Below are 113102 nucleotides of genomic sequence, written 5' to 3'. Positions count from 1 at the left end.
GGTAAAACGAGTTGTAGAGGTTGTAAGTAAATTAAAAGATATTGCGGATGTGCAAAATAACGTTACGACAGAGGCAGAGGCGGAATTCCGTACAATTATGTCAGTTGTAAATACGATTAGTACTTCAGTGGAACAAATTGTCGAAGAGGTACATAACATCGGTTACGAGCAAGGAGAAATTACAACGGTAATGCATACAATTGCTAGTACAAGTCAAGAAAGCGCAGCTGTTTCGGAAGAAGTAAATGCTGCAACTGAATCTCAAGTGAGTCATCTAGAAAAGGTAGCTCATACGATGGAAAGTTTGACGGAGCATATGAGAGACTTAGAAAGATTGGTTGAGCAGTTTAAAATAGAGGAATAACAAATTAGTAAAATGATGAGTATTTCGGTAAAATAGACAATGGATATATAAGAAGCAATTATAGGAGGAAGACTACTATGGCAATTGTTGACGTATCGATTATTCCAGTAGGAACTGGCAATCCAAGTGTTAGTGAATATGTAGCAGAAGTACAAAAGGTGCTAGAGAAAAATGCAAATCGCGTGAAGTATCAATTAACACCAATGAATACAGTAATTGAAGGAGATCTTCCTGTCATTCTAGAAGTAATTCAACAAATGCATGAAGTTCCATATACGAAAGGTGCACAGCGCGTTGCAACAACAATTCGTATCGATGATCGTCGTGATAAAGTAAGCACAATGGAGAAAAAATTAAACTCTGTTCGATCAAAATTATAAGGAAAAGCAGCGATCTTCGCTGCTTTTTTCATATAGGAGGTAAATAAGATGAGTGAAAAGTTTAATGAACAATTTGACGGGTTGTTAGAGAAATACACGGAGTTATTACTTGGAGAGAGCAATGAAGAGAGAAAAGAGCAGGTGCAGAAGTGGGCACTGTATTCTTACATAGCAAAGACGATGCCGGCTTTAGTGAAGCACTGGAATGAGACATATCCCGATGCAAAAGAAGAGATGGTACAGTTAATTACAGATATTAAAAGGCTGAATGAAGAGAAGAGAAATGAGCAATAAAAAAACTTGAGGTAAATATAATCTCAAGTTTTCTGTATTAATATCCTTATATAATTTACATGGAATATAAAGGATTTTATAGGCATGTCGAAAATATTCGACATGCCTATTTTGTGCTTAGTAAACTCCATTTTTCTAAATGTCGAAAAATATTTCAGGCATAGTTATAAGCAAGAATATAGGGTTTTAAATATTTTTATAGTATTTTATAAATTATCTAAATAATTATTTGTATCCAATAATTTTAAACAGTGATATAATTTTGAAGAGGGGTAAAAAACAGATAAATCACAGTCATAGGGGTGAATTACATGGAACAATTAATGCGAAATTCGTTTCTTTTCTTGTCAAAAAATAAAGCGCTAACAAAACTGGCTAAAAAGTATGGTTTGCGCTTTGGTGCAGGTCGCTTCGTCGCAGGGGAAACGATTGAATTAGCGACAGCTGCAATTAAAGCATTAAATAAGCAAGGTCTTTGTGTAACGATCGATTATTTAGGTGAATTCGTTGATAACGAAGCGGAAGCAAATGAAATGGCTAGCGAATCGATTGAAGCGATTCGTGCAATTGGAAGAGAAGGTCTTAATTCGCAGCTTTCTTTAAAGATGACTTCTATGGGATTAGATATCTCTGATGAAATCGTAATGAACAACATGCGCCGTATTTTAGAAGCTGGAAAAGAAAATGGTGTGTTTATTACAATTGATATGGAAGACTATACGCGCTGCGGGAAAACAATTGAGATCTTTAAACAATTAAAATCTGAATACGATAATATTGGTACAGTTATTCAAGCTTACTTATATCGTACAGAAAAAGATATGGAAGAATTAAATGCTTATAGTCCGAATTTACGTCTTGTAAAAGGAGCTTATAAAGAACCTGAAGAGGTAGCGTTCCCGGATAAGAAAGATGTAGATGATAACTATAAAAAAATTATAAAAATGCACTTATTAAATGGAAATTATACTGCAATTGCTTCACATGACGAAGCGATTATTGAATATACGAAAAAACTTGCCGAAGAACACAACATTCCAAGAGACCAATTTGAATTCCAGATGTTATATGGTATTCGTAATGAGCGTCAACTTGAGCTAGTAAAAGAAGGTTACAAAATGCGTGTTTATGTGCCTTATGGAAACGACTGGTATGGCTACTTCATGCGTCGTTTAGCAGAGCGTCCAGCAAACGTTGCGTTCGTGTTAAAAGGTATGGTTAAAAAATAACCAAGGAGAAAATACTCCTTGGTTATTTTAATTGCTGAAATGCGTAATGTGCCATTTTCTTCGTATCAGGATATAGCTGCGTGCGAGTAGAAGATAATACAACATTAATGACGCGTTTACCGTCTTTTTCATCCACTGTTACGACCGTATATTTTCCGAGTGCTGATAGACCGCTTTTACTTCCAATTGCATATGGATCGTCATATAGTTCTTCTCGTCCATAGTTTGCGATGTTTGGAGAGCGTTCTGAAGTATGTAGAGTTGTACGTGTTGAATTCATATATTCTAAAACAACTGGGTACTTTAATGCTTCTTTCGTAATCATAGCAATGTCATATGGCGATACTTTATTTCCAAGTGCATCAGCACCACTTGCGTTTTTGAAAGTCGCATGCTTTGTACCAAGTTCCTTCGCTCTTGCATTCATCATTTTTACAAATTCATTTTTTGATCCTGCGATATGTTCTGCGATGGATTCAGCTATTGGGTCTGCACTAATAATAAGCATAAGCTTTAATGCCTCATCACGTTTTAACTTTTCCCCGGCACGAAGTTTAATTTTCTTACTTTGACTTTCTGTTTTAATTGCGTTCTCTGTAACTGTAATTTCTTCATTTTCTTTTACATTCTCTAGTAAGAGTAAGGTAGTCATCATTTTCCCTATACTAGCCGGATAAGAGCGTTCGTCTTCCCGCTTCCCATACAAAATTTCACCTGTGTCTGCATCGATTGTAATGCCATATTGCCCAGTAATGTTAGGTTGATCCGCTCTTACAGCTTGTTGCCTTTGTGCATAAGAGAAGAAAATCATCCCTGTAAATAGTGTAGCAATCATTACAATTATAACTATTGTTCGTTTCATTATAATTCCCTCATTTGTTACAAATAAATTGGGCAGAAAAAGCAGCCATTACCCATTATGCCACGTTTTCTGCCCAAAAATATACCGTTATTTTTCGCCCATATTATGCTTCTTATATTGTTGGTTATTACCTTGACGGCCCTTTTCCACACCGTGATTATGCGGACCTGCATTTCCCGTTACGCTTGCTGCGCTAATTCCAGCCTTTGAAGGGTTCTTCTTAAGTTTTGCCATATATATTCCTCCAGTTTCGTCAGATTATAAAAAGGAAAAGTGTATTTGAGTGAAGAAAATACATATATATAGCATGGGCAAATAAAAGAAAAAAATTTATTTCAGAAAATTTTATCAATAAATATATTGCGAAAATTCAAACTGTATCATATATTTATTAGTAGAGGCTCACTCATTGATTGCGACTTATGTCGAAAAATTGAATGAGCATTCATTCAAGAATAGGGGGAGAAATGGATGTTCCAAATTAAAAAGGCTGCTGTTCTAGGTTCAGGCGTAATGGGTTCAGGGATTGCGGCACACTTAGCTAATATTGGTATTCCGACATTATTGCTTGATATTGTACCACCTGCGCTAACAAAAGAAGAGGAAGCGAAGGGACTTACATTAGAACATAAAAGTGTGAGAAATCGTTTTAGTAATACGGCTGTGCAAAAACTATTAAAGCAAAAACCAGCTCCTCTGACAGTGAAAGGAAATCTAGCACTGATTGAAGCAGGTAACTTAGAAGATGATCTTGAGCGTCTAGCTGATGTAGATTGGATTATTGAAGTAGTAGTTGAAAACTTAGATATTAAAAAGAAACTATTTGAAAAAGTAGATGCTGTTCGTAAAACGGGTTCTATTGTAAGCTCGAATACGTCAGGCATTTCAGTAGAAAAAATGGCAGAAGGTCGTTCAGACGACTTCCAGAAGCACTTCTTAGGCACACACTTTTTTAACCCACCACGATATTTAAAACTTCTAGAGGTAATACCGACGAAAGAAACAGATCCACAAGTATTAAGCTTCATGAAACTATTTGGCGAAGACGTTCTTGGAAAAGGCGTTGTTATCGCAAAAGACACACCAAACTTTATTGGAAACCGCATCGGTACGTACGGTTTATTAGTAACTCTTCAAGAGATGATAAAACGCGGCTATAGCATTGGGGAAGTTGATTCTGTAACAGGCCCACTTATTGGTCGTCCGAAGAGCGCAACGTTCCGTACATTAGATGTTGTTGGTTTAGATACATTTGTACACGTTGCAAATAACGTATATGAAAACGTACAAGAAGAAGAGCGTGATGTATTTAAAGTACCAGCTTTCATGCATGATATGCTTGATAAAAAATGGCTTGGAAGCAAAACAGGTCAAGGCTTCTTCTTAAAACAAGGAAAAGAAATTTTAGAACTAAATCCTGAAACGATGGAATACGAAGCTCGCAAAAAATTAAAAGCTGCATCTATCGAGTTAAGTAAACAAGAAAAAGGTTTATCGAATAAATTGAAAGCGCTTGTATACGCGAAAGACCGCGCAGGAGAGTTGTTATGGAACATCATCACACCAACTCTTTTATACTCTGCAAAACTTCATAAAGAAATTGCTGACGATATCGTTGCAATTGACCAAGCGATGAAGTGGGGCTTCGGCTGGGAGCAAGGACCATTTGAAGTTTGGGATGCAATCGGCGTTGAAAAGTCCGTTCAAAAGATGGAAGAAAACGGCGTAGTTGTTCCGACTTGGGTGAAAGAAATGTTAGAGAAAGGTTTCACTACTTTCTACAAACATGATAACGGAGATAGCTACTATTACGATAATGGCGAATATAAGCTAATCGAACGTAATAAAAAGGCAATTTCTCTTAAACAATTAAAAGCGAAAAATGGCGTATTAAAGAAAAATAGCGGAGCGAGCTTAATCGATTTAGGCGACGGTATCCTTTGCTTAGAATTCCATTCGAAGAGCAATGCAATCGGTATGGATATTACGCAAATGATTAACTACGCTGTTGATGAAGTAGAAAAGAATTATAAAGGTCTTGTTATCGGTAACCAATCGAAGAACTTCTGCGTTGGTGCGAACCTAGCAATGATCTTAATGGAAGCACAAGATGACAACTACTTTGAAATTGAGTTGGTTGTGAAAAACTTCCAAGATGCAATGACGAAAATTAAATACTCTTCTAAGCCAGTTGTAGCAGCACCATATGGTATGACGCTTGGCGGAGGTACAGAAGTTTGCTTACCAGCAGCTAGCATTCAAGCTTCTAGCGAAACGTATATGGGCTTAGTAGAAGTTGGTGTTGGCTTAATCCCTGGCGGAGGCGGTAATAAAGAGCTATATATTAAACACTTAAATAAAATGCCAAACGGTGTAGAGTTTGATCTGCAAAAAGTTGCGAATAAAGTATTCGAATCTGTAGCGATGGCGAAAGTTTCTACATCAGCACAAGAAGCTGTATCGAACAACTTCTTAGGCGATAAAGACGGTATTAGTGTGAATGGTGATCACTTACTATATGATGCGAAACAAAAAGCACTTGCTTTATATGAAGCTGGCTATAAAGCACCAATCCGTAAAAAGATACCAGTTGTTGGTGAAACAGGATATGCAACTCTTGTACTTGGTGCAGAAGCAATGCATTTATCAGGTTACATTTCTGAACATGATCTTCACATTGCGAAGAAACTTGCATATGTCATTGCGGGCGGAAAAGTACCGTACGGAACAGAGGTTGATGAGCAGTATTTATTAGATGTAGAACGTGAAGCATTTATTAGCTTAGTAAGTGAGATGAAATCACAAGCAAGAATGCAGCACATGCTTGTAAAAGGAAAGCCATTACGTAACTAATAACGAGGGGAGATATCGTTCATGAGAGAAGCTGTCATTGTTGCGGGAGCAAGAACACCAATTGGAAAAGCAAAGAGGGGTTCATTAAAAACAGTTCGTCCTGACGATCTAGGGGCGTTAGTAGTAAAGGAAACGTTAAAGCGTGCGAATTATGAAGGACCAATCGACGATTTAATTTTCGGTTGTGCAATGCCAGAAGCAGAGCAAGGCTTGAACATGGCTCGTAATATCGGCGGACTAGCAGGACTTTCTTACGATGTTCCAGCTATTACAATTAACCGTTACTGTTCTTCAGGTTTACAAAGTATCGCTTACGGAGCGGAGCGCATTATGCTTGGTCACTCGGAAGCTGTATTATCAGGCGGAGCGGAATCAATGAGTTTAGTTCCGATGATGGGACACGTTGTTCGTCCAAATAGTCGCCTTGTTGAAGCAGCTCCAGAATATTATATGGGTATGGGACATACAGCAGAGCAAGTTGCTGTGAAATATGGAATTTCTCGTGAAGAACAAGATGCATTTGCAGTAAGAAGTCATCAACGTGCTGCGAAAGCATTAGCTGCAGGGAACTTTGCTGATGAAACAGTATCTGTAGATGTAACGTTACGTACTGTTGGATCAAACAATAAACTGCAAGAAGAAACAATCATTTTCGCGCAAGACGAAGGTGTAAGAGCGGAAACGTCGCTAGACATTTTAGGTAAATTACGTCCAGCATTTAACGTTCGCGGTTCTGTAACAGCTGGTAACTCTTCACAAATGAGTGACGGTGCAGCATCTGTATTATTAATGGATCGTGAAAAAGCAGTGAGTGATGGCATGAAACCACTTGCGAAATTCCGTTCATTTGCAGTAGCTGGCGTACCACCAGAAGTAATGGGAATCGGCCCAATCGCTGCAATTCCAAAAGCGTTAAAATTAGCTGGTTTAGAGCTATCTGATATCGGCCTATTCGAACTAAATGAAGCATTTGCTTCTCAATCGATCCAAGTTATTCGTGAACTTGGTTTAGATGAAGAAAAAGTAAACGTAAACGGCGGTGCAATCGCACTTGGACATCCACTTGGCTGTACAGGAGCGAAACTAACACTATCTCTTATTCACGAAATGAAACGCCGCAACCAACAATTCGGTATCGTAACAATGTGTATCGGCGGCGGAATGGGAGCAGCGGGAGTGTTTGAATTACTATAAAAAAGTGTAAGCGGCTCGTTCAGAATGAGAGGGGGATGGAGCTTCAGGCGTAGAGGCGCTCTTTGCCTCGCAGGAAGCAGCGAAGCCACCGAACATTCTAGCCGCTGGAACTAGATTATGAAAAAAAGTGTAAGCGGCTTGCTCAGAACGAGACGCCGCCAATACAAAGAATGGAAGCAACAAAGGTTTATAAAAAATAAAATTGAGAGCCAGCTTCTTTCAAAAAGAGAGAAGCGGCTTATGAAAATATAAAGGAGGAAATTTTCATGGAAAAAACAGTAGGAAATGCGGTTAAAGGCGGTAGCTTTTTAGTTGACGAGATTACGATTGATCAAGTGTTTACGCCAGAGGATTTTTCATCTGAGCATAAAATGATTGCAAAAACGACAGAGGACTTTATCGTAAATGAAGTTCTTCCAGAGCTTGAATATTTAGAGCAACACGAGTTTGATCGTTCTGTTCGTCTTTTAAAAGAAGCTGGGGAACTTGGTTTATTAGGCGCTGACGTACCAGAAGAGTATGGCGGAATTGGTCTTGATAAAGTAAGCTCAGCGTTAATCGCAGAGAAATTCTCTCGCGCTGGTGGCTTTGCAATTACTCACGGTGCTCACGTAGGTATCGGGTCATTACCAATCGTATTATTCGGTAACGAAGAGCAAAAGAAAAAGTATTTACCATTACTTGCAACTGGTGAAAAATTAGCGGCATACGCATTAACAGAGCCAGGTTCAGGGTCTGATGCATTAGGTGCGAAAACAACTGCACGTTTAAATGCAGAAGGTACACATTACGTATTAAATGGTGAAAAACAATGGATTACAAACTCTGCATTCGCTGACGTATTTATCGTATACGCAAAAATTGATGGAGAGCACTTCTCAGCATTTATCGTAGAGAAAGAATATGCTGGCGTATCTACAAGCCCAGAAGAAAAGAAAATGGGTATTAAATGTTCTTCAACTCGTACATTAATTTTAGAAGATGCATTAGTACCGAAAGAAAACTTACTTGGTGAAATCGGTAAAGGTCATATTATCGCGTTCAACATTTTAAATATCGGCCGTTATAAATTAGGTGTTGGTACAGTTGGATCTGCGAAACGTGCAGTAGAAATTTCAGCACAATATGCAAACCAACGTCAACAGTTCAAACAACCGATCGCTCGCTTCCCATTAATTCAAGAGAAACTTGCGAATATGGCAGCGAAAACATATGCAGCTGAAAGCTCTGTATACCGTACAGTAGGTTTATTCGAAAGCCGCATGAGCACATTATCTGAAGAGGAAGTAAAGGATGGTAAAGCAGTAGCAGCTTCTATCGCTGAATATGCAATCGAGTGCTCTTTAAATAAAGTATTCGGTTCTGAAGTACTAGATTATACAGTAGATGAAGGTGTTCAAATTCACGGTGGTTACGGATTTATGGCAGAGTACGAGATTGAAAGAATGTACCGCGATTCTCGTATTAACCGTATTTTCGAAGGAACGAACGAAATTAACCGCCTAATCGTACCAGGTACGTTCTTACGTAAAGCGATGAAAGGTGAATTACCACTTCTTCAAAAAGCACAAAAATTACAAGAAGAGTTAATGATGATGATGCCAGAAGAAGTAGGCGATGAGCCATTAGCACTTCAAAAATATTTAGTAACTAACGCGAAGAAAATCGGCTTAATGGTAGCTGGATTAGCTGCTCAAAAATATGGTAAAGCATTAGATAAAGAGCAAGAAATTCTTGTGAATATCGCTGACATCGTAAGCAATCTATACGCAATGGAATCAGCTGTTCTTCGTACAGAAAAAGCAATCAAAACAACTGGCCTTGAAAAGAATAAACAAAAAGTGTTATACACTGAAGTATTCTGCCAAGAAGCATTTAACGAAATCGAAGCAGATGCGAAAGAAACACTTATCGCAGTTGAAAACGGCGACATGCTGCGCATGATGTTATCATCATTACGTAAATTAACTCGCCACACACCACTTAACGTAATTCCGAAGAAACGTGAAATCGCTGCGAAAATTTTAGAAGATGAGCGTTATACAGTTTAATACCTTTAAATAACAGTAGTCGTATAAACGACTACTGTTATTTTTTTGTGAAAAAATGTAATTTTCAGTGACGAAAACTAATACCATTAGTATAATAAAACTAATGGTATTAGTTTTTTGTGAAAAGGGAGCTGGAAATATGAGAGTGATACATGAAAAAACGGTATATCAATTGTCATTTTTGCCAAGAGTGTTTCCTGTGAATTGTTACTTTGTGGAGGAAGAAGATGGTTTAACTTTAATTGATGCGGCTTTGCCATATAGCGCAAAAGGAATTTTACAGGCGGCTGAGAAAATAGGGAAACCAATTACGAATATTGTATTAACACATGCGCATGATGATCACATCGGTGCACTAGACGCATTAAAGGAAGTACTTCCTAATGTTCCAGTCTATATTTCTAAACGGGACGCAAAGCTGTTAGAAGGCGATACGACGTTACAAAAGGATGAACCAAATACGCCAATAAAAGGCGGTGTACCTAAAAAGGTGAAAACGGCACCTGATGTTTTATTAGAAGATGGCGACCGAGTTGGATCGCTTCTTGCGATTATGACACCGGGTCATACGCCAGGATCCATGTCGTTTCTTGATATACGAAATAAAGCTCTTATTGTTGGGGATGCATTTCAAACAAGGGGAGGTATGGCTGTTTCGGGACAAATGAAATTTTGGTTTCCGTTTCCGGCGATGGCAACGTGGAGTAAAGAAGTCGCATTACAAAGTGCAGAGAAGCTAAGAGAATATGAGCCGTCCTTGCTTGCGGCAGGGCATGGGAAAATGATAAATGATCCAGGCGCTATCATAGAGCTTGCCATTAAGGAAGCTAAGCGGAATATAGAAAGTATGAAAGAAGGTTAATTTATGTCACCAAGAATCGGACTTACATTACCGAAAATTGTAGAAACAGCCGCAGAAATTGCAGATGCAAATGGAATACAAGAAGTAACGTTAGCTTCATTAGCGCAAAGGTTAGGGGTACGTTCGCCCTCGCTATATAATCATGTGAAAGGGTTACAAGATGTACGCAAAAATCTTGGTATTTACGGAATACAACAGCTGCATAACAGACTGGAAGAAGCGGCCGGGGGTAAACGTATGGACGAGGCAATTCATGCTTTAGGAGAAGCGTATGTAGCATTCGTACGCAAACATCCTGGATTGTATGAAGCAACCTTTTTACGAGATGAAGAAGTAAGAAAAGCAGGAGACGGAATTGTGAAGCTTTGTCTTCATGTTTTACAACAATACGGCTTAGAAGGAGAGAATGCACTTCATGCGACACGTGGATTCAGAAGTATTTGTCATGGATTTGCGTCGATTGAACAGCAGGGTGGATTTGGTTTGCCGCTAGATTTAGATACAAGTTTACATGTATTATTGGAAACGTTTATTAAAGGACTACATGTAATGAGAGATTGAATAAGAAGCGAGGCAACTAAAAACCTTAGAAGCGAGTCTAAGGTTTTTTTAGTGCATATGATTCCAAAAGAATGGTAGGCTCTTTCTCATTAAATGATATTATTTAGCTGGTTTGAAAAATGTGTATATGGCTAAGGGAAGGCAAACGAAAATAAATGCAATAGGATCTTGATATGGACTAGGCTCAGAGCCCTTCTGGATTTCTGTAAGGAAGTCATGTGTTTTCATGTTCATTGCTCCTTTAACTAATAAGTTTTATATGATGCGAGTGTTATGGTGGATAGAAATTGTTTTTTGAAATTTCATATAATAATCATTGTATAGCAATCTGATTCCTAAAACTATAGAATATAAAGTTTTCATAATATGTAAAATTGCATATTATTCTTTTTGAAAATTTTGTTATATTATCTATATATTTGTATTAAAGGGTTTTTATTAAGGTAATGAAAACAAATGGAGGAATAGTATGAGAAAAACAGTATTAGACGCGTATAATGCAGAAAGAGAAGTAGATAACATAACATATAAAAATCTAGTTGTAACGATTGCAAGCATTCTAGGGTTCTCACTCTTAGGGGGATTATTCCTTGCTTTAGCCCTTGGAATTTTTGGAGAAGAGGTATTACGTGCTCATTTAGAGGGATATTATTTACTTCTATTTGATGCAGCTGTTGTTACTATTGTTTTATTTGCTTATAAACCAGTGCTTCATTTTATTAAGAACATATGGGATGTATCTGTTTTAAAAAATGGGAAAACCTACTTGTATTTATTAATAGGTTTTATCATCATTGAATTAACTCAGTATGTAATGTTAGAGTTGTTTAGCTTTGAAAGTGCAGAGCAGCAACGAGATCAATTAGGGAGCTTAGGACTTCAAAATAGTCTACAAAGTATTATATATGTGTTAAGTGTTGCTATAATTACACCAATTAAAGAAGAAATTTTATATAGAGGTATTTTGTATCGATTTTTTGAAAAGAAATATAGTTTTCTAGTTGGTATCATTATTTCTTCCTTTATCTTTGGGATTCTTCATGGTGGTTTTCCGGTTACGGCAATGATTATGGGGATTGTATTTGCTATGTTATATAAGAAAACACAATCTATTGTACCTAGCATCATTTTACATATTGTATGGAACCTACTTGTGAGTATAAGTATGATTGTTTCTTTATAAAATTGAATGAATATTTAGCATAAAAGATGAATGGCCTAGCTATCCATCTTTTATTTTGTTTATATGTGGGAAAAGTTGATGAATACAATCCAAAAAGAACCAAATACTAATGATGAATGAACAAAGAAAGGCGGGTATGTTATATGCAAAACTTAACAGAGCTTGAAGTAGAAAATTTACGTCATTTGATTGGTGGACACGCAACCATTATTAACAAGTTAGACCAGTATGCACAGGCTTGTACAGATCCACAACTGAAACAAATGTTACAAAAGGATGCGCAAGATGCACGAAATACGAAACAGCAATTAATGACTTTCCTAGGATAGGAGGAAGCGGAAAATGAATGAAAAAGATATGGTAAATGATTATTTAGCAGGGTTAAATGCAAGTTTAACAAGTTATGCAAATTATATTGCTCAGTCTGATAATGAACAGTTACATCAAACGTTAATCCAAATTCGTAATCAAGATGAAATGCGTCAACGTAATATGTATGAATACGCAAAGCAAAAGAGTTATTACAAGCCAGCAGCACCTGCGAATCCAATGATTGTACAGCAATTAAAAGGCCAATTAAGTGCGGAATAATGGGATGAAGAAACGAGCGAATGAAGTCGCTCGTTTTTTTTGTTTTGGGCATGTCAATAAATATATAATAAATATTTTTCCAGTTGTAACAAATATGACGAAAATGGAATATAACAATTCACAAAAAGGACAAAAGTTTGCTCAACATTTCACAAAGTATCCATGGTTTCTATCGTGGGAATCTCTATAATTAGGAGTGTAAAGAACAAAAGAAATAGATTATATGATCAATTAGGAGAGATTGCTATGAAAAGAAATACAAGAAAAATTGCAATTATCGGTACTGGATTAGTTGGATCAAGTTGTGCATATTCCATTGTAAATCAAGGCATTTGCGAAGAACTATTATTAATTGATATAAATCATGAACGTGCAGTTGGGGAAGCAATGGATTTATCACACTGCATTAACTTTACAAATACAAGAACAAAAGTATATGCAGGAAGCTATGAAGACTGCAAAGATATGGACATCGTTATTATTACAGCAGGACCAGCACCAAAACCAGGGCAAAGTCGCTTAGATACTTTAGGAGCGAGTGCGAAGATTATGGAAAGCATTGTTGGCGGCGTAATGGAAAGTGGATTTGATGGTATTTTCTTACTTGCATCGAACCCAGTTGATATTATTACTTATCAGGTGTGGAAATTATCTGGATTACCTAGAAATCGTGTGATCGGTACTGGTACATCACTAGATTCTTCTCGCTTAAGAACAATTTTATCTGAAATGTTACATGTAGATCCTCGTAGTATTCATGGGTATTCTCTAGGAGAACATGGTGATTCTCAAATGGTTGCTTGGTCTCACGTAACTGTTGGTGGAAAGCCAATTCTGCAAATTTTAGAAGAGAAAAAAGACCAATTTGGTGAAATAGACTTAGATGAAATTGTTGAGAAGACTGCAAAAGCAGGATGGGAAATTTATAAACGAAAAGGCACTACTTATTACGGAATCGGAAATTCTCTAGCATATATTGCGAGTTCAATCTTTAACGATGATCACCGTGTAATTGCTGTATCAGCTATTTTAGATGGTGAGTACGGTGAGTATGATATTTGTACAGGAGTGCCAGCTATTATTACTAGAGATGGTATGAAAGAAGTTGTAGAACTAAACTTAACAGAGGATGAAGAATCTCGATTCGCAAAATCAAACGATATTTTACGTGATTATATGAAAACAATTGGTTACTAACTTATAGGAGAAGGTGAAACAAATGAAGGAATATATAATGTCCCGTGTATTTAAAGCATCAGCTGGAATTGCACAAGGTATTTTCGTATCCCTTGGAATTGGTTTACTAATCGAAAATATAGGAAGAATTGTTGATATTCCATTGCTTATTACAATCGGAGTTGTTGCAAAATCACTTATGGCACCAGCCATTGGTGCCGGAATTGCCTTTATGCTCGGTGCAAATGGTCTTGTAATCTTCTCAGCTATGGTAGCTGGAGCGATTGGTGCCGGATCCATTTCAATTACTGAAGCAGGTCTAATTATTAAAACAGGTGAGCCAATCGGTGCATTATTAACAGCGACTTTAGCTGTATATATTGGTAAACGTTTAAGTGGAAAAACTGCGTTAGATATGATGCTCGTTCCATTTGCGGCCATATTAGGTTCTGGTTTAGTTGGTATTTGGTTGTCTCATAATATTACTCCTGTGTTAAATACAGTTGGAGCGTTTATTAAAGATAGCTCAGCTGGTAGCCCGTTTATCGCTTCTATCGTCATTGCAGTCGTTTGGGGACTATTACTTATCTCTCCAGCTTCATCAGCTGCGTTAGCAATCGCACTTAGCTTAGACGGTGTTGCAGGTGGTGCTGCTCTTGCAGGCTGCGTTGCTCAGTTTATCGGATTCTCTGTAATCTCAGCGAAAGAAAATAATTTAGGCGGCATATTAGCTCAAGCGCTTTGTACTCCGAAAGTACAGTTGCCAAATATCACTAAAAATCCAATGATTCTCGTCCCAACTGTCGTCGCCAGTGCTATAGTTGGTCCAGTATCCGCATTAATTTTCCAACTAGAAGCAGGAAAAGAAATTGCAGGTCTTGGATTAAGTTCTCTTATCGCACCAATTAATTTAATTTCTAGCGAAGGATGGGAAGTTGTCCCAGCGATGGTAATCACTTATATCATCATTCCAGTAGCTGTTTCTTATATACTTTACATTGCCCTTAAAAAAGCAGGGCGTATTCACTCTGGTGATATGACTGTACCGCAATCTTAAATTGAAAATCTCCTTTTATATATAGAAAAGCAGACTGGAAGCCACAGTCTGCTTTTTACATTTTGTGATTTTGTTTTACTGGAACACGTACAGTTTCTTTTGCTAATAAAAGCTGAACGCCGAAGTAAAGTATGCTTGCAAGCGTCATTCCAGAAATGGCGTCTACAAATGCGTGTTGCTTCGTAAATAGCGTGGATAAAATAATAAGCGTACCGAAGAAGGTAAGAATGTAATATTCAAAAGCATGTTGTTCTCTACGTTTAAAGGCAGCTAGCATAATCACAAAGGTAGTAAGAACGTGAATGCTAGGGAAACAGTTTACCGGTTGATCGATACTATAAATATAGCGGACTAGTTCGGAAAATACGTCTGATCCAACGACTGTTGGACGTGGTACAGTTGTCTGCCAAAAATAATAAATAGAAAAACAAGCCAGTTTTCCAAGAATAACACTACTTAAAGTGGCATAATATTGCTTTCGATCTGCAAAGCAGTAATAAATAAGTGCGCCGTATAAGTAAGGAAACCAAAGTAAATAAGGAATAATAAATGCTTTCACAAATGGAATCCAATCATCTACTACAGTTGTGACATCTACTGCGTGAACAGCCGATTTATTTAATACATCGTAAAGGGGACTTACGAGTACGAGTAGAAGTATATAACTTAACGGAAGAAAAGATGAAAGTTTAAATTTCTTCATGATAATCTCCTATGTTTAGTAATGTAAGTAAATTCAATTGATTATAATATAGAAACGTCATTTGAGCTATCGATTTTACTTACATTTTCTTGAATTAACCTTACGTTTTCGTCACTTGACTTAAAAGAAGGGGAGGGTGCTAAATGAAGCGTTTATCGTATTTCTTATTTTTTATATTGATATGCCTAGTGAGTGCTGGGTGTGCAAAGGATAAAGAAGGAGAGAAATTAGAATATAACGGAAGAGCACTCGTAATTGGAGTTATTGGAGAAAAGCCGAAAGATACGTTTAGGAATATAAAGTTTGAGGAAATGAAGTTAGAGGAACTGGAAAAGAAATCCAAGGAAGTAGATGGTTTTCTTGTCATGAAAAATCACTTTCAAGAAGCCTCAACAGAGCAGTATAAAGATGTATTTTCATCGCTAAAGAAACCAGTGTTTTTTATCGGTTTGCAAGATAAATCATATTCAACGTTTATTACAAAAGGGATAGAGTATAACAGTGCACGAAAAGATGTAAATGCTATGTATACGCAAGGGTTTGCAAATATCGGAAGTGGTGAAGGACAACAATGGGCAGTTGGTTTATCTAATGGCGGAAATACAGAAGAAAGTATTCATAATATGTATATTGTCGTATTTCAAACCATCGCAGATTATTTGAATAGATGATGAAGGAGCCTGTATAAGAGGCTTCTTATTTTTTATGCAGAAGCACAGATAAAAATATGATTGAGAAGTTCAAGCAAGCTTTACAACGTATGCGAGATGTAATGATACTGATTTATAATTTTATATCAGCTATTGCGGATTTTATTATAAAGTTTTAATGAAGTGCATCCAGTATTAGTTCGTTTTATCAAGGGGTGATAATGTTAGTTCCACATCTCCCTTTGCGATTAGTATTGGTTTGTAGGCAGGTATGCAAGCAGTTTTAGCTTTATTATGGCCAATAATCGTTCCTGTTGAGATTGGACTTGCGGTTATGAGTGGCTACGGTATGGTTAGTGGCGTCTGCTTGAGCAGGAATTGCCGTAGGATATTCATATGCATATAAACATGTTTATTTATATACTCGTTTACTCTTTCTATATCTCACTACATCATAACGACTATGCCATAGTTATATAATGGGTTTCTGTTAAAAATTAGTATTAAATATCTTAATTGAAGTGCACTGCATTTCTACCCATTCATTTGCTATATCTTGCTCGATTCCTTCTACATCAATTAGTATTATACTATCGTAGATATTTAGTGTTGCTAAGCTATCCTCACCGTTATAATCTAGCTTAGCAATTACTTTAAAGCCTTTACTATTCTGAATTATTGCATTTGCATTTTTATCTGAAAAAGTTATATTTGTATTCCATATAAATTCATTATCTATATGTATTTCTACATTATAGTTTTCGTGTTTTTCTGGTTTATCGCCATCCCACTCAGCGATAAATTGATTGCTATCTACTTGAACTAAAACTTTATATCCATCTAATAATTTGTCTGATATATCCACTATTTTAATATTCATTGCTTATTACTCCTTTTTATTTTTTATATGATACTCTAACAAGGGGATTGTCAACATTCATCATGTTATTTACTTGGTCATAGGTCCATTTTTCTTTATGAAAGAAAAAATGTAAATAAGAGGATAAGGGGGAATGATGTTGAAAACTATTAAAAATACATTATTATTTGTTCTATGTTTGGTAGTTCTTAGTGGTTGTTTTACAAGAGAAGGAACGATTGTTGGTGGTAAGGTTCATGGTTCTTCAGATAGCGTATCTGGTAGTATATCTGGGGACTATAGGAAATTTACTGGATATGCAACTCAAGATAGGAAAGTTAAAAAAGGGGAGAATTGGATCTTTTCTTTTACTGATAAAACTAAACAAGGAACCATAAAGGCTTATGTTTTAGATTCAAATGATAATACAATATTGGAAGTTACTAGTGGAAACAATAAAAATAATATTAAAGTGTCTAAAGATGATACATATAAAGTTAAAATTATAACAGAAGAACATGGTGGAGAATTTGAAATATCATGGAAAAAAGAAAAGTAGTTAAGTTAATGAGTATCGGGCTATTATTATGTTCTTAGGATTCGGATATTTTCCAAAGAGATGGGGAAAAAGGAAAGTTTCAGAAAAGTTTCTGCAAGCAAAATTTGCTGATGAAGGAAAAGGGATTTTGATTATTACTTATGCTATAGATTTATATGTAATATCTATTCCTTTAAAAGTAAAGAAATATAATTCACTTTAATTTCTATTGAATATAGAAGTGATTATGCTATGAAAGTCATGTTTATTCATGGCTTTTCTTTGTAGTAATTTCTTAATTATGAGCTCAATAGTATCCATCCGTTGTAGTGTTATGCGGTGGGTTATTCATTAGGGTTAGTAGCCAGGAACAGGGATTTCCCCGTATTTCAAGGGCTGGGATTGACTATACAGTGGTTCAAATAATTTCGTTATTTATGCGATTATTTGTTGGGGTTGCTAAAGCCATTTTGTCCTACAATTGTAGGGCTTTTTTATTAACAGTACTTCCTTAATATTCACGAAATATGCATATTGTATTTATTTGGATATTTTGTATGTTAAAATTAAATATAAGGGTTTTTGTATATAGAGAACTGAAAACAGAAATATCCAATGAATTTTGAGAGGTGTTACATGTTTAAAAACAAGAAATTAATTCGGTTTGGTCTAACATTACTTGTATGTTTATTTGTAATTGATTTTACAATCGGTTATTTTCAAGCATATCTTGAATCAGCAGGTATTAAATGGATAATATCAGAAACTTGGAGAACTATTTTGTTAGATGCTCCTGAAGGTATATTGGTTATTTTAGGCGCGATTGCTTTATATGATTTCACAAAAGAAACATCGCCAAAAGACGCATCAATTTAAATGCGTCTTTTTTATTTCATGCAATTAGCAATTTCGTGGATGGTAGTCTTGCTATCAATAATAGGGCATTATGTCATACAATGAAGATGAAGATAATATTAGAAAATTATGGGGATGATTACGTTGAGGAAATTTTTAATTAGTTATGCTGCAAGTCTGCTTACTTTTATTATCATATGGTTCTTAATACCGTATATTTCTGATCCTAGTTATTCTAACGAGAATGGTTTACCTAACATAGTTGGATTTATTGTAATTCTCATCATATTTGGTAGTGTATTAGATCTTGTAGCTTGCCTAATTGGAGAAGTGTTATACAGGAACATAAAACAATGTAGGAAGTTTCGAGTTGGAATTCCTGTATTTATTGGACTATCTCTTATCTATATATTTATACTCTCTCTTTTTACTATTACTAGTGCATATGCTTCTAGTTTAGTTGCACCTATTATTATGGGTTCCTTAGCTTTTTATGTAGTACGTAGAAAAATATAATTAACCTCAGCTAACGATAATGATGTAAATGAGCTAGTGGCGGTTCCGCAAAGATTTTGAATAAATTACGAAAAAGTAGAGAACTATACATTTTTACTTTAATGAAGGATACGTTTACCTTTAGATTGATGATAAAAAAGAAGTACCCTGTCTCTAAGCAAGGGCACTTCTTTTTATATTTCAGTCAGTAATTTGAATTTCATATTCTCAGGAGCAGTTACTTTTGCTTTATTGATGATAGGCTTAATAACTTTTTTATGGGCTCACTACTACGGTCAAAATCGTTAGTTCCTTTTATCTGTAAGCTTTTGTCATTTAAAGTGTTTCCAGGTTTTGTGACTATAGGCTGAAACGGTTAAATAAACGTTTGTTTAAGATGTATGTTCGGTAGGAAGAAACCGATGTAGCTCAAGGGTGAACAGAGAAAAATAGGGAGTTAATCAAACGTTTGTTTAAGATATATGTTCGGTAGGAAGAAACCGATGTAGCTAAAAGAGTGAACAAAGAAAAATAGGGAGTTAATCAAACGTTTGTTTAACATATATGTTTGATACAGAATGAGAGAAAAATCTAAAAAATTATATATTTATTTTTTTCTTAACAAATGGCGGAAAAATAAGAAAAAATTGCAGGATTATTAAAAATTATCACGAAATAAGTAAAAGTTTAGCGAATAATCGTTTGAAATAATAAAACGTTTTCTATATGATAAAGGTAAAGGTTAGTAAAAAAGTAGGTGAATTTATGACAGTAACATTTTATTCATATCCAAAGTGTGGCACATGTCAAAAAGCAAAGAAATGGTTTGAGGCAAACGATGTAGCATATGAGATGATTCATATTGTTGAAAATCCACCATCAAAAGAAGATTTACGTAATTTACATGAAAAAAGTGAATTACCATTAAAAAAATTCTTTAATACAAGTGGAATGCGTTACCGCGAACTTGGTCTGAAAGATAAGTTAAAGGATGCAAGTGAAGACGAAATGTACGAACTTTTAGCATCTGATGGCATGTTGATTAAACGTCCAATCGTAACAAATGGAACGAATGTAACACTTGGTTTTAACGAAGAGCAGTTTGAAAGTGTGTGGAAAAAGTACCAATAAGGTATTTTTACATAATTAATACATTCACTGGAGGTACAGTCATGAGCATTCCAAATAATTTACGTTACTCTGAAGAACACGAATGGGTAAAAACTGAAGGTAATGAAGTTGTTATCGGTATTACTCACTTTGCACAAGGTGAGCTAGGCGATATCGTATTCGTTGAACTTCCTGAAGTAGGTGCAACAATCGAAGCTGACGAGCCATTCGGAAGCGTAGAATCTGTTAAAACAGTTTCTGAGTTATACGCACCTGTAAGTGGTAAAGTTGTAGCAGTAAACGAAGAATTAAGTGACCAACCAGAACTTGTTAACGAATCTCCATACGAGGGTGCATGGATGGTTAAAGTTGAACTTTCTGATGCAAGCCAAGTTGAGAAGTTATTAACTGCAGAAAAATATGCAGAAATGACAAACCAAGACTAATTATAGTCGACTAAAGGACAGCCTTTGTGCTGTCCTTTTTTATTTTGTGTAAAATAATGAACGTAGAATCATATACTAATTATCGTGTAGGAGAACGTTTTTTGAAAAAACGATTTCGTTTAATTTTTTATTGTCCAGCTCCAGCGGCTAAATTGTTCGGTGGCTTCGATTCTTCCTACAAGGCAAAAAGCGCCTTTACGTCAGAAGCTCCATCCCCCTCACAATCTGAACGAGCCGCTTGCGCTTTTCATTATGATCCAGCTCCAGCGGCTAGAACAGTCGGTCATTTTACTCTTTCACTTGAGGTAAAAAGCGCCTCTAGTTCAGGCGTTCCAATGCCCTCTTGTTCTAAGCAAGCCGCTTGCGCTTTTCTTTTGCAAAAATAAACAGGAAACAACATGAAAATAACGAATATACTATATACTAAGTTAAAGGTTGTATAGTATATGGTGATCGGGTGATGACATATGATTTATGTAGAAAAAGTCATTATTGTAGAAGGTAAATCAGATAGAAGAAAGATTGAATCTATTATTCGTGAACCGGTGGAAATTGTTTGTACAAATGGTACAATTGGTTTATCGAAAATGGATGAGCTCATTGATCAGTTTTTTGATAAGGAAGTGTATGTACTAGTGGATGCTGATGATGCTGGAGAAAAGTTAAGGAAGCAATTTCGAAAAGAATTTCCGCAAGCAGAGCATATTTATATTGATCGCTCGTACCGAGAAGTGGCAACTGCGCCATCTTCACACTTAGCAAATGTATTATGGGGAGCTGACATTGACGTCTATACAGAATATTTACGGTAAGGAATGATAGAAGTGATTGACTGGACAGGAGCCGAAGCAACAGCCCTAATAGAGAATGAAGAAAAAACAGTGTTATATGTATATACTCCAATGTGTGGAACATGCCAATTAGCAAAAAAGATGTTAACAGTCGTTGAGCTGACAATTGAAGACTTGAAAATTGGAATGTTAGATTTAAATTATGCTCCGCATTTAGCGAAAGAGTATGGAATCGAAAGTGTACCGTGTTTACTTGTTTTTGAAAATGGGACACTCATGAAGAAGATATATGCATTTCATTCGGTTGAATATTTATATACGGAATTAAAGTAGGCGGCAAAGTTTTTGCCGCCTCGACATATTTCTCGGGAAATATGTCGAGATGCAGGGTGGTTACAGTATTTGTCGAGCGAAAGTAACAGGATTGTTCTTTAGTGAGAGGGAATGGTATGTGTAATAGAAAGTGATATGAAGGATGTGATTTAGGGTGAAATTATATTCTTTGCTGCAATCATTTGTAAATTACGCTAATGGTCAATATCATTTAGAGCCGCTTTTAAGACAAGGAGAAAAAACTGTTAATTTCCGCTTTGGAGATGAAAGTTGTTCGTTACAAATTTCAAGAGATTATATAGAGCTGCTACATGAGGAAAGAGGAACAGAGCAAATCGTTTGTGTAGATGAGGAAGATGTACAACAATTGGTGAACGGAAATGTACGATTGCAAATGCTAATGAACGATGGACGTGTACAATATTCGGGAACGTATCGAACGATGCTACTAGTTGAATCGATGTTCCATATATGTAAACCGATGTCAGTAGGCGCTTAAAATTCTGAAGTTTCATTTTTTGCGAAAATTTCTGTTGACATGGTGTGTGGATATTGATACAATTCAATTCATAAAATATAGACAATTTCATAAATTACAAATCAGACGAAAATGTAATCTGATTTCTCTTATCAAGAGAGGTGGAGGGACTGTGCCCTGTGAAGCCCGGCAACCGTCAACTTATGTTGAAATGGTGCCAATTCCTGCAAAGCAAATGCTTTGAGAGATGAGAGAGAGGGATAATGTTGTTATATACGCATATAAACCTTTCTGCTTCTCTAAAGCGGAAAGGTTTTTTTATTGTTTGAATGTGGAGGACATTCAAATAATAAAAGTAATGATAACGGTGGACTACACGCATTAAAAATAAAAAATTGCGGAGTCGACCAAAAATCTAGCTTCAGCGGCTAGAACAGTCGGTCGTTTCATCCCTTCCTATGAGGCAAAAAGCGCCTCTACGTCAGGGATTCGGGCGTCCTCTTGTTCTAAACGAGCCGCTTGCGCTTTTTAAACAAAAAAAGGGGTGAACATCATGATCTTGTTAGAAAATGTAAAGAAAATATATAAAGCAAAAAGCGGTGATGTCACTGCTGTAGATAATGCCAATTTAAAAATAGACAAAGGTGAAATATTTGGTGTGATCGGATATAGTGGCGCTGGGAAAAGTTCTTTAATCAGATTATTCAATCAGTTAGAGAAACCAACTTCTGGCCAAATTACAATTGCAAATCGTGTGATTTCAGCAATTACAGGGAGTGAACTTCGTAAGGCAAGGCAAGAAATCGGAATGATTTTTCAGCACTTCAACTTACTTTGGTCACGAACTGTACGCGAAAATATCGAGTTCCCACTTGAAATTGCAGGTGTTGATAAGGCGAAGAGAAGAAAACGAGTGGATGAGTTAATTCATCTTGTTGGATTAGAAGGAAGAGGAGACGCGTATCCATCTCAGCTGAGCGGAGGACAAAAGCAACGCGTTGGTATTGCAAGAGCATTAGCTAACAATCCACAAGTGCTTTTATGTGATGAAGCGACATCAGCTCTTGATCCAGAAACGACAGATCAAATTTTAGATTTATTATTAGATATTAATAAGCGTCTCGGTTTAACAATTGTACTCATTACACACGAGATGCACGTGATTCGAAAGATTTGTAATCGAGTGGCGGTAATGGAGAAAGGGAAAATTGTAGAAACGGGTCCAGTACTTGATGTATTCCGCAATCCGCAGAAAGACATTACAAAGCGATTTGTACAGCAGTTAACGGATTCTGAAGATACAAATGAAACGATTGAAAGTTTAATTGAAAAGTATCCAGATGGTAAAGTAATTCGTTTGCAGTTTATCGGTGAAGCTGTAGAAAGACCAGTACTTCAAAGATTAATGCAACGCAGTGATATAGAAGTTAGCATTTTGCAAGGAAACATCGCACAAACGAATAACGGCTCTTACGGTAGTTTAGTTGTTCATTTAAATGGTGAGGAAACAGCGATTCAGCAAGCAATAGAGGGAATACATCAAGATCAAGTAGAGCTGGAGGTGATTGCACATGGATAAGTTAATCGCAAATGTTGATTGGAATCAAATGTTAGAAGCAACTGGTGAAACGTTATATATGACGGCAATCGCAGCTCTTGCCACATTTGTATTAGGACTAATTTTAGGATTGTTACTCTTTATGACAGCGAAAGATAATTTATGGGAAAACAAAGCGGTTAACACGGGGATTGGAGCGTTCGTAAACATTTTCCGCTCGATACCGTTCATCATTTTAATCATTTTATTAATCCCATTCACAAAGATTCTGCTTGGAACAATTCTTGGAGCGAGTGCAGCACTTCCAGCTTTAATTATTGGAGCGGCACCATTTTACGCGAGAATGGTTGAAATTGCGCTTCGTGAAATTGATAAAGGTGTAATTGAAGCTTCGAAAGCAATGGGAGCAAAAACAAGCACAATTATTTTGAAAGTGTTAATTCCAGAATCGTTACCAGCATTAGTATCTGGTATTACGGTTACGACAATTGCTTTAGTAGGCTATACAGCGATGGCGGGAGTTGTTGGTGCTGGTGGCCTTGGAACACTTGCTTATTTAGAAGGATTCCAGCGAGGAAATAACGATGTAACAATCGTTGCGACAATTTGTGTATTACTAGTTGTATTTTTCATTCAGTGGATTGGTGATAGTGTAACGACTCGAATAGATAAACGATAATAAAAAACGGGAGGATGTTTCAAATGAAAAAATTATTACTTACAGCGCTTATTTCAACTTCAATTTTTGGGTTAGCTGCTTGTGGCGGGAAAGATAAAGATGAAAAAAAACTAGTTGTGGGGGCTTCTAACGTACCGCACGCTGAAATTTTAGAAAAGGCAAAACCGTTACTTGAGAAAAAAGGAATTGAATTAGAAGTGAAAAAGTTCCAAGATTACGTGTTGCCAAATAAATCGTTAGCGGATAAGGATTTAGATGCAAACTACTTCCAGCACATTCCGTATTTAGAAAAAGAAATTAAAGATAAAAAATATGATTTTGAAGTAGCAGGAAAAATTCATTTAGAGCCAATTGGTGTATATTCTCAAAAATATAAGAGCTTAAAAGAGCTTCCAGACGGTGCAACAATTATTATGAGTAATTCTGTTGCTGACCATGGACGTGGTTTAGCAATTTTACAAAAAGAAGGCATTTTAAAAATTAAAGACGGAGTAGATCCAGTTAAAGCAACTCCAAAAGATATTGCAGATAATCCGAAAAACTTAAAGTTTAAAACGGATATCGAGCCTGGTTTATTACCACAAGTGTATAACAATAAAGAAGGCGACGCTGTTTTAATTAACTCGAACTATGCAATTGATGCGAAGTTAAATCCAGAAAAAGATGCAATTGCCATTGAAGGAAATGATTCACCGTATGCAAACATAGTAGCTGTTCGTAAAGGTGATAAAGATAAGAAAGAGATTAAAGCTCTTGTAGAAGTATTACACTCTAAAGAAATTGAAGACTTTATTAATAAAGAATATAAAGGAGCGGTTGTTCCTGTAAAAGAATAATTGCTGAAAAAGGGCTGGTGTATGCCGGCTCTTTTTTCTAACTACATAACTATAGGGGAGAAGGGGACATCATATGAAAAAGGTTCTACTGTCAGTTGTTACAGCGCTGTCTGTATTTACATTAGCTGCTTGCGGGGGGAAAGATGAAAATAAACTTGTCGTTGGAGCTTCTAACGTGCCGCACGCTGTTATTTTAGAAAAGGCACAGCCGATACTAGAGAAAAAGGGCATTAAATTAGAGATTAAAAAATTCCAAGATTATGTGTTGCCGAATAAATCGTTAGCGGATAAGGATTTAGATGCAAACTATTTCCAGCACATTCCGTACTTAGATAAAGAAATTCAAGAAAAAGGATATAAAATTGTAAACGCAGGAAAAATCCATTTAGAGCCAATGGGCATTTATTCTAAGAAATATAAAAGTTTAAAAGAATTGCCAGATGGCGGAACAGTTATTATGAGTAATAACGTAGCGGAGCGTGGCCGTATGCTCGCATTGTTACAAAAAGGCGGCGTTATTAAATTAAAAGACGGTGTAGATGTTGTTAAAGCAACAGTAAAAGATGTTGTAGAAAATCCGAAAAACTTAAAGTTTAAAACAGATGTAGAGCCTGGATTGTCACCAAAGCTGTATGAAAATAATGAAGGCGATGCTTTATTCATTAATTCAAACTATGCAATTGATGCGAAGTTAAATCCAACAAAGGATGCAATTGCGATTGAAGGATCAGACTCTCCGTATGCAAATATTATTGCAGTTCGTAAAGGTGACGAGAAGAAAAAAGAAATTAAAGAATTAGTAGAAGTATTGCATTCAAAAGAAATTCAAGACTTTATTAATAAAGAATATAAAGGTGCTGTACTTCCGGTAAGTGAATAAACACAAGGAAAGGACTGGGAAATTTCCAGTCCTTTTTTCTTTATATAAATAAGAAGAAAGGTGTATCATATAAGGATGCAAGGGAAATACTTATATACATTTGTGAAAAAATTGTTACTTTTTTTCGTCGTTTGCGATATCATTTTATTTGATATAAGATTAGAATGAGAATAAAATGAGAATATGAACGTTTTAGGAATTTTTAAAATGTATATATAGGATTAATGGAGGTATTGAGATGGCTGGTTCTACATTAACGGTTAAAGACTTACACGTATCAATTGATGGCAAAGAAATTTTAAAAGGTGTAAACCTTGAAGTAAAAGGTGGAGAAATCCACGCAATTATGGGACCTAACGGAACAGGTAAATCAACTTTATCTTCTGCGATTATGGGTCACCCAAAGTATGAAGTAACAGAAGGTAGCATCATCATCGACGGTGAAGATGTATTAGAAATGGAAGTAGATGAGCGCGCACAAGCCGGTCTATTCCTAGCAATGCAATATCCAAGTGAAATTAGCGGAGTAACAAACGCTGACTTCTTACGTTCTGCAATTAACGCACGTCGTGAAGAAGGCGATGAAATTTCTCTTATGAAATTTATCCGTACTTTAGATAAAAACATGGAATTCCTAGAAATGGATCCAGAAATGGCACAACGTTACTTAAACGAAGGTTTCTCTGGTGGAGAGAAAAAACGTAACGAAATTCTTCAATTAATGATGATTGAGCCAAAAATCGCAATCTTAGATGAAATCGACTCAGGTCTTGATATCGATGCATTAAAAGTTGTATCTAAAGGTATTAACCAAATGCGCGGCGAAGAGTTCGGTTGCCTAATGATTACGCATTACCAACGTTTATTAAACTACATCACTCCAGACTTCGTTCACGTTATGATGAACGGTCGTATCGTTAAATCTGGTGGCCCTGAGCTTGCACAACGTCTAGAAGCTGAAGGTTACGACTGGATTAAAAAAGAATTAGGTATTGAAGACGAAACAGCAGAGCAAGAAGCGTAAGAGAGGAGCATAAACATGACAATCGGTACATTACCTTTCGATCAAGAAACAATCCGTCAGCGCGCAAGCGAAGTAAACGAAGCTGCTTGGTTGACTGAGTTCCGCTTACAAGCTCTTGCACAAGCAACTGAACTTCCAATGCCAACGCCTGATAAAACGAAAATTGAAAAATGGGACTTTATCGGAAAAGGCGACGCTGCTAAGCAAGAGCCTGTAAGTTCTTTAACAGAGCTTCCAGAAGCAGTGAAAAACTTAATCGATGAAAATAACAGCGTATTAGTACAACGTACTGGTACAACTGCATTCGTTTCTTTAGCAGACGAAGCAAAAGAAAAAGGTGTTATTTTTACAGACATCGTAACAGCTGCAACAGAGCATGCTGAACTATTACAAAAGTATTTAATGAAAGACGGCGTGAAGGTAGACGAGCATCGTTTAACTGCACTTCATGCTGCATTAATCAACGGCGGTGCATTTGTATATGTTCCGAAAAACGTTGTTCTTGAAACTCCACTTCAAGCTGTATTCTTAGTAGACGGCGAAGAAGCTAACGTATATAACCACGTATTATTCGTAGCAGATGCGAACAGTACTGCAACTTATGTAGAAAACTACGTTGCAAATGAAAATGCTAAAGGTATTGCAAATATCGTAGCAGAAGTAATCGTGGAACAAGGCGCACAAGTGAAATTTGGTGCGGTTGATCTATTAGCAAAAGACGTAACAACTTACGTTAACCGCCGCGGTGTTGTTGGACGCGACGGCCGCATTGATTGGGCTCTAGGCCTTATGAATGACGGAAACACAATTTCAGAGAACGTTACGAACTTAATGGGCGACGGATCATATGCTGATACGAAAACAGTAACAATTGGTCGCGGTAACCAAACACAAAACTTTACAACTAAAGTTGTTCACTTCGGTAAACACTCTGAAGGTTGGATTTTAAAACACGGTGTACAAAAAGATAGTGCAACATCTATCTTTAACGGAATTGGTAAGATTGAACACGGTGCATCTAAATCAAATGCACAACAATCTTCTCGCGTTCTTATGTTAGATGAAAAAGCTCGCGGTGATGCAAACCCAATTCTTTTAATCGACGAAGATGATGTAATGGCAGGTCACGCAGCTTCAGTAGGCCGCGTAGATCCGTACCAATTATACTACTTGATGAGCCGTGGTATTCCAAAACGCGAAGCAGAACGTTTAGTCATCCATGGATTCTTAGCACCTGTAGTAAATGAGCTTCCAATTGAAGGAGTAAAAGCACAGCTTGTTGAGGTAATTGAAAGGAAAGTTCGCTAATGAATATTCATGAAATACGCAAACAGTTTCCAATTCTTGATCAAAAAGTGAACGGCAAACAACTTGTATATTTCGATAGTGCAGCAACTTCTCAAAAACCAATTCAAGTCATTGAAACGTTAGAACGTTACTATAAAGAATATAATTCTAACGTGCATCGCGGTGTTCATACGCTCGGTACGAAAGCTACCGACGCGTATGAAGGTGCACGCGAGAAAGTTCGCAAGTTTATTAACGCGAAATCAATGGAAGAGATTATTTTCACGCGCGGAACGACAACTGCATTAAATACAGTAGCGGCTAGCTATGGTCTTGAAAATGTAAAAGAAGGCGATGAAATCGTTATTTCTTACATGGAACATCATAGTAACATCATTCCGTGGCAACAAGTTGCGAAGAAAACTGGTGCAACTTTAAAATACCTTCCGCTTCAACCAGACGGTACAATTTCTTTAGAAGATGTTCGTCAAACAGTTACACCGAATACAAAAATCGTTTCTATTATGCAAGTATCAAACGTACTTGGAACGATTAACCCTGTAAAAGAAATCGGAGCAATCGCACATGAAAACGGTGCAATCATGGTCGTTGATGGAGCACAAAGTGCACCTCATATGAAAGTGGATGTACAAGATTTAAACTGTGATTTCTACGCATTATCTGCTCATAAGATGTGCGGACCTACAGGTATCGGCGTATTATATGGTAAAAAAGAATTGCTGAACAATATGGAGCCAATTGAATTTGGCGGTGAAATGATTGATTTCGTAGATTTACAAGAATCTACTTGGAAAGAGCTTCCGTGGAAGTTTGAAGCAGGTACACCGATTATCGGTAATGCAATCGGACTTGGTGCGGCAATTGATTTCCTAGAAGAAATCGGTCTTCATAATATTGAAAAGCATGAACATGAATTAGCGCAATATGCTTTAGAAAGACTATCAGAAGTAGATGGCGTTACAATTTATGGTCCAAAGCATCGCGCTGGTCTTGTTACATTTAATATTGAAGACGTACATCCTCATGATGTAGCAACTGTATTAGATGTAGAAGGCATTGCGGTTCGCGCAGGACACCACTGTGCACAACCGCTTATGAAGTGGCTGAAAGCTTCTTCTACAGCACGTGCGAGCTTCTATTTATATAATACAAAAGAAGAAATTGATACATTTGTTGAATCACTAATCAAGACAAAGGAGTATTTCACAAATGTCATTTAATAATTTAGATACGTTATACCGTCAAGTTATTATGGATCATTATAAGAATCCTCGTAACAATGGCGTGTTAGAAGATAGTGTTACTGTTAACTTGAACAATCCAACTTGCGGCGATCGTATTCAACTTACGATGAAAGTAGAAGAAGGTATTGTACAAGAAGCGAAGTTTGAAGGAGAAGGGTGTTCTATCTCAATGTCTTCAGCTTCGATGATGACACAAGCAGTAAAAGGTAAGAAAATTGAAGAGGCACTTCAGCTTTCTAAAATTTTCTCTGACATGATGCTAGGAAAAGAGTACGATGACAGCATTGATTTAGGAGATATTGAAGCATTACAAGGCGTATGCAAGTTCCCTGCACGTATTAAATGTGCAACATTAGCGTGGAAAGCGTTAGAAAAGGGCTTAAACGAAGATAAGTAATGTTAAAGGTTCCTAAAAACGAGGTTATCTAAGGAGGGACACACCAACATGGCGAAGCAACTGCCAGATATCGGCGATTATAAATATGGTTTCAAAGACAAAGACGTTTCGATTTTCCGTGCTGGACGCGGTTTAACAAAAGAAATCGTTGAAGAGATTTCACGTATGAAAGAAGAACCACAGTGGATGTTAGACTTCCGTTTAAAATCACTGGATAAGTTCTATGAAATGCCAATGCCACAATGGGGCGGCGACTTAAACGACTTAGATTTCGATGAAATTACGTACTACGTAAAACCATCTGAGAAATCTGAGAAGTCTTGGGATGAAGTACCTGAGGAAATTAAAGCGACATTTGATAAATTAGGTATTCCTGAAGCGGAGCAAAAATATTTAGCTGGTGTATCTGCACAGTACGAATCTGAAGTTGTATACCACAACATGAAAGAAGACCTAGAAGCTCTAGGAATCGTCTTCAAAGATACAGATAGCGCATTAAAAGAGAACGAAGATATTTTCCGTGAGCATTTCGGAAAAGTAATCCCACCAACAGACAACAAATTCTCTGCATTAAACTCTGCAGTTTGGTCTGGTGGATCATTCATCTACGTTCCAAAAGGTATTAAAGTGGATACACCACTTCAAGCGTATTTCCGTATTAACTCTGAAAATATGGGACAATTCGAGCGTACGCTTATTATCGTAGACGAAGGCGCACACGTACACTACGTAGAAGGTTGTACAGCACCTGTTTACACGACTAACTCACTTCACAGTGCGGTAGTAGAAATCATCATTAAGAAAGATGCTTATTGCCGTTACACTACAATCCAAAACTGGGCGAACAACGTATACAACCTAGTTACAAAACGTGCGGTTTGTGAAGAAAACGCAACGATGGAATGGATTGACGGTAACATCGGATCTAAATTAACGATGAAATACCCAGCAGTTATCTTAAAAGGCGAAGGCGCTCGTGGTTTAACATTATCTATCGCGATTGCTGGTAAAGGCCAACACCAAGATGCTGGTGCGAAAATGATTCACTTAGCACCAAACACGTCTTCAACAATCGTTTCTAAATCGATTGCGAAGCATGGTGGTAAAGTAACTTACCGTGGTATCGTACAATTCGGACCAAAAGCGAAAAACTCTCGCTCTAACATCGAGTGTGACACGTTAATTATGGATAACCAATCTACATCTGATACAATTCCTTACAACGAAATCAAAAACGATTACGTTTCACTTGAACACGAAGCGAAAGTATCGAAAGTATCAGAAGAACAATTATTCTACCTAATGAGCCGCGGTATTTCTGAGCAAGAAGCTACAGAAATGATCGTAATGGGCTTCATCGAGCCATTCACTCGCGAACTTCCAATGGAATACGCAGTTGAAATGAACCGCCTAATCAAGTTTGAGATGGAAGGTTCTATTGGTTAATATTTAAAGTGGAAGCGGCTCGTTCAGAATGTGAGGGGGATGGAGCTTCTGACGTAGAGGCGCTTTTTGCCTCATAGGAAGAAGTGAAGCCACCGAACATTCTAGCCGCTGGAACTGGATAATATATGTATGAAGAAAGCGCCCTGCTATGCAGGGCGCTTTTTTGTGTTGTGCTGGGGGCGATTCAGTTTAGGTCAGTTCAGTTCAGGCTGGGATACCCAGGCGGGTGTTCAGCTAAATATATCAGCGATTATTCAAATAAATCGACCATAACTCGGAATATATCGGCGATTATTGCAATATATCGACGTTTCGACAAGGGATATCGACTTATCGACAAAGTAAGACAAAAGAAATTCCGTATATACCCCACAACATGTTGTAGGAAAAGAGACTGACTAGTGGTATGGAAAAGATATTGACAAACCCACTGGAAAATCCAATTGAAGCCCCACCTACCGAACTCTCTGTTAAACTTTTTGACAAATCCCCCGAACCCCAACCAAATCCCCCGTTCAATCATCTAAAACCCTTCCACACACTAGAAAAAGTTTTCTTATCAAAAAGGACAATCTTTTGCTTTTTCTTATAATGCGAGTACAATGTAAAATAGCAAGAAAAGACGAAAAGTATTTACAGGATTATTGCGTACGCGTAGCGTAAATGGCAGTAAGGAACTGAGAGGAGGTTTTTTCTCTGAATATAAATAAAGAAACAATCATCCACCTTTATCATACAAACGATATACATAGTCATTTTGAAAATTGGCCGCAAATTTCTCGGTTTGTACAAGGGGAGAAAAAGCGAAGACAGGAAGCGGGAGAGACCGTTTTGACGGTTGATATCGGCGATCATGTGGATCGTTTTCATAGCATTTCGGAAGCGACGAATGGACTGGGCAATACGAAGCTTTTGAATGAGGCGTTATATGATTATGTAACGATCGGAAATAATGAAGGAATTACGTTAGCGAAGGAGCATTTGAATCGTCTATATGATGATGCTGGATTTGAGGTGCTCGTTGCGAATTTATTTGAAAAAGAAGGGGTACGTCCAGCGTGGGCAAAGCCTTATAAATTACATACAACGACAGATGGGATTACGATTGCCTTTATCGGGTTAACGGTAGCTTATCCAGAGTTTTATCATATGCTCGATTGGCATATTGAGGATCCGCTTATCCATTTAGAGTCTATTTTAGAAGAAGTGCGAGATGAGGCTCATATTACGGTTGTCCTTTCTCATCTTGGGAAAAGCATGGATGAGTATATGGCAGAGCATTATGATATAGATGTTATTTTAGGTGCACATACGCACCATTTATTTGAGCGTGGCATTCTTATGAATAATACTTTACTTTGTTGTTGTGAAAAGTGGGGACGTTACGTTGGGCACGTTCAGCTTACTGTGGATAAAGAGACGAAGAAGCTGTTGAAAAAGGACGGTAGAGCGATTAAGACAGAACGTTTAGGTGCTTATAGCAAACCGTTATCCACAATTGAATTGCTGCAGGAAGAAAGTAAACAGATTATGGCAGAGCCTATCGTTCATTTAAAGGAATCATTACCAGTCGATTGGTTTCATGAGACGGCATTTTCGCATATGTTAGCAAATGCGCTGAAAACGTGGTGCGGTGCAGAAATTGGAATGGTGAACGCTGGTGTGCTATTAGAGGGATTAAATGAAGGTGTTGTGACGCGCGGAGATATTCATAGAATTTGTCCACATCCAATTAATCCATGTTTATTAAAAGTGCCGGGGAAAACGTTAAGAGAAGTTATTTTGAAAGCACGTCGCCCGAATATGGAGAACCTTGAGGTAAAAGGATTCGGATTTCGTGGGAAAGTGATGGGGAAAATGATTTACGCTGGTGTCGAAGTCATTCCAGATATGATTCCTGGGAATAAAATTTTACTGGAAGATGTATTGATTAACGGGGAATCGCTGGAATTAGATCGTATATATACAGTAGGAACGATTGATATGTTTACATTCGGATACTTATACCCAGAGCTATCCACACTTTCTGACAAACAATATTATATGCCAGAGTTACTCAGAGATGTGTTAACAGACGTGTTGATAACTCATACATCTTCCGTCAAACTATAGGCTAGTTAACTTGTAACACTCATTTTTCTCTTGTCATACAGATAAGAAAGAGAGGAGTGTGGACTATGGTTAATGTGGAGCCAATTATAATCGATAATTATACGTTTATTGCGGTTAGCGTCAAACTTCCAAAGACAAATTTGCTAGCTGTAATGAGCGATAAAGGATATATTATGTGCGGTGCATTAGATGTAGGTCTTTTAAATGAGAAGTTAGGTGATCGAGGAATTATTGCTGGCCGTGCGGTTGGTGTAAGAACGATTGAACAACTTCTTGAAGCGCCGCTAGAATCAGTAACGATTGAAGCCGAAGCTTTAGGTATTACGGCGGGCACAATCGGAAAAGAAGCGTTATTAAAAATGAGATAAGCATATATCGTCCCTCCTTCTTGCATAGAAATGATATAAGAAGGAGGGTTTTTTATGAGCATATTTCGTTCGAAAAATTCGCGGTTTCGAAGGGGACCTATTTCCTTTCGGCACATACTGCTTATGTCGTTTATTCTTTTTGTCATATTACTCGTGCAAGGATTATGGATTGTGAACAGCAGCATTCAGCCGACATTACTTAAATATGGAGAAGTAGAGACGCATAAAATGGCGACAGCGGTTATGACGAAGGCGGTAAAAGATAGAATTAATGAAGGGTTCGATGTCGATTCGTTAATGAAAGTACAAAATGATAAAAACGGGAAAGTATCCACAATTAATTTAAATACGAAGCAAGTAAATGAAATCGTAACGTCAACGACCATGTACATAGAAAAATATTTACAGCAAGTAGAACAAGGTAATCTGAAAGGGCTAGGTATTTCTGAAAAAAATGGGGCAACGATGGCAGTTCCTTTTGGTCGCGTAACGGATAATGCGCTTCTTGGGAATATAGGTCCCGACATTCCAATTGATTTCACGACGATTGGTCATGTGAATACGGATATTAAACAAAAAATTGAACCGCACGGGATCAATACGACAGCAATTCAAATTATTATGGAGATGGAAGTCACGTTACAAGTGATTATTCCATTTCATACGAAAGAAATAAAAGTAAAACAAGATGTTCCGATTGCAACGCGCATTGTTCAAGGGGAAGTTCCTACTTATTATGGAAGTGGGAGTGTTGTTGTACCTGATAAAAAGAAAACGGATAGTTAGCAGCATCAGCACATAAAAAATAACCGTAGCAATGTGCTACGGTTATCGTTTTGTATTGGCGCGTTCTTTTCGCTCCCAAAGACTTAAATGCATGTATGGATCGAAAGCCCATTCTGTATAACCGTTGTCTTTATACATACCGAAATGTAGGTGGGGCGGGAATTTTCCAGCTGTGCCGGGAGGGCCGTAACCGGTGCTACCAACAAATCCGATTACTTTTCCAGGCTCGACAATTTGTCCGAGCTGTATTTCTTTTGAGAACCCGCCTAAGTGAGCGTAATAATGATAATTGTTATGAAGGTCACGAATGCCGATGCGCCATCCACCAAGGCGGTTCCAGCCCTTTGTTTCAATGATGCCATAGCAAGTAGATCTTACTGGTACGCCATAGCCTGCAAAAATATCGGTTCCTTCATGAACTCTTCTTCCTCCAAAACTTCTTCCAGCGCCGAAAGTACTACGGTAGCTATGGTCACTACGAATCGGAAGAGGGAAAGCATTTCCTTCTAAATTAATACGTCCATAATGTTTATAAATTTGGGCGTATTCGGTAATTAAATCAACTGTTTTTGCACGTCTATAATATTCCCAGAGCATGATTTTAATACGTTCTTCTGATGTTCCTTGTTTCTTTAAAATTGTTGCTGCTGTATGCAAAAGATCACGGTCGTTATTTGCATTTGCAAATCCATCTTTGTCACCATCTAAACCAATCCCGCAAAATAGAGAAATTGTATGGGGAAGCGTATCGTTACCATTAACAGGTCCAGCCCATATTTCTGGTTTGAAATAAAGGGAAATAATGGCATCTGGTTTTTTCGGAATATCTTTTCTTACGCTCCGTATATTTCTTTCATACTGATCCATTGCAGCTAAGTAATACCACGGAATGCCTGAAGATTGCTCGGTTTCTTTATATAGTGCCATGCGCTTTTCGTATATGCTTTGCTGATTATCTTCACCGTAAGCGATGTTTTGGTGGAGAAGAAAGCAAATTGAAAGCAAAAGAGAAATTTTTCGAAGCATGAAATAGACTCCTTTCACAACATCACTCTTTTTAGTGTGGGATATACGGAGTATTTCATTATAGGGAACGATTGGAAAAAATCTTAGAATCTTCATTTGAGCAAATCGCTTTCATACGTTAGAATAGATATGTTACATTGAAAGAAGCGAACACGGTAAACTATTTCATATTGTGCGGAGTTGATAACCATGACAAAACAAACAGAATATAAGCGCAAGCCCGAATGGTTGAAAATTAAGTTAAACACGAATGAAAACTATACAGGCTTAAAGAAAATGATGCGTTCTAAGAATCTTCATACAGTTTGTGAAGAAGCGAAATGTCCGAATATTCATGAATGCTGGGCTGTAAGGAAAACAGCAACATTTATGATTTTAGGTGCGGTTTGTACACGTGCTTGTCGTTTTTGTGCGGTTAAAACAGGCTTACCAACTGAGCTTGATTTACAAGAGCCAGAACGCGTAGCAGATTCTGTAGTACAAATGGGCTTAAAGCACGTTGTTATAACAGCGGTTGCACGTGATGATTTAAAGGACGGAGGAGCAGCTGTTTTTGCTGAAACAGTACGCGCTGTACGTCGTAAAAATCCATTTACGTCAATCGAAGTATTACCATCTGATATGGGTGGAGTAGAAGAAAACTTAAAAATGTTAATGGATGCAAAACCAGATATTTTAAACCATAACATTGAAACAGTACGTCGATTATCTGACCGAGTTCGCGCTAGAGCAAAATATGATCGTTCATTAGAGTTTTTACGTCGAGCAAAAGAAATGCAGCCTGATATTCCAACTAAATCGAGCATTATGGTGGGCTTAGGTGAAACGAGAGAAGATTTAATTGAAGCGATGGATGACTTACGTGCAAACAATGTGGATATTTTAACTCTTGGACAATACCTACAGCCATCTAAGAAGCATTTACCAGTTCTTAAATATTACCCACCAGCAGAATTTGCAGAGCTTAAAGAAATTGCACTTAGCAAAGGCTTTAGCCACTGTGAAGCTGGCCCACTTGTGCGTTCTTCTTACCATGCGGACGAGCAGGTTCGTTCTGCAAAAGAAAAAACAGCAGAAGCAAAATAATGAAAAAAGAGAGCTAATCATTAGCTCTCTTTTTGTTTATATTCTAAAACAGTATTTGGGCATGTTAATAAGATTTTCTTTAATTCCTCTGTGGATAATTCAATTGTAAATTCAGGTACACCAGGTGTAATTAAAATTTTATCGTAAGCATAAATAGCAATATCCACAATAATCGTTACATTTTGTGAATAACCGAAAGGAGCTACACATCCTGGAGTACAGCCTGTTTCTTCTCTTAGCTCATCAGGAGAACAGAGAGATAAGCTTTCTCCTGTTATTTCTTTCATCTCTCCTCGGTTGAGCCTTGTACCCTCTAACGTAAAAAATACGTAATAATCTCCAGACTTTGATTTTAAAAATAAGCTTTTACTTGGAGTGCCGTGTAAGCCAAGTCTTTCACGTACGATACGATCTGTTTCATAATCGAGTACTGGTTCGTGTTCAAACTTTTCGTAAGAAGCATTTGTTTTATGTAGTAAAGCAAGTACATCTTCGTACATATGGAGTGATACCCCTTTCTATTGTTAGTACAGTTTCTTCTCGTGGCGTCAACTGAATGTGTTGGAAAGAGATATTACTTGGACGGTGCTTCCCATAATCGTTTTAGGATACATTGTTTATCGAGTGTAATTTCGTAAATATCAGGATTCGTTAAAGCTCTCCATTCAATAAAGCCGATCGTATGATCAAAGTGCTTTAAAATGAGCGTGAGTAAGTTGCCGTGTGTAACAAGTAGTGTTGTAGTATGTTTTAACTTTAAAACGTCTTGGATAAGTGATATAGCACGATCCGTCGCTTGTTTTGTTGACTCTCCGCCTGAAAAGGCAATATCTATATTTGTAAAAGTAGATTCTAGTTTTTGCAACCAATCATCCATTGGAACGTCGCTTAATATGCGTTCAGCTAATCGTTCATCTTCTTGGATAGACAAGTTAGCTTGAAGCGCATAGGGCCGAATTGAATCGATAGCTCGCACAAATGGGCTTGAAATAATATGATCTATTTGTGATTGGTTTTCTAAGAGGAATGTAGCAAGAGTGTTTGCTTGATTTTTTCCTGCAATCGTTAATTCGGCATCACGTTCTTGTCCAGTTGCTGAACAATGTCGTATTACAATCAATTTCTTCATAATTCATCCCCATCTTTCAAGTTGACGCTATATACTTCGACAAATGTGGGGGGAATTCCTTTTTATTGGAAACGGCATATTGATTTAAATATGTGGAAAAGTAATGTGGATAAATGAATATTTGAGGTGTAATGATGAAAAAAATGATATGTATTATATTCGGTCTTTGTTTTTTTATACACTTGTCCACAACATATGCAGAATCCAATCAAAAATTAAATTATCCAAGCAATCGAAATAAATCGTTTGTGAGTGAGGATGTGTTTTATGAACAGTTAGATAAAAAGGTGTATAAAGAATATAAAAATGCAGCATATAGCGTTCGAAAAAAAATCTCATTTAAAGAAGTGCCTGATGAAGAATTTTCTTTCTTACAAAAAACAGCTGTGGGTTGTCGGAGTAGTGTGGTGTTCCAAGATTCTTTTATTCACCCTGATCGCCAAGTTTATTTTTTCGCGTCCTTTTTTCAAAATGAAGCAGAAGAGTTTCATAAGTACATTGTTATAGATGCAGAAACGAAGAGGGAGCTGCAAGAGGGCGAGAGTTATCATCATTGCGAAAATCGTGGTAAAAAATAACCCACCAGTTGGTGGGTTATTTTTTATTCCGGTACACTCATTAATTTCTCTTTCATTTTACGAATAAGAATGACAGCACCAATTGTGAAGAGAAGGGTAATTCCTTCTGCAACAAAGATGTTAATTGTTTTTGTTTGATAAAGTGCCGCGAAAAAGTCTACAAATGCGTGGAATAATATAGCGTAAACAAGGAAGATATATTTCTTCTGTTTTACTGCGTATAAGACAAGCATTGTAAAGGAAATTTGCAATACAAGAGCCATAATTCTTTCCAAGCTGCCAAGGAAGTATAAATAAGCAGGTTGTTCTATTAACATATCCTTTACAAGATTTAATTGTGGTAGTTTTTCTGCCATTTGAGCGAAGCTACCATTGTTAATAGCATTAGCGAATATAAGTGTCTGCAATGCAGAGAATCCGCCAACTAAAATGGATTCAATCCCGCCGTGACCAATTCCATAAGCGAAGCCATCTTTATATTCTAGATATTTTTTTAGTAGGAAGAAGAAGGCAACGAAGCGTCCTAATTCTTCAAAAATACCAGCAGTTAGTCCGCCATAAATTGCAAAGATAAAAGGATTTTCTAAAAATGGAGCGATTGCTGGATTACCACGCATAAATAGGTGGAACGGTGTTTCGAGAATTTGGGTAAATCCAATAAAGATAAGAACACCAACGCCGACTACTTTCCAATTAATATTATATTTTTTACGGAAATAAACAAACGCAATAATAGGTACCAGAATCGAAATCACAAGTTGAATTGTGATACTGGCAATTACCGTACTTGAAACCATACTTTCACCGCTTTCTAATATATGTACATATCTATTATGCATGAAATATAGTGGAGATGAAACTTAAAAAAAAAAATGAATTTACTTATTGACTCTAACGTTGCGTCATACTTTATCGTATGTACTAAGGGGGAGATACACATGACAATGAAGGTAAAAGAAGTAGCTAATTTAGTTGGAATTAGTGTGCGCACACTGCATCATTACAATGAAATTGGGTTATTAACCCCAGACGAGACGACAGAGTCTGGATATCGTCTGTATTCCAATGAAAATTTAGAGACATTGCAGCAAATTTTATTTTTTAAAGAACTAGGCTTCCCTTTGAAGAAAATTAAAGAAATTATTATAAGTCCATCATTTGACCACGAAGAAGCACTACAGCTTCATAAGAAAATGCTTCTTGAAAAGCGTGCCAGATTAGATAAGGTGATTGCGACGATTGATAAAACAATTCAGCATACAAAAGGAGAGATTGAAATGACGAATAAAGAGAAATTTGAAGGCTTTGATTTCAGCTATAATCCGTACGAAGAAGAAGCGCGTGAACGATGGGGAGACGCAGCTGTAGATAAAGCGAATGAATACGCGAAAGGTATGTCAAAAGATAATCAAGAAGAGTTTAATACTATTTACAGAAATTTAGCGGCCCTTAGACACGGCGCACCAGATTCTAAAGAGGCACAAGAAGCAATTGGAGTATGGTACGATTACTTGCAAAACTTCGGAGAGTATTCATTAGATGCTTTTAAAGGACTCGGTCAAATGTACGTCGCAGATGAGCGCTTCACGAAAAATATCGATAAGTTTGGTGAAGGGTTAGCGCAGTTTATGTGTGATGCGATGGCGGTTTATGCGGATCGTAAGAAATAGTCAAAAATAAAGAAGGTGGAGGTTTTCTCCACCTTCTTTATTTTTTTATCATATCATTCAAAGTCTGATCGCCCGTATTGTTCAAATGAGGATTTTTACTCATTTCCCGTTTTAACATGTCGAGGCTCTGTGTATATTCTGTATCATTTAAAGCGCCAGATTGAAGGCCTTGAATTTGAGAAATCAACTTTTGGTCTGTTGATACATATGCTTTATAATAGCGAGGGACGATGGACAAAGCAGCTTTATATACTTGATCCGCTACGAGTTTTGGATCCGTTGTGTTTGCACGGTATACAACAAATACTTCATCATCGGTAACGAGCGTAGCAGCGTTTGTAACGTCAGGAAGTTTGACTGTCATGCTTGTAATCATTTCAGCGACTTTCTCACGGTTAATGGCTCCTACTTGTTTGTTAGATACTTCATGTTTTTGTTTAGATGAATAACCGACTCTCGTTAATCTTGTATTTGTATTTTCCGTATGATACATGTCGTTTTTATTGGAAACAAGAACACGACTTCCTTCTTCACGTTCCATTTCGGCTTTATTAGATGATTGACAGCCTGCGAATAAGGAAAGAGTGAGGAGAGAGAGTATAATTTGTTTTTTCACGATGTATCACCTCCTTCTCCATAGCATGCACTAATTTTCAATTTTTTGTATTTGAAATTGTTGGTTGGTATGCTTTGTGATACGATAAAAAGAAGAATGCTTAGAGAGGAAGTTAATGATGGAGCAAAAGCAAGAGCAAGAGATGCATGCTACGGTGAGCATTAATAATGTGCAGTACGAAGTAATTAAAAACTTTCGTGACGGTTTTAGTGAAGAAGCATTTAAAGAGCGTTATGCAGAAATTTTAAATAAATATGATTATATCGTTGGGGACTGGGGTTATGAGCAACTTAGATTGCGCGGTTTCTTTGATGATAGTAATCAACGTTCGACATATGATACGAAAATTAGTACGTTAACGGAGTATTTATACGAGTACTGTAACTTCGGTTGTGCACACTTCGTATTACGAAAAGTGAAGAAATAAAAAAATCCTCTTACGATTGTAAGAGGATTTTTTGCATTATAAACAAATCGAGATATGATCGCCTTCAGAAAGTATTGCATTTGGTTTCATTTGTTGTCCGTTCAATTGAATATCCCCATTTTTAATTTTATCCACAATGAGTGTACGGCTCCAGTCGGAAATATATGTGGATAAAGCTTTATCGATTCGGTGGGAACCGAAAACGATATCTAATACGATTGTGATTTCAGCTACGCCACCTTCTTTATGATGTGTAATGGAAATGGTAGTAGTTGTTTCTGTTTGATCTTGCTTCGTCATGTCGACTGTTTCAACGTGATCAGTAAATGATTTATAAATACGAAGTTTTTGGTTCCACGTATGATCTTTCGGACATTTATAAATGGCAAAACGATATATATTTTTTCCGTTGGCGTTATGCCTACGAATATTCGTGTCAGTAAATAAGGTAGTGCGTCTGCAATTTTTACAATACTTTTCAATTGTACCTTGTTCATTTTCATATAAACTCCAAGAAAGTTGTACTTTTTGCATTTTCCTTCACCTCTTATAGTAGTGGCAAAGAAACGTAATACAGCTATTTGGATGTCTTGTAGTATGAAGGCATGAGAAATAGACAAAAATAAAAGGAGGTTCCCCAAAGAGGAACCTCCGTAAACATCATACTACAGATGCGTTACGTTCCTTTGTAATGGGAATGGGCAGACTACTCCCTTGAAAAAGCATGGTGCTTTTTTGAGAGTAATGCTATCCAATTGCTGGTCCATTACAAAGTAAATGTCGGCATACGTAGATAACGTCCTTTCTATCCAAATAGATTTATTCTTAATTATAACATATAAGATAGAAAATTCAAAATACTTAAAGCGAAAAAACACCAGCTAAAATAGCTGGTGCCTACGATAAATTATATAAGTTCAAATAAAAATGAGCGTAATTCTTCTGCAATTTCTTCAGTCATAGAAAATGCATGCTCTAAGTAGCCTGGTTCGTTTAAATCGTCAGGACCGATGATTGCAAATCTATTGCGCTGTATATCAAGGACAATTGTTTTACCGTAATGACGATCGGAGTATAAAAGCGCTAAATCATGACGCTCATTTTCTCCCATAAAGCTAACGAAACGAGTTCTTGTAGCGACTGTATCGTCGTACAGAAAGAAACGTTCTTCCATACACATGGCTCCTTTATTAAATATCTAAGTTTAAGTGTGGTTTATGATCTAAATGGTGATGCGTTTTAATGAATCGTACCGTTCTTGTTTTGTAACGCATAACGATAGAATATGTTTCAGCTAAATCTCCGCCAAGGAATTTAACACCGTCTAATAACTCACCAGCAGATACACCAGTTGCTGAGAAGATTGCATCATCCCCAGATACTAAGTCATCTAACATAAGAAGTTGACGAGGATCTTCTAATCCCATTTCACGACAACGAGCTTCTTCTTCTTCGTTCATTGGAACTAAGCGAGCTTGCATTTCACCTTCAAGGCATTTTAATGCTGCTGCAGAAATAACACCTTCTGGAGCTCCGCCAATACCTACGAATAAATCAATACCCGTTCCAGGTAGTGCTGTTGCGATTGACGCACCAACATCACCATCACCAAACAATTTTACGCGTGCACCTTTTGCACGAACACGGTCAATAATATCTTGATGACGTTCACGTTCTTGCACGATAACTGTTAGATCGCGAATCTTTTTATTGTTAGCTTCTGCTACAATTTCAATTGTTTTTTCAATTGGATCATCTAAGCTAATTTTACCAGCTGCTTTTGGACCAACCGCGATTTTTTCCATGTACATATCAGGAGCATGAAGAAGTTTTCCTTTATCTGCGATTGCGATAACTGCCATTGCATTTGCAAGACCTTTTGCAACGATGTTTGTACCTTCTAATGGATCAACGGCGATGTCTACTTCTGGACCGTTACCTGTTCCTAGTTCTTCACCAATATACAACATCGGTGCTTCATCAAGTTCTCCTTCACCAATTACAACTGTACCTGCCATGTTTACTGAATCAAACATATCACGCATTGCTGTAGTTGCTGCATCATCTGCTTCGTTTTTCTTTCCGCGGCCCATCCACTGTGCGGATGCTAATGCTGCTGCTTCTGTTACACGGACAATTTCTAGTGCGAGTTCACGTTCCAAGATTCCATTCCTCCAATTTCAAAAATCATACAAATATAACTATAACAAATAACGGAGAAAAGGTGAATTCGAAAAATTGTCGATTTTTTCAGAAGAAAGCGTTACAATTAAAATGTAAATGCTTTAATTTCCAGGTAGGTGACATTCATGTATTTTGTAGACAGAAAGAAAATAGAACAAATGCTAGTATGTTTAGAACGAGCAACAAGTACATTTCAAGAGAAAAAGATATATGAAACCGAGTTTGAATTTTACGCATTAGAACGCATAGCTCATCTCATTATTGATTGTGTATTAGATGTAGGGAATGCGATGATTGATGGATTTATTATGCGCGATCCAGGAAGTTATGAAGATATTATCGATATTTTGATGGACGAGCGAGTGATAAGTGCAGAAGAAGGACAAGGAATGAAAGAAATTATCCTTCTTCGAAAAATGCTTACGCAAGATTATATTCAAATGAATCATGATGAATTATATAAGACGATTCAAAAACATATTGCAGTGGTAGAGAAATACCCAGCAAATATTCGCAGTTATTTAGAGAAGGAATTAGGACCTGTATCTGCATTTGTACCAGAATAATTATGCTTATAAGATCCCCGGGACTGCCTTTTGGGGATCTTATATTGTATGTGAGAAAGAAAAGGGAGAAGGGTTAAGCATGGGGGAAGCACGTACGACGAAAGATGAAATTGTACAATTGTTGAAAGTTAAGGGAGAGCACACAGTAGCGGAACTAGCTGACGTTTTAGAGATTACAGAAATGGCGATCCGAAGACATTTAAGTAATCTTGAGAAAGATGGTTTCATTTATTCTAAGATGGTAAGACAACATGTCGGAAGACCAACTTATTTATATGGATTAAGTGAAAAGGGAGAAGATACATTCCCGAAGGAGTATAAGCAATTTGCGATTGATATGCTAGAAGATTTAGCTCGAATGGGTGATGAAAAGATACTTCGTTACGTTTTAACAGAGAGAACGAAGCGAATGGAAGAACAGTTGCAAAAGCGAGTGAGTAATCAAAAGAATTTAGCATATAAAGTGCAAGAGATAGCAGCTATGCAAGAGAAAAATGGTTATATGGTTCAAATAAAGAGAGATGGAGAGAACTCTTTCGTAATTGAAAAACAAAACTGTCCGTTAAAAGAAATTGCAGAGAGATTCCCGCAAGTATGCGAAGATGAAAAAGAGATGTATAATCGTTTATTTGCAGGAGCAGATGTAAAGACGTTAGCAAACATGTGTGAGGGCGATTGTAGTTGTTCTTACCAAGTAAAAGAGAAAAAATGAACGTTATGGGGCGCTTTAAGGTAAAGCGTTTTTTTCTTTGGAAAAAGCGGGTAATATAAGAGTGGTATGATAGGTGAGAACGTTAGCATAGAAGGAGAGACATAATGATGTATAAAGGTTACTTAATTGACTTAGACGGTACGATGTATCGCGGAGAAGAACAAATTGAAGAAGCGAGCGACTTCGTAAAAGCATTAGGAGAGCGCGGCATTCCTTATTTATTCGTTACGAATAATTCAACGCGTAAACCAGAACAAGTGGCAGAAAAACTTGTTCGTTTCGATATTCCAGCGGAAGCAGAGCAAGTATTCACAACGAGTATGGCGACAGCGAACTTCATTTATGAACGTAAACAAGACGCAACTGTATATATGATTGGTGAAGAAGGCTTACATGATGCACTTGTGGAAAAAGGATTTGAACTTGTGGATGAAAATCCTGATTTCGTTGTTGTTGGTTTAGATCGTGACATCACATATGAAAAATTAGCAAAAGCTTGTCTTGCTGTGCGTAACGGTGCAACGTTTATTTCTACAAATGGAGACATTGCCATTCCGACTGAGCGCGGATTATTACCAGGTAACGGTTCATTAACATCAGTTGTAGCCGTATCAACAGGCGTAGATCCAATCTTTATCGGAAAACCAGAATCAATCATTATGGAACAAGCTTTAAAAGTGCTTGGCATAGAAAAAAATGAAGCATTAATGGTTGGGGATAACTACGATACAGACATTTTAGCGGGAATAAATGCTGGCATGCATACCCTTCTTGTCCACACTGGAGTCACAACTGTGGAGAAGTTAACAGAATATGAAGTACAACCGACGCAAGTTGTGCATAACTTGACGGAGTGGATTGAGAAAATGTAATGAAAAACAGGTAGCCGGAAGAGGTTACCTGTTTTTTTATGCATAATTGCATATGTGCTATTGTTATACAAAATGTAAAATTTATATGTAATGATATTGAGGGGAGGGAATCAGAGTGTACTGGATGTCATGTATTATGTTTGTTTTTACATTATGTGTTTTATTTTTTGTTCTATGGAAAATATATAAAATAAATGAAATGAAAAAAAGTGCAGGAAAACTTATTGCAACATATCCACGAGTGAAGAGACGTTGGATTGCATTACTTGGGCCAGCATATTTCATTGGACAATGTATGTATATATATGCTCAGTACGTAAGTGGCGATATTGATACAGCTGAACAGTTTCTTATTCAGTCGGGTAGTTATGTTGTAGCAAGTTGTTTTATGACTTTAATAGCCATCCATCTTATTAAAAGTGTACAAATATATGAAAAAGGTGTAGTAGACGGATTAAACTTTTATTCATATGAAGAATTGAAAGGCTATAAAACATCAACATGGGAAAATCCAAAAGAAAATATATTTTTATATCGCGGGCGAGAAAAAATGAATGACAATGTGAATTTACTTATTAGACAGGAAGATATGAATGAATTAGAAAGCATTCTTCAAAGATATATTCCGAAATTAATGATGAAATAAAAAAAACTCCGGTTTTAACAACCGGAGTTTTTTTATTAAAATGCACGATTCACAACATCTTTAACCTCTTCAAGATATTGTTTACGCACACTGTCATCCACAGAAGGAACACTTGTATAGAATGTATGCTCAATTGTTTCAATGCCTGTAAATTCAAAAATACCAACATCTGCTGTTTTCTTCATTGCATCAAACATACCGCCTGCTGTGTATGCTTCTTTCGTATTTCCCATTGTAGATAATAATAAGCCTTTTTTATCGCTTAATAGTTTTTCAATGCCATTTTCACGGTAAGCATAAGCGAAGCCATGGCTAAATACACGGTCAACGTATCCTTTTAAAATAGCAGGAAGCCCCGCCCACCAAACTGGATAAATGAATGTAATGCTATCAGCCCAAGAGATATGCTCTTGCTCTTCTTTAATATCTTCTGGTGTGTTTCCTTGAGAAAATGAGATGAAATCGGAAGCGCCTAATACTGGATTGAAGTTTAATTCGTATAGATCGCGAACGCGTACTTCATGACCTTTTTCTTCTAATTCACTTTTTACCGTTTCTAAAATCGCATGGTTGAAGCTTTCTGTATTTGGATGTGCATAAACGATTACATGTTTCATTGTTATTCCTCCTATTTGTGGATATGTGAATAGCTTTTATGTATTCGTGTAACTATTATGGTTACTTTTTTTACGAGAGTCAATTTTTCTGACATGAGAAATATTAGTGTGTGACAAAAAAATACAAAATAGTAGGGATTTTGTATTTTTGAATAGAATATATAGATTGGTAAATAGAGAGAGAAGGGGATATGGGGATGAATATTATTGAAATTGAAAGGTTAGAAAAATCGTTTGATATTGGGGATAGTAAAGTAAAGATATTAAAAGGTATTAATCTTCAAATTCAAAAAGGAGATTTCGTTTGTATTATGGGGGCAAGTGGTTCAGGGAAAACAACTTTATTGCAGCTATTAGGTGGATTAGATATTCCATCGGTAGGTAGTATTCGAGTTGACGGTACAGAGATTTCAACGTTAAAAGAAAAAGAGCTCGCTTTATTTAGAAGACATAAAATCGGTTTTATTTTTCAACAGTTTAATTTGATTCCGGTGTTTAGTGCAGAGGAAAATGTAGGATTACCGTTACTGTTGGATAATGTATCGCAAAAGAAGGCAACGGTGACAGCAACTCGTTTATTAGAGCTTGTTGGGTTAAAAGGAAAAGAAAAGCATTTACCATCACAGTTATCAGGCGGGCAACAGCAAAGGGTTGCGATAGCAAGAGCTTTTGCAAATGAGCCGGCAATTATATTAGCGGATGAGCCAACAGGGGCATTAGACTCAGAAAATAGCAAAAATATCATCGCGGCACTTCGAAATGCGTGTGATGAGTTAGGACAAACAGCTGTTGTTGTAACGCACGACCCGTTCGTAGCGGCTCATGCTGATAAAGTTGTTTTCTTATTAGATGGTGAAGTGATTCATGAGCATGCTGAAAGTAAAGGGTGGAAGTTTCGAAATATCCCGCAACAAGTTACTCACATTCAAGAAATTATGAATCGTCACTTTAAAGTAGGAGGTAAAGGTGATGCGATGGGTAATTAAGTATGCGGTAAAATCGATGAAACAAAATTGGCTGCGAAATATGTTGATTGCCCTCGGTGCAGCTTTAGGTGTTATGTTAGCGACGATGTTATTACTTGGTAATCAATCAGTAGAACAAAGTGTGAAGGAACAAGTAGTAAGTCGGTATGGAGATTATAATTTACAATTTGGCTATATAAAAAACGATATGTATTTAAATAATGAAAGTTTAAAAGGAATAGATGGCTTAGAAAACGCTGAAAAAATATCAAAAATACTTATACCATATCCTTTTCCAAATTATAAAGAGCTATCAGGAAAGCCGTCCTATTGGGGTGTTGAGCAAGATTCTCCAGAAATGCATTCTTATAAAATATTAGAAGGTCGATATCCGAAAGAAGGGGCTGAAGTAGCACTGACAAAAGGGTATACAGACCGTGAAAATATACGGGTGGGAGATACGATTAAATTGCCATTCCCGCAGCATGGAGAAAAGACTGTGAAAGTCGTCGGTATTTTAAATCCACCGTTAATGGCGGCAATGGGGCATGGGGCTTATTTTCCAATCCAGTGGCTTCAAAAAGAATTAAATCTACCAAATCAGTTCAATCTCGTTCAAGTGAAAACAGCCGATGTAAATGTGAAGCGAGCGATTGCTCTTGATGTAAATAAGAAGATAGAAAATATAAAGGTGGATCAACGTACTTATGTTGATAAGGCATTTGAACGACTAAATGTAATGAAGCCGTTAATTTTCAGTTTAGGTGGTATTGCCTTATTTGTTGTAGCTCTTTTAATAATGGGAAGTTTCTTCTTATCTGTCAGAAGTCGATTTAAGCAATGGGCATTATTACGTGCACTCGGTAGTAATCCAAATCAAATTATATTAGTCGTTTTATTAGAGGCTTTATGTATCGGAGCGATTGGGTCGCTAGCAGGAGTTATTCTTGGAGCAGGTACGCAAACAATTGCAGCATCATTCATTAACAAATGGGTGAATATTGAGGGGGCAGGGAAAGCGTCATTCTCGATTTCAGGGGAGATTTTACTCATTACTTTTTTACTAGGGATTGTTATGTCTCTCATAGGGGCCGTTATACCAGCTTTTATGGTTAGAAAGATTCCACCAGTTCAAGCACTTCGGCCAGGTCTTCCTAGTAATGAGAAAAAAGAAAAGAGATGGAGCGCTTTTAGCCTTAGCATTTTAATCATTGGTACTGTTATTGGACTCACGGGTAACATATTAGAGCAGTATATCGGTTTTAATCCAAGTGCGATAGGAGCGCTGTTATTTGCAGTTGGTTTGTTATTTGCGATTCCGTTATTTATTCGTATGATAGCACCAGTAATTGCAAAACCGTTTCAAATGATATTACAAATTGAAACGACGATTAGTAGCCGGAATGTAATTCGTTATCGGAATAAGGCAGCTGTGTCGGTTGCTATATTAGCATTTGGTTTTATGTTAGCGCTTGTTGGAACGATGTATGTAAATTCTATGTATGAAGGTATGAAAAAAGGATTACAAAAACATTTACCAGCGGACTTAGTAATAAGAATTCCGGTAGAGTCGCAAGGAATAGAAACATTACCGTTTAGTTGGATGGAGAAGGTTAGAAAAATTGATGGTGTGGAATCAAGTGTTGGGAATGCTACTGACTTTACAGCAAAACTTGTAAATTATGACTTTAAACAAGCGAATCAAGAATGGTATGAATTTGCGAAAAAAAACAATTTGAACTACGATTCAATGGAAGTTGTAGGTAACGATATTGTAGCGTATCAGAAAGTGACAAAGGCGAAAGTGATTGCAGGGCAAACTTTAAGTAAGCCATTACGAGATGGTGAGGGAGTCATTACGAAGGAAGTGGCTAAAAATTTAGGACTTCAGTTGCATGATACGATTGAAGTACAAGGGAAGGGAAAAGAAAAACAAGCAATTAAAGTCGTTTCGATTATTGAGCAAGGATTAAGGTTAAGAGGATTAGATGTTTTTGTAAATGAACAATGGGCTCGCGATAAGTTTCACGTGCAAGGATATGAAGCAATACAAGTTATGACAAATTCTAATCAATCATTTGAATCGATTAAGAAGCAAGTAAAAGAAATTACAAATAATAAAGAGAATGTAGAAGTTATAAACAGTTATGATTTATTGAAAGAACAAGAGCAGTTATTATCGCAAATGATGATGTTAATTCGCTTGTTAGTTGTAATTGTTTTCATTATTTCTGGTATAGGATTAATGAACGCGATAGTCGCAAGCTTGCATGAAAGACGTGCTGAAATTAGTATGATTCGTGCGGTAGGAGCTATTCCGAAGCAAATGAGACGGATCGTTTTATTAGAGGGAACTTTACTTGGAGCGATAGCTGGTTGTATTGGCATTTTTGGTGGGATTTTGTTTAGCTATATTGTGTTATCAAGTCTAGAGCTAACAGTTATTATCATTCCGTATAATCAAGTCTTCATATTGGCTCTAGCTAGTCTGATGCTTGGGGCAGGGGCAGCATTGATTGCTTCCTTACAATTAAGAAAGTTTAAATTAAGTGATACTTTAAAGGAGTTATCAGCATAAAAGATTGCTATACCCCACTCATACAAAGAACAAAGAAAACAAATAAAATGATGACAATACCAATGCCGAAATTAAATACGAGAGTACTATCCATATATGTAACCTCCTTGTTTGAAAGTAAAAAGCACTCTGGCTGGAGTGCTTTTTTATTTTGAATCTACTTCACAACTTTTAGAAAAGGATTCATGCGTGTAAAGAGTTACATTATTTTATGTGTTTATATGTTGAAATGAGTAAGTCCTTGTGAGGTATAAAAAAAAGACACTCTTTTGAGTGTCTTTCATGATGACAAAATGTGCCAATTGCTTGAGTTTGATAAGGCGCTAATATCCGTTTTAACGCCTTTTCTTTGATCAAGAAGTGTAGCAACAGCGATTCAAATAAATTGTACCACTTGTTTAATGGCTGTGCGTATGTAATTCTGCATATTGCAATTAGAGGGAAATGAGGCACGAAAAATGAATGAGTATATATAGAATATTTGATAAGGGGAGAGAAGGATGGATATACATAAGTTAACGGTAGAAGAAGCAAATGAGATAAATACGTGGACGTACGAAGAACCTTATAATTTATATAGTTTTTCAGGCGAGGAAGAAGTAATAGAAGAATTATTAGATGGAACGTATTATGGCTGTTGTAACGATAATGGGGAGTTTATCGGCTATTTTTGTTTTGGAGAAAATGCACAAGTGCCAGGTGGAAGAGATGCAAATTTATATGGTGGAGAAGATGTAATTGATATCGGACTTGGCATGAAGCCAGCGTTAACAGGGAAAGGCCTGGGGAAAATATTTTTTCAAGCTGGGATAGCTTTTGCTATTAAAGCATTTAGGCCGAAAACGTTTCGACTTAGTGTAGCGACGTTTAATACAAGAGCGATTACGCTATATAAAAACATAGGTTTTCAGCAAGGTCCTATTTTTTTGAGTCGCGGAAGAGAATTTATGCTCATGGAATATGAAAGACCGTCAGTATGAAACTGACGGTCTTTCATATTGTATTATTCCGAATGCTCAGCTCTGTGTGCTAAACGGCTTGAAGCAGCGGCAGCGATCCCGCCAACGATATCATCAAGGAATGTATGCACCTTTCCAGATGATTTATCATTTAAGAATTCTAAAATACCAGGTTTTAATTTATCGATATATCCAAAGTTCGTGAAACCGATAGAGCCGTATACATTAACGATAGAAAGTGCGATCACTTCATCAATTCCGTATAAGCCTTCATCACGTTTTACGATATCTTGTAACGGCTCACTTAACATTCCTTTTTCAGCAAGGACATCGAGTTCGATACCAGTAATTAGTGCGTTTTGTACTTCACGTTTTGATAATACACGCTCAACGTTATAACGGCATTCTGACATCTCTAAATTTGGATGATATTTTTTTTGAAGAAAATGAACAAGCTCAGCAATATCGTCAATTGTTACACCACGTTCTTGTAATAGTTGTAATGCTCTTTCTTGTAGTTGATTTGATTCTTTCACGTTTATCACCTTTTTTTCTTTTTAGTATTTGTATACGTTTCGTTGCTTTATCATGTGCATAGGAATGAAAGGCGAGCACAAGCTCATATATATAAAGAAAAACCATAGGTGGCGACTGCGATGATTCATCATATTTATGAGCATTATCATATGCATGTTAAAGAATTAATCCCCCTTGGCCCCTATAAAAGCTTTTGGATTCGCAACAAAATTTATGTACTTGTTCCAATTGGAGAAATGGAGGAAGAAGTACTTGTAGAGATGAAAAAGCTCAGTGATTATATGAACCAGCAAGGGGATATAACTGTAGCGACTTTCGTTCCGACTATACACGGCTACTATGTAAGTGAGATAGAAGAACAAAATTACTGCTTATTAAAAGGTATGCGTGCGTTAGAACGACATGCTACATCATTAGGAAGTGAGCTTTCTATATTCCATAAACGAGGTGCATTCTTTCCAGAAGAAATTGAGCAATTAAGCCGCATAGGCGAATGGAAAGCGTTATGGGAAAAAAGGCTCGATCAATTAGAAAAGTTTTGGCAATCACAAGTGATGAACCACCCTACAGACGTATTCGATCAATTGTTTATTGAATCCTTCCCGTATTACTTAGGAGTTGCAGAAAATGCAATTCAGTATGTTGTCGATACAGAGATGGATGATACGCCGCAAATGACTGATGCAGCAACAATTTGCCAAGAACGATTCACACCTTTATTATGGCATCAAACGAAGCGTCTCAAACTTCCTTTTGATTGGGTGTATGATCACCCAACTCGAGATATGGCAGAATTAATCCGCTATATGATGATAGAAAAAAAGAAAGACTGGGAGCAAACAATCGTTCAATTTGTTACAGATTACGAACGAAATTATTCGCTATCCTCATTTGGTTGGCGCCTATTATTTGCAAGGCTCCTGTTCCCACTTCACTATTTTGAAACAGTCGAAAGATATTACCAAACTGGAAACGAAGAACAAAAAAGCATATATAGAGATCGCTTAGAAGCCATTTTACACGATGTGAACCGCTCTGAGCAATTTATGAAGCACTTTTATGGCTCACTTCGTTTACCAGTCGATAAGTTAGGGATTAGGAAATTAGATTGGCTATCTTAAAATATAAAAAAGAGACCGATTGAGGTCTCTTTTTTATATATCACAATTGTATGTAATACATTATGCCCCTACCTGTTGATCTGCACATATATTTAAAATGAATTGATGTTTTTCGATTTTTTCATTTACTTTACTCAATAATTCTTGCTGAATTTCTTTAAATAAAAATTGATAGCTCGCATTCCATGTTGGTATAACGGATGAAAGGTCGAATAAATACTCTTTTTTCTTTTCTAGTTCTTGAATTGTTAAGAAAGTGTTCCCCATTTTTGGCATGTGTCGTCCCCCTATGTTTTTTACTTTTATATGTGTGAACGATTCTATAGTATTAATTATCTCACTTTTTGAGAAGGATTTCCAATTTTGTTTTATGATGTTAACGCATGAGTGATATTTGAATAAAAAAAGGAGACCAAATTTGGTCTCCTTTTAGCAAGTGACTTTGAACGAGCCGCTTCCGCTTTTAGATTAATATCTAACTCCAGCGGCTAGAACAGTCGGCCATTTCGCGCCTTCCTGTGAGGCAAAAAGCGCCTCTTCGTCAGGAGCTCCAATGACCTCCTGTTCTGAACGAGCCGCTTCCGCTTTTAGATTAAAATACTTGTTCTACTTCAATAACGCCTGGTACTTCTTCAAGTAATGCGCGTTCGATACCAGCTTTTAGTGTGATTGTAGAACTTGGGCAGCTTCCGCAAGCACCCATAAGGCGTAATTTTACGATACCTTCTTCAATGTCTACTAATTCAACGTCTCCGCCATCGCGAAGTAAGAATGGACGTAATTTATCTAATACTTCTAGTACTTGTTCTTCCATATGTGGGTTTTCCATTTTTATCGACTCCTTTCATCAGTTTTATTATAATCAAGATAGAGGGGAAAATCTATTTTTTCTGTTCTTGTTTTAATGTCGAAATTTTTTATCATGTTTATAACGTGTTTTTTCAGTATAGGGGTATGGAATAAGTTTGTAAAATGATGTGCTTATGTAATAAGACATCTGAATATACTGTTGAAACAAGAAGTGGGGGAGAAGAAATGGTTAATGTGCAAGTATATGGGACGAAAGTAATTTGTGCGAGCTGCGTTGGAATGCCATCTTCAACAGAAACGTTTGAGTGGTTACAAGCGGCGATTGGTCGTAAATATGAAGGACAAGAAAATAAATTTAATTTCGAGTATATTGATTTTCAAGAAGAACAAGAAGATGAAGATAAGAAAGCATTCGCAGAGCGCGTAGTGGAGGAAGATTTATTTTATCCAGTCGTTCTTGTAAATGGAGAAATTATTGGAGAAGGAAATCCTCGTTTGAAGGATGTTTACGAAGAAATCGAGAAATATTTATAAAGCAGGAAGCCTTTGCGAATTTGCAAAGGCTTTTTTTATTGGAGGGATAGATGTGAAAAATGGAGTGAAGCATGTGTTACCGACAGAAGTACAACAGTTAATGGAGCGGTACACAGTAGAATTAAAAGAAATTTTTTTGGATGAAAAAATAGTCGGGGTATATATTTACGGGTCTATCGTACTTGGTGCATTTCATGTAGAAACGAGCGATGTTGATTTTGTTACGGTAATAAGTGATTCCGTGAATGAGGCTGAAAAACAACAACTTGTAGAATTACATAAGAAACTTAGTGGTAGTACGTTAGGCAAAAGAATGGACGGTATGTATATTCCGCTTGCTGATTTAGGGAAATACAATGATGAAATGAATGAGTACGTGTATTGTGCAGATGGTAAAGCGAATATAGGTCATTGGGATATTAATGCGGTCACATGGTGGACATTGAAAAATCAAGGTATTACAGTTACCGGGAAAGAAGCGGAAGATCTTCCGTTTCAAATAGGGTGGGACGATGTAGTCAATACGATGAAATACAACGTAGAACAGTACTGGAGTGAAAAAGCGAAGCAGCTGTATTTATTTTTCATAGAAGAGTGGGTAGAATCAGCTGTCGTTACGATGGGCCGTATTCTATATACACTAGATCATAAAACAATCGTTTCAAAAGATAGTGGATTGCAATACTTGTTAGAGCGTTCAGGGGAAGAATGGGAGCTTTTATTAAAAGAAGTAGCGAGAATACGGCAGAATCCAAAAGAAAAGCGAATGCTCTCAAGGTGGAGAAGGGCAGATATGACGAGGAAGTACTTACTGCATTTAATTGAAACATGTAGAGAGAAATGGTAGGGAAAAACAGACGATACAGTAGATTGTATCGTCTGTTTTTTAATTAAAATTGGTATATAATGGTTTAAAAGGTTTAATTATACTGGAGGGGATAGGATGAATACAGAATTAGCTACTTATGAAGAAAAGTATGTAGTAATGAGTATGATAATAATTATTTTTGGGGTAATGTATGGAGTGGGTTTTTTGAACCTTGTTTATGACTCTTCCTTATATCCATGGTATGTAGATCATCTTATTCCGCCTTTAACATTTCTTACTATTATCTTAATATATTCACCAGCGAGAAATTACTGTGTACATTTATTAAAAACAATACAGTTCAATAATTTTAAGCATTATGTAACGATAGTAATGACGATGATCGTACTGCTTATATATCTTGCAGTATTAAATTTAGTTTTACCACATGGGCTTGGGGTGAATGAATCTAATATAGTAATAGAGCCTACTAAAAGTGAAATCATTTTATACATAGTTGTACTCACCACTTTTGCACCGATTTGGGAAGAACTTTTATTTCGGGGGATGTTTTTCACAAAATTATCTCAGCGCTTTTCTACACTTACTAGTATTGTTATAAGTGCTTTTATATTTACTTTAGGACATCCACTTACAGTAGGGAGTGTTTGATATATTTTTGGTGGCGGTATATGTTTAGCCTATACGTATAAGAAAACAAATAACTTACTCGTCCCATGGGGGATTCATTTATTAAATAATGCATTTTTTATATTAGTAAATTTTCAACTGTAAAAAGACGCCTTTTGAAAAGGGCGTCTTTCGTATTTTGTAGAAATGGATTTACATGTACTGTGTAGAGGAAAGGTAATACGAAATATGGATAGTTTCATGTGAAACATTTTATTATCAAATATACAAAATAATTAACTTAGTGTATTAAACATATCATTCATAAGTATTCTAATATATTTAAAAGTAAAATGGAATAATAAACAGGTAATTGTCGGAATAGATTCGATTTCCGTTCATTTTTATGAAATATATGTACTTTTTGTTAGATTCCTTCTTTTTATTTCTATAAAATACACGTATGTAGAAATGAGAAAAGGATGATGTACGTGAGGGACACTGTTTTACAAGAAACAATTTCTCCGCAACAGTTACATACAGTCGTTCAAAAGAATACGGCGTATTATGACTTTAAGTGGGGAAAAGTAGAAAATCCAGCGCAAGGAAATACGTGGAATTGGGTAGCCTTTTTCTTCCCGACTTTTTGGTTAGCTTATCGTAAAATGTATAAGTTATTTATTATACTTACTTTATTGGCGATACCTAGTATACTTATCCCCCCTTTTATAGACATTCCAGATGGGATTTTTTTATCAATTGGTCTAGTTTTTCAATTAGGAATGATAATATTCACTGGATGGCAAGGAAACCGTTTATATTATAAGCATGTTGTTCGTATTTTACATAAGGAAGAAAATATGCCTGATCATGAGAAGGCGTATTACTTACAATCAAAGGGTGGCGCTAGTTTTGCTGGTATGGTTGGTTTTCAGGTTATAGTTGGAATCGTGTTTGGTGGAGCTATGTTTGGACTTTCCCTTTTACCAACTGAGCCGAATATTAAAAATGTCGTTCGTTCAAGTAGTGAAGGTGTTACTTTAGAGATTATGACGGATAATCCAACTTGGAAGTTTGTGAAGAAAGAAAAAGATTATGACGTAATAGAGTTTACTGGTTATGATTATACAGAGAAGAAAAACGTGAAAATTAAATTTGCTGTTTATTTTAGTGAAGACTATTTTGAATGGCAAGAAGTATATGAAAATAATAAGAAGTTAAGTGAAGAAGAGTTAGAAGAGTATCAATTTTACATTGAAGAAAATAGTTGGAGTTTTTATTGAGAACTCGTTCATTTTGAAAAGAAGAATCTTGTGAGGGTTCTTCTTTTTTCATTGGAAACGGTATATGAATTGAAATTTTGTAAAATACAATAAAAAATGAGAATTTGAGGTAGGCTTGTCAATAACGTAAGACTATGGCACTATAAAGAAATGCTATACAAATTTTATTTATCGAGATGTAAACATCAATTTTGATTTTTACGTATAAATAATGAACGGAGGAAATGAATTTATGGCTACTTTACCAAATTGTCCAAAATGTAATTCAGAATATACGTATGAGGATGGCGTTCTTTTCGTATGTCCAGAATGTGCTCATGAGTGGGGCCAAGAAGCAGAAGCTGAAAATAATGATGGTGCAAAAGTTGTAAAAGATGCGAACGGAAACGTTCTTCAAGACGGCGATGCTGTTACTGTTATTAAAGATTTAAAGGTAAAAGGAACTTCTTCAGTTGTGAAGATCGGTACGAAAGTAAAGAGTATCCGTCTAGTTGATGGCGATCACGATATCGATTGCAAAATCGACGGTTTCGGAGCAATGAAGTTAAAATCACAATTCGTGAAGAAGGCGTAAGTAAAAGAGGAGGCGAATAGGCCTCCTCTTTTTATTATGTCATTTTTTGTCGGTAAGTCGATATTCCTTGTCGAATCGCCGATATATTTCAAAAATCGTTGATATATTTTGAGTTATGATAGATATATTCGAAAAATCGTCGATATAATTTCACTCACCGAGAACGGTGCATCATTTACCAAGCGAGAGGTACGATTCATTTCACGCCATAGTCAATCTCTTTCAAATGACACCGCTTATTAAAGAATGTTTTATATCCAAGCTGTAAGAAGATAATAACAGCAAAGGCAGTGCTTCCTGAAATACCAAGTATAATGGCGATTTGATATTGAATGGCTGTAAATGGTGATACACCAGATAAGATTTGACCAGTCATCATGCCTGGTAAGCTTATAATCCCCATTCCGACCATAGAATTGATTGTTGGTAAAATAGCAGAGTCAAAAGCGTCTCGTATGAGCGGCGCAGCGGCTTCTTTCGGTGTTGCGCCAAGCATAAGTGAGCCTTCAATTTGACCTCTTTGCGATTTCATATTATTTAAGAACGTATTTGCACCGAGAGAAACACCTGTCATCGCATTCCCAACTAACATTCCCGTAATCGGAACGATATATTGCGGCGCATACCAAGGATCATGACCGATAATAACAAAGATAAATAGTAGAAGTGGCCCAATTGATCCGGCAACCATGGAAAGCGCGGCTACTCGTTTTAATTCTTTAGACATCGGGATGTTAACCCGTTTATAAATATTAAAAATTGCAAAGGTAGTAATAGAAGTAATAAGAGCAATTGTATAAAATGGATTACTATTTTCAAATACGTATGTAAGGACATATGCAACAAGTACGAGCTGAATCGTCATACGGAATGTTGCGAGCGCAATTTGTTTTTCACGCGGAATCCCTTTTAATTTTACAAGTCCAATTAAAATAAGAATAAAAATATATGCAGCGGCAAGTTGCCAAATTTGGAGTTCAATAACGCCCTTCAATTGAGAGCACTTCCTTTCTAGTTGCACCGTTTGTTTTACTAATTTCAATAATATCGTCTGCAATTTTTTCTGGAAGTTGTTGTGAGTGTGTAATGAAGATAACTGTTTTTTTCTTTTCTCTTGCTAGCATAGTAAATTGTTTCATAACGCGGCGTTCTGTATCGCTATCTAGTGCCGAGGTTGGTTCATCTAATAAATAAACAGGTGGATCCATAAGTACGATACGTGCAAAAGCAAGTCGTTGTTTTTCTCCGCCTGATAATGAATCAGCGTTGTCTTCTAAATTTTTTTCTAAGCTAACAGTCGTTAATGCGCTTCGCAAGGCATCGTCATTTGGAAATGGTTTTTCAGAAAAACGAAGTCCCATTAATAGATTGTCTTTAATCGTTCCATCAAAAATAGGTGGCGTTTGCCCAAGCATGACTACGTCACGTCGTAATTGAATAGGAGGATAATCAGAAATCAGTTTTCCGTTATATTTAATTGTACCGGATGTTGGAGATTGCAAATCATTTAGCATGCGGAGCAATGTACTTTTTCCGCTCCCACTCTCACCGATAATACATGTGATTTTTTCTTTTTGAATCTGTAAATAAGGAATTTGTAGTATATCTTTATATGTAACGTCTTTTAATATAAACATAGATGGCTCCTTTCTGATTCTAGTTCTATCGTATCAAAAAAGGGAGGATAAAGGTTATAAAGAGCAACGTTTTTTCTTCGTCTTGAGTTCTATTAATAAGTTAAGTAAACGATCTAATTCTTGGCTGAAAGAAATCACTTTATCATGAGTGAATCCGTACTTTTCAACGAGATAGATCAATTCTTTCTTCTTCGCTTCTATTCGATCGTTTAGTTTCGTTAAGTTCATAAGTGAAATGGAATACCTCCTGTAAAAGTATTTACAACATAAAAAATAAGACCGAATGACTTCGGTCTTAAAGGAAATAATAAAACAACTTATAAATAGCATACACTGTTTATCAATAGTTTTTAATATAAAAATGAAAAATAAATCATTATTCATATTGAGAAAGATGTGTCTGATAATTATATTTTAACTCATAAAAGAGACTGCCTATTTAGTAGACAGTCTGTAAAGTATTAACCTTTATGATACTTGTACATCCAAAGAAGACCGGATTTTAATAATCTCGGTACACGTCCCATTAATGGTTGGTTTGCAAGTAAACCAAAGCCGTGCTTCTTACCAAGAGAGCCGAGAACACCTTTTAATTTAATTACAGGTAGTTCGTCAGGAAGTGGTTCATTATTCCAACGTTTTAATAATATTTGGACAATTTGCTCTCCTTGACCTTCAGCAAGTTGTGCAGATGGAGCGTGTGGAAGTGCTGCGCAATCTCCTACAACATACACGTGCTCGTTATTTGGAATATTGTGATATTTTGTTAAAACAACCCGTCCGCTACCATCTTGTTCAACTGGAAGGTTTCGAACAACTTCATTTGCTTGAATACCAGCTGTCCAGACGATTGCATCACATTCAAGTGGTTCATCGTGGTTGTACACAATATTTGGTTCTACTTTTGTAATGTTAGAGTTTCGTATAATAGTAACCTTATGTTTTACGAACCATTCTTCTACGTATCTACTTAATTTCTCTGGATATGGGAATAGAATTCTATCTTTTCGATCAAATAAGTGAATTTTTAAATCAGAACGGCTTTCGCGAAGTTCACTTGCAACTTCAACGCCACTTAATCCAGCCCCAACGACAGCTACTGTTGCGTTTGGTTCTAGACTATTTAATTGTTCATATGTCTTACGTGTTTGTTCAATCGATTGTAGGCTATGTGTATATTCCTTCGCCCCAGGAACGTTATGATATTTATCCTCACAGCCAAGACCGATAATTAAATCATCATATGGGATTGCTTCGCCGCCATCGAGATGAACAGCTTTTTCTTCGAGATCAATATTTGTTATTGTGCCGTATTGAATATTGAGGCGTGGGTGCTCGGGAAACGGTATACGAATATGTGTTTCTGAAATAGTACCCGCAACTAATGCATAGTATTCAGTTTTGAAGCAATGGTATGGTACTTTGTCGATTAATGTCACTTGTACATCATCTGGAAGTTGGTTGCTTGGAAGTAGCCGCTGCAGAATTCTCATTCCACCGTAGCCGCCACCTAGTATTACGAGGTGTTTCATGATGGATTACCCCTTTTCTGTTGAAATATCCCCTAATCATACAATTTTATATTAATAAAATATTTTGACTTTACTCAATCAAATTATATCGAATTTGTGAACAAATAACAATGCATGAATGAATACTCTGTTGTACAATAAGAAGAAAAGTAAAGTAAACTGTTTTTCCTTTTTAATTACTATTTCATTGCGAGCAGCATGTTATATAAAATAAGTCCATCTACTTTGAAGTGAAATAGTGAAGTAACTAAATAGTTTAGAATGTATAACGAAAACAACAAGAGACAGCTTAGTTTTCTTCTTATAGATAGTCAGAAGGTAATTTGTTTTGTAGTACAGGGGGGAGAATTTTGATTAAACCATTAATTGAATTTTGTGTAGGTAACCTTGCGAGTGGTTCACAAGCAGCTTTAGAGAAATTAGAAAAAGATCCGAATTTAGATGTAATGGAATATGGTTGTTTAGGATATTGTGGTATTTGTTTTGAAGGGCCGTTTGCACTTGTAAATGGTGAAGTCGTACAAGGTGCTACAGTAGAAGAACTTGTCCATAATGTATATGAGTATTTGGATGAAAATCCAATGTTTTAAGGTGTTGCAATCAGCAGCACCTTTTTCTATTAGATAAAATCTTCTTTCGCGGGGAGGATAATATTGTATGTAAATAAAAAAGGCCCTTGTAGAAGGGCTTTTTTCTTACACAATTTGTGCAAGAATGGCTCATCGCCAAATGTTGTCAAATATGAGAAACGGGGGACATTCATATTGTGTTCTAAAAGCGTGCATTTTATACTTAAAATAACAAACTATTTTTGGAGTGAATACAAATGAGCCAATTTTCTTTTACAAAAATGCATGGTCTTGGCAATAGTTATATATATGTAAATATGTTTGAAGAACAAATTCCTGAAGAAGATTTAGTTCTTGTGGCGGAAAAGGTTTCAAATATTAATACTGGTATTGGAGCAGATGGAATGATTTTAATTTGTCCATCTGACGTAGCTCCGGTGAAAATGCGCATGTTTAATAATGATGGTTCAGAAGGAAAGAGCTGTGGTAACGGTTTACGCTGCGTAGCGAAATATGCGTATGAGCATAAACTAGTAGAAGAAACAGTTTTCAAAATTGAAACGTTAGCTGGTATTGTAACAGCGGAAGTAACGGTAGAAGAAGGGAAAGTTACATTAGCGAAAATCGATATGGGAGCACCGCGTTTAACACGTGCAGAAATACCGATGCTTGGTGAAGGTGAAACACCATTTATTCGTGAAAACTTCTTATACAATAATCATCGTTATGCATTTACAGCTGTTTCAATGGGGAATCCGCATGCGGTTATTTTTGTTGATGATGTAGAGCAAGCACCTCTTACAACACTTGGTCCAGTCCTGGAGACACATGAAATGTTCCCAGAGCGAGTAAATGTTGAATTCGTCGAAATTTTGAATGATGCAGAGATGAACTTCCGTGTTTGGGAACGTGGATCTGGTGTAACACAAGCTTGCGGAACAGGGGCGTGTGCTGCAGTTGTAGCCTCTATTTTAAATGGGAAAATGGAACATGGTAAGGAAATTACAGTTCATTTAGCTGGCGGCGATTTAATGATTGCATGGACAGAAGAAGGCAATGTGTTAATGAAAGGACCAGCAGAAGTAATTTGCCGCGGAGTGTATGAGTACAAGATAGAAGCGTAAAGATGTATAATAGAATGAGAACAGAAAGGATGGTGTATTTCATGATTGAAGTAACAGAACAAGCAGCTTTTCAAATTAAAGATATGTTAAAAGATGCTGAAGATGGAGAGAAGTACGTGCGCCTTGCTGTACATGGCGGCGGATGTACTGGCCTTTCTTACGGGTTAGGATTTGAAGTAGAACCAAAAGAAGACGACACAGTTCTTGAGTTTTTCGGTGTTGAATTTGTTATCGATACAGAAAGTGCTCCGATTGTTAAAGGAGTAAAAATTGATTATAAACAATCTATGCTTGGCGGTGGATTCACAATCGACAATCCAAACGCAATCGCATCATGCGGATGTGGATCATCTTTCCGTACAGCATCGAATGCTGGTAAGCCAGAAGAGTGCTAAGTTTTTAGCCGAAATAGAAAAAGACCTTTTTAGCGATGGAATACAATCGTTAGGGAGGTCTTTTCTTTTGCCATAAAAGTCCAATTGGTAAGGGCTGATTAAAGTTTTACTTTATCTTTGCATAGATGCAAGTATCAGTTAGTTGTTTGCCGTCAGCTGAAAGGTCTTCATTACGTAATATCCCTTCAAGCTCAAAACCTAATTTTTTAGGAATCGCACGACTTTTCGTGTTATTACGTTCACATCGTATTTCAATCCTTCTAAATTTGAATAACTGAAACCCAAGGTTTATTAACGTATTTACTACTTCTGTCATATATCCATTGCCACTAAATTGCGTGTTAATCCAGTATCCAATTTCACATTTAGAAACCTTCCAATCAATTCCGTGAAGGCTAGCAGTTCCAATAAAATCATTCGTCTCCTTATGGTAGATAAGATAGCGAAAGCTTTCTCTTTTCAAAAAATCTATATGCGCATTTCTCAGGAGAATTTCCGTTTCTTCAACAGTAGGAATTGACTGGAATAAAAGCAACCACTGCTTTAATTCACTAATTGAATCTTTAATAGCTTCGTGTACTATATTCCCTTCACCAGCTTGAAGTGGTGCCCGAAGAATGAGTCTGTCTGTTTCTATTTGTAACGGAACATCTAATAAAATAGGATTCATCTTATTTCACCTCTCGAAAACTAGAAAACAATAAATATATATTCAATTCATCATTTAGAAATCCCTTTTCATATATTGAAGACGAAACTGCCAGTTGGTACAAAAAAATAGATGCTGAAGTAGCTTTAAGTTGTTCAACTTACGCATTATTATTTATTTGAGCTTCTTTTAAAGTTCTCTTTTTTCGAGTTATAATTGAAGGGTAGAAAGAGGGGATATATGCTGGAGAATATTTTTGAATTTATATTGAAGTACGTTATAGGTCCTATTCTTAGATTTATAAGATACCTCGTGATAGATATTATAATAGAAGGTGTAATAAACGGTATAAGGAAATTACGTGATAAAATCCGTGATAAGTGGCGAAACTGGCGTGAAAGACGTTATTGGCGGTAATAGATACATAAAAAATTGGCAGTAAAGAGATAGAGGATAAAAAGCCTTAAGGGAGATGATTAATTCATTTCCTCTAAGGCTTTTATAATGAAGTAGCAGCTCATCCGAATTTAGAATCGGTACTCTCATTCCAATTGGTGATGGGATGACAGTTTCTAAAGTGAAGAAATAATTATTATCTTACAAAAGTGTAATGTTCATGTCATGTTTTTGAATTTCTTCTTTAAGCTCTGGGCTTTAAGATAAGAATATAAGAAAAAACATATGAGGTGAAGGAAATGAAAAGATACATTGCACTGTTTAGTATTTTAGTTGTATTCGCAAGTCTGTTAGTTGGTTGTGATATTAACCGTATGGGTAAAGATGAGTACTACGTTCAAATTACAGTAGATGGAAAAGAAGTTCATAGTAAAGCTGATAATGGTCAAAAATTTAAAGATTATGAATATAAGCTAACTGGCTTTGATAAAGACGGTAAAGAGAAAGAATTAGAATTTACTGCACAAAAAAACTTACGTAAAGATGCATTCCTACGTGTATATCATTCAGATAAAAAAGGTGTATCAGCTTGGGAAGAAGTAAAGAAAGATGAGCTTCCTGCGAAAGTGAAAGAAAAATTAAGTGTGAAATAAGACAGAAGAAGGAATTGACGAACAGGGTCAATTCCTTTTTATATTCTCAAAATCCTCTTCTGAAATGACTTTAAATCCATGTCTTTTGAATAAAGCAGTTGTTACCCCGTAACCAGTTTGCTTATTCCCGTTAAATTCTCCAGTGTAAATCGTAGAACTACCACAAGATGGACTACGTTCTTTCAAAATAATATATTCAGGATGTAAACCTTTCATTTGTTCTAGAGCTTTATAAGCGCCATTTACAAATGCTTCTGTGACATCTTCACCGTCTTTTGTCATCACTTTTGCTTTTCCATCCAAAACGTCATCGCCATTCCCGCCAATAATTTCAGCTGAAGGACGAGGCGTTGGCAATCCTCCTAATACTTCAGGGCAAACAAGTAAGGTATCTTCTCTTTGTAATAACGCCTCTATTTTTGAAACGAGATTGTCATTTCCATCATACCGACAAGCGATACCACCTAAACAAGCGCTAATTACGATCATATTTTCATCTCCACTAAAAAAATATTAAATATCACGCCAATTTCTCTTCCTGCTTCTTACCTATAAATGAGGTGATAAAAATGGGAAGCTTATATAGCTTAATGAAACCATATAGTGAATTTCGAAGTAAAGAAGAGTTTAATACATACCAAAAACAAGTTTTGAAGTGCTATCGATTTCAATTGAATAAAACGGATGTTATTATTATTCATTTTTTAGGAAAGTATGCAGTGAATGAGAAACAGAAAACAGTGGGAGTTGCTTGTCCGTTAATGGAGACGATTGCGACGAATATTGGAAAAAGTATTCGTACAGTACGCCGTTCAATTGCAAAATTAGAGGAACTAGGAATTATAAAGCGTGTTGCGACAAAAGAAAGACATAAGCGCGGCGGATATAGTGCGAACTTATATGTATTTCTTACATCTGCAATTGACCGCATGGATGACCGTATGAAACTGTCCGCATGTGAAAGTGAGGATCGTGCAGATGGCTGTAGTAAAAATGAGCAAAAAAGTGAAGGGGAAACAATTCTTTTTAAAAACATTCCACAAATAAAAGAGAATAGAAAAGAAACGTACGAGCTTGATGAGACGTATTGCCGTCACGATATACCGAAGCCTTTTATATACGCACTTGTGCCGATGACGCGTAATCCGAAGAAGATTAATATATTTTGGAGTAAGGTGGAACTTGCATATAAAAAGAGCGGGTTACTAGAGCAAGGTGTTTTACTGGAGCAAATATTAGCGGATGAAGAAGTGTATGGAAACTTCATTTGGCGAGTAAAGAGTGTTGTGAGAGCGTATAAATACGGGGAAATCCGTAAAAATGTGAAGGCGCTTCTATATAGTACAGTGCGGGATCTATTTTTAGAGGTTGGATTAGAATGGGGAGCAGCTGTGAGAAGGAGTAAGGGGATAACGTTATTTAATCCGTTTAAAAAAGAGCCATGCGTATAATACATGACTCCAAGTAGTTAATCAAACTTCCTTACAACTGGAACACGAATCGCTACAAATAGTACGAAGACGATAACGGCGATTGCACCGCTTTTCATAACGGTTACGATTGGAATTCCTATTGCAAGTGCGATTGATGTGAATGCATAAGAGAGTGGGATAAAGCCCATTGATGATAGCATAAGCAAACTCATTACGCGCCCCATCATTTCTTCTTTTACTGTCGATTGAATCATCGCCATAAGCGGAACGATAGCCATTGCGATTGTAATACCGTAAAACATGCCAGCTAATAATGCTTGCCATAGTACAGTGCTAAAGTTGATGGATAAGAAGAATACACCAGACAGTAGCATCATGATAATGCAAAATAGACCGCGTCTACGATTAATATTTTTTAAACCGACAATGACAGCGCCTATTGCCATTCCGCCCCCTACAGATGCTTCTAAGTAACTAAACTGAAGCGAGTCACCGTGCAGAACATTTTTAACGAAAAGCGGGAAACCGACTTGCATCGGACCGATTAAAAATAAGTTTAAAAAGGCACTACAAATAAGGAAGGTTGAAAGGAATGGTGATTCCTTTACATATAAGATTCCTTCTTTAATAGAAGTGAACATGCCTTTGTCTGTATTTTGCTGTTCTGGCATCGTAAATTGTATTTTTTGAACGAGTATGGCTGCGACGATTAGTAATAAAATCGTGATCGAAAAGATCGTTTCATAGTTCGTAAATTTAATAAGAATTCCGCCAAGTACAGGGCCTAGGATGACCGATGCTTGATTTGACATTTGTGTAAGTGAGTTTGCTTGTGTTAAACGGCTTTTTTCTACAAGTTCAGGCAAGATAGATCCATCAGCTGACCAGAAAAAAGCATCAGCAAGCCCGAAGAATAAAGCGAATAAAGCAAATGTATATAGTGTTACATCACCTACGATGAACCATGTAAGGATGGTTGCGACGAGAATAGCACGAATAATATTAGAATAAAACATAATGTTTTTTTTCGGGAATTTATCAGCTACAGCACCGCCGATAATCATAAAAATAAGCCTTGGAACACTAAGAGCTACAAAAACAACACCGAGTGAAGCCTCAAGGTTTAATGTTTTTGCTATGTACCACGTTTGTGAAAAAGTAAAAAAGGCTAAAGCAAAACTTGAAAAAAGAGTAGCTGCCCAAAGAAAAAGGAAATTCGTATTTTTTAATAACGGTTTCGCATTTTCTTTTAAAGCAGATTTATTTTGTTGTAGTTCCTCCATATTGCTTCCTTTCTATGTGACAAATTTAAACTGAAAAACCTGTTAACAATCACTTTATACAGTTTCTAATATTTCTATACTGCACTTTCTCATTGTAGACAATAATGTTGGGTTTGCACAGTGGCTATTTAACGACAAAAAAGAAGATACCAAATGGTATCTTCTTTTTTGTCGTTCAGGCTAATGCAATATAAATATCTAATTGTACGTTGTTTGGATCTGTTGCTTTTTCATCATAAAGCTCAAAGTCTGTTGTAAAAGCACGTTTGTTTTCTTTTGACCATTTCCAAATATATTCCCAAGCCTCACAAACGACTTCAGCAACTGGTCCCTTTCTCGTTGTAAATACCGCATACGTAGCGGCAGGTATTGTTAAAATTGTCATATTTTCAGGAACGTCTTCTAATGAAGAAACGGGCATACCGATTGTAAATTGATATGTACCAGTTTCATCTGATTCGTAATTTGAGTAGAAAGCGAATGTTTCTTTCGTTTGTTGATTTGGGATGTGATGCATCATTTGTTCTTGGAAGTAGCGGTTCCAAAGTTGTGGGATTTTTCCTTCAGTAGATGCCTCTATTTCATTTGTCGTCGTAATCGAAACGCCGATTGCTTGGAAAGCTTCTTTTTTTACTATAATAGGTTCTTTCATTTTAAAATATCCCCCTTATCAAATAGAACGTTTGTTCTTATTTATTGTAACATATTTTGGAAGGATACGGTAGCACAATAACAAAAGAACTCCTTTTACGTAAAAGGAGTTCTTTTCATTTCTATATTAAAACATACTAGAGCTGTGCATCGGTTGAAGTTTTGCATTTGGATCGAAGTAAGCTTTTGCATTGTTTACTGCTGTTGGTGCTTCACCGAAGCCGCAAGCAATGAGTTTTACTTTTCCTTCATATGTACAAATGTCACCAGCAGCATATATGCCAGGAATATTTGTTTCCATTTTCGAGTTCACGAGAATGCTGTTTTTTTGTATATCTAAGCCCCAGTTTTTGATTGGGCCAAGAGAGGAAACGAAGCCGTAGTTTACGATGACATCATCAACATCGATGATAATTTTTTCTTCTGTTTTTACATGCTGAAGAACGACTTGTTCAATGTTGTCATCACCAATGAGTTCTACTGGTATGTACGGTGTGCTTACTTCTGCACGAGAATTCATTAAGCTTTCTACGCTATGTTCATGTGCACGGAACTTATCACGGCGATGAACGATTGTAACTTTTTCAGCGATCGGCTCTAACATCATTGTCCAATCGACAGCTGAGTCGCCGCCGCCAAATACTACGACGCGCTTACCAGCAAATTTATTCATATCATCAACGAAATAATGTAAGTTTTTCTTTTCATACTTTGCTGTATCTTCTAATTCTAAGCGGCGTGGTTGGAAAGCACCATTGCCAGCAGTAATAATAACTGATTTAGAATAGTGAGTTTGCTTATTCGTAACAAGTTTAAATATACCGTCAGCTTGTTTCTCAAGCGTATCAACAGCTTCTTCTAAGCAAACGGTTGGATCAAATTTTTTCATTTGCTCTTTTAAGTTATCAACTAGTTCTTGTGCGCGCACTTTTGGAAATCCAGCTACATCATAAATGTATTTTTCAGGGTAGAGTGCGGATAATTGTCCTCCAAGTTGAGGTAAGCTTTCAATGATTTTTACACTTGCTTGTCTCATACCGCCATAAAATGCTGTGAACAGCCCTGTTGGACCACCACCAATAATTGTTATGTCGTAAACTTTTTGATTTTCTGCCACTTTCATTCCCCCTATAGATGGAATTTTGATATTGATTTCATATATTGTTCATATGTACACGAAAATCCTGCAAATGATGACACTTTCAAATAAATGATAGCATATTTGAGTTCATAATACTTCTGAAAACGACTGAATTGTGTGTAAGTTTTCGCATAGATGCTTTTTTAATTGTATAAAATATGGTGAAAGGAAAATACATGAAAAAAAGGCTGAAAAACCCTTGAAAACGCTATGTTATTTTAAAATATTGATAATTCTCCAGACGCTTGAATTCTGGAATAAAACCGACTAATATAGGGAAGTATTATGTTAAATTTCTATGACAAAATTCGTACGATTTTTTGACTGCGTTTTGTTATGATATAGAATGTGATAAATTCCACATTCTTGACAAATATAGTTTTTAGTACTTGGTATTATTTTTCATTACTATTATATAAAGAAAAGGGTTGTGATTTGGTGAAGACTCCAAAAATCGTAGTTTTAGGTGCAGGTTATGGCGGGATGATTACGACTGTTCGTCTGCAAAAAGCATTATCTGTAAATGAAGCTGAAATTACGTTAGTAAACAACAACAGCTATCACTACCAAGCGACTTGGTTACATGAGAGCGCAGCTGGTACATTACAAGATGAAAAAATCTGTCTAGATATTCAAGACGTTATTGATACAAATAAAGTGAACTTTGTACAAGACACAGTAGTAGAAATTAAAGCTGCTGAAAAACGCATCATCTTAAAAGACGGCGAGCTAGAGTATGACTACTTAGTAATCGGTCTTGGTTTCGAATCAGAAACATTCGGAATTACAGGATTAAAAGAGCATGCATTCTCAATTGCTAACATTAATGCAACTCGTGAAATTCGTGAGCATATGGAAGCTAGTTTCGCTAAATATGCAACTGAAAAGCGCGATGAGTTAGTAACAATCGTTGTTGGTGGTGCTGGATTTACTGGTATCGAGTACGTAGGTGAGCTTGCAAACCGTGTTCCTGAACTTTGCAAAGAGTATAATGTACCACGTGAAAAAGCACGTATCATCTGTGTAGAAGCTGCTCCAACAGCACTTCCAGGTTTCGATCCGGCATTAGTAGAATACGCTGTAAAACAACTTGAGAAAAAAGGTGTAGAATTCCGCATCGGTACAGCAATTAAAGAAGCAACTGAAGAAGGTATTATCGTTGCAAACGGCGATGATACTGAATTAATTAAGTCTGAAACAGTAGTTTGGGCTGCGGGTGTTCGTGGTAACGGTATTGTAGAAGAGTCTGGCTTTGAAGCAATGCGCGGACGTGTGAAAGTTGATGAGTACATGCACGCTCCAGGATACGAAGATGTATTTATGGTTGGTGACGCAGCGTTAATCATTAACGAAGAAATTAATCGTCCATACCCACCAACGGCACAAATCGCAATTCAAGAAGGTTACAACATTGCACACAACTTAACTGTGTTAGTTCGTGGTAAAGGCGAAATGAAAAAATTCGCATTCGACAATAAAGGATCTGTATGTTCTTTAGGTCATGACGATGCAATGGGCGTTGTTATGGGCAAAAAGTTAACAGGTTGGAAAGCTTCCTTCATGAAGAAAGTTATCGATAACCGTTACCTATTCTTATTAGGTGGACCTTTATTAGTTCTTAAAAAAGGTAAATTAAAGTTCTTTTAATATATAATAGAAAAAGCAGAAACGGCTAAGAGCTGTTTCTGCTTTTTTCATTTTAAAAATATAGTATAATATATAAAAAAGAAAGAATATTCTGTCCGTTCTAATAGAGGAGGGTATTACATCATGGAGAAGCGAGGGAAAGTATGGCTAGCTGTTGGTGGCTTAGTAGCTACAAAAGATGGCAGGTGGCTGTTCGTTAAGAAAAAATACAGTGGATTAAAGGGGAAATGGTCTTTGCCGGCTGGTTTTGTAAATGAAGGTGAGACGGTTGATGAAGCTGTGAAACGTGAAGTGTTAGAAGAGACAGGTATCGTCGCTCATGTGAAGGGGATCATTGGTGTTCGATCGGGCGTGATTCGCAATGAGATTAGTGATAATATGATTATTTTCCTTTTGGAGCCTGAAGGAGAAAACATTATTGTACAGGAGAAGGAATTGTCTGAAGTAGCATTTTTACATCCAGATACGATTGCGGACGATCCAAATACGTCTCTACTTATCAAATATTTGTTTGAAGGAAGATCAGAACTACATCTTGAGATGAACAAAACATTAGATCCAGGAGAGCAATTTGGTTATACAGCCTATCATGTATTTACGGTGCATGCGAAGGAGAGGGAGAAAGAGTGAGTATACCAGTACTACTTATTTCAATGATGTTATTTTTCATTTTGTTTTTTGGAATTGGATTTTTACTCAACATGATATTGCGAGCGACATGGGTAATGGTTATTGTATATCCGATTGTTTGTATACTTATTATTAATAAGGCGAGTGTGTGGGATTATTTTTCAAAGCCGAAAGAAACATTCTCTTCATTTGGGACAAGTGTATCGCATTTAGGGCAGGCAGATGTGTTTATTCTATCTACTGGATTAGTAGGTGCTGCTTTAGCCGGAATTGTCATTAAGAAACTGCGGAAAAGCGGATATCAAATGTTTTAATCTCCAATTCATTTGGGGATTATTTTTTTGCATATTCCTTCATCGTATAGGGAATGATTAACGATGAAGGAGTGTGGAATATAAAAATGTTAAAACGATATTGTATTCGCATTATGATGACTTGTTTACTTGTATCCGCATTATGCGTAACATGGAATGCTTTCACAGGAGTTTCTTTATTAGAGATTGTAAAGAAATATGAGGGAACGAGTGCAAAAGAAGTACATGCAGCAGAAGTTAAGAGAAATGTTGCTCCGAGTAAAGAAGTGATAAATGCTTTAGAGCAGGCAAACGACTGGTCTAAATATCGTTCAATTGAAATGACTGCAACAGGTTATACGTCGGGAATTGAGTCAACTGGTAAGAGACCGGGACATCCGGAGTATGGTATTACATATTCAGGAGTTAAGGTGAAAAGGGATTTATATTCCACAATCGCTGCGGACTTACGCGTATTCCCAATTGGAACGATTCTATTCGTACCAGGTTATGGGTACGGTGTAGTAGCTGATAAGGGCGGTGCAATAAAAGGAAACCGTCTTGATCTGTATTATGATACGGTGAAAGATGTTTATAGCCAATGGGGTAAGAAAAAAGTGAATGTGTATGTAGTGAAAGTCGGAAATGGTAAGTTTTCAGAAGAAGAGTTAACGATGTTAAATCAAGACGAAACGATGCAAGTGTTTCGTGGTCAATATTTAAAACAAAGATAGTCTAGTGGTAATTACGCTAGACTTTTTATTTTATAAATAGAAGAAATATGGATTATATAGGATGTAACAGAAGTTAGAATTGTCGCATTTTATCGAAAATAAAGTTATAATAAAGGCAGAGTAGAGAAATTTAGGGGGTCTGAACATGTTTCAAGTACAAAAAGAATTAGCAAGCCATGAAGCGGTAATCGTTGCCTTATTTGAAGAAGAGAAAACGAGTGGTTTTGTACAAGAACTGGACAAAGCTTTTGAAGGACAATTACAAGTTTTATTAGAAGAGAAAGAACTTTCTACTAAGAAGAAAGCTATTTCAAAAGTACATAGTTTAGGAAAAACAAATGTGAAACGTTATTATTTCGTTGGTTTAGGTAAGAAAGAATCTTATACGACGGAAACGTTACGTGCTGCTCTTGGTAAGGCGTTTAAAACGTTACAAGCAGCAAAAGTACAAGATACAGCAATCTTGCTTGATTCTTTCGTAACGGAGAAATTAGATGCGATTGATGTAGCTCATATTGCAGCAGAAGTACAAGGTCTTGGTACATATGAGTTACAAACGTATAAATCAGATAAAAAGGATCGTGTAGAGTTAGAGAAGTTCACGGCTATTACAGCGGAAGATGCACAGGAAATTGAAGCTGCATTAACAGTTGGCTACGTGCATGGACGCGCAACAAATTCGGCTCGTACACTTGTAAATATGCCACCAAACGTATTAACAGCGACGAAGCTTGCTGAGTATGCTGTTGAGTTAGCGGAAAAGTATGATATGGATTATAAAGTTCTTGAGAAAGAAGAGATGGAAGATCTTGGTATGGGTGCGTTACTTGCAGTAAACCAAGGTAGTACAGAGCCGCCAAAAATGATTGTTCTTATTTATAAAGGAAAAGAAGAGTGGACAGATGTCATTGGATTTGTTGGAAAAGGAATCACATACGATACAGGTGGTTATTCTTTAAAACCACGTGAAGGCATGGTCGGTATGAAAGGTGATATGGGCGGTGCTGCTGCTGTATTAGGTGCGATGGAAATTATCGGTGAACTTCGCCCAGAGCAAAATGTGATCGCTGTTATTCCATCAACTGATAACGTTGTAAGTGGTACAGCATTTAAGCCAGACGATGTAATTACATCTATGAGCGGAAAAACAATTGAAGTATTAAATACAGATGCAGAAGGTCGCCTTGCGTTAGCGGACGGTATTACGTATGCGAAAAAACTAGGTGCAAACTACCTTATTGATGTTGCGACATTAACAGGCGGTGTAATTGTTGCACTTGGAAATCATACGACAGGCGCAATGACAAACAATGAAGAGTTGTTTGAGCAAGTGCTAGAAGCTTCTATGGAAACGGATGAATCAATTTGGCAATTACCGATTTTTGATCGTGATAAAGAACGCGTTCGAAACAGTAAGTTTGCTGATTTAAATAACTCACCAGGCCGTGAAGGACATGCGGTTATGGCAGGTACATTCCTAGGTGAATTTGCTGAAGATACACCTTGGGTACACTTAGACATCGCTGGAACATCTGAAACGTCAGGAGCGCATGATTTAGGGCCAGCTGGAGCAACAGGTGCAATGGTACGTACACTTGCAACGTTTGTTGAAAGGTTTAGTGATGGAGAATAAGCAAAAAGATAAAGGTGAATGGTTGTTACAATTTATAAGCAATCATAAATGAAATAATAGCAAAGAAGATAATTGCATTGTTATTACTATGAGAAGTAAGTTTTTGATAACTGAATATTTTTATGAAGATTTTCCATATAAATTATTATTTTGTTTTAAACATTTATCCTGTAGTTTGATCCAAAGAAAATGACCTCCAAATGAATCGTAGATTCGTTCGAAGGTCATTTTTTAATAGTTTATTGATTATATCCGACAATTTTATTTGTATCGATATCGACGTACACTTCAACGTTTTTGGGATAGGACGAATCAGATGGGAAATGCACGAGGTAGACACTTCTCCCTTCATATTCTTCATTAAATTGATGGCTATTATGTTTATGCAATATTGTTTTGATCATTGTTGCATTTTCCCAATCACCGATAATATATTGCTTTTCTTGATTGGATAGTTGATTCCAAACTGCCTTTTTTATGCCTTTTTCTGTTTCTTGATTTTGATAGGAAATGTCTTTCGAATTATTCGTATCGATGCAACCTGTAAAAGTGAAGCATACGAAGAGTATTATAATAAATTGCTGTAATATGTTCTTCATGGCTAGCATATCGCCTCCCTGTTCCCATACACTTCAATTAGCAGAAAGAAAATTCCTGCTATGCGAGGAAATATAAGTGTATTATATGTTTCATAATGAAAATGTATATAAGGTTCCATCTAAGGCAAATGAGGTTATACCAGTTTCCTCAGATACAACAAAAATAAGTGCATCACTGACTTCAGAGAGTCCAATTGCTGCGCGGTGACGTGTTCCTAACTTTCGGTTGGATGTCAAAGCTTGTTGCGATAAGGGTAGTATATTTGCTGCTGATATAATATGGTTATTATTTACAAGAACAGCACCGTCATGAAGTGAGTTTCCAGGGTAAAAAATAGATTCTAGTAACGGAACTGTTAAATGAGCCTGAATTTCTATACCAGATTGGATATATGCTTCTAATGATTTTTCTCTTTCTATAATAATAAGAGCTCCATGGCGTTTTTGAGATAATTGCCTGATTGCAGTTAATAGTTGGATATAGCAATCTGTATATGGTGATAAATATGTTTTGAGATAGTAAGAAGCGGTTGTTGATTGAATTTGTAATAGTAATTTATGTATATCTTCGACTTTACATAAAAGGCATTTATCATTGTTCTCTAATGTGTTTTGCATATCTTGAAGTGCAAGGGAAATATCTTTGATAATCTCTTGGATATGTTGTTGTATTTCTGGTTTAAGCGCCCATTCTTGCATTGTACCTCACCTTATTCGAGAATATATTTATGTATAGCTTTTCAATTTATACAAAAAGTATTCATAAGGGGTGCTGTTTTATACATTTAATGTAAAAGTTTTTGTGAGTATTAAATATAGTATTGAGGAAAATATCATTTTCACCATATAATTAAATTGTGTTTGATTGAGAGGAGAGAATTTAAAATGGAATGGAAAAAAGAATATGAACGCTGGAATACATTTGCTAGTTTGGATATAGAGTTAAAACAAGAGTTAGAGGAAATGAAACAAGATGTAAAGAAAATTGAAGACAGTTTCTACAAAAATTTAGAATTTGGTACAGGCGGTATGCGTGGTGAACTTGGTGCTGGAACAAACCGTTTGAACGTATATACAGTACGTAAGGCGACAGAAGGTTTAGCTCAATTTATTGAGAAACAAGGAGAGGAAGCAAAAGCACGTGGTGTTGTTGTTGCGTATGATTCTCGTCATAAATCTCCAGAGTTTGCAATGGAAGTAGCTGCAACACTTGGTGCCCACGGTATCACAACATATGTGTTTGAAAGCTTACGCCCAACGCCAGTGCTTTCTTTCGCAGTTCGTCATTTACATACAGTAAGTGGAATCGTTCTTACGGCAAGCCATAATCCGCCTGAATATAACGGGTATAAAGTATACGGTGAAGATGGTGGACAATTGCCTCCAAAAGAAGCTGATGAGTTAATTAGCTATGTAAATGCAGTAGAAGATGAGTTAACAGTTGAAGTAGCTGACGTGGAGCAATTAAAAGCTAATGGTTTATTACATATTATTGGACAAGAAGTAGATGATGCATATGCAGCAGAATTGAACAATGTCATTATTAATAAAGAAATGGTGCAAAAGGTTGGTAAGGACTTAAAGATCGTCTTTACACCATTACACGGAACATCAAATATTTCTGTACGCCGTGGTTTAGAAGAAGTTGGATTTACAGATGTAACGGTTGTAAAAGAACAAGAGTTACCAGATCCAAACTTCTCTACAGTGAAATCACCGAATCCAGAAGAGCACGCAGCGTTTGAGTATGCAATTCGTGACGGTGAAAAAATTGGCGCAGATGTGTTAATCGCAACTGATCCTGATGCAGACCGTTTAGGAGTAGCAGTTCGCAATCATGATGGTGAGTTCCAAGTGTTAACTGGTAACCAAACAGGTGCATTAATGCTTGATTACTTACTATCTCAAAAGAAAGAAAACGGAACGCTTCCAGAGAACGGTGTTGTATTAAAAACAATCGTAACGTCTGAAATTGGTCGCACAATTGCGAAAGCGTACGGTTTAGATACAGTTGATACGTTAACTGGATTTAAATTTATTGGCGAGAAAATTAAGCAGTATGAAGAAAGCGGACAATATGAATTCCAATTCGGTTACGAGGAAAGTTATGGTTATTTAATTAAGCCATTCTGTCGTGATAAAGATGCTGTTCAATCTGTTTTATTCGCATGTGAGGTTGCTGCATATTATAAGGCGCAAGGAAAGACATTGTATGATGGATTGCTTGAAGTGTTTGAAAAACATGGTTATTTCCGTGAGGGGCTTGTGTCATTGACCTTAAAAGGAAAAGATGGCGCAGAACAAATTCAAAACTTGATGACAACATTCCGTGAAAATTGTCCTGTAGAAGTAGCTGGTTTAAAAGTTACAATTGCTGAAGATTATAAAGCAAGCTTGAGAACAAAAATTATAGGGGATGGAACAGAGGAAATACATTTACCAAAATCAAATGTGTTAAAGTATTACCTTGAGGATGGTTCTTGGTTCTGTTTACGTCCGTCTGGGACAGAACCTAAAATCAAATTTTATTTTGGGGTACAGGGAAGTACGCTACAACATAGTGAAGAAAAGCTTGAAAGTATAAAGAATGATATTATGAACCGAGTTCAATAATATATTAAAAAGCATGAGCATTAGGTGCTCATGCTTTTTTTTTTGGAAACTTGGAGTAAATGTTTCTTGTTCGAATTTTTATTAACGTTGGGTTTTATTGTCATAAATTGGATTTGATCGATAAATGCATTTAATTAAGTTCAGAATGAAATTTTGGATCAATTATGTTAAAATTTGTTTCGTGTGTATATAAACTAAAAATGGCAATTTGTAAAAAAGTGATGATATAACTATCAATTTAAAAAAAAGAGAGTTGAGTGTATGAAAGCATCAATAAAGCATTATATATTTTTACATGTTGCCTTTTTTTTATACTCTATCATAATGGTGTATATGAAATGGGCGGCAAACTTTTCAGTTGGATCAATTTCTTTTTTTATTGCCTACATGATTCTTGTAATTCTTTTATTTGGATACGCAATTATTTGGCAGCAAGTTATTAAACCATTTGAAATATCTAAAGCGTATTCACATCGGGGAGTCATTATTTTATGGGGACTATTATGGTCGGTGGTGTTCTTCGGTGATACAATAAAATGGAATAACTTGGTTGGTGCAGTCATTATTATTATAGGGATTGTCGTGGTGGTAAAAGATGAATAAATTTGTGTTGCTTTACATTTTTGGAGTTGTTTTAGCAAACTATTCGCAAATTTTATTAAAGAAGGCAACATTATCGAATTATGATACAAAGTGGAAAGAATATGTAAATCGCTACGTAATTGTAGGATATTCTTTATTTGTAATTAACGCTGGATTAAATGTAATTGCCTTGAAAGGTGTTCCATTAAAACAAGCGCCTGTTATTGAATCGCTTAGTTATATTTTTATTTTAATATTCAGTTGGTATTTTCTTGGTGAAAAGATAACTAAAAGGAAGATAGTCGGAAATCTGATTATTATTATAGGCATTATTGTGTTTTGCATTCAGTAAAAGTCATTTTTCGTGCATCTACTGTATGCCGATATTTAGAAAATAATATAATCGAGGTGTTTGTAGCATGATAGGAAGAAAAAAGATATTTTTATCTTTTTTTATAGTTTTTTGTGCAGTTTTATATGTGTTTTTGACGGGACCTATACACACTGTAAATAAGAGTCTTGTTTATAGCAAATATAAGATGATTGATTTAGCGCAAGGTGAAGAAGTGCGTCAAGAGATTCATTTTGCAGGTGAAAATCCAAAGCATTTGCTGTTACCTCTTACAAGTGAAAGTTATCATAAAAACGCTGTGTTAGAGTATGAGCTCTCGGCTAAAGGGAAAATCGTGAGTAAAGAAAGAGTCGATTTAAAAACATGGGGCGGAGAAAACTATATTAAGGATCCTCATTTTAAGAGCAGTATTATAATTCCTATTGAAAAAGACATAAATAAAGATGCTGTCTTGAAAGTAAAAATAGTAGAAGCTGAAAATGGCGAAAAAGTTACTATTCGTACAGGGGCATCGTTGTCTCCAGATGGAAAATTGACTGTTAATGGTAAAGAAGAAAGTGGACAAGCGATAGGTGCAAAGGTAGCATACGATCAGCTTGATTGGTTTAAGGTTGGAAAAGCAGTTGTTACTGCATTAGCTACTTTATTAGCTTTATTCCTTATTGGTAATAACACAGTTAAAAATTTTGTTGTTGTTACCGGAATAATGGGGGTTATGTTCAGTTTCAATAATCCACTCTTTGAGGCAACTGATGAAAACTTCCATTTTGCAAAAGCGTATGATATTAGCTTAGGTAATCTTCTCTCTACAAAACAGGGAGATAAAGTGGGCGTTAACTTACCAGAGAATATTGATGATATGCCACGCCCGAATCAATTTGAAACAACTTATGGGTTATTGGCAAATGGCGAAAGATACGATAGGGCTAAGAGTGATATTTGGGATACGTATACATTTGCAGATAAAACGAATTTTGTAGAGCAACCCACAACAGCTGTTTATACACCAATTCCTTATATTCCACAAGCTCTTGGCTTAATTATTGCTAATCTATTGGGGCTAAAAGCTTTTAGTGCGCTAATGTTAGGAAGGATTTTTAATTTAGCTGTGTATATTGCTTTGAGTGCTCTTGCGATAAAAATTATTCCAAGGTTGAAAAATACGTTAGCATTTTTAGCGGCATTTCCATTGTTTGTATCATTGGGTGCGTCGTTTTCAGCAGATGCAATGCTGATGGGGTTAAATTACCTGTTTATTGCTGTAATGTTGCAGAAGCTTATGCGTTCTGAAAAGAATACGTTAGGAATTAAAGATTTTATTATTCCAATTGTTTTATTAATCTTAATAGTATTATGTAAATTTACGTATTGGCCGTTATCATTCTTGATTTTTGCGTTTATTGGAAGGGATTTATTCCGTACAAAAATGCAAGGTGTTATGTCATTTTTATTACTGGCAGGAATACCAGGTTTGATAATGAGTTCTTGGAACCTATTCGTAATGAAATTTGTGGGAACTATTAATCCAAATGAAAAAATTAATCCTGTTGGTCAATTGAAGTTTATACTAGAGCATCCAGTTGAAGTAATGAAAGCTTTCTTTGGAACATTTGAAAGTGGAATGAGCATGTGGATGAACATGCTAAATCAAGTTGGATGGGTAACTCATTTAATGAGTGGTATTGTGCTTATTAGTATGATAGGACTTGTAATGACAGCCATTTTTGATTATAGCGAAGATGGATTTAAATTACGTAACTTCGATTATGCAGTCTTTATACTCACAATTGTAAGTGTAGTTGGACTAGTTATGTTAAGCTTATATTTAACATGGTCTGAAGTTGGTGCAGATTTCATTAGTGGTTTACAAGGAAGATATTTCTTACCTGTCATTCCAATTGTATTGTTCATATTTAATGAAAGAATGAATGTGAAACAACACTCAGAGTTAACAGCGCAACGCTCAGCCAGATTAGCATGTTGTATGCTATTGTATGCAAATGTGTTTATGCTAGGATATTTTTATTAAAATTAGTGGAGTGAGGGATTCCAATTGTTAAAAAAGAAGCTGATTATTATTCCTGCTTACAATGAATCAACGAACTTAATACACGTTGTAGAGGATATAGAGAAGAATGCTCCAGATTTTGATTATGTTATTATCAATGATTGCTCAAAAGATGATACAGAGCAAATATGTAAAGATAATAATTTTAATTATGTAAGTTTACCGATCAATTTAGGAATTGGTGGAGGCATGCAGACTGGTTATAAGTATGCTCAGCGCCATGGATATGATGTTGCGGTACAATTTGATGGTGATGGACAACATGATGCGGCCTATTTAGGAGCCCTTCTTAAAGAAATGGAAGATACGGGAGCAGATATGGTTATTGGCTCACGTTTTATTAATAAAGAAGGATTCCAGTCTTCATTTACTAGAAGAGTTGGGATTCGTTTCTTTGAAAAATTAATCAAAATTGTATCTGGAAAGAGAATAACGGATGCGACTTCTGGATTTAGAATGGTAAATCGTAAAATTATTAATGAATTTTGTGAGTACTATCCAAAAGACTATCCAGAGCCGGAAAGTATTGTTGCTGTAATTAGAAACAATTATGAAGTAAAAGAAGTTCCAGTACTTATGCGAGAAAGAATGGGTGGGACATCTTCAATAGTAAATTACAAAGCCATTTACTATATGATTAAAGTAACACTTGCGATTACAATTGATCGATTAAAACCTAAAAGAAAGGAGAATGCTTCGTGACAATTCGCCTTCAAATATTAATTATTTTAGGAGTTATAGTAGGATTAATTATTTTTACAAACTTAGTCCGTAAAGAAAAATTGGAATTGAAATATGTATTAACATGGTATGGAGTGTTAATCGGTATTTTAATGATTGGGATTTTCCCAAAATCAATTGATGTGGTTTCATATTTATTGGGAGTTGCTACACCGATAAATGCGCTATTCTTTTTTGGATTCCTTTTTGTAACATGTGTTTTATTTTTCTTAACTGTTGTAGTTTCGAGATCTTCCATTCGAATTAAAGAATTGACGCAAGTTATAGCTATTTATCAGCATGAAAATGAAAAAATGAAGCGAAAATTATTAACTCATAAAGAAAAAGAAGAAAAACAGAAAGTAACTGTATAATTAAATAGGTTGTATAAGCGAAGCAGAAATATACTGGATTTCTGCTTTTCTTATGTCACCTCCTTTATGGGTATCATAATAATGTTTTGGAGGAGAAGAAATGTTAAATATAAAAATAAGTGAGAAAATGTTTAAGGTTATCTCCTTAATATGTTTGTTAGGGGCAATTGGGTACTCGCTAGGATATCAAGTCCTATGGCCACTTTATAAAGAGCCTGCAATGTTAGGGTGGATGTTTGATGATTTTCATTTCTTTTACTATGCATTTCATACAATTTGGAATGATAATGCTATAAGCATGATGTATGATTTGGACCATCAAATGGAGACATTTCGTCAACTATATGGTGAAACAAAAGGTGCACTAGGATACTATATGTATCCACCACAGTTTGCTGTGTTTCTTTCGTGGTTCGCAGCATTTCCTTATGAAAAAGCACGCCTTTTATGGACCATGTTCAACAGCATATTATTCATATTAGGTGTATGTTTCGTAATACAAGCTGCGTATAAAGGAAGAGCAAAAGGGGTAAAGTATCTCTTGTTTTCTGCGGCTATTATTATTTATCCAGTATTTGCTGATTTTTATTGGGGACAATCCAATCGTTTAATCTTCTTTTTATTATGTTTAACATATTATTTTTATCAATCTAAACATAGGTGGTTGGCAGGGATTCCGATTGTTTTTGCTACTAGCTTTAAATTACTACCGGGTATTTTTCTTGTATACTTCCTATATAAGAAAGAGTGGAAGGTGTTTTTAAGCGCTGTGATTACAACGATTGTTACATCAGGGATTACCATTGCTATAGTTGGATGGAATGTAGCTTGGGAATATGTAACAAAAGATTTGTTTGTTGTAAATGAAATTAATGAAATGCATGGTGGAGCACCTTGGGATAGCTCATTTAAAGGAGTATTAAAGACATATTTCCCACACGATTCAATGAGTATAACTCACCTTGTGTATGTCGTAATACTATTAGCAATTACATTTCTAGTTATTAGAAAATGTAAAAAAGACAGCTCGTTGGAGTTTGTCCTTGTTACAGCGCTTATGCTGTTATTCTCACCTGTTGTTGAAGTACATTATCCTGTATTAATGATCATTGTAATCGTATATGTACTTTCACATATATTTAACAATTCATTAATAGAAGAATTCGTAGATGGTAATGTAATGTATAACATTAGTTTAGATGCAAAAAGTGTATGGCATGTAGTTGTTACGGCGGTTTCAATCAATATTTTGATGGATTCACCAGAAGGAATGAGTTACTTCATAGCCATGTTATTCCTGTTTTATGTATTATTAGGTCGTTACTATATTCAAAATAAAAAATAGGGTTTAGTAAAAGTTTACGTATAATTTGAAATTGTTATGGTGAAAAAATTAATTTATGTAATTTTAAAGATATATATTTACTTGGCCGTTCACATGTTTATTAACATGCACTTATTTAGCTTTTTTGCAAAAGGAAATAAGTCCATATTTGTCAGATTCGCTACGCTTTTTAGGACCAATTGTACGAAGGATACAGTAAAAAAAGGGGCTCATGAGTAGAGAATAAGGAGAAGCACATGAGAGATTAATAAGTAACCTTGACGAATAAAGAGACAATCATGTAGAATTTGTACGAAGTGTCTTTTGCAGTTAGTGAAGAAGTTAACATGTAAAAAACTTTAGTTTAATAAGAAAATTGATAGATATATAGTATAAAAGTTATACTCATTTGGATAAGAATGTATCCCATAAATATGGTTTGATAAGGGAAAAATAATAAAAATAACTACTGCTTGGACAAATATGAATATATACCAAAGATGAGAGAAAGAGGTTATAAGCATGAAAAAAGTAAGAAAAGCTATTATTCCTGCAGCTGGTCTTGGGACACGTTTTTTACCAGCTACAAAGGCACAGCCTAAAGAAATGTTACCAATTGTTGATAAACCAACAATCCAATATATCGTAGAAGAAGCTGTAGCGGCTGGTATTGAAGATATCATTATCGTTACAGGAAAAGGAAAACGTGCGATTGAAGATCATTTCGACAATGCATTTGAATTAGAGCAAAACTTATTAGAGAAGAAAAAATATGATTTACTTGAAAAAGTACAAGCATCTTCGAAAATGGTAGATATTCACTATATTCGTCAAAAAGAACCACAAGGTTTAGGACATGCAGTATGGTGTGCTCGTAAGTTCATCGGCGATGAGCCATTTGCTGTTCTTCTTGGTGATGATATTGTACAAGCTGAAAAACCTTGTTTAAAACAGCTTATCGATGAGTATGAGCATACACTTTCATCTGTGATCGGTGTGCAAACTGTTCCAGAAAATGAAACGCATCGCTATGGTATTATTGACCCATTAGAAAAAGAGGGTCGCCGTTATCAAGTGAAGCAATTTGTTGAAAAACCGGCTCTAGGTGAGGCACCTTCAAACTTAGCAATTATGGGGCGCTATGTGTTAACACCAGAAATATTCCGTTTCTTAGAAGAGCAGCATATTGGTGCTGGCGGTGAAATTCAATTAACAGATGCAATCCAAAAGCTAAACGAAATCCAACGTGTGTTTGCATACGATTTTGAAGGAAAGCGTTATGATGTTGGAGAGAAGTTAGGCTTTATTCAAACAACAATCGAAATGGCGTTACAACATGAAGAGTTAAAAGATGATTTATTAGCAATCATGGAAGAAATTGTGAACGGACAAAAAAATACTGTGAAAAATTAACTTATTTATAAATATGTGAGGTTAGACATAGTGAATTGGAGAAAGAGGTATTCTAAGATAAACATCCAGTTTACTATGTCTAATCTGTGCTTATAAGATGTTCTTTATGAGCAGGCTTGAAAAAGAAAGGAGCACCTTTTTTGAAGACTATTACTATATTGGTACCGGCATATAATGAAGAAGAGGTATTAGATCAATTATATAGTCGTTTAACAGGGGTATTTCAAGGCATTCCAAATTATAACTTTGAAATTTTGTTTGTTAACGATGGAAGTAAAGATCGTACGTTAGATATTATTAAGGAATTTAGAGTGAATGATAAGCGTATTTCGTACGTAGACTTATCACGAAATTTTGGGAAAGAAACAGCAATGATTGCGGGTCTGGATCATGCAATTGGAGATGCAGTAATTATCATTGATGCTGATTTACAAGATCCACCAGAATTAATCCCTGAAATGATTAAGTACTGGGAACAAGGGTATGATGATATTTATGCAAAACGACGCTCTCGTTCAGGTGAATCATGGGCGAAGAAATGGACAGCTGGTAAATTTTACAGCTTGCTAAAGAAAACAACAAGAATTCCGATCCAAGAAAATACAGGGGATTTTCGATTATTAGACCGTCGTTGTGTTGAGGCATTAAAGAAAATTCGTGAAACGCAGCGTTATACAAAAGGGATGTTTAGCTGGATTGGTTATAATAAGAAAGAAATTTTATTCGATCGTGACCCTCGTGCTGCAGGTGAAACAAAGTGGAACTATTTCAAATTAATGGATCTTGCTATTGAAGGAATTACATCCTTTACAACAGCGCCATTGCGCCTTGCATCGTTCATGGGATTTACTGTTTCATTCTTAGCTTTTATCTATATGATTTGGATTATTATTAAGACGCTAATGTATGGTGAGTCAGTAAGTGGATATCCATCTATGATGACAGCTATTCTATTTATCGGTGGTGTACAGTTAATTTCCATCGGTATTATTGGGGAATATTTAGGACGTATCTTCAATGAAACAAAACAACGTCCGCTATATTTTGTAGATGAATATAATGATGATAAAGTAACGAATATCGATGGCGATCAAAACATGGCGAAATTATACAGCGTAGAAGATCGTAAAGTAAAATCAAATCACTAGGGGATTAGAAGTGTGAATAATAAAGCGAAAGAAATCTTTAACTATTTACTTTTCGGTGGTTTAACGACGTTAATCAACATTGTGACGTATTTTATTTGTGCAACGTTAATTGGAATGGATTACAAAATAGCAACAACAATTGCTTGGATTGTATCGGTACTGTTTGCGTATATTACAAATAAGAAGTATGTATTTAACAGTCAACAAACAAGTTTTGCTCACGTAGTAAAAGAGTTTGTCTACTTTATGGGATTCCGTATTGTATCGTATTTCATTGATATCGCATCCATGATTGTTTTAATTGAATGGCTAGGTATGAATGATTTAGTAGCAAAAATTATTGCAAACGTTATTGTTGTGGTTGTTAATTATTTTGCGAGTAAATATATTATTTTTAAAAAGAAGACCGATATAGAAAACGGTCAAAATATATAAAAAACAATGGCTTGGCTCTATGCCGGCTATTGTTTTTTATACATAGAATTTGGTAATAAATGATTAATGAAGAATGATATGGAGGAGTATAATGCAAGCTCTGTTAGATTTGTTTAAGAAAAGGAAGTTTTTATATACTTTTGCTTTTTTACTTCCTTTTTCTATTTATGGTGTAGTTTTTATTTTACTGGGTGTTGCACCGTTTGGAGAAAAATCAATCCTTGTAACGGACTTACACACACAATATGTGCAGTTTTACACGTATTTATATGATGTGTTTAAAAATGGCAAAAGTATATTTTATAGTTGGGAAGGTGGAATGGGGTTAAACTTCATTGGAGTATTTGCTTATTATTTAGCTAGTCCTTTTTCACTACTCATTGTCCTGTTTGATCGTTCGCATATTCCAGAAGCGATTATGTTAATGACGTTATTAAAAACAGGATTAGCTGGTTTTACAATGACATATTATTTAAGTCATATGATGAAGCGTCGTGAAATTGCTATTACGCTATTCTCAACTTTTTATGCCTTAATGTCATTTGTAACAGTATATTCTTTCTGTGTAATGTGGTTAGATGCCATTTATTTACTACCCCTTATTATGTTAGGTATTGAAAAGCTAGTTACAGAAAAAAAATGGGTGTTATTCACATTTAGTTTAGCACTTACATTTATTACGAATTTTTATATTTCCTTTATGGTAGGGATTTTTACATTTATCTACTTTGTAGCACGTTATTGTGTGCTTTACGATATTCGAAATATAAAATTATTAATGCAAAGGTTCGTATGGTTCTGTCTTGGAACAGGATTGGCAGGTGGAATGTCTGCATTTATTACGCTACCAACATACATGGATTTAAAGAGCAACTTTGTTGAACGTACTAAGATTCCATTCTCTACAGCATTTAATTTTGATCCGTTTGATTTTTATGCACGATTCTTTAATGGCGTAATTGATACGACAGTAAATGGAATGCCAAACGTTTATGCAGGTGTTTTAACTGTATTACTCATTCCATTATTCTTTATTACAAAAAGAATTTCATTGAAAGAAAAGATTGTATATGGAAGCGTACTGTTATTCCTAATCCTTTCTTTTGAAATTCCGTTTTTAAATATCGCTTGGCATGGTTTTGAGCCACCAACGAATTTCCCGTATCGTTATTCATTTACATTCTCCTTTGTACTCATTTATGTAGCAGTTCGAACGTTTATGGTATTCGAAGAAGAATTAATACCAGCTTTAAAAAAGGTTGTATTGTTTAATATATTTATGCTGCTATTATTAGGAAAAGTTGCACCAAGTTATATGCAGTCAAATAAGATTGTAATTAATGCCTTTTTAATCATTATGTATGCATTATTGTTATTTGGAAAAGTTCGCTTGCGAAAAAATAAAGCGATTATCTCTTTGGCTTTATTCGCTATAGTGGGGCTAGATGTAGCAGCTAATACAGTATACATGGTTAAGTTAATGGGTTATGAATACGGATATATTAATCGTCAAGAATATGCTTCGCCGTATCCAAAATATGAAGAGACCATTCAGAAAGTAGCCGAACAGGACAAGGGGCTTTATCGCATGGAAACGACAAGAGGTGTTACATGGAATGATGCGCTACGTTTTGGATATAAGGGCGTAACACACTTCAATTCTGTGGCAAATGGTCACTTGAATTTATACATGCAAGATTTAGGTTATGGGTATCTAGAGGCATTAATTTTACAAAATGGTAAAGGGATTCTCTCTACTGATGCCTTGTTTGGTGTAAAATATATGATTTCTGATCAACCTTTAAGTAAATACGGATGGTCTGAAATCGATCATGTTGGAAGCAATTATGTATATGAGAATAAAAATGCGCTTTCGTTCGGATACATGGTAAATAAAGATGAATTTGATGTTAAAGGAAAAGATAAGTTGAAAGTACAAAGAATCAACTATACAAATTCCTTTGAGAAGCAAAACGAATTGATTGGTAAATTAGATGGGCAACAAGTTAGTTATTACCAACCGTTAAATCCACTTTCTGTAGAATATAATAATTTAGCAGTTGTAGAAACGAGAGAGAAAACGAAAAAAGATCTACAGGCTGAAACTGAAAAAATAGCTCAAACAAATCAAAAGCCAATCGAATTGGTTAAACAGCAGGATGGACAAAAAGCAAGTATTAAATATACATTTGATGTAAAAGGTAAGCAACAATTGTATACAAAATTACGTGTGGAACCAACTGATATTACAAAAGTATATGTAAATGGAAAATCACTTGGTAAAAAATTCACTGAATATCCTCGTTACTATTGGAACAATGGTATTTTAGATTTAGGATATTTTGATAATGAAAAAGTCGAGGTTGAAGTTGAAGTCAAAGGAAGTAGTCATTACGTTGAGTTGGAACAACAACTATTTTATGGACTTGATGTAGAAGCATTTGATAAGCGAGTAAATGTACTGAAACAACAGTCATTTGATGTAAAGAATTACACAAGTCGTACGGTATCAGGAAAAATTGATGTGAAGGAAGATAACTATTTATTCCTATCTATTCCATATGATAAAGGATGGAAGGCAACAGTTGATGGTAAAGAAGCTAAGTTACTTAAATTAAATGATGCATTCCTTGGATTAGATTTAGAAAAAGGAACGCATACAATCGAATTAAAGTATACTTCCCCAGGATTTGTAATGGGAGCAGTTGTTTCGTTTATTACTTTTGTTATCACATTACTAGGCGCTTTTATTGTATCAAGGAAACAGAAAAAAATATAATAAAAAAGGACTACTGATTATTTCAGTAGTCCTTTTTTATTATATATACATCCCGTAATGAGGAAGAAATACATCATGAAGACGGCATTTTCTAATATGTTATAAAAGGCACTTCCTATAATAGCACCAGCAACTAAACATAAGATAATGGGACTAAATATTGAATTTCTTCTTAGTTTCCAGAAAGTACTTAAAATTCCATATGCAAATATCGAACATAAAATGACTCCAATAAGTCCTGTTTCTGCTAGAATTTGGATGTATTGGTTGTCAGAATAAAAATTCCATGTAATATTGTACGATTTATAAATTGGTGACGAGTATGTTTGAGTAGCTGCGTCACCAAATGTACCGAAACCATAGCCGGTAATTGGTTTGTCACGGAAGATTTCTAATGCTTTCTGTACATAATATATTCGACCATCTTGCTTACTTAATTCTAATGTGTCCTCTGAGAGTGCTTCTGAAAAGCGTTTTGCACCTAGAGAATCTCCTTCTAAATAGTTTGTCATGAGAGAGATTCCAGTAGCGCATATAAATGAGATGGTTAGTATAGGGATTAATGCTTTCCAATACGGTATATTAAGATGGATAATGATATAAAGCACTCCAAAGGTTATTAACGTTAAAAATGCTCCGCGTGAATAGGTTAACCATAAAGTTGTCGCGATAATTGTTAGTCCTACATAGAGTGTGTACTTCATTCGTATGGAAGCATTTTTTAATAAATATAAAGAAGTAAGAAATGCAATCGTTAAATAAAGTGCAAGTTCATTTGGGCCACCAGCCATACCATATATACGAATTTTATTAGTAGGAGCTAGATCAAGATTTTTCCATACCTCTGGTAGTAACATACTACGAAGAGAAATTTTTTCAATTAAACCTTGAATAGAAATGATAATTGCAGCCACAAAAGTTACTTTTGCAAACAATATGAAATCATCTCGGGTGAACGACAATCGAGAGACGATATAGAATACAAAATAGTATAGTAGAAGGGTATGTAACTGCATGATTATTGCTACTAAAGATACATTGTTAATTAATCCTACAATCGCTCCGAATAAGCAAAATAGGAAATATGCGATTTCAAAGTAATGAAATGTAAAAAGTTTTGAAACTGTATTTCGATATTGAAAAATGATTTTGCATAATAGAGCGAGAATAATGAAAATCCCAATAAATTTAAACCCTGCATTGTAAGCAGATAAAAAGGGGCGCATTGGAATAAATAATAGTAAATAAGCAATACCGAGCTTTTCATCTCGAAATGCAGTTATTGCTAACAGTGCGGAAATGAATAGCCCGGTATAAGTTGCTGAAAATATTAATCCTACTATAATAAGGAAAATACTTAAAGTAATATAGTGAAATCGATTTAGCTGAATCATAATATATTAAGCCCCTTTAACATGATGATGGTATGCGGTAAATATGTTTCACCTCTTCTATCATTTTAGAGAAGGTGAAATGTTGTAAATAATATTCGCGTCCGCATTCTGCTAAAGAATAGTAGAGTTTGTCATCTTGTAATAATGTTGCCAGTGCAGTTGCCAATTGTTCGACATCTCCATATGGTATAGAAATACCAGATTGATTTGGAACAATAACTTCTGGTAATCCGCCAATATTTGTCGCAATCACAGGCTTTTTCATAGCAATCGCTTCAATTGCTACGTAGGATAGCCCCTCATTTTTAGAAGGAATTACGATGATATCGTGTGCACTATATTCTTTAATAATGTCATCTCGAAAACCTAATAAAGAAACGGAATCATTTAATTGTAAAGAAGTCACTAAGTCTTCTAATGGAGTTTTTAATGGACCATCTCCAATAATGTTACAGTGCCATTGTAAAGAAGGGTACTTTGTTTTTAGTTTTTGTAAGCCGTGTATTAAAAATGGTTGTCCTTTTTCTTCACTTAACCTCCCAATTACAGCGATTTTCATCGGTTTATGAACAGATGGTAAATTGTTTAAATAAGGATCCTCTAAGCCATTATAAATTATTTTTAATTTATCTTTCTGAACTCCTTTTTGAAGGAGTTGCTGTTTCATAAACTGTGAAATACAAATGATGGTGTCATTATAACGAGTGAATATATTATTGCACCATTTTAAAGGAAGTGACATGGGGACATCCACATGGTATGTCCAAATGACACGGATGGATGCCCCTAATAACTTTGCTAAAATTGCAATATAATTTTCACGTAAAAATTGTGCGTGAACAATATCTACTTGCTCTTTTGCAATTATTTCTTTTAGTTTCCATGCAGTTTTTATATCAAAAGGGTGTTTCATTTCTATTTGATATATGGGTATATTTAATGCTTCAAACCTATGTAAGAAAGGACCAGGAGTAGAATATACAAGAATACAACATTCTGGATCCATAGATTGAATTAAATCTAGGACGTATTTTTCTGATCCACCATCCCCAACATAATTCAAAAGGTACATAATTTTATTCATTTATATCATTCCTTTTACCTAAAAATAGCGATAGCAATTGTTGTAGTTCTTTAATCTTTAACATGTAAGTGACTAATAAGTAAACGATGGCGCCAATCGCTATTGCTAATAAAATAAGCAACTTTGTATCATGTGTAAAATGAAGCATCAGCTTGGAAGTAAACAAGCTGATAAAGGATGCCACAATGCATTTGAATAAAAAGCCACCGTAGTACAAGTTTACTGCTTCTTTCTCTTTCATGAATTTTTGGAACATCCATAATAGTATGATTACTGTACTAGCCGATGCTATTGACGTAGATAGAGCTGCACCAGCTAAGCCCATTTTGTTAACGAGTATAATACATAATATAACATTTATAATCATGGAAAAAATTGATGCGTACATAATATATCGATTCAATTTTAAAGAAAATAGTAAACGATCAAGTAAATCTTTTAAAGGTTGCATGAGAGCGGCTAGCGCATAAAATTGCAATGCAGTTGCTGTCATCATAATAGAATCTTTCCCGAATTCACCATAGTTATAAACAACTTTGACAATTTGTTCTGTAAAAAAGGTAAAATAAATAAAAACGGGAATAAATAAATATAATAATACTTTTATATTCGTTTCCATTAAATTTACGAAATCTTTCCATTTTGAGTCAGTTACATAACCGACAAATTTAGGATACATAACTGTTAAGACTGGAGCAGCGATTAATCCAAGAGGAATGAAGTATAATTTTTGGGAATAATTAAGGGCTGCAATAGATCCTTCTTCTAATCCAGATACTAGTGTACGATCCACAAGTAGATTAATTTGAATAGACATACTTGTAATGAAAGCAGGAATACTCAACTTAATCATCGTTTTTAAAGAAGGGTCTTTCCAATCGATTACAAATCGATAGCGATACCCCTCGCGCTTAGAAGCAAAATAAACAAGTGTATTTTGTACAATGTTTCCGATAATAACGCCTAATGCGAGTGCGTAAATTCCAATCCAATTAACAAGGGAAACAAATATAATAAGGGTAATACCATTTAATACAACCCATTGCATGCTTGTAATGCGAAATTTATGTAAACTGTTCAAATAAGCATTAAAAATATCAATCATGAATGTACAGAATACAGTTGGGAAAATGATTTGTAATAGGTAAGCTGATAATAAAGCTGTTTGCTCTGGGAGCCCATTTGCAAATATTGAAATAAATAAGTTCGGCTGTAGTTCAATGAGCAAAAGCGGAATGAAAAAAATAAGTAGAACAATGTTTAAAAAATTATTCATAAATCGATATGCTTTAAGGGAATCTTTTCCCTTTAACTCCATAAAGATAGGAATGAAAGAAAAGGCGAAGGCCCCTGTGATACCAGTAAAAACAATAGTTGGTATATTTAAAGCTACAACGTATGCATCAACGGCATGGTTTGTACCGAAATAAGCTCCAAGTGTGATTTCTTTTGCAAAGCCAAGTAGCTTTCCTAAAGCTGTCCCAAGCGTAAAAAATAGTGTTACTATGAGAAATCTTTTTGTATGTTCTTGAGAGGATTCTCTCCCCATCTATAATCAAATCCTTACTTTAGTTTAATTCTTTTTCAAGCATAATTTATTTGTATCTAAAAATCAAATATATATGAAGAATAGAAAGTGCTAACCATATGAAAAAAGAGGCTATCTTCCAATAGAAGGATAGCCTCTTTAGTACGTAATAAAAACCCGATTAGGGAAGGGGAATAATGATCAAGGGAAACGGTATCTCATGCAAATATCAAAAAAACAACTTATGAAACGAAGTGACTGTTTCGATAAGCAGAACGGCGTACAGCATAGTATATGCGAGGTGCGATAATAGCACCGATAATTGTAAATGCAATATCTTTTACTGCAAACCACATCATAATCATCCAAGCAGCTTTATAACTCATATTACCACCCATAAAGAAATTGACTGCCCCGTACATATAAGTAGTACCGATAATATAAGTTAAAATGATTCCTGTGAAAGAGGCAATTGCAAATGTACTGAATGTTGGTCGTTCTTTTTGTTCTACTAGTTTTCCGGATACGTAAGCAACGATAATAAATGCAATAATAAAACCACCAGTAGGATCTAAAAGTGCTCCAAATCCAGCTTTGAAGTTAGCGAAGATTGGTGCACCAGCTAAGCCAACGAGCATATACACAGTCATTGATAATGCGCCAAGTCTACTTCCAAGAAGAAGCCCTGCTAAAATTGCGAAAAATGGTTGCATAGATAATGGGATGCCCGCCACTTGCAGGAATGGTGCCCAAGATACAATATTTGCACCAATGGCCATAAGAGCGACGAACATGGCAGCTAATGCTAAATCTAAAACATGAAATCTCCTCATAATGTTAACCTCCTGTTGTTTTTAGGTTAACATTATCGTAGCGAAAATATTTACTTGTTGTCAATCAAAATATTTTGATAAGAAGGCTTCAAATAATCTCTTAGCAACGTATACGGAATACGAAATTGAGGAATTCCGCTTGAATAAGGAGCAATCTCATATAAAGGGAAATAAATGACGAGATTGTCCGGTTCTAAAAAGAAGTGGAACTTTTTCGTGCTCATGACCTTTTCAGTTGCATCGGGAAAATAAATGCCTTCATTTTGTTTAATTTGTCTTACGATTTCAGCGCGGATTACTTCTTTATATTTATCTTCTTGTTGAAATAAATCATCTAAGCGTAGTAACTTTTTTTCTTTTAAATCAAATGTGTTTGCCTTCCACGTATAAAGACCGTGTGCTCCGCCTGTATATTGATAGTAATTCAAATATAGGCTGAGTAAGGGTGGTTTATTTAAGGAAACTTTATAATCAACATTCGCCACGTACGGATGAAAAGGTGTGCTAGATCCTTCCGTTTCTTTATAATATTTTTTTGCGTCTTTTTCTAATTTGGTTTTAAATTTGTCAGTAGATTTTTTGTAATAGAAATTGAGCTTATTTTGAAATTTAGAATCGGAAAAATTGTGAAAAGAAGGTCTGTTAATTTGATATTCTATATAAGGTTTCTTACCTTTTTGTGTTACAGTCTGAACATCGATTGTCAGGTTGGATGCTTTGGCTGCTAGTGCACAATTTGGTACAATAGTCAGCAAGGAGAACATAAGCAGTAATATACAAAATTTCTGTTTCATTTAGGTGAAACCTCCTTATATAAGTGTTATAAGTAGTTTGAAAATAAATAGGTAAAATTATACATTCAATTAAAGTAAGAGAAGGAGGAAACGATATGGGAAAAACTTTAATGGATTCACTTGGAATTGAGTTGTTAGAGATGACAGAAGATAAGGTGGTTGCTACGATGCCTGTTGATGAGCGTACGCATCAGCCGTTTGGTTTTTTACACGGCGGTGCATCTCTTGCATTAGCAGAAACAGTAGCAAGTGTCGGTTCGTACAATTTAATTGATCAAGAGAAATGTATTTGTTTCGGTCTAGAAATTAATGCAAATCACATTCGCTCAAAGAAAGATGGGATTGTAACAGCGATCGGGACACCGATACATAGAGGACATTCAACGATGGTTTGGGATGTACGTATTATTGATGAGAATGATGATTTACTATGTATATCAAGATGTACAGTAGCAATTAAAGAAAAACGTGAAAAGTAAAAAGAGGCGGCTCAATAGAGCGCCTCTTTTTTATAATTAGAACTGGATTTTCTTCTCTAAGAAGCCTTTTAGCTCGCTAATTGGCATACGAACTTGTTCCATTGTGTCACGGTCACGTACTGTAACAGCTTTGTCTTCAACTGAGTCGAAGTCGTAAGTGATACAGAATGGTGTACCGATTTCGTCTTGACGACGGTAACGTTTACCGATAGAACCAGTTTCGTCAAAGTCTACCATGAAGTCTTTAGCTAGTTCTGCGAATACTTCAGTAGCACCTTCAGATAGCTTTTTAGATAATGGTAAGATAGCTGCTTTGTATGGTGCTAAAGCAGGGTGGAAACGAAGAACTGTACGAGAATCATTTTCTAATTGCTCTTCTTCATATGCATCACATAAGAATGCTAATGTTACGCGGTCAGCACCTAAAGATGGCTCGATGCAGTACGGTACGTAACGCTCATTCGTTTGTGGATCGATATAGTTAAAGTCTTCATTAGAGTGTTCCATGTGACGTTTTAAATCGAAGTCTGTACGAGATGCTACGCCCCATAGTTCGCCCCAACCGAATGGGAATCTAAATTCAATATCAGTTGTTGCGTTACTGTAATGAGATAATTCCTCTTCACCGTGGTCACGAAGACGCATGCTTTCTTCAGTCATACCAAGTGAAAGTAACCAGTTCTTACAAGTTTCACGCCAGAATGCGAACCATTCTAAATCTTCACCAGGCTTACAGAAGAATTCAAGTTCCATTTGTTCGAATTCACGTGTACGGAATGTGAAGTTACCAGGCGTGATTTCGTTACGGAAGCTCTTACCGATTTGGCCAATACCAAATGGAAGTTTTTTACGCATAGAGCGTTGTACGTTTTTAAAGTTTACGAAAATACCTTGTGCTGTTTCAGGACGAAGGAAGATTTCGTTCGTGCTAGACTCTGTAACACCTTGGAATGTTTTGAACATTAAGTTGAACTGACGGATTTCAGTGAACTCTTCACTACCACAATCAGGACATTTTACTTCATGTTCTTTCATTAGGTCAGCCATTTGGTCGAAAGTAAGACCATCAACAACCATTTCGATGCCTTTTGCATCTAATGCATCTTCAATTAATTTGTCAGCACGGTGACGCGCTTTACATTTTTTACAGTCGATCATTGGATCGTTGAAGTTACCAACGTGACCAGAAGCGATCCAAGTTTTTGGGTTCATTAAAATAGCTGCGTCTAAACCAACGTTGTATGGAGATTCTTGAATGAATTTTTTCCACCAAGCTTTTTTAACGTTATTTTTTAATTCGATTCCAAGTGGACCGTAATCCCAAGTGTTTGCAAGACCACCGTAAATTTCAGAACCAGGGAAAACAAAACCGCGATGTTTCGCTAAGTTTACAACTTGTTCCATTGAATACATAATAAAATCCTCCTTTTGAAAGTTAACGTATTGGCGATGACGTGCTCTGGTACTTGTGAAACGAGCGGTATATGCTTTGAAAAACATAAAAAAAACGCTCATCCCAAGGCTTAATTGCCTAGGGACGAGCGTTTGCCCGCGGTTCCACCCTAGTTGATACACAACAGGTGCATCCACTTTATCACGTATTGCTCGAGACTGCCGTTTCCTTGCGGCTTCAGGCTTTCACTATCCCTGAATCGCTTTTTGTGCAAGTACTTATAAGTCCGTCATCGCTACTTATATTAATAATAATGAACATATTCTAACACGTTCTTTTTTAAATCTCAATAGAGGAACGCGTCTATCTATGATAGAGTCTCGCCTATTTTTTCGTGATTTATTCCGTAATTTTGTTTAATGTGCTTGATTGCTTCACGTTTACTAAGCGAGGCAAGCTCGTTATTTTGTACGTATTCCCAAACGACATCGGGCTTTGTTTTTGCATATTCGCGAAGGACCCAGCCAATCGCTTTTTGAATGAAAAATTCTTTTGAAGAATGTAGTTGTCCAATAATCCAGAAAAGAAGTTCTTCATCCATCTTTTGTTTATATTTTAGCTGGAATAAAATAGCGGCGCGTTGTAACCATATGTTATCTGATGCAATCCATTTTGGAATATAGGCGGAAATTAATTCTGGATGTTTTAAAAAGATATTCCCTAAAAATGTAGGGACGATGCTATCGACAGAATCCCACCAAGATTTTGTTACAATGAGTTCTTCTAAAAACGGGATATGAGTTTCGTTTATATGCTTTTTATATTTTTGCATAATATCGAGTGCAGCCGCTTGAAATTCACGTTCTGGTAAGTCCCAAAGTTCACGCACGATGATTTGGAAGTCTTTTTGATCTGGGAGAGTATGTATTTGGATGACGTCTTTTAATAACTGTCTTCTCTCGGGAGTTTGAATGCCGAGAAACGGGAAGTGATTTTTCATATAACGTGCCATCGGTTCTGCTTTTTCCGGATTTTTGTGAGCTATGAAATGTTCTTGTAGTGCTTTTACAAATGGATGCATCAGTTGTTCTCCTCTCTAATTATCTTACTCTTATTATTATACAGAGAGTTTGGTTGAATTTTAAAACATAACTTGCAATGGAATGAAATATGTTGAGAGTAGAGAGGAGAGGATAAGATGGAAGATCAGGGTTTACTAGCAGGTTTCTTTGCTCTTAGTTTTGCGTTTATTCTTGTTGTATTGATTTGGGCAATTATTGCGTATTTATTAACGGCTTTTGCACTGTATACGATGGCGAAAAATGATGGTGCAACGGATGGTGCTCTTGCGTTTATTCCTTTTTTAAATAGTAAGATATGGGGGGATTTAGCGAAAGATAAATTACCGGATTTCTTAAAAGAAGAAGCAGGATGGAAAGTATTCGGCATATATGTCGCGTGTTTCATTTTTAACTTCGTACCAATTCTATATTTATTAGCAACAGCTGTATCGATTGTACTATCTATTTATCTTATCTACGCTATTTTAGACAGGTACGGAACGAATTCTATATTATTTACAATTATTCATACAATCACATTTTCGGTTTTCTTACCGATACACTTATTTATTATTCGGAATGAGCCGGTAAGATATAACGAGTAGATATATGCGGGGAGCTGTTTCGAAGATATTTTGGAACAGCTTTTTATCGGTAAATCGATATTTCGTTGACTAAGAAAAGAGGGCTGCCACATAGGACAGCCCTTTTTCTACTACATAAGGTAGCGTAAATAAATATAAATATGAGAAATGATTAATGAAACGATCATAATTGGGAAGCCGACTTTAAGGAATTCCATGTAGCTAAATTTATGGCCCTCACGACTTGCGATACCTGCAACGATTACGTTAGCAGAAGCTCCGATTAATGTTCCGTTTCCACCTAGACAAGCACCTAATGCTAATGCCCACCATAATACGTCGATTTGTGCGTCAGAAGGTGATAAACCTAGCCCAACTGCCATATCGTTAATAAGCGGAATCATTGTTGCAACGAATGGAATGTTATCAATTGTTGCCGAGGCGATACCAGATACCCATAAAATAAGGATAGATGCTTGAGAAATATCTCCGCCCGTTATTCCAATTACTTTTTGAGCTAAGGTTTTGATAAGCCCGATATCGATAAGTCCTCCAACGAGTACGAATAGTCCTGCGAAGAAGAAGATTGTTACCCACTCTACACTTGCGAATACTTCTTCAATTTCATGTTCTTTCACACCGATTAGCATAAGTACAGTAGCACCAGTTAAGGCAATGATAGCTGCATCAACATGGAAGATAGAATGAGTCATGAAACCTACGATTGTAAGTCCAAGTACTGTTAAAGATTTTTTCATTAATACTGGATCTTTAATGTATTGCTTTTCATCTAGACTCATTAATTTTTTAACTTGTACAGGATCAGCAATTAATTGTTTACGGTACATGAAGTAAAGTATTGTCGCTGTAACAGCAATAATAATGATTACGATAGGTGCTAAGTTGAATAAGAAAGCATTGAAATCTAAATGCTTATTTGCAGAACCAATCATAATATTTGGCGGATCACCAATTAATGTTGCTGTTCCTCCAATGTTTGAAAAAATAATTTCAGAAAGTAAATAAGGAACAGGATTTACTTGCAGTATGCGCGTAATAGATAAAGTAACTGGAACAACAAGAAGTACAGTTGTAACGTTATCTAAAAATGCGGAACCAAGCGCAGTAAGTAAGGAAAGTGAAATTAAAATTTTAATTGGATTTCCTTGCGCTCCTTTTGCTGCTTTAATGGCAACGTATTGGAAGACACCCGATTTACTCGTAATGTTCACCAAAATCATCATACCGATGAGTAGTGTAATCGTCCCCCATTCAATATGTTTCGTAAAGGCGTTGTGTAAATCAACGACCCCCATAATTACCATGAGTGCTGCACCAAGAAGTGCGATGACAGCGCGATTAATTTTTTCAGAAATAATAATGGCATATGTAATTAAAAAGACTGCGATAGCAAAATAATACTGCCAGTTTGCGAGCTCTTGCGTTGTTTCGTGCAAAACTCTCATCTCCTTTCATTCACTTTTCTTAGTGTGTCAAAAATTAACTAGATGAAACACACATAACGTCATTATAAAGTAGAAAAAAGGGGGATGTAAATGAAAGGGCTTATTTTGTCATATTTTCTGCATCGTTCATTTTTTCTTATTTTTAAAAATATTTGTGGGCATTTGACATATATATAAGATACATCCAATCTGAATATTTAAAATGGAATTAGCATTCGAGCTTGTTCGTGTAGGAGTGTCAAATAGAAAGGAATGACAAAGATGATAAGGAAGGGATCGTATGGATGAACAACAATTTTTATTTTTGGATTTTGAGTTTACGATGCCCCAGCACAGAAAAAAACCAAAAGGATTTTTCCCGGAAATCATTGAGGTAGGACTCGTTTCGGTTGTTGGCTGTAAGGTAGAAGACACGTATTCAGCTCATGTTAGGCCGAAAACTTTTCCTTCTTTAACGGATCGATGTAAGAAATTTTTAGGAATTAAACAAGAAGTCGTAGATAAAGGAATTTCGTTTCCAGAACTTGTTGAAAAACTTGCAGAATATGAAAGGAGATGTAAACCAACCATTGTTACGTGGGGAAATATGGATATGAAAGTGTTGAAGCATAATTGTGAAATGGCAAGAGTAGACTTTCCGTTCTTAGGACAGTGTCGTGATTTATCACTTGAGTATAAGAAGTTTTTTGGGGAGAGAAATCAAACAGGATTGTGGAAAGCAATTGAGGCATATGGAAAAGCAGGGACGGGTAAGCATCATTGTGCGCTAGATGATGCGATGACGACGTATAATATTTTTAAATTAGTAGAAAAAGATAAAGAGTATTTAGTGAAACCAGCACCTCCAACATTGGGAGAACTCGTTGATTTTTCAAAAGTGTTAAAGAAAGTGAGTACACAGTAACGACCAAATTGCACAGTATGTAATTTGGTCGTTTTGTTTTTTTAAAGTTTGTAGTCTTTTTTTAACTGCTCTAATGTTTCTAGACTACGAACCGAAAAAGGTGAATCATCTTCAGAAAATGAATTCATTTGAGTTTCTAATGCTAATTTGAGTGACTCTGTATACTCTGGAATTTCTCCTTCATATTTCTTCACCATTTGCTCTGGAATGTTCGTCTGTTCACGGAAAGCTAAAGCACGTCTTTCATGGAAAAATGGTACGTCAGCTTGTTTTACGTTATGTAAGTCACCTTGCACCGGATGTTTTAAAACAGCTAACACTTTTACGACGTAACTGCCAGGACGGCTATTTGTAACTTCGCCGATGTATTTGCCAGTTTTATAAATACCAGTAACGATTTCACCAATTTCAAATGTTTCTCTCATATTTTTCACCTCAAGTTTATAGTAAGGAAAGTGTGCGAAGGAGTCAAAGAAATCATTCGCTTTCGGAATGCCCCCTTGAGAATATGGATAGGTTCCACTATAATTTTATATTATATAACAGAAAATTCTGATGTTTTATAAATCCTCTAATAAGGAGTGTTCTATTTATATGATGCCTTTATATTTTCCGGAAGATAAAACAGAATATATTATTCCAGGGATTGTTTGCGTTCTATTTATCATTGGTGCCGTTGCTACGTGGCGTATGTTCATTCGTGTATCCAAACGAGAAGCGGAGCGGTTACAGAAAGTTGAAGAAAAACTTTTAGCGGAAAAGAAACAGTAACTCATTTTTGTATGTTTCCCTCCATGCTCGGACAATCTAAGGGCAGAATATATTTTGGAGGGAATAGAATGAAAAAACGGCTTTTTTTCAGTTGTTGTTTATTATTTCTGATGGCAGGTTGTGACCAAGGAAAGCCGAAAGAAATTGACGTGAAATTACATAATGCTTCAGGCGATGAAGTGGGGACTGCGAAAGTAGTGCAGCAAACAAGCGGAGTGAAAATCACGATTAAAGGGGAAGGGTTCGCACCTGGCCCGCACGGCATGCATGTACACGAAATTGGTGAGTGTAAAGCACCACGTTTTGAATCATCTGGTAATCATTTTAATCCTGATGATAAAAAGCATGGACTTCTTAATCCGAAGGGTGCAGAAAACGGTGATTTACCGAACGTAATTGCAGACGGTTCTGGAAAGATTAAAGCGGAAATCAATGCACCACATATAACGCTGGAAGAAGGAAAAACGACGATTCATAGAAAAGATGGAGCGTCTATTATTATTACAGAAAATGCTGATGATGGTATGACACAACCGACAGGTAAATCCGGTGATCGAATTGCTTGTGGTGTCATTGTAAAAAAAGCGTCGGATATGAAGAAAAAGTAAAAGCTACCGTGCATGGTAGCTTTTTTTGTGAAACGTAATTGAAAATATATCAGCGGTTATTGGGATATATCGATTTGCCAACAAGAATTGAGAAAGGAGGCTGCCCACGATTGATTAGGGGGCAGCCTCCTTTCTTATTCTGAAAACGTATGGCGCAGTCTGTTTAAAATTTCTTCTAAAACAGATCTTGGACAGCCGATGTTAATTCGAATATGTTCTTCGCCGCCTAATCCGTATTTCTCACCAGGTTCAACGATGATTTTCCCTTTTTCCTCAAGCAATGTGGTGCGTTCGTTTTGAGAAAGCTGTAGGCGAGAGCAATCAATCCATAATAAAAAGCTACCTTCTGGTTTCGTTACAGAAAGAGTAGGTATGTGATCTTTAATATATTTACAAGCGAATTGAGCGTTATCTTCTATATATAATCGAATTTCATTTAGCCAATCGTTACATTCTGTATAGGCACTTTGCATCGCTGTATAGGCAAATGTATTTAATCCGTGGAAACCTTGTCTATATTGGATAGATATAAAGGTTTGACGGAGTTTTTCGTTTGGAATGATAATAATCGATGCCTGTAATCCAGCGATATTAAATGTTTTACTCGGAGCCATACAAGTAATCGTGCGCGCTGCTAATTCTTCAGATAAAGAAGCAAATGGTGTATGAGTACGATCTCCGTAAATAATATCGGCATGAATTTCATCCGCAACAACGATTACATTATATTTTGTACATAACGTGCCAAGTTGTGTGAGTTCCTCTTTTGACCAAACACGCCCGATTGGATTGTGAGGACTACAAAGAAGCATGAGTTTGACGCCTTGTTGAAATTGCTTTTCTAAATGATCGAAGTCTATCACATATGTATCATTTTGTTTCTGTAAAGGACTCACGCATAATTGTCTGTTGTTTGTTGTGACCATTTCGAAAAATGGGGGATAAATAGGTGGTTGTACGAGAACGGATTCGTTTTCCTTTGTGAAGGCCTGTATGCTCGTACTAAGAGCTGGAACGATTCCCGCGCTAAAGACAATCCAATCTTTTTGAATATCCCAGTTGTACTGTTTTTTTGTCCAGTTACAAATAATATCTCCAATATTTTCGGGAGGAAGTGTATAGCCGAAAATAGGATGCTCGATACGTTTCTTTAAAGCAGTCTGAATTGGTTGTGGTACTTCAAAATCCATATCAGCAATCCAAGCATGGAGAAGTTCTTCGTTTTTATACGTATCCCACTTCGTACTATGAGTTCCACGTCGATTGACTGTTTTATGAAATAGTTGCATAAGTTTGCCCCCTTCTTCTGTAAACCGTTAAGTTATGAAAGTTCTCTCTCTTCTTATAGAATAGCTGATGTGATAGGATAAAGAAAAGTATTAAAAAGTGAAAAGGCGGGAAGCGAATGGGTACATATGAAAAGATGATAGAGGTTGTGAAGAATTGGGATCCGTTTCAAATGGGACCGGAGTTTTATGAAACAGAAGCGAGCGATGTTGTGAACGTCGTAAGTGTGTTCGACGATCCAAAATACATCGCAAAAAAGATTCAACATATATACTTTATGTCTTTTGAGGAAGTACCTGCGCTTGGAAAATGTGAGAAGTTAGCTGTGGAATTACTTGTAATAAAAGAAGGCGGAAGTTGTTCATTGTAGGCTGTCGGAATTTCCGACAGCCTTTTGTATTATTGTGCAGAAAAAGCGATAATTTCTTCATAAACAAGTTCAGGCTTTTCTTCAGGTAGTAAATGTCCTGTGTTTTCGTAAGAAATAAATTTCGAGTTTGGTAAATCTTTGTGTAGCCGATGACCTACATGTACAGGGACGACACGATCTTTTTCACCCCAAATGAGTAGTGTAGGTGTTTCAATTTTTTGTAATTCAGTTGAAGATAAATCACCTTCACGGTCTCTTATCATACGAGTTAAAGCAGGGAATATACGGTTGTCATAAAAAGGAGCGGAGTAACCCTCCTTCATTTCATCGTCAATTAATGAGTGATCATGAACGACATTCATTAAGTTATGAACAATGCCGCGCCGTATAATCCAGTTCTTTACGTATAAATGAAAGAACGGTAAATAAGAAGAGTATAGTAAAGGTAAGGTTGCGCGTGCTAAATAGCTAGAGCTGCATAGTAAAATTGTCTTTGAAATTAATTCAGGGCGTATACGGTTTACATAGAGAGAAATTTGTCCACCCATAGAATGCCCAACTAACACAATATTTGAGAGAGATAAATGTTCAATTAAATCGATAATAACCGTTGCTAAATTATGATAAGAATATTTAAAGAGATAAGACTTATCACTTTTTCCGAACGGTGGCAAATCAAGAGCTAGTACTGTTCCTGCTTTCGATAATAAAGGAATGAGGCGGCGGTAACTGAATGAGGAAGATAAAAAGCCGTGAACGAGTACGAAAGTAGGACGTTCCGTTTTGTTGTCATGTTCATACAATTCGTAATGAATAGTAGTGCCGCGAGTGGAAAAAGTGAAATAAGGACAAGTATATTCGTGATTCATTTTTTGTCACTCCATTGATTTTTGTTCATATCATCTCCAAGGCAGAAAAAAATATGTTAACAAAAAAAGGCAAGATGACGATGTCATCTTGCCTTTCGTTTATTCATCATTACCCGCGAACAATATTAGGCGGTGTTTTTCCTTGTAACCCTGCAACTAAATTTTCAGCGGCTGTCATAGCCATTTGCTGCCTAGTTTTTAACGTTGCAGATCCAATATGCGGTAAAGTCACGACATTTTGTAATGATAAGAGCGGATTATCTTTTTGAATCGGCTCTTGTGTAAACGTATCAATGCCTGCTGCAAAGATTTTCTTTTCTGTTAACGCTTGGATTAACGCTTCTTCATCTACTGTTTTTCCGCGAGAGGCATTAATGAAGATTGCTGTTTCTTTCATTAATGAAAATTCCTTTTCTCCGATAAGATGATACGTTTCATCTGTTAATGGAGTAAGAAGAACAATAAAATCAGATTGTTTGAGTAACGTCTGTAAATCACAATATGTAGCATCGAATTTTTGTTCAGCTTCTTCTTTACGGCGACGGTTATAATACAGAACATTCATATCAAATCCGAATTTCGCTCGTTTTGCAACGGCTTCTCCAATTCGTCCCATTCCGATAATACCGATTGTACTATGGTGTACATCCAGCCCGAAGTGCTCTTTTCCGATTTCGGCGTTCCATTCACCATTTTTCACGTAGGAGTCGAGTTCGCAGACGCGGCGACCAGCAGATAACATAAGAGCGAAAACAAGGTCTGCTACTGTATCATCTAATACATATGGTGTATTCGTTCCAATGACATTGCGCTTTTCCATTGCTTGTAAATCAAAATTATCGTAACCGACAGAAATGTTGCTTACTACTTTTAAGTTAGGAGCTACATTTAATAATTCTTCATTAATAGCAGATCCGAAATTTAATAATCCATCTTTATCTTGTATTTTCTCTAGTAGAACATCACGAGGTACCTTCTCATTTTGCTCCCATTTTTCATAATCACAGTGTTCTAATAAATAGTTTTCTACAAATGTTGGAACTGGTTCAGCAATATAAACTTTTGGTTTCACGGTTCCATCCCCTTTCGCTTTATCACGCATTTTTCCGCTGATTAAAGTTTCACTTTATTTTGACATAATTCACTAAAAAAATCTTCTTTTCAAACTGGAAAGGGTATTTGTATAATTTAGACACAAACGAAAAGGAAGGATGATTTATATGGTGACAGAAAAAGAATTAGAATTATTAGCTTGTCTTGAAAAAAGTAGTCGATTATCTGTAGATACATTAGCAAAGCTGTTAAATATAGAAGTAAAAGAAGTAAAGAAGATGGTTGAAAAATTAGAAGCGGAAAAGATTATTGTGGATTATGTAACACATATCGATTGGACGAAGGTAAAAGAACATACAGGTTTAACGGCGATGATCGATGTGAAAGTTACGCCAAAGCGCGGCGTTGGGTTCGATGCGGTTGCTGAACAAATTTATCGTTATTCAGAAGTGAAATCTGTGTATTTAATGTCAGGGACATACGATCTTTCTATTACATTAGAAGGAAAGACAATGGGAGAAGTAGCGATGTTTGTTTCTGAGAAATTAGCAACAATTGAATCTGTCGTTTCTACAACAACGCATTTCATTTTGAAAAAGTATAAACATGAGGGAATTATTTACGAAAAAAACGATGATGATAAGCGCATTGTGGTGACACCATGAAGCAATTTGAACTATCTAGAACGGCAGAAGCTTTACAACCATCTGGTATTCGAAAGTTTTTCGATTTAGCAGCAAATATGAAAGGTGTTATTTCTCTTGGAGTAGGAGAGCCTGACTTTGTTACACCTTGGAATGTAAGGCAAGCATGCATCCGTTCTTTAGAACAAGGATATACGTCATATACAGCAAATGCAGGATTATTGGAACTTCGTCAAGAAATAGCAAAGTATCTAAAAAAACAATTTGCAGTATCTTATGATCCGAACGATGAAATCATTGTTACAGTTGGAGCGAGTCAGGCGTTAGATGTAGCGATGCGCGCCATTATAAATCCTCATGATGAAGTACTCATTATTGAACCAAGTTTCGTTTCTTATGCACCGCTTGTGACATTAGCTGGAGGAGTTCCGGTTCCTGTGGCAACGACTTTAGAAAACGAGTTTAAAGTACAACCAGAACAAATTGAAGCAGCTATTACAGCGAAAACAAAGGCAATTTTGCTTTGTTCACCAAATAACCCAACAGGTGCAATGTTAAATAAATCCGAGCTTGAAGAAATAGCAGTGATTGTTGAAAAGTACAATTTAATCGTATTATCTGATGAAATTTATGCAGAGCTTGTATATGACGAAGTATATACAAGTTTCGCGAGTATTAAAAATATGCGCGAGCATACAATTTTAATTTCGGGATTTTCAAAAGGGTTTGCGATGACAGGATGGCGTCTCGGTATGATTGCAGCTCCTGTACAATTTTCGGAATTAATGCTCAAAATTCATCAATATTCCATGATGTGTGCACCGACAATGTCTCAGTTCGCAGCACTTGAAGCGTTACGCGCGGGGAATGATGAAGTAATTCGGATGAGAGATAGTTATAAGAAACGCCGTAATTTTATGACGACATCGTTTAATGAAATGGGTTTAACGTGTCATGTGCCGGGCGGAGCATTTTATGTCTTTCCTTCTATTTCTTCAACTGGACTATCTTCGGCAGAATTTGCAAAACGGTTATTATTAGAAGAAAAGGTGGCTGTTGTACCTGGAAGTGTATTTGGCGAAAGTGGTGAAGGATTTATTCGTTGCTCGTATGCAACATCGCTTGAACAACTTATGGAAGCAATGAAGAGAATGGAACGGTTTATAGAAAATAAAAAAAGGACAAAACATAATACGTTTTGTCCATAAAAGGGGGGGAATACTAGAAAGCCATGTGTTAGTATTCTATCCCAATATTAGAAAATTATACGTACTCTAGGAAATTTTTCGTTAATTTTGAATGAGTTCTGTCATAGTGGTATAATTTACTAATATAAGGTATGCGTATCCTGAGTAGCTTTACTTAGGGTACGTACTAACTAATCGGATATTTAACAATAAATCATCTGCTTTGCTATCTACAATTGTAGAGAAAATGGTAAACGTATGGGAGTGTTTCATATGTCAGAACAATATACAACTGGAGTGGTTGTAACAGGGAAAGTGACTGGGATTCAAGATTACGGAGCATTTGTAGCGTTAGATGCAGAAACACAAGGGCTTGTGCATATATCTGAAATTACAAATGGATATGTAAAGGATATTCATGACTTTTTAAAAGTCGGCGATACAGTAGAAGTAAAAGTACTTTCAATTGATGAAGAACACAGAAAAATGAGTTTATCGTTAAAAGCGGCGAGAAGAAAACAAGGGCGGATTCTTATACCGAATCCATCTGAGAACGGATTTAATACGCTGCGTGAAAAGTTAACAGAATGGATTGAAGAGTCCGAGTTAACAAAATAAAAGAGGAGCGCATATGAGCGTTCCTCTTTTACTTTATCTTATGATATATATTTGCAAATATGATTGCATGCAATCATATTCGTATGTCGGAGGTGAAGTAAGGACATACTGACTAGCGAATTTCGTTCGTTTCTGGGTGAGTGCCAAGATTTTCTGATGGTTTAAAGAGTAAACCAAGATTGATAAGCCCAGAAATACCAACGATGCCGTAAATAATACGGGAAAGAGCTGAATTTTGTCCACCGAAAATGGCTGCCACTAAGTCAAACTGGAAGAACCCGATTAGTCCCCAGTTCACAGCGCCAATTACAGTAAAGACTAATGCGATACGTTGCAGAGTACTCATGAAAAAGCCCCCCTTAATTGTGAAGCATGAGCAAGCGATGAGTTAATTAACTCCTTTATAGAATGGCGTAGTTATGTTGTTTTTATACATAAAAAATATAAGAAAAAGGATGTATATACATCTATACATAAAAATAAGAATTTTTATGCAAAAAATGAACTTTTTCTAAAAAATATATTTTGGTTACGTTTACAATGGTTGAATCGCTTGATTTACAACTTCAGTTTCGCTAAAGTGAATACAGAAATACATATCCATAATTGGAGGGAAAAAGATGAGTACACATGTAACGTTCGACTATTCTAAAGCGTTATCCTTCATCGGTGAACATGAAATCACTTATTTGCGTGATGCAGTGAAAGTAACACATCATGCAATCCACGAAAAAACTGGAGCTGGGAACGATTTCCTTGGGTGGGTAGACCTTCCGCTTCAATATGACAAAGAAGAATTTGCTCGCATTCAAAAATGTGCAGAAAAAATTAAAAATGACTCTGACATTTTACTTGTTGTAGGTATTGGTGGTTCTTACCTAGGAGCACGTGCAGCAATCGAAATGTTAAACCATTCTTTCTACAACACACTTTCTAAAGAACAACGTAAAACTCCACAAGTGCTATTTGTTGGACAAAACATTAGCTCCACTTACATGAAAGATTTAATGGATGTATTAGAAGGTAAAGACTTCTCTATTAACGTTATTTCCAAATCAGGTACAACAACAGAGCCGGCACTAGCATTCCGTATTTTCCGTAAGTTATTAGAAGAAAAGTATGGAAAAGAAGAAGCTCGCAAACGTATTTATGCAACGACAGATAAAGCACGTGGTGCATTAAAAACATTAGCTGATAATGAAGGTTACGAAACATTCGTTATTCCAGATGATGTTGGAGGCCGTTTCTCTGTATTAACGCCAGTTGGTTTATTACCAATCGCAGTTAGTGGCTTAAATATTGAAGAGATGATGAAAGGTGCAGCTGCTGGTCATGGTGACTTCGGTACATCAGAACTAGAAGAAAACCCAGCTTATCAATACGCAGTAGTTCGTAACGCTTTATACAATAAAGGAAAAACAATTGAAATGCTTGTTAACTATGAGCCAGCACTTCAATACTTCTCTGAATGGTGGAAACAGTTATTTGGCGAAAGTGAAGGAAAAGATCAAAAAGGTATTTTCCCATCTTCAGCAAACTTCTCAACTGACTTACACTCATTAGGTCAATACGTTCAAGAAGGTCGTCGTGACTTATTCGAAACAGTTCTGAAAGTAGGTAAATCTACACATGAACTAACAATCGAATCAGAAGAAAACGATTTAGATGGATTAAACTACCTTGCTGGTGAAACTGTAGACTTCGTAAACACGAAAGCATACGAAGGTACATTACTTGCACATAGCGATGGTGGCGTACCAAACTTAATCGTAAATATCCCTGAATTAAATGAGTACACATTCGGTTACCTTGTATACTTCTTCGAAAAGGCATGTGCGATGAGCGGCTACTTATTAGGCGTAAATCCATTTGACCAACCAGGAGTAGAAGCATATAAGAAAAACATGTTTGCTTTACTTGGTAAACCAGGATTTGAAAAGTTAAAAGCAGAATTAGAAGAGCGTTTAAAATAATAAAAAGCGACCGGAATCCGGTCGCTTTTTATTATTTTATCGAAAAGTCCATCGGTATATTCAAACTAGAGTGGGTATGCTAAAGAAAAAGTCTAGGAGGGATGGGCTTGATTCCGATTCAATCAAATTTAGAAGGACGTACATATGCGTTATATAAGTTAGAAGAGATAATGAAGCCACTTGGGTATAACATTGGTGGCAATTGGGATTACGATAAAGGATGCTTTGATTACAAAATCGATGAAGAAGATGGATATCAATTTTTACGAGTGCCATTTACAGCAGTGAATGGCGAATTAGATGTACCTGGTGTAATAGTCCGTCTTGGTACGCCTTATATTCTTTCGCACGTATATCAAGACGAACTAGATGATCACGTAAATACTTTAACGGCTGGAACGAGTGGAATGGATCAATTTGCTGAGCCGAAAGATCCAGATGGAGATGTGAAAAGAAAATATATCAATATTGGGAAAGTGCTCATGCAGGAACTAGAAAAACATTTTCTTAATGGTGAATAACAATGAGTATGTCGCTTTCAATGAGAACAAAGGAATGGACTGGATTAATCATATATTGTTCGTCGCGTTTTATACCTAGTAAGAGAATATTTTGCTTTAAAAGAGTATAGCTACAATTTGCAAAAGTTTGTCCAGTGCAGGAAGGATAAAGCTCCATCAGTTGTAATTTGTTATCAGAGATTTCATCGTAAAGTGAGAATAGTACGCCTGAAATGGAAGGGAATAAAAGAGAAGCGGTAAATACGTAGCTCGTTAATTTATTTCCTTCTATAATTTCTGATACACCAGCTCTAGTTGCATTTTGTATTTGTTCAGAAGTAAGAAGTTCAGCGATGCAGTGAATGTTTGGATTAAGACCTTTTGCAGTTAAAATATTTAAAATGGACTGTGTATCTGCTAAGCTTTCATTTTTTTCTTTATCAGCTGTTATTAATATAGTGTGAGCAGTTGTAATATTAGCTTTTAATAAAGTTTGATCGTGATGCGGGCAACCCTTTATAAATTCTAAATGATGAAATGGTTTTGGAAGTAAAGAAAGTGTTTCATCAATTAAAACGATATCAAGGTTCGGTTGTAAGATGTGCATTTGTTTTACAACATGTTTTGCCCGTTCATTCCAACCCACGATAATCATATGACCGTTAGAGGTAGCGGCTTCTTCTCCTTTAATTTTCATATATTGTTTATTAATCATATCAGTGGCGAACAGAACCATATAATAAGAACAAAAACCGGTTCCAAATAAAATAATACCCATACCGATAAGTTTGCCTATTAGTGTATGCGGGGCAAAGTCACCATAGCCAACGGTGAAAATGGTAACGATTGACCACCAAACTCCATCAAACCATGTGGTGAAGTGCGATGGCTCTAATCTATGTATAAGGAAGCCAGAAAAAGCAGTAAGTACAACAATAAAGCAAACTAAACGAAAAATAATGGAATCACGAAATGTATCTACTAAATTTGGACGGGATTTCAAACTCTTATTCCTCCTTACTTTGCAGGGCTACATTCATTGTTACCATTATAGAAAAAAGAAAAACTCTCTAATTTAAAAGAGAGTTTGTTTTACATTACATACTTTCTAATTCAGTTTGTTGGACACTTTCAAGATGCTGGAGGGCGTAGTAAACATCAGCAGTATGCCTTTTTTGATCGATGGATAATTTCAAATGTAAATAGTGAGAGCCATTCTCCAATGTTTTGAGCTTCATATTCTTAACTTTTATATCCATTTCTTTTATTTCTTCAATTACAATTGGGATATTGTCCATATTTCGCACAACAAGTTTTACTGCGATATCACGTTGACGAAATGATCTCGGTCCTACAAATTTCATTGCTAATGGTATAAGTTCAACGCTAATCATAAGGAAACACATTCCGAAAATCGCTTCGATATAGAATCCAGCCCCAACAGCAATACCAATACCAGAAGCACCCCAAATCATAGCAGCAGTCGTTAGTCCTGCAATGCTATCGTTTCCTCTTCGTAAAATAACACCGGCACCTAAAAAACCGATTCCTGATACAATTTGAGCGGCAAGTCGAAGTGGATCCATATTCATATGATCGGTATGTGGTAAATTGTAAGCCGCTTTAATAGAAACAATCGTCAGGAGGCAACTAATGATAGAAATAACTAAACAAGTTTTTAAACCAAGTGGTTTTCGTTTTAATTCGCGCTCTAAACCGATAGCGAACCCTAAAATAGCCGAGAGACCTAGTTTGATTAATAAATCGGCATAGTCCATATATATTCCTCCTTGTATGATATGGTATATAAATAAAACATTTATTATAGAAAGAAATGCTTTTGATAGAGTTACTTTATATAGAATATATGTAGGAATTATTTATACATGAAAGAGATATTTCGTTTAAGTATATGATATTAACAAAGAAATTAGGGTGATCTAAAAAAAAGTTTATAAAAGGTGTTGCATTTCGAATTTCACCATGATATATTAATAACCGTCGCTGATGCGGAAACGCAGAAAACGACAAAAAAGAAATTGAAAAACTTAGTTGACATCGAAAAACGAAGATGTTAACATAAGGAAGTCGCAAATGAGCGACTGAGTAGTTCTTTGAAAACTGAACGAAACAAACAACGTGAAACGTCAATTTTTATTTTTAGATGCTAGACAAACTAACTTTATTGGAGAGTTTGATCCTGGCTCAGGATGAACGCTGGCGGCGTGCCTAATACATGCAAGTCGAGCGAATGGATTGAGAGCTTGCTCTCAAGAAGTTAGCGGCGGACGGGTGAGTAACACGTGGGTAACCTGCCCATAAGACTGGGATAACTCCGGGAAACCGGGGCTAATACCGGATAATATTTTGAACTGCATGGTTCGAAATTGAAAGGCGGCTTCGGCTGTCACTTATGGATGGACCCGCGTCGCATTAGCTAGTTGGTGAGGTAACGGCTCACCAAGGCAACGATGCGTAGCCGACCTGAGAGGGTGATCGGCCACACTGGGACTGAGACACGGCCCAGACTCCTACGGGAGGCAGCAGTAGGGAATCTTCCGCAATGGACGAAAGTCTGACGGAGCAACGCCGCGTGAGTGATGAAGGCTTTCGGGTCGTAAAACTCTGTTGTTAGGGAAGAACAAGTGCTAGTTGAATAAGCTGGCACCTTGACGGTACCTAACCAGAAAGCCACGGCTAACTACGTGCCAGCAGCCGCGGTAATACGTAGGTGGCAAGCGTTATCCGGAATTATTGGGCGTAAAGCGCGCGCAGGTGGTTTCTTAAGTCTGATGTGAAAGCCCACGGCTCAACCGTGGAGGGTCATTGGAAACTGGGAGACTTGAGTGCAGAAGAGGAAAGTGGAATTCCATGTGTAGCGGTGAAATGCGTAGAGATATGGAGGAACACCAGTGGCGAAGGCGACTTTCTGGTCTGTAACTGACACTGAGGCGCGAAAGCGTGGGGAGCAAACAGGATTAGATACCCTGGTAGTCCACGCCGTAAACGATGAGTGCTAAGTGTTAGAGGGTTTCCGCCCTTTAGTGCTGAAGTTAACGCATTAAGCACTCCGCCTGGGGAGTACGGCCGCAAGGCTGAAACTCAAAGGAATTGACGGGGGCCCGCACAAGCGGTGGAGCATGTGGTTTAATTCGAAGCAACGCGAAGAACCTTACCAGGTCTTGACATCCTCTGAAAACCCTAGAGATAGGGCTTCTCCTTCGGGAGCAGAGTGACAGGTGGTGCATGGTTGTCGTCAGCTCGTGTCGTGAGATGTTGGGTTAAGTCCCGCAACGAGCGCAACCCTTGATCTTAGTTGCCATCATTAAGTTGGGCACTCTAAGGTGACTGCCGGTGACAAACCGGAGGAAGGTGGGGATGACGTCAAATCATCATGCCCCTTATGACCTGGGC

126 protein-coding genes, 1 rRNA gene, 1 pseudogene and 1 riboswitch (1 of these 129 running past the window's edge) are annotated in these 113102 nt (G+C 36.2%); of the genes and pseudogenes, 86 read left to right on the top strand and 42 right to left on the bottom strand.

Going from position 1 to position 113102, the window contains the following annotated elements; genetic code table 11:
- From JDS82_RS15070 to JDS82_RS15055, 4 genes are all read left to right on the top strand, one after another.
- Positions 1–364, top strand: partial view of a methyl-accepting chemotaxis protein gene (locus JDS82_RS15070; protein WP_199713520.1) — the 3' end only. The gene continues 1637 nt to the left of window position 1, outside the view; 364 of the gene's 2001 nt are visible here — the last part of the coding sequence; its start codon lies beyond the left edge, outside the window; the stop codon is at positions 362–364.
- A 77-nt stretch (positions 365–441) separates the two neighbouring features.
- Complete coding sequence (locus JDS82_RS15065; RefSeq protein WP_001018865.1) at positions 442–744, top strand: MTH1187 family thiamine-binding protein; 303 nt, start codon at positions 442–444, stop codon at positions 742–744.
- A 48-nt stretch (positions 745–792) separates the two neighbouring features.
- Complete coding sequence (locus JDS82_RS15060) at positions 793–1038, top strand: YusU family protein (RefSeq protein ID WP_001290594.1); 246 nt, start codon at positions 793–795, stop codon at positions 1036–1038.
- 311 nt (positions 1039–1349) lie between these two features.
- Positions 1350–2267 (top strand): proline dehydrogenase family protein, encoded by a 918-nt coding sequence (locus JDS82_RS15055; RefSeq protein ID WP_000436767.1) that lies wholly within the window; start codon positions 1350–1352, stop codon positions 2265–2267.
- A 22-nt stretch (positions 2268–2289) separates the two neighbouring features.
- Here the strand turns inward: JDS82_RS15055 and JDS82_RS15050 are convergent, their stop codons facing one another.
- Both JDS82_RS15050 and JDS82_RS15045 read right to left on the bottom strand, forming a co-directional pair.
- Entirely contained in the window at positions 2290–3129 is an 840-nt protein-coding gene (locus JDS82_RS15050; RefSeq protein WP_000831447.1) for a D-alanyl-D-alanine carboxypeptidase family protein, read from the bottom strand.
- Positions 3130–3216: 87 nt separating this feature from the next.
- Positions 3217–3363 carry a YuzL family protein gene (locus tag JDS82_RS15045; protein WP_001096344.1) on the bottom strand — a complete coding sequence of 49 codons (147 nt, stop codon included), beginning with the start codon at positions 3361–3363 and terminating at the stop codon, positions 3217–3219.
- A 237-nt stretch (positions 3364–3600) separates the two neighbouring features.
- On the opposite strand from JDS82_RS15045, the gene JDS82_RS15040 reads away from it, so the two are divergent.
- The 10 genes from JDS82_RS15040 to JDS82_RS14995 all read left to right on the top strand — a co-directional run bounded on the left by JDS82_RS15040 (position 3601) and on the right by JDS82_RS14995 (position 14657).
- The gene (locus JDS82_RS15040; protein WP_088060076.1) at positions 3601–5982 is read left to right on the top strand and encodes a 3-hydroxyacyl-CoA dehydrogenase/enoyl-CoA hydratase family protein; all 2382 of its coding nucleotides are present in this window, start codon (positions 3601–3603) and stop codon (positions 5980–5982) included.
- A gap of 21 nt (positions 5983–6003) precedes the next feature.
- Positions 6004–7176 carry an acetyl-CoA C-acetyltransferase gene (locus tag JDS82_RS15035; protein ID WP_001206340.1) on the top strand — a complete coding sequence of 391 codons (1173 nt, stop codon included), beginning with the start codon at positions 6004–6006 and terminating at the stop codon, positions 7174–7176.
- 266 nt (positions 7177–7442) lie between these two features.
- Positions 7443–9227, top strand: coding sequence for an acyl-CoA dehydrogenase family protein (locus JDS82_RS15030; RefSeq protein ID WP_000416287.1), 1785 nt, complete (start codon positions 7443–7445; stop codon positions 9225–9227).
- Positions 9228–9366: 139 nt separating this feature from the next.
- Positions 9367–10089, top strand: a complete 723-nt coding sequence (locus JDS82_RS15025; RefSeq protein WP_001263840.1) for an MBL fold metallo-hydrolase — start codon at positions 9367–9369, stop codon at positions 10087–10089.
- 3 nt (positions 10090–10092) lie between these two features.
- Positions 10093–10650, top strand: coding sequence for a TetR/AcrR family transcriptional regulator (locus JDS82_RS15020; RefSeq protein ID WP_199713519.1), 558 nt, complete (start codon positions 10093–10095; stop codon positions 10648–10650).
- Between the two features lie 469 nt (positions 10651–11119).
- Positions 11120–11833 carry a CPBP family intramembrane glutamic endopeptidase gene (locus JDS82_RS15015; RefSeq protein WP_199713518.1) on the top strand — a complete coding sequence of 238 codons (714 nt, stop codon included), beginning with the start codon at positions 11120–11122 and terminating at the stop codon, positions 11831–11833.
- A 143-nt stretch (positions 11834–11976) separates the two neighbouring features.
- Positions 11977–12162, top strand: a complete 186-nt coding sequence (locus tag JDS82_RS15010) for a hypothetical protein (RefSeq protein ID WP_001180550.1) — start codon at positions 11977–11979, stop codon at positions 12160–12162.
- Between the two features lie 13 nt (positions 12163–12175).
- Complete coding sequence (locus JDS82_RS15005; protein WP_001002985.1) at positions 12176–12424, top strand: spore coat protein; 249 nt, start codon at positions 12176–12178, stop codon at positions 12422–12424.
- 246 nt (positions 12425–12670) lie between these two features.
- On the top strand, positions 12671–13621 hold the full coding sequence (locus JDS82_RS15000; RefSeq protein ID WP_048566625.1) for an L-lactate dehydrogenase: 951 nt from the start codon (positions 12671–12673) through the stop codon (positions 13619–13621).
- Positions 13622–13643: 22 nt separating this feature from the next.
- The gene (locus tag JDS82_RS14995) at positions 13644–14657 is read left to right on the top strand and encodes a PTS sugar transporter subunit IIC (protein WP_000666176.1); all 1014 of its coding nucleotides are present in this window, start codon (positions 13644–13646) and stop codon (positions 14655–14657) included.
- Positions 14658–14712: 55 nt separating this feature from the next.
- Here JDS82_RS14995 and JDS82_RS14990 read toward each other — a convergent pair whose 3' ends face one another.
- Positions 14713–15360: a phosphatase PAP2 family protein gene (locus JDS82_RS14990; protein WP_000713746.1), complete on the bottom strand. Its 648-nt coding sequence runs from the start codon at positions 15358–15360 to the stop codon at positions 14713–14715.
- A 143-nt stretch (positions 15361–15503) separates the two neighbouring features.
- On the opposite strand from JDS82_RS14990, the gene JDS82_RS14985 reads away from it, so the two are divergent.
- Complete coding sequence (locus JDS82_RS14985) at positions 15504–16031, top strand: hypothetical protein (RefSeq protein ID WP_199713517.1); 528 nt, start codon at positions 15504–15506, stop codon at positions 16029–16031.
- A 469-nt stretch (positions 16032–16500) separates the two neighbouring features.
- Here JDS82_RS14985 and JDS82_RS14980 read toward each other — a convergent pair whose 3' ends face one another.
- Positions 16501–16890 (bottom strand): hypothetical protein, encoded by a 390-nt coding sequence (locus tag JDS82_RS14980; RefSeq protein WP_199713516.1) that lies wholly within the window; start codon positions 16888–16890, stop codon positions 16501–16503.
- A 136-nt stretch (positions 16891–17026) separates the two neighbouring features.
- Here JDS82_RS14980 and JDS82_RS14975 point away from each other — a divergent pair, with 136 nt between their 5' ends.
- From JDS82_RS14975 to yunB, 21 genes are all read left to right on the top strand, one after another.
- Positions 17027–17428, top strand: a complete 402-nt coding sequence (locus tag JDS82_RS14975) for a hypothetical protein (protein ID WP_000920744.1) — start codon at positions 17027–17029, stop codon at positions 17426–17428.
- A gap of 615 nt (positions 17429–18043) precedes the next feature.
- Positions 18044–18283: a DUF3937 family protein gene (locus JDS82_RS14970; RefSeq protein ID WP_000475827.1), complete on the top strand. Its 240-nt coding sequence runs from the start codon at positions 18044–18046 to the stop codon at positions 18281–18283.
- 123 nt (positions 18284–18406) lie between these two features.
- On the top strand, positions 18407–18778 hold the full coding sequence (locus JDS82_RS14965; protein ID WP_001224770.1) for a hypothetical protein: 372 nt from the start codon (positions 18407–18409) through the stop codon (positions 18776–18778).
- Positions 18779–19522: 744 nt separating this feature from the next.
- On the top strand, positions 19523–19888 hold the full coding sequence (locus JDS82_RS14960) for an arsenate reductase family protein (protein ID WP_000218969.1): 366 nt from the start codon (positions 19523–19525) through the stop codon (positions 19886–19888).
- Between the two features lie 41 nt (positions 19889–19929).
- Positions 19930–20313 (top strand): glycine cleavage system protein GcvH, encoded by a 384-nt coding sequence (gene gcvH / locus JDS82_RS14955; RefSeq protein ID WP_000026896.1) that lies wholly within the window; start codon positions 19930–19932, stop codon positions 20311–20313.
- Between the two features lie 56 nt (positions 20314–20369).
- Entirely contained in the window at positions 20370–20699 is a 330-nt protein-coding gene (locus tag JDS82_RS14950) for a hypothetical protein (RefSeq protein WP_171842392.1), read from the top strand.
- A gap of 81 nt (positions 20700–20780) precedes the next feature.
- Positions 20781–21125 (top strand): toprim domain-containing protein, encoded by a 345-nt coding sequence (locus JDS82_RS14945; protein WP_000640866.1) that lies wholly within the window; start codon positions 20781–20783, stop codon positions 21123–21125.
- A gap of 3 nt (positions 21126–21128) precedes the next feature.
- Complete coding sequence (locus tag JDS82_RS14940) at positions 21129–21437, top strand: thioredoxin family protein (RefSeq protein ID WP_081257791.1); 309 nt, start codon at positions 21129–21131, stop codon at positions 21435–21437.
- Positions 21438–21591: 154 nt separating this feature from the next.
- On the top strand, positions 21592–21936 hold the full coding sequence (locus JDS82_RS14935; protein ID WP_199713515.1) for a hypothetical protein: 345 nt from the start codon (positions 21592–21594) through the stop codon (positions 21934–21936).
- A gap of 125 nt (positions 21937–22061) precedes the next feature.
- Positions 22062–22169, top strand: a riboswitch (SAM riboswitch).
- Between the two features lie 299 nt (positions 22170–22468).
- A complete protein-coding gene (locus JDS82_RS14930; protein WP_000601755.1) occupies positions 22469–23494 on the top strand; it encodes a methionine ABC transporter ATP-binding protein in 1026 nt (341 codons plus the stop codon).
- Entirely contained in the window at positions 23487–24152 is a 666-nt protein-coding gene (locus tag JDS82_RS14925; RefSeq protein ID WP_142287541.1) for a methionine ABC transporter permease, read from the top strand. The genes JDS82_RS14930 and JDS82_RS14925 overlap by 8 nt, the downstream gene beginning before the upstream one ends.
- 23 nt (positions 24153–24175) lie before the next feature.
- Complete coding sequence (metQ, locus tag JDS82_RS14920; RefSeq protein ID WP_048561672.1) at positions 24176–24988, top strand: methionine ABC transporter substrate-binding lipoprotein MetQ; 813 nt, start codon at positions 24176–24178, stop codon at positions 24986–24988.
- A 73-nt stretch (positions 24989–25061) separates the two neighbouring features.
- Positions 25062–25868: a methionine ABC transporter substrate-binding lipoprotein MetQ gene (metQ, locus tag JDS82_RS14915; protein ID WP_075312373.1), complete on the top strand. Its 807-nt coding sequence runs from the start codon at positions 25062–25064 to the stop codon at positions 25866–25868.
- Between the two features lie 238 nt (positions 25869–26106).
- Positions 26107–26892 carry a Fe-S cluster assembly ATPase SufC gene (gene sufC, locus JDS82_RS14910; protein ID WP_000929162.1) on the top strand — a complete coding sequence of 262 codons (786 nt, stop codon included), beginning with the start codon at positions 26107–26109 and terminating at the stop codon, positions 26890–26892.
- Between the two features lie 15 nt (positions 26893–26907).
- Positions 26908–28200 carry a Fe-S cluster assembly protein SufD gene (gene sufD / locus JDS82_RS14905; protein ID WP_000152177.1) on the top strand — a complete coding sequence of 431 codons (1293 nt, stop codon included), beginning with the start codon at positions 26908–26910 and terminating at the stop codon, positions 28198–28200.
- Positions 28200–29420 carry a cysteine desulfurase SufS gene (gene sufS / locus JDS82_RS14900; protein WP_087986018.1) on the top strand — a complete coding sequence of 407 codons (1221 nt, stop codon included), beginning with the start codon at positions 28200–28202 and terminating at the stop codon, positions 29418–29420. Before sufD ends, sufS begins: the two co-directional genes overlap by 1 nt.
- Entirely contained in the window at positions 29410–29841 is a 432-nt protein-coding gene (sufU, locus tag JDS82_RS14895) for a Fe-S cluster assembly sulfur transfer protein SufU (protein WP_000009525.1), read from the top strand. The genes sufS and sufU overlap by 11 nt, the downstream gene beginning before the upstream one ends.
- Positions 29842–29889: 48 nt before the next feature.
- Positions 29890–31287, top strand: coding sequence for a Fe-S cluster assembly protein SufB (gene sufB, locus JDS82_RS14890; RefSeq protein WP_001118829.1), 1398 nt, complete (start codon positions 29890–29892; stop codon positions 31285–31287).
- Between the two features lie 696 nt (positions 31288–31983).
- Positions 31984–33399 (top strand): bifunctional metallophosphatase/5'-nucleotidase, encoded by a 1416-nt coding sequence (locus JDS82_RS14885; protein ID WP_206773435.1) that lies wholly within the window; start codon positions 31984–31986, stop codon positions 33397–33399.
- A 65-nt stretch (positions 33400–33464) separates the two neighbouring features.
- Positions 33465–33767: a YunC family protein gene (locus tag JDS82_RS14880; protein WP_000248463.1), complete on the top strand. Its 303-nt coding sequence runs from the start codon at positions 33465–33467 to the stop codon at positions 33765–33767.
- 54 nt (positions 33768–33821) lie between these two features.
- The gene (gene yunB, locus JDS82_RS14875; RefSeq protein ID WP_097950949.1) at positions 33822–34553 is read left to right on the top strand and encodes a sporulation protein YunB; all 732 of its coding nucleotides are present in this window, start codon (positions 33822–33824) and stop codon (positions 34551–34553) included.
- A 42-nt stretch (positions 34554–34595) separates the two neighbouring features.
- On the opposite strand, the gene JDS82_RS14870 is transcribed toward yunB, so the two are convergent.
- The gene (locus JDS82_RS14870; RefSeq protein ID WP_199713514.1) at positions 34596–35579 is read right to left on the bottom strand and encodes a M23 family metallopeptidase; all 984 of its coding nucleotides are present in this window, start codon (positions 35577–35579) and stop codon (positions 34596–34598) included.
- Between the two features lie 189 nt (positions 35580–35768).
- On the opposite strand from JDS82_RS14870, the gene lipA reads away from it, so the two are divergent.
- Positions 35769–36665 (top strand): lipoyl synthase, encoded by an 897-nt coding sequence (gene lipA, locus JDS82_RS14865; protein ID WP_000166369.1) that lies wholly within the window; start codon positions 35769–35771, stop codon positions 36663–36665.
- 20 nt (positions 36666–36685) lie between these two features.
- On the opposite strand, the gene JDS82_RS14860 is transcribed toward lipA, so the two are convergent.
- Together JDS82_RS14860 and JDS82_RS14855 are read right to left on the bottom strand one after the other, a co-directional pair.
- Positions 36686–37165 (bottom strand): YbaK/EbsC family protein, encoded by a 480-nt coding sequence (locus JDS82_RS14860; RefSeq protein WP_000272727.1) that lies wholly within the window; start codon positions 37163–37165, stop codon positions 36686–36688.
- A gap of 74 nt (positions 37166–37239) precedes the next feature.
- Positions 37240–37794: a histidine phosphatase family protein gene (locus tag JDS82_RS14855; protein ID WP_000734024.1), complete on the bottom strand. Its 555-nt coding sequence runs from the start codon at positions 37792–37794 to the stop codon at positions 37240–37242.
- Positions 37795–37928: 134 nt separating this feature from the next.
- Between JDS82_RS14855 and JDS82_RS14850 the strand changes: the two genes are divergently transcribed.
- Positions 37929–38372, top strand: a complete 444-nt coding sequence (locus JDS82_RS14850) for a hypothetical protein (RefSeq protein ID WP_000738174.1) — start codon at positions 37929–37931, stop codon at positions 38370–38372.
- A gap of 23 nt (positions 38373–38395) precedes the next feature.
- Here JDS82_RS14850 and JDS82_RS14845 read toward each other — a convergent pair whose 3' ends face one another.
- Positions 38396–39211: a YhfC family intramembrane metalloprotease gene (locus JDS82_RS14845; protein WP_142950469.1), complete on the bottom strand. Its 816-nt coding sequence runs from the start codon at positions 39209–39211 to the stop codon at positions 38396–38398.
- A gap of 99 nt (positions 39212–39310) precedes the next feature.
- On the opposite strand from JDS82_RS14845, the gene JDS82_RS14840 reads away from it, so the two are divergent.
- Complete coding sequence (locus JDS82_RS14840; protein WP_199713513.1) at positions 39311–40042, top strand: MerR family transcriptional regulator; 732 nt, start codon at positions 39311–39313, stop codon at positions 40040–40042.
- Between the two features lie 37 nt (positions 40043–40079).
- Here JDS82_RS14840 and JDS82_RS14835 read toward each other — a convergent pair whose 3' ends face one another.
- Complete coding sequence (locus tag JDS82_RS14835; RefSeq protein WP_000744033.1) at positions 40080–40658, bottom strand: YhcN/YlaJ family sporulation lipoprotein; 579 nt, start codon at positions 40656–40658, stop codon at positions 40080–40082.
- Positions 40659–40773: 115 nt separating this feature from the next.
- On the opposite strand from JDS82_RS14835, the gene JDS82_RS14830 reads away from it, so the two are divergent.
- A complete protein-coding gene (locus tag JDS82_RS14830) occupies positions 40774–41085 on the top strand; it encodes a YutD family protein (RefSeq protein WP_002008894.1) in 312 nt (103 codons plus the stop codon).
- A gap of 36 nt (positions 41086–41121) precedes the next feature.
- Here JDS82_RS14830 and JDS82_RS14825 read toward each other — a convergent pair whose 3' ends face one another.
- The 3 genes from JDS82_RS14825 to glpX all read right to left on the bottom strand — a co-directional run bounded on the left by JDS82_RS14825 (position 41122) and on the right by glpX (position 43247).
- Entirely contained in the window at positions 41122–41619 is a 498-nt protein-coding gene (locus JDS82_RS14825) for a hypothetical protein (protein ID WP_001174565.1), read from the bottom strand.
- A gap of 373 nt (positions 41620–41992) precedes the next feature.
- On the bottom strand, positions 41993–42259 hold the full coding sequence (locus JDS82_RS14820) for a DUF3055 domain-containing protein (protein WP_000392614.1): 267 nt from the start codon (positions 42257–42259) through the stop codon (positions 41993–41995).
- Positions 42260–42275: 16 nt separating this feature from the next.
- Entirely contained in the window at positions 42276–43247 is a 972-nt protein-coding gene (gene glpX / locus JDS82_RS14815) for a class II fructose-bisphosphatase (protein ID WP_199713512.1), read from the bottom strand.
- Between the two features lie 147 nt (positions 43248–43394).
- On the opposite strand from glpX, the gene JDS82_RS14810 reads away from it, so the two are divergent.
- The 4 genes from JDS82_RS14810 to JDS82_RS14795 all read left to right on the top strand — a co-directional run bounded on the left by JDS82_RS14810 (position 43395) and on the right by JDS82_RS14795 (position 46065).
- Positions 43395–43835, top strand: coding sequence for a DUF86 domain-containing protein (locus JDS82_RS14810; RefSeq protein ID WP_000274003.1), 441 nt, complete (start codon positions 43395–43397; stop codon positions 43833–43835).
- A gap of 79 nt (positions 43836–43914) precedes the next feature.
- A complete protein-coding gene (locus JDS82_RS14805; RefSeq protein ID WP_000503338.1) occupies positions 43915–44547 on the top strand; it encodes a helix-turn-helix transcriptional regulator in 633 nt (210 codons plus the stop codon).
- 107 nt (positions 44548–44654) lie between these two features.
- Positions 44655–45419, top strand: coding sequence for a TIGR01457 family HAD-type hydrolase (locus JDS82_RS14800; RefSeq protein WP_033662784.1), 765 nt, complete (start codon positions 44655–44657; stop codon positions 45417–45419).
- A 115-nt stretch (positions 45420–45534) separates the two neighbouring features.
- Entirely contained in the window at positions 45535–46065 is a 531-nt protein-coding gene (locus JDS82_RS14795) for an iron ABC transporter substrate-binding protein (protein ID WP_088060048.1), read from the top strand.
- A 35-nt stretch (positions 46066–46100) separates the two neighbouring features.
- Here JDS82_RS14795 and JDS82_RS14790 read toward each other — a convergent pair whose 3' ends face one another.
- On the bottom strand, positions 46101–46682 hold the full coding sequence (locus JDS82_RS14790) for an NAD(P)H-dependent oxidoreductase (protein WP_064449151.1): 582 nt from the start codon (positions 46680–46682) through the stop codon (positions 46101–46103).
- 197 nt (positions 46683–46879) lie between these two features.
- Between JDS82_RS14790 and JDS82_RS14785 the strand changes: the two genes are divergently transcribed.
- From JDS82_RS14785 to JDS82_RS14775, 3 genes are all read left to right on the top strand, one after another.
- Entirely contained in the window at positions 46880–47668 is a 789-nt protein-coding gene (locus JDS82_RS14785) for an ABC transporter ATP-binding protein (RefSeq protein ID WP_048561657.1), read from the top strand.
- Positions 47652–50225 (top strand): FtsX-like permease family protein, encoded by a 2574-nt coding sequence (locus tag JDS82_RS14780; RefSeq protein ID WP_199713511.1) that lies wholly within the window; start codon positions 47652–47654, stop codon positions 50223–50225. Before JDS82_RS14785 ends, JDS82_RS14780 begins: the two co-directional genes overlap by 17 nt.
- 500 nt (positions 50226–50725) lie before the next feature.
- On the top strand, positions 50726–51205 hold the full coding sequence (locus JDS82_RS14775) for a GNAT family N-acetyltransferase (RefSeq protein WP_199713510.1): 480 nt from the start codon (positions 50726–50728) through the stop codon (positions 51203–51205).
- 23 nt (positions 51206–51228) lie between these two features.
- Here the strand turns inward: JDS82_RS14775 and JDS82_RS14770 are convergent, their stop codons facing one another.
- Positions 51229–51720, bottom strand: a complete 492-nt coding sequence (locus JDS82_RS14770) for a phosphatidylglycerophosphatase A family protein (RefSeq protein WP_000665100.1) — start codon at positions 51718–51720, stop codon at positions 51229–51231.
- 120 nt (positions 51721–51840) lie between these two features.
- Here JDS82_RS14770 and yutH point away from each other — a divergent pair, with 120 nt between their 5' ends.
- Positions 51841–52842, top strand: coding sequence for a spore coat putative kinase YutH (gene yutH, locus JDS82_RS14765; RefSeq protein WP_000581274.1), 1002 nt, complete (start codon positions 51841–51843; stop codon positions 52840–52842).
- A gap of 60 nt (positions 52843–52902) precedes the next feature.
- Here yutH and JDS82_RS14760 read toward each other — a convergent pair whose 3' ends face one another.
- Both JDS82_RS14760 and JDS82_RS14755 read right to left on the bottom strand, forming a co-directional pair.
- Positions 52903–53118: a carbonic anhydrase gene (locus JDS82_RS14760; RefSeq protein ID WP_199713509.1), complete on the bottom strand. Its 216-nt coding sequence runs from the start codon at positions 53116–53118 to the stop codon at positions 52903–52905.
- A gap of 316 nt (positions 53119–53434) precedes the next feature.
- The gene (locus JDS82_RS14755) at positions 53435–53671 is read right to left on the bottom strand and encodes a NifU family protein (RefSeq protein WP_000431158.1); all 237 of its coding nucleotides are present in this window, start codon (positions 53669–53671) and stop codon (positions 53435–53437) included.
- A gap of 206 nt (positions 53672–53877) precedes the next feature.
- Here JDS82_RS14755 and JDS82_RS14750 point away from each other — a divergent pair, with 206 nt between their 5' ends.
- From JDS82_RS14750 to phnA, 5 genes and pseudogenes are all read left to right on the top strand, one after another.
- Entirely contained in the window at positions 53878–54186 is a 309-nt protein-coding gene (locus JDS82_RS14750) for a YuzD family protein (RefSeq protein ID WP_199713508.1), read from the top strand.
- Positions 54155–55033, top strand: coding sequence for a nucleotidyltransferase domain-containing protein (locus JDS82_RS14745; RefSeq protein WP_199713507.1), 879 nt, complete (start codon positions 54155–54157; stop codon positions 55031–55033). Before JDS82_RS14750 ends, JDS82_RS14745 begins: the two co-directional genes overlap by 32 nt.
- Positions 55034–55129: 96 nt before the next feature.
- Positions 55130–55789, top strand: a pseudogene (locus JDS82_RS14740) (lysostaphin resistance A-like protein).
- 320 nt (positions 55790–56109) lie between these two features.
- Positions 56110–56907, top strand: a complete 798-nt coding sequence (locus JDS82_RS14735; protein WP_199713506.1) for a DUF2628 domain-containing protein — start codon at positions 56110–56112, stop codon at positions 56905–56907.
- 232 nt (positions 56908–57139) lie between these two features.
- Positions 57140–57481 (top strand): alkylphosphonate utilization operon protein PhnA, encoded by a 342-nt coding sequence (gene phnA, locus JDS82_RS14730; RefSeq protein ID WP_000212737.1) that lies wholly within the window; start codon positions 57140–57142, stop codon positions 57479–57481.
- Between the two features lie 196 nt (positions 57482–57677).
- Here phnA and JDS82_RS14725 read toward each other — a convergent pair whose 3' ends face one another.
- From JDS82_RS14725 to JDS82_RS14710, 4 genes are all read right to left on the bottom strand, one after another.
- The gene (locus JDS82_RS14725; RefSeq protein ID WP_199713505.1) at positions 57678–58475 is read right to left on the bottom strand and encodes an ABC transporter permease; all 798 of its coding nucleotides are present in this window, start codon (positions 58473–58475) and stop codon (positions 57678–57680) included.
- Positions 58459–59118, bottom strand: coding sequence for an ABC transporter ATP-binding protein (locus tag JDS82_RS14720; protein ID WP_048566612.1), 660 nt, complete (start codon positions 59116–59118; stop codon positions 58459–58461). Before JDS82_RS14720 ends, JDS82_RS14725 begins: the two co-directional genes overlap by 17 nt.
- Positions 59119–59172: 54 nt before the next feature.
- Complete coding sequence (locus JDS82_RS14715; RefSeq protein WP_001054620.1) at positions 59173–59346, bottom strand: aspartyl-phosphate phosphatase Spo0E family protein; 174 nt, start codon at positions 59344–59346, stop codon at positions 59173–59175.
- Positions 59347–59579: 233 nt separating this feature from the next.
- Positions 59580–60650, bottom strand: a complete 1071-nt coding sequence (locus JDS82_RS14710; protein WP_000682062.1) for an NAD(P)/FAD-dependent oxidoreductase — start codon at positions 60648–60650, stop codon at positions 59580–59582.
- Positions 60651–61000: 350 nt separating this feature from the next.
- Here JDS82_RS14710 and JDS82_RS14705 point away from each other — a divergent pair, with 350 nt between their 5' ends.
- The 3 genes from JDS82_RS14705 (at position 61001) to JDS82_RS14695 (ending at position 62738) form a co-directional block, all read left to right on the top strand.
- Positions 61001–61240, top strand: coding sequence for a YuzB family protein (locus JDS82_RS14705; RefSeq protein WP_000595024.1), 240 nt, complete (start codon positions 61001–61003; stop codon positions 61238–61240).
- Positions 61241–61476: 236 nt separating this feature from the next.
- The gene (dapF, locus tag JDS82_RS14700) at positions 61477–62343 is read left to right on the top strand and encodes a diaminopimelate epimerase (RefSeq protein WP_000077406.1); all 867 of its coding nucleotides are present in this window, start codon (positions 61477–61479) and stop codon (positions 62341–62343) included.
- Positions 62344–62384: 41 nt separating this feature from the next.
- Complete coding sequence (locus JDS82_RS14695) at positions 62385–62738, top strand: HesB/IscA family protein (protein WP_000573829.1); 354 nt, start codon at positions 62385–62387, stop codon at positions 62736–62738.
- A 106-nt stretch (positions 62739–62844) separates the two neighbouring features.
- Here the strand turns inward: JDS82_RS14695 and JDS82_RS14690 are convergent, their stop codons facing one another.
- A complete protein-coding gene (locus JDS82_RS14690; protein ID WP_199713504.1) occupies positions 62845–63408 on the bottom strand; it encodes a GNAT family N-acetyltransferase in 564 nt (187 codons plus the stop codon).
- Positions 63409–64082: 674 nt separating this feature from the next.
- Between JDS82_RS14690 and JDS82_RS14685 the strand changes: the two genes are divergently transcribed.
- Positions 64083–64436, top strand: coding sequence for a YxeA family protein (locus JDS82_RS14685; RefSeq protein WP_000833130.1), 354 nt, complete (start codon positions 64083–64085; stop codon positions 64434–64436).
- A 27-nt stretch (positions 64437–64463) separates the two neighbouring features.
- Here JDS82_RS14685 and JDS82_RS14680 read toward each other — a convergent pair whose 3' ends face one another.
- Positions 64464–64925: a 2-thiouracil desulfurase family protein gene (locus JDS82_RS14680; RefSeq protein ID WP_064460054.1), complete on the bottom strand. Its 462-nt coding sequence runs from the start codon at positions 64923–64925 to the stop codon at positions 64464–64466.
- Between the two features lie 80 nt (positions 64926–65005).
- On the opposite strand from JDS82_RS14680, the gene JDS82_RS14675 reads away from it, so the two are divergent.
- A complete protein-coding gene (locus tag JDS82_RS14675; protein WP_151035613.1) occupies positions 65006–65887 on the top strand; it encodes a helix-turn-helix domain-containing protein in 882 nt (293 codons plus the stop codon).
- A gap of 17 nt (positions 65888–65904) precedes the next feature.
- On the opposite strand, the gene JDS82_RS14670 is transcribed toward JDS82_RS14675, so the two are convergent.
- The 3 genes from JDS82_RS14670 to JDS82_RS14660 all read right to left on the bottom strand — a co-directional run bounded on the left by JDS82_RS14670 (position 65905) and on the right by JDS82_RS14660 (position 68920).
- Positions 65905–67152 carry an MFS transporter gene (locus JDS82_RS14670; RefSeq protein ID WP_046959971.1) on the bottom strand — a complete coding sequence of 416 codons (1248 nt, stop codon included), beginning with the start codon at positions 67150–67152 and terminating at the stop codon, positions 65905–65907.
- Between the two features lie 175 nt (positions 67153–67327).
- Complete coding sequence (locus tag JDS82_RS14665; protein ID WP_000662566.1) at positions 67328–67804, bottom strand: GyrI-like domain-containing protein; 477 nt, start codon at positions 67802–67804, stop codon at positions 67328–67330.
- Positions 67805–67930: 126 nt separating this feature from the next.
- Entirely contained in the window at positions 67931–68920 is a 990-nt protein-coding gene (locus tag JDS82_RS14660) for an NAD(P)/FAD-dependent oxidoreductase (RefSeq protein WP_000829777.1), read from the bottom strand.
- A gap of 462 nt (positions 68921–69382) precedes the next feature.
- On the opposite strand from JDS82_RS14660, the gene JDS82_RS14655 reads away from it, so the two are divergent.
- From JDS82_RS14655 to pepA, 5 genes are all read left to right on the top strand, one after another.
- Positions 69383–70591 (top strand): NAD(P)/FAD-dependent oxidoreductase, encoded by a 1209-nt coding sequence (locus tag JDS82_RS14655; RefSeq protein WP_000856605.1) that lies wholly within the window; start codon positions 69383–69385, stop codon positions 70589–70591.
- Positions 70592–70714: 123 nt separating this feature from the next.
- Entirely contained in the window at positions 70715–71221 is a 507-nt protein-coding gene (locus tag JDS82_RS14650; protein ID WP_075312416.1) for an NUDIX hydrolase, read from the top strand.
- Positions 71218–71535 carry a YuiB family protein gene (locus JDS82_RS14645; RefSeq protein WP_000027007.1) on the top strand — a complete coding sequence of 106 codons (318 nt, stop codon included), beginning with the start codon at positions 71218–71220 and terminating at the stop codon, positions 71533–71535. Before JDS82_RS14650 ends, JDS82_RS14645 begins: the two co-directional genes overlap by 4 nt.
- A gap of 86 nt (positions 71536–71621) precedes the next feature.
- Positions 71622–72248 carry a 3D domain-containing protein gene (locus JDS82_RS14640; RefSeq protein WP_000920109.1) on the top strand — a complete coding sequence of 209 codons (627 nt, stop codon included), beginning with the start codon at positions 71622–71624 and terminating at the stop codon, positions 72246–72248.
- 145 nt (positions 72249–72393) lie between these two features.
- Positions 72394–73881 carry a cytosol aminopeptidase gene (pepA, locus tag JDS82_RS14635; RefSeq protein ID WP_199713503.1) on the top strand — a complete coding sequence of 496 codons (1488 nt, stop codon included), beginning with the start codon at positions 72394–72396 and terminating at the stop codon, positions 73879–73881.
- 239 nt (positions 73882–74120) lie between these two features.
- Here pepA and JDS82_RS14630 read toward each other — a convergent pair whose 3' ends face one another.
- Together JDS82_RS14630 and cdaS are read right to left on the bottom strand one after the other, a co-directional pair.
- The gene (locus tag JDS82_RS14630) at positions 74121–74480 is read right to left on the bottom strand and encodes a hypothetical protein (protein ID WP_223261370.1); all 360 of its coding nucleotides are present in this window, start codon (positions 74478–74480) and stop codon (positions 74121–74123) included.
- Between the two features lie 90 nt (positions 74481–74570).
- The gene (cdaS, locus tag JDS82_RS14625) at positions 74571–75179 is read right to left on the bottom strand and encodes a sporulation-specific diadenylate cyclase CdaS (protein WP_064460051.1); all 609 of its coding nucleotides are present in this window, start codon (positions 75177–75179) and stop codon (positions 74571–74573) included.
- Positions 75180–75365: 186 nt separating this feature from the next.
- Between cdaS and JDS82_RS14620 the strand changes: the two genes are divergently transcribed.
- From JDS82_RS14620 to JDS82_RS14570, 11 genes are all read left to right on the top strand, one after another.
- Complete coding sequence (locus JDS82_RS14620) at positions 75366–77093, top strand: phospho-sugar mutase (protein WP_199713502.1); 1728 nt, start codon at positions 75366–75368, stop codon at positions 77091–77093.
- A gap of 261 nt (positions 77094–77354) precedes the next feature.
- Positions 77355–77696: a hypothetical protein gene (locus JDS82_RS14615; RefSeq protein ID WP_097856977.1), complete on the top strand. Its 342-nt coding sequence runs from the start codon at positions 77355–77357 to the stop codon at positions 77694–77696.
- Complete coding sequence (locus JDS82_RS14610; RefSeq protein WP_060488153.1) at positions 77689–78027, top strand: EamA family transporter; 339 nt, start codon at positions 77689–77691, stop codon at positions 78025–78027. The genes JDS82_RS14615 and JDS82_RS14610 overlap by 8 nt, the downstream gene beginning before the upstream one ends.
- 67 nt (positions 78028–78094) lie before the next feature.
- The gene (locus JDS82_RS14605; RefSeq protein ID WP_046959966.1) at positions 78095–80056 is read left to right on the top strand and encodes a DUF2142 domain-containing protein; all 1962 of its coding nucleotides are present in this window, start codon (positions 78095–78097) and stop codon (positions 80054–80056) included.
- Positions 80057–80080: 24 nt separating this feature from the next.
- Positions 80081–80797: a glycosyltransferase family 2 protein gene (locus JDS82_RS14600; RefSeq protein ID WP_046959965.1), complete on the top strand. Its 717-nt coding sequence runs from the start codon at positions 80081–80083 to the stop codon at positions 80795–80797.
- Complete coding sequence (locus tag JDS82_RS14595) at positions 80794–81189, top strand: DUF2304 family protein (RefSeq protein ID WP_199713501.1); 396 nt, start codon at positions 80794–80796, stop codon at positions 81187–81189. The genes JDS82_RS14600 and JDS82_RS14595 overlap by 4 nt, the downstream gene beginning before the upstream one ends.
- A 100-nt stretch (positions 81190–81289) precedes the next feature.
- Positions 81290–82534: a glycosyltransferase family 87 protein gene (locus JDS82_RS14590; protein WP_199713500.1), complete on the top strand. Its 1245-nt coding sequence runs from the start codon at positions 81290–81292 to the stop codon at positions 82532–82534.
- Between the two features lie 501 nt (positions 82535–83035).
- Positions 83036–83926: a UTP--glucose-1-phosphate uridylyltransferase GalU gene (galU, locus tag JDS82_RS14585; RefSeq protein ID WP_000757825.1), complete on the top strand. Its 891-nt coding sequence runs from the start codon at positions 83036–83038 to the stop codon at positions 83924–83926.
- A gap of 140 nt (positions 83927–84066) precedes the next feature.
- Positions 84067–85074, top strand: coding sequence for a glycosyltransferase family 2 protein (locus JDS82_RS14580; RefSeq protein ID WP_000849659.1), 1008 nt, complete (start codon positions 84067–84069; stop codon positions 85072–85074).
- Positions 85075–85086: 12 nt separating this feature from the next.
- The gene (locus JDS82_RS14575; protein WP_001060121.1) at positions 85087–85509 is read left to right on the top strand and encodes a GtrA family protein; all 423 of its coding nucleotides are present in this window, start codon (positions 85087–85089) and stop codon (positions 85507–85509) included.
- 91 nt (positions 85510–85600) lie between these two features.
- Positions 85601–88288 (top strand): YfhO family protein, encoded by a 2688-nt coding sequence (locus JDS82_RS14570; protein ID WP_064460049.1) that lies wholly within the window; start codon positions 85601–85603, stop codon positions 88286–88288.
- Between the two features lie 17 nt (positions 88289–88305).
- Here the strand turns inward: JDS82_RS14570 and JDS82_RS14565 are convergent, their stop codons facing one another.
- The 5 genes from JDS82_RS14565 to JDS82_RS14545 form a co-directional block, all read right to left on the bottom strand.
- Positions 88306–89682, bottom strand: a complete 1377-nt coding sequence (locus JDS82_RS14565; RefSeq protein WP_000615475.1) for an O-antigen ligase family protein — start codon at positions 89680–89682, stop codon at positions 88306–88308.
- Between the two features lie 16 nt (positions 89683–89698).
- Entirely contained in the window at positions 89699–90766 is a 1068-nt protein-coding gene (locus JDS82_RS14560) for a glycosyltransferase (protein ID WP_001033743.1), read from the bottom strand.
- On the bottom strand, positions 90759–92315 hold the full coding sequence (gene murJ, locus JDS82_RS14555; protein ID WP_000532294.1) for a murein biosynthesis integral membrane protein MurJ: 1557 nt from the start codon (positions 92313–92315) through the stop codon (positions 90759–90761). The genes JDS82_RS14560 and murJ overlap by 8 nt, the downstream gene beginning before the upstream one ends.
- 221 nt (positions 92316–92536) lie before the next feature.
- Positions 92537–93127: a biotin transporter BioY gene (locus tag JDS82_RS14550; RefSeq protein ID WP_001252152.1), complete on the bottom strand. Its 591-nt coding sequence runs from the start codon at positions 93125–93127 to the stop codon at positions 92537–92539.
- A gap of 50 nt (positions 93128–93177) precedes the next feature.
- The gene (locus JDS82_RS14545) at positions 93178–93921 is read right to left on the bottom strand and encodes a DUF3298 and DUF4163 domain-containing protein (protein WP_000810340.1); all 744 of its coding nucleotides are present in this window, start codon (positions 93919–93921) and stop codon (positions 93178–93180) included.
- Positions 93922–94016: 95 nt separating this feature from the next.
- On the opposite strand from JDS82_RS14545, the gene JDS82_RS14540 reads away from it, so the two are divergent.
- Positions 94017–94400: a hotdog fold thioesterase gene (locus tag JDS82_RS14540; RefSeq protein ID WP_000520763.1), complete on the top strand. Its 384-nt coding sequence runs from the start codon at positions 94017–94019 to the stop codon at positions 94398–94400.
- A 36-nt stretch (positions 94401–94436) separates the two neighbouring features.
- Here JDS82_RS14540 and JDS82_RS14535 read toward each other — a convergent pair whose 3' ends face one another.
- Together JDS82_RS14535 and JDS82_RS14530 are read right to left on the bottom strand one after the other, a co-directional pair.
- The gene (locus tag JDS82_RS14535) at positions 94437–95813 is read right to left on the bottom strand and encodes a glycine--tRNA ligase (protein ID WP_000287155.1); all 1377 of its coding nucleotides are present in this window, start codon (positions 95811–95813) and stop codon (positions 94437–94439) included.
- A 347-nt stretch (positions 95814–96160) separates the two neighbouring features.
- On the bottom strand, positions 96161–96874 hold the full coding sequence (locus JDS82_RS14530) for a DNA alkylation repair protein (protein WP_048566606.1): 714 nt from the start codon (positions 96872–96874) through the stop codon (positions 96161–96163).
- A 117-nt stretch (positions 96875–96991) separates the two neighbouring features.
- On the opposite strand from JDS82_RS14530, the gene JDS82_RS14525 reads away from it, so the two are divergent.
- Positions 96992–97459, top strand: a complete 468-nt coding sequence (locus JDS82_RS14525) for a hypothetical protein (RefSeq protein WP_000390058.1) — start codon at positions 96992–96994, stop codon at positions 97457–97459.
- Positions 97460–97569: 110 nt separating this feature from the next.
- Here the strand turns inward: JDS82_RS14525 and JDS82_RS14520 are convergent, their stop codons facing one another.
- Positions 97570–98895 (bottom strand): ArsB/NhaD family transporter, encoded by a 1326-nt coding sequence (locus JDS82_RS14520; protein WP_000545213.1) that lies wholly within the window; start codon positions 98893–98895, stop codon positions 97570–97572.
- A gap of 289 nt (positions 98896–99184) precedes the next feature.
- On the opposite strand from JDS82_RS14520, the gene kapD reads away from it, so the two are divergent.
- Positions 99185–99808 (top strand): 3'-5' exonuclease KapD, encoded by a 624-nt coding sequence (kapD, locus tag JDS82_RS14515; RefSeq protein WP_000344317.1) that lies wholly within the window; start codon positions 99185–99187, stop codon positions 99806–99808.
- 41 nt (positions 99809–99849) lie between these two features.
- Here the strand turns inward: kapD and kapB are convergent, their stop codons facing one another.
- Complete coding sequence (gene kapB, locus JDS82_RS14510) at positions 99850–100233, bottom strand: kinase-associated lipoprotein KapB (RefSeq protein WP_001209346.1); 384 nt, start codon at positions 100231–100233, stop codon at positions 99850–99852.
- Positions 100234–100402: 169 nt separating this feature from the next.
- Between kapB and JDS82_RS14505 the strand changes: the two genes are divergently transcribed.
- Both JDS82_RS14505 and sodC read left to right on the top strand, forming a co-directional pair.
- Positions 100403–100579, top strand: coding sequence for a hypothetical protein (locus JDS82_RS14505; RefSeq protein WP_000982763.1), 177 nt, complete (start codon positions 100403–100405; stop codon positions 100577–100579).
- A 68-nt stretch (positions 100580–100647) separates the two neighbouring features.
- Positions 100648–101187 carry a superoxide dismutase [Cu-Zn] gene (gene sodC, locus JDS82_RS14500; RefSeq protein ID WP_000746514.1) on the top strand — a complete coding sequence of 180 codons (540 nt, stop codon included), beginning with the start codon at positions 100648–100650 and terminating at the stop codon, positions 101185–101187.
- 134 nt (positions 101188–101321) lie between these two features.
- On the opposite strand, the gene JDS82_RS14495 is transcribed toward sodC, so the two are convergent.
- Positions 101322–102476: a MalY/PatB family protein gene (locus JDS82_RS14495; RefSeq protein WP_199713499.1), complete on the bottom strand. Its 1155-nt coding sequence runs from the start codon at positions 102474–102476 to the stop codon at positions 101322–101324.
- Positions 102477–102592: 116 nt separating this feature from the next.
- On the opposite strand from JDS82_RS14495, the gene JDS82_RS14490 reads away from it, so the two are divergent.
- Positions 102593–102844 (top strand): YugE family protein, encoded by a 252-nt coding sequence (locus JDS82_RS14490; protein WP_000537643.1) that lies wholly within the window; start codon positions 102593–102595, stop codon positions 102842–102844.
- Positions 102845–102873: 29 nt separating this feature from the next.
- On the opposite strand, the gene JDS82_RS14485 is transcribed toward JDS82_RS14490, so the two are convergent.
- Positions 102874–103713, bottom strand: a complete 840-nt coding sequence (locus JDS82_RS14485; RefSeq protein WP_199713498.1) for an alpha/beta fold hydrolase — start codon at positions 103711–103713, stop codon at positions 102874–102876.
- A 109-nt stretch (positions 103714–103822) separates the two neighbouring features.
- Positions 103823–104815: a 2-hydroxyacid dehydrogenase gene (locus tag JDS82_RS14480; protein ID WP_064057630.1), complete on the bottom strand. Its 993-nt coding sequence runs from the start codon at positions 104813–104815 to the stop codon at positions 103823–103825.
- Positions 104816–104933: 118 nt separating this feature from the next.
- Here JDS82_RS14480 and JDS82_RS14475 point away from each other — a divergent pair, with 118 nt between their 5' ends.
- The 3 genes from JDS82_RS14475 (at position 104934) to yugI (ending at position 107215) form a co-directional block, all read left to right on the top strand.
- Complete coding sequence (locus JDS82_RS14475) at positions 104934–105431, top strand: Lrp/AsnC family transcriptional regulator (protein ID WP_000255704.1); 498 nt, start codon at positions 104934–104936, stop codon at positions 105429–105431.
- A complete protein-coding gene (locus tag JDS82_RS14470; RefSeq protein WP_199713497.1) occupies positions 105428–106618 on the top strand; it encodes an aminotransferase in 1191 nt (396 codons plus the stop codon). Before JDS82_RS14475 ends, JDS82_RS14470 begins: the two co-directional genes overlap by 4 nt.
- 252 nt (positions 106619–106870) lie before the next feature.
- Positions 106871–107215 carry a S1 domain-containing post-transcriptional regulator GSP13 gene (gene yugI, locus JDS82_RS14465; RefSeq protein ID WP_000003769.1) on the top strand — a complete coding sequence of 115 codons (345 nt, stop codon included), beginning with the start codon at positions 106871–106873 and terminating at the stop codon, positions 107213–107215.
- 112 nt (positions 107216–107327) lie between these two features.
- Here yugI and JDS82_RS14460 read toward each other — a convergent pair whose 3' ends face one another.
- Entirely contained in the window at positions 107328–107561 is a 234-nt protein-coding gene (locus tag JDS82_RS14460) for a DUF378 domain-containing protein (protein ID WP_000105789.1), read from the bottom strand.
- Between the two features lie 274 nt (positions 107562–107835).
- On the opposite strand from JDS82_RS14460, the gene JDS82_RS14455 reads away from it, so the two are divergent.
- Together JDS82_RS14455 and JDS82_RS14450 are read left to right on the top strand one after the other, a co-directional pair.
- Positions 107836–109188 carry a glucose-6-phosphate isomerase gene (locus JDS82_RS14455; protein ID WP_000103656.1) on the top strand — a complete coding sequence of 451 codons (1353 nt, stop codon included), beginning with the start codon at positions 107836–107838 and terminating at the stop codon, positions 109186–109188.
- Between the two features lie 107 nt (positions 109189–109295).
- A complete protein-coding gene (locus tag JDS82_RS14450) occupies positions 109296–109709 on the top strand; it encodes a YugN-like family protein (RefSeq protein ID WP_000612330.1) in 414 nt (137 codons plus the stop codon).
- Here JDS82_RS14450 and JDS82_RS14445 read toward each other — a convergent pair.
- Together JDS82_RS14445 and JDS82_RS14440 are read right to left on the bottom strand one after the other, a co-directional pair.
- Positions 109696–110691 (bottom strand): potassium channel family protein, encoded by a 996-nt coding sequence (locus tag JDS82_RS14445; protein WP_000842338.1) that lies wholly within the window; start codon positions 110689–110691, stop codon positions 109696–109698. The genes JDS82_RS14450 and JDS82_RS14445 overlap by 14 nt on opposite strands.
- Before the next feature lie 94 nt (positions 110692–110785).
- The gene (locus tag JDS82_RS14440; protein ID WP_000384160.1) at positions 110786–111466 is read right to left on the bottom strand and encodes an MgtC/SapB family protein; all 681 of its coding nucleotides are present in this window, start codon (positions 111464–111466) and stop codon (positions 110786–110788) included.
- Between the two features lie 404 nt (positions 111467–111870).
- Here JDS82_RS14440 and JDS82_RS14435 point away from each other — a divergent pair.
- Positions 111871–113102, top strand: a 16S ribosomal RNA gene (locus tag JDS82_RS14435); the annotation flags it as partial.

This window comes from Bacillus cereus group sp. N14 (assembly GCF_016483555.1).
Classification (GTDB): Bacteria; Bacillota; Bacilli; order Bacillales; family Bacillaceae_G; genus Bacillus_A; species Bacillus_A wiedmannii.
This window is presented reverse-complemented; position numbering and strand designations above follow the sequence as displayed.

What these genes read in the sequence shown, in the direction of transcription:
- JDS82_RS15065 (WP_001018865.1), top strand. Translation starts at nt 442, where the DNA reads ATGGCAATTGTTGACGTATCGATTATTCCAGTAGGAACTGGCAATCCA.
- JDS82_RS15060 (WP_001290594.1), top strand. Translation starts at nt 793, where the DNA reads ATGAGTGAAAAGTTTAATGAACAATTTGACGGGTTGTTAGAGAAATAC.
- JDS82_RS15055 (WP_000436767.1), top strand. Translation starts at nt 1,350, where the DNA reads ATGGAACAATTAATGCGAAATTCGTTTCTTTTCTTGTCAAAAAATAAA.
- JDS82_RS15050 (WP_000831447.1), bottom strand. Translation starts at nt 3,129, where the DNA reads ATGAAACGAACAATAGTTATAATTGTAATGATTGCTACACTATTTACA.
- JDS82_RS15045 (WP_001096344.1), bottom strand. Translation starts at nt 3,363, where the DNA reads ATGGCAAAACTTAAGAAGAACCCTTCAAAGGCTGGAATTAGCGCAGCA.
- JDS82_RS15040 (WP_088060076.1), top strand. Translation starts at nt 3,601, where the DNA reads ATGTTCCAAATTAAAAAGGCTGCTGTTCTAGGTTCAGGCGTAATGGGT.
- JDS82_RS15035 (WP_001206340.1), top strand. Translation starts at nt 6,004, where the DNA reads ATGAGAGAAGCTGTCATTGTTGCGGGAGCAAGAACACCAATTGGAAAA.
- JDS82_RS15030 (WP_000416287.1), top strand. Translation starts at nt 7,443, where the DNA reads ATGGAAAAAACAGTAGGAAATGCGGTTAAAGGCGGTAGCTTTTTAGTT.
- JDS82_RS15025 (WP_001263840.1), top strand. Translation starts at nt 9,367, where the DNA reads ATGAGAGTGATACATGAAAAAACGGTATATCAATTGTCATTTTTGCCA.
- JDS82_RS15020 (WP_199713519.1), top strand. Translation starts at nt 10,093, where the DNA reads ATGTCACCAAGAATCGGACTTACATTACCGAAAATTGTAGAAACAGCC.
- JDS82_RS15015 (WP_199713518.1), top strand. Translation starts at nt 11,120, where the DNA reads ATGAGAAAAACAGTATTAGACGCGTATAATGCAGAAAGAGAAGTAGAT.
- JDS82_RS15010 (WP_001180550.1), top strand. Translation starts at nt 11,977, where the DNA reads ATGCAAAACTTAACAGAGCTTGAAGTAGAAAATTTACGTCATTTGATT.
- JDS82_RS15005 (WP_001002985.1), top strand. Translation starts at nt 12,176, where the DNA reads ATGAATGAAAAAGATATGGTAAATGATTATTTAGCAGGGTTAAATGCA.
- JDS82_RS15000 (WP_048566625.1), top strand. Translation starts at nt 12,671, where the DNA reads ATGAAAAGAAATACAAGAAAAATTGCAATTATCGGTACTGGATTAGTT.
- JDS82_RS14995 (WP_000666176.1), top strand. Translation starts at nt 13,644, where the DNA reads ATGAAGGAATATATAATGTCCCGTGTATTTAAAGCATCAGCTGGAATT.
- JDS82_RS14990 (WP_000713746.1), bottom strand. Translation starts at nt 15,360, where the DNA reads ATGAAGAAATTTAAACTTTCATCTTTTCTTCCGTTAAGTTATATACTT.
- JDS82_RS14985 (WP_199713517.1), top strand. Translation starts at nt 15,504, where the DNA reads ATGAAGCGTTTATCGTATTTCTTATTTTTTATATTGATATGCCTAGTG.
- JDS82_RS14980 (WP_199713516.1), bottom strand. Translation starts at nt 16,890, where the DNA reads ATGAATATTAAAATAGTGGATATATCAGACAAATTATTAGATGGATAT.
- JDS82_RS14975 (WP_000920744.1), top strand. Translation starts at nt 17,027, where the DNA reads ATGTTGAAAACTATTAAAAATACATTATTATTTGTTCTATGTTTGGTA.
- JDS82_RS14970 (WP_000475827.1), top strand. Translation starts at nt 18,044, where the DNA reads ATGTTTAAAAACAAGAAATTAATTCGGTTTGGTCTAACATTACTTGTA.
- JDS82_RS14960 (WP_000218969.1), top strand. Translation starts at nt 19,523, where the DNA reads ATGACAGTAACATTTTATTCATATCCAAAGTGTGGCACATGTCAAAAA.
- gcvH (WP_000026896.1), top strand. Translation starts at nt 19,930, where the DNA reads ATGAGCATTCCAAATAATTTACGTTACTCTGAAGAACACGAATGGGTA.
- JDS82_RS14950 (WP_171842392.1), top strand. Translation starts at nt 20,370, where the DNA reads ATGAACGTAGAATCATATACTAATTATCGTGTAGGAGAACGTTTTTTG.
- JDS82_RS14945 (WP_000640866.1), top strand. Translation starts at nt 20,781, where the DNA reads ATGATTTATGTAGAAAAAGTCATTATTGTAGAAGGTAAATCAGATAGA.
- JDS82_RS14940 (WP_081257791.1), top strand. Translation starts at nt 21,129, where the DNA reads ATGATAGAAGTGATTGACTGGACAGGAGCCGAAGCAACAGCCCTAATA.
- JDS82_RS14930 (WP_000601755.1), top strand. Translation starts at nt 22,469, where the DNA reads ATGATCTTGTTAGAAAATGTAAAGAAAATATATAAAGCAAAAAGCGGT.
- JDS82_RS14925 (WP_142287541.1), top strand. Translation starts at nt 23,487, where the DNA reads ATGGATAAGTTAATCGCAAATGTTGATTGGAATCAAATGTTAGAAGCA.
- metQ (WP_048561672.1), top strand. Translation starts at nt 24,176, where the DNA reads ATGAAAAAATTATTACTTACAGCGCTTATTTCAACTTCAATTTTTGGG.
- metQ (WP_075312373.1), top strand. Translation starts at nt 25,062, where the DNA reads ATGAAAAAGGTTCTACTGTCAGTTGTTACAGCGCTGTCTGTATTTACA.
- sufC (WP_000929162.1), top strand. Translation starts at nt 26,107, where the DNA reads ATGGCTGGTTCTACATTAACGGTTAAAGACTTACACGTATCAATTGAT.
- sufD (WP_000152177.1), top strand. Translation starts at nt 26,908, where the DNA reads ATGACAATCGGTACATTACCTTTCGATCAAGAAACAATCCGTCAGCGC.
- sufS (WP_087986018.1), top strand. Translation starts at nt 28,200, where the DNA reads ATGAATATTCATGAAATACGCAAACAGTTTCCAATTCTTGATCAAAAA.
- sufU (WP_000009525.1), top strand. Translation starts at nt 29,410, where the DNA reads ATGTCATTTAATAATTTAGATACGTTATACCGTCAAGTTATTATGGAT.
- sufB (WP_001118829.1), top strand. Translation starts at nt 29,890, where the DNA reads ATGGCGAAGCAACTGCCAGATATCGGCGATTATAAATATGGTTTCAAA.
- JDS82_RS14880 (WP_000248463.1), top strand. Translation starts at nt 33,465, where the DNA reads ATGGTTAATGTGGAGCCAATTATAATCGATAATTATACGTTTATTGCG.
- yunB (WP_097950949.1), top strand. Translation starts at nt 33,822, where the DNA reads ATGAGCATATTTCGTTCGAAAAATTCGCGGTTTCGAAGGGGACCTATT.
- JDS82_RS14870 (WP_199713514.1), bottom strand. Translation starts at nt 35,579, where the DNA reads ATGCTTCGAAAAATTTCTCTTTTGCTTTCAATTTGCTTTCTTCTCCAC.
- lipA (WP_000166369.1), top strand. Translation starts at nt 35,769, where the DNA reads ATGACAAAACAAACAGAATATAAGCGCAAGCCCGAATGGTTGAAAATT.
- JDS82_RS14860 (WP_000272727.1), bottom strand. Translation starts at nt 37,165, where the DNA reads ATGTACGAAGATGTACTTGCTTTACTACATAAAACAAATGCTTCTTAC.
- JDS82_RS14855 (WP_000734024.1), bottom strand. Translation starts at nt 37,794, where the DNA reads ATGAAGAAATTGATTGTAATACGACATTGTTCAGCAACTGGACAAGAA.
- JDS82_RS14850 (WP_000738174.1), top strand. Translation starts at nt 37,929, where the DNA reads ATGAAAAAAATGATATGTATTATATTCGGTCTTTGTTTTTTTATACAC.
- JDS82_RS14845 (WP_142950469.1), bottom strand. Translation starts at nt 39,211, where the DNA reads ATGCATAATAGATATGTACATATATTAGAAAGCGGTGAAAGTATGGTT.
- JDS82_RS14840 (WP_199713513.1), top strand. Translation starts at nt 39,311, where the DNA reads ATGACAATGAAGGTAAAAGAAGTAGCTAATTTAGTTGGAATTAGTGTG.
- JDS82_RS14830 (WP_002008894.1), top strand. Translation starts at nt 40,774, where the DNA reads ATGATGGAGCAAAAGCAAGAGCAAGAGATGCATGCTACGGTGAGCATT.
- JDS82_RS14825 (WP_001174565.1), bottom strand. Translation starts at nt 41,619, where the DNA reads ATGCAAAAAGTACAACTTTCTTGGAGTTTATATGAAAATGAACAAGGT.
- JDS82_RS14820 (WP_000392614.1), bottom strand. Translation starts at nt 42,259, where the DNA reads ATGGAAGAACGTTTCTTTCTGTACGACGATACAGTCGCTACAAGAACT.
- JDS82_RS14810 (WP_000274003.1), top strand. Translation starts at nt 43,395, where the DNA reads ATGTATTTTGTAGACAGAAAGAAAATAGAACAAATGCTAGTATGTTTA.
- JDS82_RS14805 (WP_000503338.1), top strand. Translation starts at nt 43,915, where the DNA reads ATGGGGGAAGCACGTACGACGAAAGATGAAATTGTACAATTGTTGAAA.
- JDS82_RS14800 (WP_033662784.1), top strand. Translation starts at nt 44,655, where the DNA reads ATGTATAAAGGTTACTTAATTGACTTAGACGGTACGATGTATCGCGGA.
- JDS82_RS14790 (WP_064449151.1), bottom strand. Translation starts at nt 46,682, where the DNA reads ATGAAACATGTAATCGTTTATGCACATCCAAATACAGAAAGCTTCAAC.
- JDS82_RS14785 (WP_048561657.1), top strand. Translation starts at nt 46,880, where the DNA reads ATGAATATTATTGAAATTGAAAGGTTAGAAAAATCGTTTGATATTGGG.
- JDS82_RS14780 (WP_199713511.1), top strand. Translation starts at nt 47,652, where the DNA reads ATGCGATGGGTAATTAAGTATGCGGTAAAATCGATGAAACAAAATTGG.
- JDS82_RS14775 (WP_199713510.1), top strand. Translation starts at nt 50,726, where the DNA reads ATGGATATACATAAGTTAACGGTAGAAGAAGCAAATGAGATAAATACG.
- yutH (WP_000581274.1), top strand. Translation starts at nt 51,841, where the DNA reads ATGATTCATCATATTTATGAGCATTATCATATGCATGTTAAAGAATTA.
- JDS82_RS14760 (WP_199713509.1), bottom strand. Translation starts at nt 53,118, where the DNA reads ATGCCAAAAATGGGGAACACTTTCTTAACAATTCAAGAACTAGAAAAG.
- JDS82_RS14755 (WP_000431158.1), bottom strand. Translation starts at nt 53,671, where the DNA reads ATGGAAAACCCACATATGGAAGAACAAGTACTAGAAGTATTAGATAAA.
- JDS82_RS14750 (WP_199713508.1), top strand. Translation starts at nt 53,878, where the DNA reads ATGGTTAATGTGCAAGTATATGGGACGAAAGTAATTTGTGCGAGCTGC.
- JDS82_RS14745 (WP_199713507.1), top strand. Translation starts at nt 54,155, where the DNA reads ATGTTTACGAAGAAATCGAGAAATATTTATAAAGCAGGAAGCCTTTGC.
- JDS82_RS14735 (WP_199713506.1), top strand. Translation starts at nt 56,110, where the DNA reads ATGTACGTGAGGGACACTGTTTTACAAGAAACAATTTCTCCGCAACAG.
- phnA (WP_000212737.1), top strand. Translation starts at nt 57,140, where the DNA reads ATGGCTACTTTACCAAATTGTCCAAAATGTAATTCAGAATATACGTAT.
- JDS82_RS14720 (WP_048566612.1), bottom strand. Translation starts at nt 59,118, where the DNA reads ATGTTTATATTAAAAGACGTTACATATAAAGATATACTACAAATTCCT.
- JDS82_RS14715 (WP_001054620.1), bottom strand. Translation starts at nt 59,346, where the DNA reads ATGAACTTAACGAAACTAAACGATCGAATAGAAGCGAAGAAGAAAGAA.
- JDS82_RS14710 (WP_000682062.1), bottom strand. Translation starts at nt 60,650, where the DNA reads ATGAAACACCTCGTAATACTAGGTGGCGGCTACGGTGGAATGAGAATT.
- dapF (WP_000077406.1), top strand. Translation starts at nt 61,477, where the DNA reads ATGAGCCAATTTTCTTTTACAAAAATGCATGGTCTTGGCAATAGTTAT.
- JDS82_RS14695 (WP_000573829.1), top strand. Translation starts at nt 62,385, where the DNA reads ATGATTGAAGTAACAGAACAAGCAGCTTTTCAAATTAAAGATATGTTA.
- JDS82_RS14690 (WP_199713504.1), bottom strand. Translation starts at nt 63,408, where the DNA reads ATGAATCCTATTTTATTAGATGTTCCGTTACAAATAGAAACAGACAGA.
- JDS82_RS14685 (WP_000833130.1), top strand. Translation starts at nt 64,083, where the DNA reads ATGAAAAGATACATTGCACTGTTTAGTATTTTAGTTGTATTCGCAAGT.
- JDS82_RS14680 (WP_064460054.1), bottom strand. Translation starts at nt 64,925, where the DNA reads ATGATCGTAATTAGCGCTTGTTTAGGTGGTATCGCTTGTCGGTATGAT.
- JDS82_RS14675 (WP_151035613.1), top strand. Translation starts at nt 65,006, where the DNA reads ATGGGAAGCTTATATAGCTTAATGAAACCATATAGTGAATTTCGAAGT.
- JDS82_RS14670 (WP_046959971.1), bottom strand. Translation starts at nt 67,152, where the DNA reads ATGGAGGAACTACAACAAAATAAATCTGCTTTAAAAGAAAATGCGAAA.
- JDS82_RS14665 (WP_000662566.1), bottom strand. Translation starts at nt 67,804, where the DNA reads ATGAAAGAACCTATTATAGTAAAAAAAGAAGCTTTCCAAGCAATCGGC.
- JDS82_RS14650 (WP_075312416.1), top strand. Translation starts at nt 70,715, where the DNA reads ATGGAGAAGCGAGGGAAAGTATGGCTAGCTGTTGGTGGCTTAGTAGCT.
- JDS82_RS14640 (WP_000920109.1), top strand. Translation starts at nt 71,622, where the DNA reads ATGTTAAAACGATATTGTATTCGCATTATGATGACTTGTTTACTTGTA.
- pepA (WP_199713503.1), top strand. Translation starts at nt 72,394, where the DNA reads ATGTTTCAAGTACAAAAAGAATTAGCAAGCCATGAAGCGGTAATCGTT.
- JDS82_RS14630 (WP_223261370.1), bottom strand. Translation starts at nt 74,480, where the DNA reads ATGAAGAACATATTACAGCAATTTATTATAATACTCTTCGTATGCTTC.
- cdaS (WP_064460051.1), bottom strand. Translation starts at nt 75,179, where the DNA reads ATGCAAGAATGGGCGCTTAAACCAGAAATACAACAACATATCCAAGAG.
- JDS82_RS14620 (WP_199713502.1), top strand. Translation starts at nt 75,366, where the DNA reads ATGGAATGGAAAAAAGAATATGAACGCTGGAATACATTTGCTAGTTTG.
- JDS82_RS14615 (WP_097856977.1), top strand. Translation starts at nt 77,355, where the DNA reads ATGAAAGCATCAATAAAGCATTATATATTTTTACATGTTGCCTTTTTT.
- JDS82_RS14610 (WP_060488153.1), top strand. Translation starts at nt 77,689, where the DNA reads ATGAATAAATTTGTGTTGCTTTACATTTTTGGAGTTGTTTTAGCAAAC.
- JDS82_RS14605 (WP_046959966.1), top strand. Translation starts at nt 78,095, where the DNA reads ATGATAGGAAGAAAAAAGATATTTTTATCTTTTTTTATAGTTTTTTGT.
- JDS82_RS14590 (WP_199713500.1), top strand. Translation starts at nt 81,290, where the DNA reads ATGTTAAATATAAAAATAAGTGAGAAAATGTTTAAGGTTATCTCCTTA.
- galU (WP_000757825.1), top strand. Translation starts at nt 83,036, where the DNA reads ATGAAAAAAGTAAGAAAAGCTATTATTCCTGCAGCTGGTCTTGGGACA.
- JDS82_RS14570 (WP_064460049.1), top strand. Translation starts at nt 85,601, where the DNA reads ATGCAAGCTCTGTTAGATTTGTTTAAGAAAAGGAAGTTTTTATATACT.
- JDS82_RS14565 (WP_000615475.1), bottom strand. Translation starts at nt 89,682, where the DNA reads ATGATTCAGCTAAATCGATTTCACTATATTACTTTAAGTATTTTCCTT.
- JDS82_RS14560 (WP_001033743.1), bottom strand. Translation starts at nt 90,766, where the DNA reads ATGAATAAAATTATGTACCTTTTGAATTATGTTGGGGATGGTGGATCA.
- murJ (WP_000532294.1), bottom strand. Translation starts at nt 92,315, where the DNA reads ATGGGGAGAGAATCCTCTCAAGAACATACAAAAAGATTTCTCATAGTA.
- JDS82_RS14550 (WP_001252152.1), bottom strand. Translation starts at nt 93,127, where the DNA reads ATGAGGAGATTTCATGTTTTAGATTTAGCATTAGCTGCCATGTTCGTC.
- JDS82_RS14545 (WP_000810340.1), bottom strand. Translation starts at nt 93,921, where the DNA reads ATGAAACAGAAATTTTGTATATTACTGCTTATGTTCTCCTTGCTGACT.
- JDS82_RS14540 (WP_000520763.1), top strand. Translation starts at nt 94,017, where the DNA reads ATGGGAAAAACTTTAATGGATTCACTTGGAATTGAGTTGTTAGAGATG.
- JDS82_RS14535 (WP_000287155.1), bottom strand. Translation starts at nt 95,813, where the DNA reads ATGTATTCAATGGAACAAGTTGTAAACTTAGCGAAACATCGCGGTTTT.
- JDS82_RS14530 (WP_048566606.1), bottom strand. Translation starts at nt 96,874, where the DNA reads ATGCATCCATTTGTAAAAGCACTACAAGAACATTTCATAGCTCACAAA.
- JDS82_RS14525 (WP_000390058.1), top strand. Translation starts at nt 96,992, where the DNA reads ATGGAAGATCAGGGTTTACTAGCAGGTTTCTTTGCTCTTAGTTTTGCG.
- kapD (WP_000344317.1), top strand. Translation starts at nt 99,185, where the DNA reads ATGGATGAACAACAATTTTTATTTTTGGATTTTGAGTTTACGATGCCC.
- kapB (WP_001209346.1), bottom strand. Translation starts at nt 100,233, where the DNA reads ATGAGAGAAACATTTGAAATTGGTGAAATCGTTACTGGTATTTATAAA.
- JDS82_RS14505 (WP_000982763.1), top strand. Translation starts at nt 100,403, where the DNA reads ATGATGCCTTTATATTTTCCGGAAGATAAAACAGAATATATTATTCCA.
- sodC (WP_000746514.1), top strand. Translation starts at nt 100,648, where the DNA reads ATGAAAAAACGGCTTTTTTTCAGTTGTTGTTTATTATTTCTGATGGCA.
- JDS82_RS14495 (WP_199713499.1), bottom strand. Translation starts at nt 102,476, where the DNA reads ATGCAACTATTTCATAAAACAGTCAATCGACGTGGAACTCATAGTACG.
- JDS82_RS14490 (WP_000537643.1), top strand. Translation starts at nt 102,593, where the DNA reads ATGGGTACATATGAAAAGATGATAGAGGTTGTGAAGAATTGGGATCCG.
- JDS82_RS14485 (WP_199713498.1), bottom strand. Translation starts at nt 103,713, where the DNA reads ATGAATCACGAATATACTTGTCCTTATTTCACTTTTTCCACTCGCGGC.
- JDS82_RS14480 (WP_064057630.1), bottom strand. Translation starts at nt 104,815, where the DNA reads ATGCGTGATAAAGCGAAAGGGGATGGAACCGTGAAACCAAAAGTTTAT.
- JDS82_RS14475 (WP_000255704.1), top strand. Translation starts at nt 104,934, where the DNA reads ATGGTGACAGAAAAAGAATTAGAATTATTAGCTTGTCTTGAAAAAAGT.
- JDS82_RS14470 (WP_199713497.1), top strand. Translation starts at nt 105,428, where the DNA reads ATGAAGCAATTTGAACTATCTAGAACGGCAGAAGCTTTACAACCATCT.
- yugI (WP_000003769.1), top strand. Translation starts at nt 106,871, where the DNA reads ATGTCAGAACAATATACAACTGGAGTGGTTGTAACAGGGAAAGTGACT.
- JDS82_RS14460 (WP_000105789.1), bottom strand. Translation starts at nt 107,561, where the DNA reads ATGAGTACTCTGCAACGTATCGCATTAGTCTTTACTGTAATTGGCGCT.
- JDS82_RS14455 (WP_000103656.1), top strand. Translation starts at nt 107,836, where the DNA reads ATGAGTACACATGTAACGTTCGACTATTCTAAAGCGTTATCCTTCATC.
- JDS82_RS14440 (WP_000384160.1), bottom strand. Translation starts at nt 111,466, where the DNA reads ATGGACTATGCCGATTTATTAATCAAACTAGGTCTCTCGGCTATTTTA.